The 115,343-nt window shown below is 26.2% G+C and carries 102 protein-coding genes, 1 pseudogene and 1 riboswitch; of the genes and pseudogenes, 18 read left to right on the forward strand and 85 right to left on the reverse strand.

Annotated features, from left to right (window positions below):
- The 4 genes from I4U89_RS10255 to I4U89_RS10270 all read right to left on the reverse strand — a co-directional run.
- A partial coding sequence (locus tag I4U89_RS10255) for a hypothetical protein (RefSeq protein ID WP_195940281.1) occupies positions 1 to 654 on the reverse strand: 654 nt, incomplete at its 3' end.
- 382 nt (positions 655 to 1,036) lie between these two features.
- Positions 1,037 to 2,134, reverse strand: a complete 1,098-nt coding sequence (locus tag I4U89_RS10260; RefSeq protein WP_195940282.1) for an anaerobic sulfatase maturase — start codon at positions 2,132 to 2,134, stop codon at positions 1,037 to 1,039.
- 15 nt (positions 2,135 to 2,149) lie between these two features.
- Positions 2,150 to 2,941, reverse strand: coding sequence for a sulfite exporter TauE/SafE family protein (locus I4U89_RS10265; protein ID WP_195940283.1), 792 nt, complete (start codon positions 2,939 to 2,941; stop codon positions 2,150 to 2,152).
- Positions 2,942 to 3,246: 305 nt separating this feature from the next.
- Positions 3,247 to 4,668 carry an MFS transporter gene (locus I4U89_RS10270; RefSeq protein ID WP_195940284.1) on the reverse strand — a complete coding sequence of 474 codons (1,422 nt, stop codon included), beginning with the start codon at positions 4,666 to 4,668 and terminating at the stop codon, positions 3,247 to 3,249.
- A 379-nt stretch (positions 4,669 to 5,047) separates the two neighbouring features.
- Between I4U89_RS10270 and I4U89_RS10275 the strand changes: the two genes are divergently transcribed.
- Complete coding sequence (locus I4U89_RS10275; RefSeq protein ID WP_195940285.1) at positions 5,048 to 6,496, forward strand: sulfatase-like hydrolase/transferase; 1,449 nt, start codon at positions 5,048 to 5,050, stop codon at positions 6,494 to 6,496.
- A 163-nt stretch (positions 6,497 to 6,659) separates the two neighbouring features.
- Here the strand turns inward: I4U89_RS10275 and I4U89_RS10280 are convergent, their stop codons facing one another.
- The 6 genes from I4U89_RS10280 to I4U89_RS10305 all read right to left on the reverse strand — a co-directional run bounded on the left by I4U89_RS10280 (position 6,660) and on the right by I4U89_RS10305 (position 14,607).
- Positions 6,660 to 7,844 (reverse strand): ROK family protein, encoded by a 1,185-nt coding sequence (locus tag I4U89_RS10280; RefSeq protein WP_195940286.1) that lies wholly within the window; start codon positions 7,842 to 7,844, stop codon positions 6,660 to 6,662.
- 1,175 nt (positions 7,845 to 9,019) lie between these two features.
- The gene (locus I4U89_RS10285) at positions 9,020 to 9,532 is read right to left on the reverse strand and encodes a DUF3189 family protein (protein ID WP_195940287.1); all 513 of its coding nucleotides are present in this window, start codon (positions 9,530 to 9,532) and stop codon (positions 9,020 to 9,022) included.
- 366 nt (positions 9,533 to 9,898) lie between these two features.
- Complete coding sequence (locus tag I4U89_RS10290; protein ID WP_195940288.1) at positions 9,899 to 10,663, reverse strand: hypothetical protein; 765 nt, start codon at positions 10,661 to 10,663, stop codon at positions 9,899 to 9,901.
- Between the two features lie 325 nt (positions 10,664 to 10,988).
- Complete coding sequence (locus I4U89_RS10295) at positions 10,989 to 12,758, reverse strand: oleate hydratase (protein WP_195940289.1); 1,770 nt, start codon at positions 12,756 to 12,758, stop codon at positions 10,989 to 10,991.
- Between the two features lie 190 nt (positions 12,759 to 12,948).
- Positions 12,949 to 13,515, reverse strand: coding sequence for a TetR/AcrR family transcriptional regulator (locus I4U89_RS10300; RefSeq protein ID WP_195940290.1), 567 nt, complete (start codon positions 13,513 to 13,515; stop codon positions 12,949 to 12,951).
- A 78-nt stretch (positions 13,516 to 13,593) separates the two neighbouring features.
- On the reverse strand, positions 13,594 to 14,607 hold the full coding sequence (locus I4U89_RS10305) for a TDT family transporter (protein ID WP_195940291.1): 1,014 nt from the start codon (positions 14,605 to 14,607) through the stop codon (positions 13,594 to 13,596).
- 357 nt (positions 14,608 to 14,964) lie between these two features.
- Between I4U89_RS10305 and I4U89_RS15705 the strand changes: the two genes are divergently transcribed.
- The 3 genes from I4U89_RS15705 to I4U89_RS15710 all read left to right on the forward strand — a co-directional run bounded on the left by I4U89_RS15705 (position 14,965) and on the right by I4U89_RS15710 (position 19,356).
- Positions 14,965 to 15,132 carry a DUF2922 domain-containing protein gene (locus I4U89_RS15705; protein WP_195940471.1) on the forward strand — a complete coding sequence of 56 codons (168 nt, stop codon included), beginning with the start codon at positions 14,965 to 14,967 and terminating at the stop codon, positions 15,130 to 15,132.
- A 432-nt stretch (positions 15,133 to 15,564) separates the two neighbouring features.
- Positions 15,565 to 17,304 carry an ABC-F family ATP-binding cassette domain-containing protein gene (locus I4U89_RS10315; RefSeq protein WP_195940292.1) on the forward strand — a complete coding sequence of 580 codons (1,740 nt, stop codon included), beginning with the start codon at positions 15,565 to 15,567 and terminating at the stop codon, positions 17,302 to 17,304.
- A gap of 402 nt (positions 17,305 to 17,706) precedes the next feature.
- Positions 17,707 to 19,356, forward strand: coding sequence for a YecA family protein (locus tag I4U89_RS15710; RefSeq protein WP_243279196.1), 1,650 nt, complete (start codon positions 17,707 to 17,709; stop codon positions 19,354 to 19,356).
- A 218-nt stretch (positions 19,357 to 19,574) separates the two neighbouring features.
- On the opposite strand, the gene I4U89_RS10325 is transcribed toward I4U89_RS15710, so the two are convergent.
- Positions 19,575 to 19,835, reverse strand: coding sequence for a hypothetical protein (locus I4U89_RS10325; RefSeq protein WP_195940293.1), 261 nt, complete (start codon positions 19,833 to 19,835; stop codon positions 19,575 to 19,577).
- Between the two features lie 252 nt (positions 19,836 to 20,087).
- A complete protein-coding gene (locus I4U89_RS10330) occupies positions 20,088 to 20,900 on the reverse strand; it encodes a MerR family transcriptional regulator (protein ID WP_195940294.1) in 813 nt (270 codons plus the stop codon).
- Between the two features lie 259 nt (positions 20,901 to 21,159).
- On the opposite strand from I4U89_RS10330, the gene I4U89_RS10335 reads away from it, so the two are divergent.
- Positions 21,160 to 22,536, forward strand: coding sequence for an MATE family efflux transporter (locus I4U89_RS10335; protein ID WP_195940295.1), 1,377 nt, complete (start codon positions 21,160 to 21,162; stop codon positions 22,534 to 22,536).
- Between the two features lie 144 nt (positions 22,537 to 22,680).
- On the opposite strand, the gene I4U89_RS10340 is transcribed toward I4U89_RS10335, so the two are convergent.
- From I4U89_RS10340 to I4U89_RS10400, 13 genes are all read right to left on the reverse strand, one after another.
- Complete coding sequence (locus I4U89_RS10340) at positions 22,681 to 23,571, reverse strand: FAD-dependent oxidoreductase (protein ID WP_195940296.1); 891 nt, start codon at positions 23,569 to 23,571, stop codon at positions 22,681 to 22,683.
- Positions 23,572 to 23,575: 4 nt separating this feature from the next.
- Positions 23,576 to 24,997 carry an NAD(P)/FAD-dependent oxidoreductase gene (locus I4U89_RS10345; RefSeq protein ID WP_195940297.1) on the reverse strand — a complete coding sequence of 474 codons (1,422 nt, stop codon included), beginning with the start codon at positions 24,995 to 24,997 and terminating at the stop codon, positions 23,576 to 23,578.
- Positions 24,998 to 25,187: 190 nt separating this feature from the next.
- Positions 25,188 to 25,751, reverse strand: a complete 564-nt coding sequence (locus I4U89_RS10350) for a PepSY domain-containing protein (protein ID WP_195940298.1) — start codon at positions 25,749 to 25,751, stop codon at positions 25,188 to 25,190.
- A gap of 163 nt (positions 25,752 to 25,914) precedes the next feature.
- Positions 25,915 to 26,454, reverse strand: a complete 540-nt coding sequence (locus I4U89_RS10355; protein ID WP_195940299.1) for a GNAT family N-acetyltransferase — start codon at positions 26,452 to 26,454, stop codon at positions 25,915 to 25,917.
- Positions 26,455 to 26,759: 305 nt separating this feature from the next.
- Positions 26,760 to 27,788 carry a threonine aldolase family protein gene (locus I4U89_RS10360; protein WP_195940300.1) on the reverse strand — a complete coding sequence of 343 codons (1,029 nt, stop codon included), beginning with the start codon at positions 27,786 to 27,788 and terminating at the stop codon, positions 26,760 to 26,762.
- A 270-nt stretch (positions 27,789 to 28,058) separates the two neighbouring features.
- The gene (locus I4U89_RS15940) at positions 28,059 to 29,981 is read right to left on the reverse strand and encodes an FUSC family protein (protein ID WP_195940301.1); all 1,923 of its coding nucleotides are present in this window, start codon (positions 29,979 to 29,981) and stop codon (positions 28,059 to 28,061) included.
- Positions 29,982 to 30,199: 218 nt separating this feature from the next.
- Positions 30,200 to 31,588, reverse strand: a complete 1,389-nt coding sequence (locus I4U89_RS10370; protein WP_195940473.1) for an MATE family efflux transporter — start codon at positions 31,586 to 31,588, stop codon at positions 30,200 to 30,202.
- A gap of 232 nt (positions 31,589 to 31,820) precedes the next feature.
- Entirely contained in the window at positions 31,821 to 32,693 is an 873-nt protein-coding gene (locus tag I4U89_RS10375; RefSeq protein ID WP_330615558.1) for a DMT family transporter, read from the reverse strand.
- Positions 32,694 to 32,777: 84 nt separating this feature from the next.
- A complete protein-coding gene (locus tag I4U89_RS10380; protein ID WP_195940302.1) occupies positions 32,778 to 33,902 on the reverse strand; it encodes a hypothetical protein in 1,125 nt (374 codons plus the stop codon).
- Between the two features lie 140 nt (positions 33,903 to 34,042).
- A complete protein-coding gene (locus I4U89_RS10385) occupies positions 34,043 to 34,831 on the reverse strand; it encodes an EcsC family protein (protein ID WP_195940303.1) in 789 nt (262 codons plus the stop codon).
- A 316-nt stretch (positions 34,832 to 35,147) separates the two neighbouring features.
- The gene (locus tag I4U89_RS10390; RefSeq protein WP_195940304.1) at positions 35,148 to 35,684 is read right to left on the reverse strand and encodes a homoserine O-acetyltransferase/O-succinyltransferase family protein; all 537 of its coding nucleotides are present in this window, start codon (positions 35,682 to 35,684) and stop codon (positions 35,148 to 35,150) included.
- Position 35,685: 1 nt separating this feature from the next.
- On the reverse strand, positions 35,686 to 36,957 hold the full coding sequence (locus I4U89_RS10395; protein ID WP_195940305.1) for an O-acetylhomoserine aminocarboxypropyltransferase/cysteine synthase family protein: 1,272 nt from the start codon (positions 36,955 to 36,957) through the stop codon (positions 35,686 to 35,688).
- Positions 36,958 to 37,013: 56 nt separating this feature from the next.
- Positions 37,014 to 37,117, reverse strand: a riboswitch (SAM riboswitch).
- A gap of 183 nt (positions 37,118 to 37,300) precedes the next feature.
- Entirely contained in the window at positions 37,301 to 37,858 is a 558-nt protein-coding gene (locus I4U89_RS10400) for a hypothetical protein (RefSeq protein WP_195940306.1), read from the reverse strand.
- Positions 37,859 to 38,094: 236 nt separating this feature from the next.
- On the opposite strand from I4U89_RS10400, the gene I4U89_RS10405 reads away from it, so the two are divergent.
- The gene (locus tag I4U89_RS10405) at positions 38,095 to 38,694 is read left to right on the forward strand and encodes a hypothetical protein (RefSeq protein ID WP_195940307.1); all 600 of its coding nucleotides are present in this window, start codon (positions 38,095 to 38,097) and stop codon (positions 38,692 to 38,694) included.
- A 317-nt stretch (positions 38,695 to 39,011) separates the two neighbouring features.
- Complete coding sequence (locus I4U89_RS10410) at positions 39,012 to 39,965, forward strand: L-lactate dehydrogenase (protein WP_195940308.1); 954 nt, start codon at positions 39,012 to 39,014, stop codon at positions 39,963 to 39,965.
- Positions 39,966 to 40,068: 103 nt separating this feature from the next.
- On the opposite strand, the gene I4U89_RS10415 is transcribed toward I4U89_RS10410, so the two are convergent.
- The 18 genes from I4U89_RS10415 to I4U89_RS10500 all read right to left on the reverse strand — a co-directional run bounded on the left by I4U89_RS10415 (position 40,069) and on the right by I4U89_RS10500 (position 61,125).
- Positions 40,069 to 40,581 carry a transcription repressor NadR gene (locus tag I4U89_RS10415; RefSeq protein ID WP_195940309.1) on the reverse strand — a complete coding sequence of 171 codons (513 nt, stop codon included), beginning with the start codon at positions 40,579 to 40,581 and terminating at the stop codon, positions 40,069 to 40,071.
- A gap of 153 nt (positions 40,582 to 40,734) precedes the next feature.
- On the reverse strand, positions 40,735 to 41,049 hold the full coding sequence (locus I4U89_RS10420; RefSeq protein WP_195940310.1) for a Fe-S cluster assembly protein HesB: 315 nt from the start codon (positions 41,047 to 41,049) through the stop codon (positions 40,735 to 40,737).
- A 70-nt stretch (positions 41,050 to 41,119) separates the two neighbouring features.
- Complete coding sequence (locus I4U89_RS10425; RefSeq protein ID WP_195940311.1) at positions 41,120 to 42,136, reverse strand: YdcF family protein; 1,017 nt, start codon at positions 42,134 to 42,136, stop codon at positions 41,120 to 41,122.
- Between the two features lie 53 nt (positions 42,137 to 42,189).
- On the reverse strand, positions 42,190 to 42,846 hold the full coding sequence (locus I4U89_RS10430) for a hypothetical protein (RefSeq protein ID WP_195940312.1): 657 nt from the start codon (positions 42,844 to 42,846) through the stop codon (positions 42,190 to 42,192).
- A gap of 168 nt (positions 42,847 to 43,014) precedes the next feature.
- Positions 43,015 to 44,487, reverse strand: a complete 1,473-nt coding sequence (locus I4U89_RS10435; RefSeq protein ID WP_195940313.1) for a protein adenylyltransferase SelO — start codon at positions 44,485 to 44,487, stop codon at positions 43,015 to 43,017.
- A 108-nt stretch (positions 44,488 to 44,595) separates the two neighbouring features.
- Positions 44,596 to 45,324, reverse strand: coding sequence for a DUF434 domain-containing protein (locus tag I4U89_RS10440; protein WP_195940314.1), 729 nt, complete (start codon positions 45,322 to 45,324; stop codon positions 44,596 to 44,598).
- Between the two features lie 97 nt (positions 45,325 to 45,421).
- Positions 45,422 to 47,158, reverse strand: a complete 1,737-nt coding sequence (locus I4U89_RS10445) for a hypothetical protein (protein ID WP_243279197.1) — start codon at positions 47,156 to 47,158, stop codon at positions 45,422 to 45,424.
- 201 nt (positions 47,159 to 47,359) lie between these two features.
- Positions 47,360 to 47,557 (reverse strand): hypothetical protein, encoded by a 198-nt coding sequence (locus I4U89_RS10450; RefSeq protein ID WP_195940315.1) that lies wholly within the window; start codon positions 47,555 to 47,557, stop codon positions 47,360 to 47,362.
- Between the two features lie 357 nt (positions 47,558 to 47,914).
- Positions 47,915 to 49,192, reverse strand: a complete 1,278-nt coding sequence (locus I4U89_RS10455) for a methionine gamma-lyase family protein (protein WP_195940316.1) — start codon at positions 49,190 to 49,192, stop codon at positions 47,915 to 47,917.
- 154 nt (positions 49,193 to 49,346) lie between these two features.
- Complete coding sequence (gene hfq, locus I4U89_RS10460) at positions 49,347 to 49,589, reverse strand: RNA chaperone Hfq (protein ID WP_195940317.1); 243 nt, start codon at positions 49,587 to 49,589, stop codon at positions 49,347 to 49,349.
- Between the two features lie 85 nt (positions 49,590 to 49,674).
- Positions 49,675 to 50,616, reverse strand: coding sequence for a tRNA (adenosine(37)-N6)-dimethylallyltransferase MiaA (gene miaA, locus I4U89_RS10465; protein WP_195940318.1), 942 nt, complete (start codon positions 50,614 to 50,616; stop codon positions 49,675 to 49,677).
- Positions 50,617 to 50,630: 14 nt separating this feature from the next.
- Positions 50,631 to 52,751 (reverse strand): DNA mismatch repair endonuclease MutL, encoded by a 2,121-nt coding sequence (mutL, locus tag I4U89_RS10470; protein WP_195940319.1) that lies wholly within the window; start codon positions 52,749 to 52,751, stop codon positions 50,631 to 50,633.
- Positions 52,752 to 52,792: 41 nt separating this feature from the next.
- A complete protein-coding gene (mutS, locus tag I4U89_RS10475) occupies positions 52,793 to 55,822 on the reverse strand; it encodes a DNA mismatch repair protein MutS (protein ID WP_195940320.1) in 3,030 nt (1,009 codons plus the stop codon).
- Between the two features lie 389 nt (positions 55,823 to 56,211).
- Positions 56,212 to 56,778 carry a chromate transporter gene (locus I4U89_RS10480; protein ID WP_207744172.1) on the reverse strand — a complete coding sequence of 189 codons (567 nt, stop codon included), beginning with the start codon at positions 56,776 to 56,778 and terminating at the stop codon, positions 56,212 to 56,214.
- Positions 56,775 to 57,314, reverse strand: a complete 540-nt coding sequence (locus I4U89_RS10485) for a chromate transporter (RefSeq protein WP_195940321.1) — start codon at positions 57,312 to 57,314, stop codon at positions 56,775 to 56,777. Before I4U89_RS10485 ends, I4U89_RS10480 begins: the two co-directional genes overlap by 4 nt.
- Before the next feature lie 140 nt (positions 57,315 to 57,454).
- The gene (locus I4U89_RS10490; RefSeq protein ID WP_195940322.1) at positions 57,455 to 59,071 is read right to left on the reverse strand and encodes a Na/Pi cotransporter family protein; all 1,617 of its coding nucleotides are present in this window, start codon (positions 59,069 to 59,071) and stop codon (positions 57,455 to 57,457) included.
- A 229-nt stretch (positions 59,072 to 59,300) separates the two neighbouring features.
- Positions 59,301 to 59,954 (reverse strand): diphthine--ammonia ligase, encoded by a 654-nt coding sequence (locus I4U89_RS10495; RefSeq protein ID WP_195940323.1) that lies wholly within the window; start codon positions 59,952 to 59,954, stop codon positions 59,301 to 59,303.
- A 124-nt stretch (positions 59,955 to 60,078) separates the two neighbouring features.
- The gene (locus I4U89_RS10500) at positions 60,079 to 61,125 is read right to left on the reverse strand and encodes a hypothetical protein (RefSeq protein WP_195940324.1); all 1,047 of its coding nucleotides are present in this window, start codon (positions 61,123 to 61,125) and stop codon (positions 60,079 to 60,081) included.
- A 224-nt stretch (positions 61,126 to 61,349) separates the two neighbouring features.
- Between I4U89_RS10500 and I4U89_RS10505 the strand changes: the two genes are divergently transcribed.
- Positions 61,350 to 61,961 carry an NUDIX hydrolase gene (locus tag I4U89_RS10505; protein WP_195940325.1) on the forward strand — a complete coding sequence of 204 codons (612 nt, stop codon included), beginning with the start codon at positions 61,350 to 61,352 and terminating at the stop codon, positions 61,959 to 61,961.
- Positions 61,962 to 62,080: 119 nt separating this feature from the next.
- Here the strand turns inward: I4U89_RS10505 and miaB are convergent, their stop codons facing one another.
- Entirely contained in the window at positions 62,081 to 63,514 is a 1,434-nt protein-coding gene (miaB, locus tag I4U89_RS10510) for a tRNA (N6-isopentenyl adenosine(37)-C2)-methylthiotransferase MiaB (RefSeq protein WP_195940326.1), read from the reverse strand.
- A gap of 194 nt (positions 63,515 to 63,708) precedes the next feature.
- Here miaB and I4U89_RS10515 point away from each other — a divergent pair, with 194 nt between their 5' ends.
- The gene (locus tag I4U89_RS10515) at positions 63,709 to 64,359 is read left to right on the forward strand and encodes a DUF421 domain-containing protein (protein ID WP_195940327.1); all 651 of its coding nucleotides are present in this window, start codon (positions 63,709 to 63,711) and stop codon (positions 64,357 to 64,359) included.
- Positions 64,360 to 64,384: 25 nt separating this feature from the next.
- Positions 64,385 to 64,765, forward strand: a complete 381-nt coding sequence (locus I4U89_RS10520; RefSeq protein ID WP_195940328.1) for a DUF4363 family protein — start codon at positions 64,385 to 64,387, stop codon at positions 64,763 to 64,765.
- Positions 64,766 to 64,795: 30 nt separating this feature from the next.
- On the opposite strand, the gene truA is transcribed toward I4U89_RS10520, so the two are convergent.
- From truA to larE, 8 genes are all read right to left on the reverse strand, one after another.
- A complete protein-coding gene (gene truA / locus I4U89_RS10525; RefSeq protein WP_195940329.1) occupies positions 64,796 to 65,533 on the reverse strand; it encodes a tRNA pseudouridine(38-40) synthase TruA in 738 nt (245 codons plus the stop codon).
- A gap of 96 nt (positions 65,534 to 65,629) precedes the next feature.
- On the reverse strand, positions 65,630 to 67,099 hold the full coding sequence (locus I4U89_RS10530; protein ID WP_195940330.1) for a sensor histidine kinase: 1,470 nt from the start codon (positions 67,097 to 67,099) through the stop codon (positions 65,630 to 65,632).
- A gap of 2 nt (positions 67,100 to 67,101) precedes the next feature.
- Positions 67,102 to 67,800 carry a cell wall metabolism DNA-binding response regulator WalR gene (walR, locus tag I4U89_RS10535; RefSeq protein WP_195940331.1) on the reverse strand — a complete coding sequence of 233 codons (699 nt, stop codon included), beginning with the start codon at positions 67,798 to 67,800 and terminating at the stop codon, positions 67,102 to 67,104.
- A gap of 17 nt (positions 67,801 to 67,817) precedes the next feature.
- A complete protein-coding gene (locus tag I4U89_RS10540; RefSeq protein WP_195940332.1) occupies positions 67,818 to 69,221 on the reverse strand; it encodes an FG-GAP repeat domain-containing protein in 1,404 nt (467 codons plus the stop codon).
- 10 nt (positions 69,222 to 69,231) lie between these two features.
- Complete coding sequence (locus tag I4U89_RS10545) at positions 69,232 to 69,855, reverse strand: HD domain-containing protein (protein ID WP_195940333.1); 624 nt, start codon at positions 69,853 to 69,855, stop codon at positions 69,232 to 69,234.
- A 106-nt stretch (positions 69,856 to 69,961) separates the two neighbouring features.
- Entirely contained in the window at positions 69,962 to 70,633 is a 672-nt protein-coding gene (locus I4U89_RS10550; protein ID WP_195940334.1) for a hypothetical protein, read from the reverse strand.
- A gap of 60 nt (positions 70,634 to 70,693) precedes the next feature.
- Entirely contained in the window at positions 70,694 to 71,836 is a 1,143-nt protein-coding gene (locus I4U89_RS10555) for a THUMP domain-containing class I SAM-dependent RNA methyltransferase (RefSeq protein WP_195940335.1), read from the reverse strand.
- A 9-nt stretch (positions 71,837 to 71,845) separates the two neighbouring features.
- A complete protein-coding gene (gene larE / locus I4U89_RS10560) occupies positions 71,846 to 72,655 on the reverse strand; it encodes an ATP-dependent sacrificial sulfur transferase LarE (protein ID WP_195940336.1) in 810 nt (269 codons plus the stop codon).
- Between the two features lie 142 nt (positions 72,656 to 72,797).
- On the opposite strand from larE, the gene I4U89_RS10565 reads away from it, so the two are divergent.
- Positions 72,798 to 73,028: a hypothetical protein gene (locus I4U89_RS10565; protein ID WP_195940337.1), complete on the forward strand. Its 231-nt coding sequence runs from the start codon at positions 72,798 to 72,800 to the stop codon at positions 73,026 to 73,028.
- Between the two features lie 71 nt (positions 73,029 to 73,099).
- On the opposite strand, the gene I4U89_RS10570 is transcribed toward I4U89_RS10565, so the two are convergent.
- From I4U89_RS10570 to I4U89_RS10590, 5 genes and pseudogenes are all read right to left on the reverse strand, one after another.
- The gene (locus I4U89_RS10570) at positions 73,100 to 73,804 is read right to left on the reverse strand and encodes an N-acetylmuramoyl-L-alanine amidase family protein (RefSeq protein WP_195940338.1); all 705 of its coding nucleotides are present in this window, start codon (positions 73,802 to 73,804) and stop codon (positions 73,100 to 73,102) included.
- A gap of 130 nt (positions 73,805 to 73,934) precedes the next feature.
- Positions 73,935 to 74,246: pseudogene (locus tag I4U89_RS10575) on the reverse strand (Spx/MgsR family RNA polymerase-binding regulatory protein); the annotation flags it as partial.
- A 97-nt stretch (positions 74,247 to 74,343) separates the two neighbouring features.
- Positions 74,344 to 75,651 carry a hypothetical protein gene (locus tag I4U89_RS10580; protein WP_195940340.1) on the reverse strand — a complete coding sequence of 436 codons (1,308 nt, stop codon included), beginning with the start codon at positions 75,649 to 75,651 and terminating at the stop codon, positions 74,344 to 74,346.
- Positions 75,652 to 75,906: 255 nt separating this feature from the next.
- Positions 75,907 to 80,121: a 2-hydroxyacyl-CoA dehydratase gene (locus I4U89_RS10585; RefSeq protein ID WP_195940341.1), complete on the reverse strand. Its 4,215-nt coding sequence runs from the start codon at positions 80,119 to 80,121 to the stop codon at positions 75,907 to 75,909.
- Between the two features lie 136 nt (positions 80,122 to 80,257).
- On the reverse strand, positions 80,258 to 81,856 hold the full coding sequence (locus I4U89_RS10590) for a Na/Pi cotransporter family protein (RefSeq protein WP_195940342.1): 1,599 nt from the start codon (positions 81,854 to 81,856) through the stop codon (positions 80,258 to 80,260).
- A 162-nt stretch (positions 81,857 to 82,018) separates the two neighbouring features.
- Between I4U89_RS10590 and I4U89_RS10595 the strand changes: the two genes are divergently transcribed.
- Positions 82,019 to 82,183 (forward strand): hypothetical protein, encoded by a 165-nt coding sequence (locus I4U89_RS10595; RefSeq protein ID WP_195940343.1) that lies wholly within the window; start codon positions 82,019 to 82,021, stop codon positions 82,181 to 82,183.
- A gap of 111 nt (positions 82,184 to 82,294) precedes the next feature.
- Here I4U89_RS10595 and I4U89_RS10600 read toward each other — a convergent pair whose 3' ends face one another.
- Complete coding sequence (locus tag I4U89_RS10600; protein ID WP_195940344.1) at positions 82,295 to 83,464, reverse strand: CD0519/CD1768 family membrane protein; 1,170 nt, start codon at positions 83,462 to 83,464, stop codon at positions 82,295 to 82,297.
- 208 nt (positions 83,465 to 83,672) lie between these two features.
- Positions 83,673 to 83,807 carry a hypothetical protein gene (locus I4U89_RS15855; RefSeq protein ID WP_271893476.1) on the reverse strand — a complete coding sequence of 45 codons (135 nt, stop codon included), beginning with the start codon at positions 83,805 to 83,807 and terminating at the stop codon, positions 83,673 to 83,675.
- A 215-nt stretch (positions 83,808 to 84,022) separates the two neighbouring features.
- On the opposite strand from I4U89_RS15855, the gene I4U89_RS10605 reads away from it, so the two are divergent.
- On the forward strand, positions 84,023 to 84,271 hold the full coding sequence (locus I4U89_RS10605) for a hypothetical protein (RefSeq protein WP_195940345.1): 249 nt from the start codon (positions 84,023 to 84,025) through the stop codon (positions 84,269 to 84,271).
- 28 nt (positions 84,272 to 84,299) lie between these two features.
- Here I4U89_RS10605 and I4U89_RS10610 read toward each other — a convergent pair whose 3' ends face one another.
- The 11 genes from I4U89_RS10610 to I4U89_RS10660 form a co-directional block, all read right to left on the reverse strand.
- The gene (locus tag I4U89_RS10610; protein ID WP_195940346.1) at positions 84,300 to 84,848 is read right to left on the reverse strand and encodes a hypothetical protein; all 549 of its coding nucleotides are present in this window, start codon (positions 84,846 to 84,848) and stop codon (positions 84,300 to 84,302) included.
- Between the two features lie 75 nt (positions 84,849 to 84,923).
- The gene (locus I4U89_RS10615; protein WP_166505574.1) at positions 84,924 to 86,543 is read right to left on the reverse strand and encodes an ABC-F family ATP-binding cassette domain-containing protein; all 1,620 of its coding nucleotides are present in this window, start codon (positions 86,541 to 86,543) and stop codon (positions 84,924 to 84,926) included.
- Between the two features lie 90 nt (positions 86,544 to 86,633).
- Positions 86,634 to 87,653: a molybdopterin-binding protein gene (locus I4U89_RS10620; protein WP_195940347.1), complete on the reverse strand. Its 1,020-nt coding sequence runs from the start codon at positions 87,651 to 87,653 to the stop codon at positions 86,634 to 86,636.
- Positions 87,640 to 88,218 (reverse strand): molybdenum cofactor cytidylyltransferase, encoded by a 579-nt coding sequence (gene mocA, locus I4U89_RS10625; RefSeq protein ID WP_195940348.1) that lies wholly within the window; start codon positions 88,216 to 88,218, stop codon positions 87,640 to 87,642. The genes I4U89_RS10620 and mocA overlap by 14 nt, the downstream gene beginning before the upstream one ends.
- An 89-nt stretch (positions 88,219 to 88,307) precedes the next feature.
- Positions 88,308 to 89,018, reverse strand: coding sequence for a selenium cofactor biosynthesis protein YqeC (yqeC, locus tag I4U89_RS10630; protein WP_195940349.1), 711 nt, complete (start codon positions 89,016 to 89,018; stop codon positions 88,308 to 88,310).
- A gap of 95 nt (positions 89,019 to 89,113) precedes the next feature.
- A complete protein-coding gene (locus I4U89_RS10635; RefSeq protein WP_207744173.1) occupies positions 89,114 to 89,857 on the reverse strand; it encodes a cell division protein in 744 nt (247 codons plus the stop codon).
- A gap of 18 nt (positions 89,858 to 89,875) precedes the next feature.
- A complete protein-coding gene (locus I4U89_RS10640) occupies positions 89,876 to 90,367 on the reverse strand; it encodes a QueT transporter family protein (RefSeq protein WP_195940350.1) in 492 nt (163 codons plus the stop codon).
- A gap of 207 nt (positions 90,368 to 90,574) precedes the next feature.
- The gene (locus tag I4U89_RS10645) at positions 90,575 to 91,159 is read right to left on the reverse strand and encodes a CDP-alcohol phosphatidyltransferase family protein (RefSeq protein ID WP_195940351.1); all 585 of its coding nucleotides are present in this window, start codon (positions 91,157 to 91,159) and stop codon (positions 90,575 to 90,577) included.
- A gap of 20 nt (positions 91,160 to 91,179) precedes the next feature.
- Positions 91,180 to 91,833, reverse strand: coding sequence for a TVP38/TMEM64 family protein (locus tag I4U89_RS10650; RefSeq protein ID WP_195940352.1), 654 nt, complete (start codon positions 91,831 to 91,833; stop codon positions 91,180 to 91,182).
- Positions 91,826 to 92,647 carry a (Fe-S)-binding protein gene (locus I4U89_RS10655; RefSeq protein ID WP_195940353.1) on the reverse strand — a complete coding sequence of 274 codons (822 nt, stop codon included), beginning with the start codon at positions 92,645 to 92,647 and terminating at the stop codon, positions 91,826 to 91,828. Before I4U89_RS10655 ends, I4U89_RS10650 begins: the two co-directional genes overlap by 8 nt.
- Before the next feature lie 82 nt (positions 92,648 to 92,729).
- Positions 92,730 to 93,449, reverse strand: coding sequence for a TVP38/TMEM64 family protein (locus I4U89_RS10660; RefSeq protein WP_330615559.1), 720 nt, complete (start codon positions 93,447 to 93,449; stop codon positions 92,730 to 92,732).
- Between the two features lie 281 nt (positions 93,450 to 93,730).
- Between I4U89_RS10660 and I4U89_RS10665 the strand changes: the two genes are divergently transcribed.
- Positions 93,731 to 94,081: a hypothetical protein gene (locus tag I4U89_RS10665; RefSeq protein ID WP_195940354.1), complete on the forward strand. Its 351-nt coding sequence runs from the start codon at positions 93,731 to 93,733 to the stop codon at positions 94,079 to 94,081.
- Positions 94,082 to 94,119: 38 nt separating this feature from the next.
- On the opposite strand, the gene I4U89_RS10670 is transcribed toward I4U89_RS10665, so the two are convergent.
- From I4U89_RS10670 to I4U89_RS10680, 3 genes are all read right to left on the reverse strand, one after another.
- The gene (locus tag I4U89_RS10670; protein WP_195940355.1) at positions 94,120 to 94,344 is read right to left on the reverse strand and encodes a hypothetical protein; all 225 of its coding nucleotides are present in this window, start codon (positions 94,342 to 94,344) and stop codon (positions 94,120 to 94,122) included.
- Between the two features lie 87 nt (positions 94,345 to 94,431).
- Complete coding sequence (locus I4U89_RS10675) at positions 94,432 to 95,364, reverse strand: DUF362 domain-containing protein (protein ID WP_195940356.1); 933 nt, start codon at positions 95,362 to 95,364, stop codon at positions 94,432 to 94,434.
- A gap of 168 nt (positions 95,365 to 95,532) precedes the next feature.
- Positions 95,533 to 96,282, reverse strand: coding sequence for an acyl-[acyl-carrier-protein] thioesterase (locus I4U89_RS10680; protein WP_195940357.1), 750 nt, complete (start codon positions 96,280 to 96,282; stop codon positions 95,533 to 95,535).
- A 233-nt stretch (positions 96,283 to 96,515) separates the two neighbouring features.
- Between I4U89_RS10680 and I4U89_RS10685 the strand changes: the two genes are divergently transcribed.
- Complete coding sequence (locus tag I4U89_RS10685) at positions 96,516 to 97,364, forward strand: DegV family protein (RefSeq protein ID WP_195940358.1); 849 nt, start codon at positions 96,516 to 96,518, stop codon at positions 97,362 to 97,364.
- A 132-nt stretch (positions 97,365 to 97,496) separates the two neighbouring features.
- Here I4U89_RS10685 and I4U89_RS10690 read toward each other — a convergent pair whose 3' ends face one another.
- From I4U89_RS10690 to I4U89_RS10705, 4 genes are all read right to left on the reverse strand, one after another.
- Positions 97,497 to 99,761: a xanthine dehydrogenase family protein molybdopterin-binding subunit gene (locus tag I4U89_RS10690; RefSeq protein ID WP_195940359.1), complete on the reverse strand. Its 2,265-nt coding sequence runs from the start codon at positions 99,759 to 99,761 to the stop codon at positions 97,497 to 97,499.
- On the reverse strand, positions 99,762 to 100,211 hold the full coding sequence (locus tag I4U89_RS10695) for a (2Fe-2S)-binding protein (RefSeq protein WP_195940360.1): 450 nt from the start codon (positions 100,209 to 100,211) through the stop codon (positions 99,762 to 99,764).
- A complete protein-coding gene (locus I4U89_RS10700) occupies positions 100,211 to 100,999 on the reverse strand; it encodes an FAD binding domain-containing protein (RefSeq protein ID WP_195940361.1) in 789 nt (262 codons plus the stop codon). The genes I4U89_RS10695 and I4U89_RS10700 overlap by 1 nt, the downstream gene beginning before the upstream one ends.
- Before the next feature lie 201 nt (positions 101,000 to 101,200).
- On the reverse strand, positions 101,201 to 101,998 hold the full coding sequence (locus tag I4U89_RS10705) for an HAD family hydrolase (RefSeq protein WP_195940362.1): 798 nt from the start codon (positions 101,996 to 101,998) through the stop codon (positions 101,201 to 101,203).
- 96 nt (positions 101,999 to 102,094) lie between these two features.
- Between I4U89_RS10705 and I4U89_RS10710 the strand changes: the two genes are divergently transcribed.
- Positions 102,095 to 102,448: a hypothetical protein gene (locus tag I4U89_RS10710; protein WP_195940363.1), complete on the forward strand. Its 354-nt coding sequence runs from the start codon at positions 102,095 to 102,097 to the stop codon at positions 102,446 to 102,448.
- Between the two features lie 187 nt (positions 102,449 to 102,635).
- On the forward strand, positions 102,636 to 102,839 hold the full coding sequence (locus I4U89_RS10715) for a hypothetical protein (protein WP_195940364.1): 204 nt from the start codon (positions 102,636 to 102,638) through the stop codon (positions 102,837 to 102,839).
- Positions 102,840 to 102,963: 124 nt separating this feature from the next.
- Here the strand turns inward: I4U89_RS10715 and msrA are convergent, their stop codons facing one another.
- The 3 genes from msrA to I4U89_RS10730 form a co-directional block, all read right to left on the reverse strand.
- Complete coding sequence (msrA, locus tag I4U89_RS10720) at positions 102,964 to 103,917, reverse strand: peptide-methionine (S)-S-oxide reductase MsrA (protein ID WP_195940365.1); 954 nt, start codon at positions 103,915 to 103,917, stop codon at positions 102,964 to 102,966.
- A 121-nt stretch (positions 103,918 to 104,038) separates the two neighbouring features.
- Positions 104,039 to 104,854 (reverse strand): CPBP family intramembrane glutamic endopeptidase, encoded by an 816-nt coding sequence (locus I4U89_RS10725; protein ID WP_195940366.1) that lies wholly within the window; start codon positions 104,852 to 104,854, stop codon positions 104,039 to 104,041.
- Positions 104,855 to 105,070: 216 nt separating this feature from the next.
- The gene (locus I4U89_RS10730) at positions 105,071 to 106,264 is read right to left on the reverse strand and encodes a pyridoxal phosphate-dependent aminotransferase (protein ID WP_195940367.1); all 1,194 of its coding nucleotides are present in this window, start codon (positions 106,262 to 106,264) and stop codon (positions 105,071 to 105,073) included.
- Between the two features lie 249 nt (positions 106,265 to 106,513).
- Here I4U89_RS10730 and I4U89_RS10735 point away from each other — a divergent pair, with 249 nt between their 5' ends.
- Positions 106,514 to 107,356, forward strand: a complete 843-nt coding sequence (locus I4U89_RS10735; protein ID WP_195940368.1) for a sulfurtransferase — start codon at positions 106,514 to 106,516, stop codon at positions 107,354 to 107,356.
- Positions 107,357 to 107,564: 208 nt separating this feature from the next.
- Here I4U89_RS10735 and I4U89_RS10740 read toward each other — a convergent pair whose 3' ends face one another.
- From I4U89_RS10740 to I4U89_RS10760, 5 genes are all read right to left on the reverse strand, one after another.
- Positions 107,565 to 107,834 carry a hypothetical protein gene (locus tag I4U89_RS10740; RefSeq protein WP_195940369.1) on the reverse strand — a complete coding sequence of 90 codons (270 nt, stop codon included), beginning with the start codon at positions 107,832 to 107,834 and terminating at the stop codon, positions 107,565 to 107,567.
- 931 nt (positions 107,835 to 108,765) lie between these two features.
- Positions 108,766 to 110,481, reverse strand: a complete 1,716-nt coding sequence (locus tag I4U89_RS10745; protein WP_195940370.1) for a GGDEF domain-containing protein — start codon at positions 110,479 to 110,481, stop codon at positions 108,766 to 108,768.
- Positions 110,482 to 110,851: 370 nt separating this feature from the next.
- Complete coding sequence (locus I4U89_RS10750; protein WP_195940371.1) at positions 110,852 to 112,753, reverse strand: endonuclease MutS2; 1,902 nt, start codon at positions 112,751 to 112,753, stop codon at positions 110,852 to 110,854.
- Positions 112,754 to 113,054: 301 nt separating this feature from the next.
- A complete protein-coding gene (locus tag I4U89_RS10755) occupies positions 113,055 to 113,780 on the reverse strand; it encodes a YwaF family protein (protein ID WP_195940372.1) in 726 nt (241 codons plus the stop codon).
- A 112-nt stretch (positions 113,781 to 113,892) separates the two neighbouring features.
- A complete protein-coding gene (locus tag I4U89_RS10760) occupies positions 113,893 to 115,011 on the reverse strand; it encodes a 4-hydroxybutyrate dehydrogenase (protein ID WP_195940373.1) in 1,119 nt (372 codons plus the stop codon).
- Between the last annotated feature and the right edge of the window lie 332 nt (positions 115,012 to 115,343).

Raw genomic sequence — 115,343 nt, forward strand, 5'->3', positions numbered from 1 at the left:
TGGAAATCCTTTAAGAATCTGTTTTTCGTAAATAATTCCTTCCTCTGATAACTTATACAGTACCTCTTCAACTGCTCTGCCTAAAGGTATTATTAATATTTCTTTAAAATTTTCAATTTTACTAAGTTCTTTAATAAAATTATCATATACATATTTCATTAAGAACTCACTTTTTGATAATTTAGGTGTATGTCCTGAATAGTTCTGCTTTTTTACAAATACAGGATAAGGTACCAATGATACAGTATGTAGTAAATAATCTTTATCTTCAAATAAGGTAGAACAACTATTTATACTTAATGCCTCATTAAGTTTTATATCATCTAACATACTAATTATATTCTTTCTTAAGCTTCCACTAAATCTACCGGCCACCTTACATTTATATTGAATTTCTTCAATATTAGTTTCTAACTCTAATTCTTTTCGAGCAGTGGAGATAGCTGTACTCATTTGTTGAAATCCAGGTGTTATCCCAATAATAAATATCTTGGCTTTTGAGTTTAAATAATCATTGTGTGGAGCATAATATATTTCTATACTTCCATTTTTTTCTATAAGCAAATCATCTATTAATAATTCACTTTTTTCATATTTATCTTTTATAGGAAGATGTTTTATAACTTCTGCATATTCATATAATGTTTTTTTCATACGTACCTCGCTATCTTAATTTTTATTATTTCATAATACCCTTTTTATTGTACTTCTAAAAAATGATTATATTCCACTGATTACTGATAATTTTTAATTAAAACTAATTAATATATAAAAACTGTATCTCTTATTTATGATACGGTTCTTCATGCCGTACTCATCAGGTAACGTTTTTACTATATTTTATCACTAGAACTAATGTTAAAATATTAAACCCTAACATTTCATATTTAATCAATATATTAATTGCCAGAAAATAAAAAGCCTAATATATGAATAAAATATTCAAATATTAGGTAGTATAAACTTGTTTTTGATAAACTTAATTTTAAATTATTAATATATTTATAAGCACCATTTTATCTTCTATAACTTTATTTTAAAATTTTACTAGTCTATCAATTGCATACTCAAAAAACTCCTTATAAGATTCACAGAAATAGTTTAGCGATAAATTTCCATCCATATTTTCATCTCTATCTCTTCTACAACCACCTCTACATAGGTTTTTCCACTTACATTTCATACAGCTATCATCTACCTTTAGTGATGATTCTATAAATTTACTTTCTTTTCTTTTTCTTTCTATATCTTCAAAGTCTCCTTCTATTAGATTTCCTATCTTTTGTTCATCTAATACATAAAAATCACAAGGGTATATACTTCCATCAGCCTCTATTACATTTTGAACCGTACAATGACCGATCATACCACATGCCTCTGGCCTAAATCCTTTTATTATACCTACTATATTCTCAAAATATCTGTTATATATAAATCTTCCATTTCTCATATCCTCATACCATAAATCGAACAAGTCTTTTAAAAACTGTCCATAAAGCTTAGGAGTAAGTGAATACTCATGACCTCCTCTTTTTTCACCTATAGGATCTAAACACGGTATATACTGTTGGTATAAAAAATTCTTTTCTTTATAAAACTCATATATATTCTTTATATTTTTTGCTACATGAGAAGTTACTACAGTCAATATATTGTATTCTACTTTATACTTATTAAAAAGCTCTATTGTTTCTAGTATCTTATCATAAGTACCTTCTCTATTTGCATCTATCCTATTTTTATCATTTATTTCTTTAGTTCCATCTAATGATATTCCTACAAGAAAATTATTATTATGGAAAAATTTCGCCCATTCCTTATCTATTACATATCCATTAGTTTGAATTGAATTATGGATTTTTAATCCTGTTTTATTATATTTCTTTTGAAACTTTATTAGATCTTTATAAAAATCAAGACCTACCAAAGTAGGTTCACCACCTTGAAAAGTAAATGTGCATTCATTCTTTGCAAACTTAAGAGCTTTCTTTACTATTTGCTCTAAAGTTTTAGTGCTCATAAACCCATAGGAGTGTACTTCTCGATTATCGGCTACATCCTCATAAAAACAATACTTACATTTAAAATTACAATATCCTGATGCTGGTTTAATTAATAAATTTAATGGATACATTTTTAGTCCCTCCCTCTATAGTGATACCCCTGTAAATTTAATTATATTAAATATATTTATAAAAACCAATAAAATTAGAACTTTTGAAAAAAATTGCTGAGTTATATCATCGCTCATTTTCTTTGATCTATAACTTCCATAAATTGCGCCTAAAACTCCTCCTAGACACATTACAACCAATGTCATAATTCCAAACTCAGGAATATCATTAGCTAAAACTGTTCTTAATAAACTAGATATCTGGGAAAAAAATATTATAAATAGTGAATTTAAAGCTGTTTCCTTCGGCTTCATTGAAAAAAAGTAGTATATTGCAGCTATATTTAAAGGTCCTCCCCCAATTCCTAGAAAAGATGATAGCACTCCTAATAATAATCCAATTAATACACAATTCTTCTTATCTTCTACATTATGTGTTTCAATTTTATCTTTATTCTTCATATAAAATATAATTGCTAGGTTGATTAATAATAACAGAATTGATTGAATCATTCCTACTAAACTATCATTTCCAAATATCATTCTTGATTTATCAAACAATTCTTTCCCTAAAATTCCACCAATACAAGCACCAATTGCTAAGTATAAAGTTATATCCATATTTATTTTAATTTCTTCTTTTCTATTTCTTATAAGTGATACTGTCGACATGGTCAAAACAGTGCATCCTGATAAAAAACTTAGCGTTGATACACTCATCGTTCCTAAACTATCCATAAAAGGTTTAATAATTATTCCTCCACCAATTCCACTTATGGCTCCTATAAATGAGGCAATCGCACTTATAATAAAATATATAAACTCCATACACTCCCACTCCTGTCAATTTATTTATATATTATTATGTCATTTTTAAGATTTCATTTTTTACTCTACCTATGAAACTATACTAAAACCAATTAACAGCTGATCCCTTATACAGAATAGAAATCAGCTGTTAATTCTTTATAATTAATTATTTGATGACATATTTATTTTGCTTTTATTACTTATTTGGATAAAATATAAACCATATATTTTAAAATCGTTTTCCTGAGTGTTGTGAAATTATTATATAAAATATAATTAAATAGATTTAGATGTAATAACGGTAGATAAATTTATATTTATGCCTATTCATGAAGTTCAGCTTCTAGAGATTTATATGATTCCATCTCCTTTTCACGCTTATCATTTATAAACTTTTCCATTTCCTTTTCTGTTTTCCTATCAATCGGATAAAATTTCATTGCTACAACGGAACATACGAATGCAAAAATAGGAATCAAAGTCTTCATATATAAAATAGCATTTAATGTAGTTTCAGACTGTTGAGCAAGATTTGGCGCATACCCTACAAAATCAAGAACATAACCCATGATAAATGCCCCAAATGCTTGTGAAAGCTTATTTACAAAAGTGAATGTAGAAGATACTAATGCAGACCCATTTATACCAGTCTTCCACTCTGCATAGTTCGCTGAATCTAAAACAGCAGATCTACTTAACATATTGGTAATCGCTCCAATAATAACTGATGCTATTAAGAAAAACATAACGAAGAAAGTCTTATGTGAAGGAACAATTAATAATCCAAGAGCTGCTACAATAGCAAGTGATTCAGCTACGATTATTCCATATTTCTTTCCAAGCTTATTTACATACCATCCTACAATAGCAATCAATATGAAAGAAAATATAGCAGTTGCCCATCCTAATAACCCCATAAGATGTGTTTTTTCTCCCATATTATATTTAAAGAAATACATGTTTAGTCCATTTCCAATTTGAATAGCTAACTGATCTGTTCCAAAACTGATAAGTACCATAAGTAAGGCTGTGTTAGAAGTAATAACTTTCATTCTTTGTTTAAAAGGTATCTTTTCACCTGATTTAACTCTACTAGCTTGTGCTGGATTATAAACATCAAGACTTCTAACAGACATAGCAGAACCGATAAACATAATTGTAGAAAATATAGCAAAAATTACTGCCACAGTAAACCATGCCTCTTTACTTGAATCTCCGCCAAACCAATCTAACATATAAATAGCTAATGATGTTGCTGCTAAATTACCAATATTTCCAACCGCCTGAAAGATAGCTTGAATTTTTGTACGACGAGTTACATTATTACTTAAAATAATAGGAAGAGCAAGTTGAGGAATTTGTACACATGTCCATGCTAAGCTATATAAGATATAACTTGTATATGCATAAATTATTTTTCCTTTCATGCTTAAATCAGGAGCCATAAACATTACTACAAATATAATTCCTAATAGTGGTGCTCCAAACATGATATAAGGTCTATATTTACCAAATCTTTTAGAGTTAGTTTTATCGATAATCATTCCCATAATCGGATCTGTAAGCGCATCCACAATCCTAGCTACCATAAAAATTGTTCCTGCCACTGTAGCTGGAATCCCTAAGATATTTGTGTAATAGAACATAATGTATGTACCTACAAACGCAAATATAGCAGTATTTGCAATATTACCTATACTATATAAGTATACTTGCTTATCTGAAGCTTCAACTGAATTCTTCATTTTTTACCCCCTCGTATAATTTTAATTTTCTTAGAAAAATTAATTTTTTTGTCGCTTACATTGTAAGGTTATAACACTCTCCTTTTTAATTTTAATCTTTTCACCATTAATTATAAATAATAATTTATATATTTTCAATATATTTTAATATATGCTTGGCATATTCTTAATTATACTGATAATTTTAGGTTAATAATAAATTTAATTAATTATTGTTTTTAATAATTAACAATGCTATACTAACATTAAAATTAATATTAAATTATATAAAATTTCAATTTTATTAATTTATTTTACAATGTTTAATATTTTTTTATAACTAAAGCTTTAATTTTTTATAAAAAATAATTAATTTGATATTTAGAAAGGATTGAATTTTATGGCTAAGAAAAAAAATATAATTCTCATACTATCTGATCAACAACGATACGATACTATCAGTGCTTACGGTTTAAATGATATATGCAAAACACCAAATATTGATGCTCTTGCTGATGAAGGAATGAAGTTTACTAATGCATTTACATCTTCACCAATCTGCGCGCCATCTCGTGCAAGTGTTATGACAGGCCTTTACCCTCATAATCATGGTGTAATAGATAATTTTACAGATATTAAAGAAGATACTCCTCTTCTTGGACAATGTATGAAAGATCAAGGTTATTATTGTGGTCTTGCTGGTAAATGGCATGTTTCCGCATCAAAAACACCTGAAGATTGTGGATTTAATGGAAAACCCTTTATGGGATATGGATTCCCCGGAAGTCAAGTATTTCCTAGTTTAATATTTAATCAGCCACCAGACAATTCGCCTAATTACTACGAAGAATACTTAAAGGATAATGGGTTTGATATACCTGATATTTCTAATGGTTTCTTAGGTGATAATCCTGCGCTCCAAGTCCAAGAAATGTATGCTAAGCATGAGGGACCTGTTGAAAGCACTATCGAATATTTTGTGGCACATGAAGCTAATCGTTTAATTGATGAAGCAATTGAACAAGATAAACCATTTTTGATCTGGGCAAACTTCTGGGGACCTCATTCTCCAAGTATCGTACCTGAACCTTATTATTCTATGTACGATCCAAAGGATATTAAAGAACATCCAAGTTATAAGGAAAATTTTGAGGATAAACCTTATGGTTATTATCTTACTGAAAAGATGTGGGGTCTTGGAGATTATGGATGGGATGGATTTGCAGACATTTCTGCTAAATACTATGGTCATTGTACAATGATCGATGACATGGTGGGATTAATAGTAGATAAATTAAAAAAATTAGGAATTTATGAGGATACTATTATTATCTATAGCGCAGATCATGGAGACTGTCTTGGCGCACATAAATTAATCGAAAAAGGTGCATTTACTTTCGATGAAATATATAGAATACCAATGATAGTTAAAGGTCTTGGCAATAAGGATAATGATAGCTTTGTTTATTTACAAGAAATTATGCCAACACTTCTAGATATAGCAGGTATAAAACCTCCTAAACCTGTTGATGGTGAAAGCCTTCTTCCTTTAATGTACGGAACCGAGAAAAGTAATAATAGAACAGAGGTGTTTGGTGAGTTCCATAATCATTTTTATGTATCACGTCAAAGAATGGTAAGAGATAACAAATATCAATTTACATTTAATGAAAATGAAAAAGGTGAGCTTTATGATTTCATCAATGACCCATATCAATTAACTAATTTATGTTATGATGAAAAATATGCAGATATAAAAAAGGAATATATAGAAAAATTATCTCGTCATTTGAAAGAAAGTAATGATCCAGCTAGTGTATGGTTCCATCGTATTAAAGAATTTTACTAGAAACTTAATAATTATATCTATAAAGTAAAAATGTATTGTCTTTGAAAGTAATTAGCGAGAGTATAGATAGATTTGCATAAAAACAAATTTATCTATACTCTTTTTTAGTATATAAATAACTATTTAGATTTTTACAAAACATTTAAATTTAATGAAATTTTGATTATTCATTAATAAAATAAGCATCAATAACCCTAGCACTTGCCCCTACAGCACCATTAATAGGTCTATAGCGTACTGGTTCTATATTAGAAAAATAATTGTCCCCTATAAATTTTAAATCCCTTTCAATATATGATTGAAATTGATTAAATATCGTATCTTCTTCAAATAATCGACCATGTAAGAAAATTTTAGTAGGATTTATTATAATAGATAAATTTGAAATCGTCATGCTTAAATATTTTAATGCTTCTAATATATATTGTCTTATAACTTCATCACCCAAATTATATGCAGTTATAATATGTTCAATATTTACATCTTCATAATTTTTGACTAAACTATCTAAAATAACAGAAGCCTTATTTTTAATTAGTATCTTAGCCATCTTTATTAACCATCTTTCACTCGCGTAGGTATTAAGACAACCATTTTTTCCGCATTCACAACTTTTCCCATCTACTTTAACAATTGTATGACCTATTTCACCAGATATATAACTTTCTCCTTTAAATAATTCTCCATTAATCACATTTGCACAGTACATTCCAATACCTAAATGAAAAAAGGAAAAGTTTTCTGGACTTTTTTGAGGTTCAAATAAATACATCCCCATAGCCATACATTTTACATTATTATCCATGATAACTGGTAAATGAAACCTCTCTTTAATTATTTCAGGATAGAAACATTTCCATACATTTGAATCTGAAAATAATTCTTTCTTGTTGTTGTTTATCTTCCCCGGTACACCAATACCTATTCCCAAAAGCTTATCCTTGATATCTTGATTTTTTTGCATAAGTATTTCTACATTTTCAATGATAAATTCCGTTATATTGGAAATTTCATGGTATGTTGTTAAAAATATTGATTCAACTATAACCTTCCCTTTTAAATTAGTTATACAAAAAGATACATGTTTTTCATTAAATTCGATTCCAATTGCATAGCCATAATCAGGGTTTAAATCAATTAAAACACGCTTTCTCCCTGGCGTATTGTCATTTTGTTCAACTTCACCTAAATCAACAATAATATGTTCATTTATCAGTTCAGCTGTTGTGGTTGTTACTGTGGCAGGCGTAATATCTGTTTGCTCCGCTATAGTAGCCCTTGATACAGGAGCATTTCTAAAAATATACTCTAGTATTCTAGTTCGGTTAGACTTTTTTATAGGATTCATATTCTCCCTCCTTTACTAGGTAGATATGGATATATACATATATCATATGTCCTTCAAAATATATAATTATCACTTTTATTTGTAGAAATTTTACTCTGATTTATTTTCATACACTTAAAAGCAATTTATAAATTTAAAAATAATAATAAACTTATTAATAATTAAAATTAGTTATATTTTAATTATTAATAAGTTTATTATATAGGAATATCTAATCTTATACAATTTATTTCAAATAATATACTCACTTTATAGAGGATAGCTTAAAGTTTTTTAAGCTGTATAAGATGATATACCTCGTTACTTGTGATATGTTTCTCCGTATCTTACTCTACAGAGTGCAATTTTCTCTATTATTCTTTAATCTAAAAAATGATATTTATAAGTTATTAAAACTATTATATTTAGCAATTCCAATTTACTTTCACTGGATTAGGCTCATCTATTATAGCAACTTTACGTAAAGAACTTTCCATGTTTTTGAACTCTATTGCTGCAATTTCATTATAAACATCAACCTTTTCATTAACACCTATAGATTAATATGCTATCGCTGCAGCACCGTATAATTCAAATTCAAAAAAACTAGTTATAGTATTAATTATTGATCCAATCACTCTAGCTGCAAGTTATGTAGCTAGATTTCCTTCTATCTATTCATTAGATGCATTCAATACATTTTTTTAACGAGAATCTCAGTATAATCTTTTTCATAAATAGATAGAATATGCTTTTCTAAGAATTTTTCATATTTTAGCCATAATAGCTCCTTTTTCTTAAATATATTTTTTAATTCCTATCATATTATTAGTAATAATAATTCGATGCTCTAAGGTTTATATTAGCCTATTAACTAAACCATCAATAATTACTACATCATCTTTAGCTGCGTATTCTGATTTCTTTTTCTAAACAACTTTATGCAGATGAATCTACACATTACAATTATACTTTAATACAAATGTTTTCAAGACTATTTTGCATAAAAATGCACACCTTTTAATGAAAAACTCATCAAAATATGTGCACAAATACTCAAAATTTATAAAAGATAATGAAAGTGACTGCAGTTACAAAGTAGACTCTATACCTAAGACTAGTTTTATCATTTACCTGTGATATGATCCAACTTAAATAAACTTTAGCAAATTATTACTTATAATGAATGTTAAGAATTATTTCTTCTTAAATTCCTTATTATCTAAAATAATAACCTCTGACCTATCTTCCTTTGCTGCCTTCTTTGTATGATTTACAAGTTTTATAACGTCCTTGTATGATTTTTTTGCTCCCTTTACTAGTAAAGGTACTCCTATAAAATCAATTTTTAACCACCTAGAAAATAATCCACCAAGTGTCATTGGTAATGGGACTGTTGGCGACGTATTGGAAAATATAATTTTCTCATTTAATAGATTTTGTTTATGAAGCATAGAAGCTAAATTATATAATCCTGGAATCAAGACCTTTGAACGCCCCCTGCCTACAATATAAACTTCGTTTCCATCTTTATCAGTTCCATAATAAAAAAGTTCTCCACGATTTCCATATACTAACTTATTAAAGTTAGGTAAGTTCAATATTTCATCCTTAGTCGGTTCTCTAGTTTCATCCAGCATTTCTAAGTGATAAGCCATTGCTAGAATAGATGAGTGAGTTCCTCCATAGCAGTTATATATATATATCATTAAAATCACCTAATTTCTTATTTTTTGATTTATTTTAATAATTATAGTATATACATTAAATATTGGAATTAAACAACCTTTGAATAAGTTTCATCCAAGTTCTTCAATATTTCTATCTACTAAAAAGGCTCTAGCATAAACTGCTAGGGCCTTGACTTTTGCAAAAAGGATTAGGTTTGAAGGCAATGTACTGTTGTTTCCTGTACGCTTGATTTTGAGTTAGATGTAAAAAGTTACAATTATCTATAAATTATATACGAATTTTATTTTTACACAATTTATCATCAACCTTCTCTTCAAAACAAAATAAGAAGGATTCTCCCCTCCTTCTAAACTTAGTTCTCCGTAACTACACCTTAGAATTATCTATAGATTCATTATCAAACTATAGGCTATATTTTCTTTAATTTGCCTTATTAAATTTTCCTTATTTTCTTCTAGTTGAATAACTCTATTTACATTGGCTCCAGATGGATGTGGGAATCCTTTAAGAATCTGTTTTTCACAAATAATTCCTTCCTCTGATAACTTATACAGTACCTCTTCAACTGCTCTGCCTAAAGGTATTATTAATATTTCTTTAAAATTTTCAATTTTACTGAGTTCTTTAATAAAATTATCATATACATATTTCATTAAGAACTCACTTTTTGATAATTTAGGTGTATGTCCTGAATAGTTCTGCTTTTTTACAAATACAGGATAAGGTACCAATGATACAGTATGTAGTAAATAATCTTTATCTTCAAATAAGGTAGAACAACTATTTATACTTAACGCCTCATTAAGTTTTATATCATCTAACATACTAATTATATTCTTTCTTAAACTTCCACTAAATCTACCGGCCACCTTACATTTATATTGAATTTCTTCAATATTAGTTTCTAATTCTAATTCTTTTCGAGCAGTGGAGATAGCTGTACTCATTTGTTGAAATCCAGGTGTTATTCCAATAATAAATATCTTAGCTTTTGAGTTTAAATAATCATTGTGTGGGGCATAATATATTTCTATATTTCCATTTTTTTCTATAAGCAAATCATCTATTAATAATTCATTTTTTTTATATTTATCTTTTATAGGAAGATGTTTTATAACCTCTGCATATTCATATATTGTTTTTTTCATACGTACCTCGCTATCTTAGTTTTCATTATTTCATAATACCCTTTTTATTGTACTTCTAAAAACTGATTATACTCCGCTGACAACTATATTTTTATTATCTTCTACATATTATATTCTCTTCTACTTTTATCATTTTTACTTTAGAAATTAAATTAGACATCTACTTATCATCATTTCTAAAAAAATCAATCTATACAGTTAAGCAATAATTATGATATTTTTGTAGTTTTGTATTACTTATAATTCTACAATACGATAAAACCGTATCACTTACTTGTGATACGGTTCATCATTATTTAATATAATTTTACTAATCATAGTCAACTTATATTAAATTATATCTTTGTAATAATTCTTCAATTATAGTTCCTGAAATTTCTTTCTTAACTATATCTAATTTAATTTTATCTAATAATGGTAACTTAATATCTTTTAGTTTTTTTCCATCTAGCATCTTAGAAGTTGAATCAAGTAACACCCTAATATCATAACAAGAATTAAATACTTCAGGAACTCCACGATCAACATCAAGTAGTGTATATACAGCTTCCATAGCAGTTCTTACAGAATACTCTGTTGTAAATACAGTATCACGAACAGTATCTGCAAATTGACCAATAAATGCAAAGTTAACAGCTTTATCTGGTACTACTTTTGGTCTGTCTCCAGCTGTTCTTGGCATAAAGAATGAAGTAATGTATGGCATCATACAAGGAATACAATGAGCAGAATTTTTTGCCATCTCAGGAATTTCATCTACTGGAACTCCTAAATGATATAGCCATTCTTGAGTGATTTCATAACCTGTGCACTCTTTCATTGGTTTTTTTATGAAATCTCCATCTACATCAGTAAATAATCCATAAACCCATACAACAAGCTCATTATCTGGTTGTGCTTTAAAATGTGGTTGTCTATTTAAAGTATAACTCATTAGCCAAGATGAATCTTTAACTGTAACAATACCTCCTGTAACAACTTTTCCACTAAATGGATTACGTTTACATATTTTTTCTATATATGGTGGAATTTTATTATCTAAAGTAGTTATAGTAGCAGATTCCCAGTTAGTTTTATTTATATCAGTACAGAATTTATCAGGTCTACCAAAAGAAGGATCTTGTGCTGCTATGTTTCTCCAAAGTCTCCAGCAACCACCTTCAGTAGTATTTAAAACTGGTGCATGATTGTCATCACCTAAACTTGAATTTTCTGTACAGCTACCATTTGTAATAAATACTAAGTCATCTTCTACTAAATCAATAGTTTCTTCTTTTCCATCCTTAATGCAAACAATTTGTTTTGCTACTTTTTTATCTTCTGTTATTTCAAAAATCACATTTGTAACAGTTGTATTATACTGAAAATGAACTCCATTAGACTCTAGGTATTTAACCATTGGTAAAATTAATGATTCATATTGATTATATTTTGTAAATTTTAAAGCTGAAAAATCAGGAAGTCCACCAATATGATGAATAAATCTTTGAATATATCTTCTCATTTCAAGGGCACTATGCCACTCTTCAAAGGCAAACATAGTTCTCCAATATAGCCAAAAGTTTGATTCATAGAATTCTTTTGTAAATACATCTTCAATTTTTTTATCATATAAGTCTTCTTCTTTTGCCATAAATAATTTAATTATTTCCATAGATGCTTTTTCTGTTAATCCAAATTTTCCATCTGTGTGAGCATCTTCTCCACGGTTAACTGTAGCCCTCATTAAAGAATAATTTGGGTCTTTTTTATTTAACCAATAAAATTCATCTAATACAGAGACTCCTTCAGTTTCTATTGAAGGTATTGATCTAAATAAATCCCATAAGCATTCAAAGTGATTTTCCATTTCACGTCCACCACGAATGATAAATCCCTTCTCGGGATCATTAATTCCATCACAAGCTCCACCTGCTATATCCATTTCTTCTAATATATGAATATGTTCGCCTTTCATTTGTCCATCACGAACTAAAAAACATGCAGCAGCTAAAGATGCTAAACCAGCTCCAACTAAATATGCTGATTTTCTATCCACACCTTCAGGTTTTTGTGGACGTGCAAATGCTTCGTAATTCCCATTACTATAATACATATAAAATCATCCCCTATACTTTAAAGCTTATTTATGATAAAAGCTTTAGTAATTTATTTATTAATATAATACTCCCATTTAAAATTTTATTATATAGACAATATTAAGGCTTTGTAAAAATTTTAAACATAACTATAAATCTGTAAAAAAATTAGACAAATAATAGTATTTGTCTAGTTTATTTTTTGTACTAATCCCCTTTATCTGTTCTATATCGCTCTAAAGCCTCTTCAATATTTCCACAAATCAATGTATTCAATCGCCTAATAATATCTTTAGGGTTTTCTTTCATTCCTTTTTTAATCCATTCAAGCACAAGGCCTACAAATGCATACTTATAAAAATCTGCAATAAATTCTTTATCTTTTTCCCTAACTGCCATATCTTTTGCCTTTTCTTCTACTACTCCAATAAGAAGTAATTGTACTTCATTATATAAGTAACGTTCTAGATGTTCTCTACTTACAGAGTTGAATGTATTTAATACAAAAGATTTATTCTCTAGTATGTAGTCAAATATATGTTCAAATCCCTGTTGCCAAGTATCATATGTCTTTTTCCCATCTAAAGCTCTTGTTGCTTCATATGTGTAAACCCAATCTAATAAATCGTAAATATCCTTGAAATGATAATAAAATGTCTGCCTATTTACTCCACAATCTTCTGTTATATCTATTACTTTTATCTTTTCCAATGATTTTTGGGCTAACATTTTTTTCAAAGATGCAGCAAATGATTTTTTAGTCATTTGAGACATATATATCTCCTCCATTATTTTAAACGTATAAAATTCCTATTTATACATCCTTCTTATCAAATATTTCTTACACTTTTATTATTTTTCATTAGAATATATAGTTCCACCAATTAATTCTTCTTCTTTTTCTAAATAAGCTCCAAATCTTGGATTTATTGCTTTGAAAAATAGATTTATAAAATTTAATAATATAAAGAATACTACATATGTTGCTATAAATATTTCTATATTTCCTAATAATTCAAATACATTTCCTATTATTTTATAACCTATTGTTCCAAAATATGTTGATAATTTAAAAGCTGCTAATGTTGCAATTGCTAATGGGAATGTAAAAGCTGCATATGTTGGTTTAAATCCTTCTTTGAAAAGCTTTAGTATATATCCGTAAACAACTACTAGAAGTATTAATCCAGTTATTATTAACCAAGTTAGCATATATATATTTGGATTTGGATCTATAGTTAATATCCCAACTATTCCAAGTGGAGCTGGTGAACAAATTATACCAACAGTAGGTAATTTTTTATCATCTAGTATCTCACTTTTAAATACTATATAAAGAACTAATGGTAATAATAATGTGTAAAATATAAATCCAAACATAAGCATAAAGTTTGCTATTGGTGGAATTATTCCTCCCATTCCTTTACTTGCCACACTTCCTGTTATCATACCTGTGTATATGATAAAACAAGTTGGCATTATATTATTAAAGTTCTTTTCTTTAATTCTTATTATTGTATAATATACTACAATAGCATAATGATATACTACTGCTCCTAACCATAAAGCACTGCATACAGTTGGAAATTGTGGATAGAAAAATCCAGAAACTAACCAAGTTACCATACCCATAGTTGGATAAAATGTTCCTATAACTGGGTCTCTTAATTCTTTTAACATTACTTTTGGAAATCTTATAACTCTCATTAGCATTAATGAAAGCATTATTATTGCTATAGTTATTGCAATTGGTTTTAAATAACCGATATCTTTAATTAACCAGCAATTGCTAAGTGTTATAAATGCCAAACATGTGCCACTTATTCCTATGTGTAAATTTTCAAGCTTATCTAAATATCTGTTCATACTAACCACCCTCTAATTTGTTATTGAAATATTTTAATATTTATTTAAATATTTTTTATATTTATCTTTGCTACTATAAAGTAAAATTCTTCCATAGCTCCTAATTTAATTAATTCCCTTTATAAATCACTTTGAAACAGTTCATATTTCAAATACTTTCTTTGAAGGCTTAAATATTTTCGATATTACAAGAGCTATTTTATCTTTGCAAGTTCACGATGAACTTGAGATAAATAAGCAAGATAATACTATCTTGAATTAATTATCTAATAAATTTATGTGCAAGGAGGTATGTTAATGGAAACTACAAAGAGATTAGTAATGTCTTTTAAGAATACTTTTTGAAGAGTTGTTTTTATATCAGTTGATGATCCTAGAGAAGGTGTAGATGAAGCTGAAATAAAAAAAGTTATGGACATGATAGTTGAGAAAAATATATTTGATCCTAATGTGGGTGATATAGTGGAAATTGTTGAAGCTAAGATAGTTATAACAGATACTACTGAGTTTGATTTAGTTGTGTAGTAGTTTAAGAGTTAGCTTCGGTATGGAATTTAGACAAAGGCCAAAGAACAACCTTTAAGTGTTTCTTAAACAAATCTTTCTCTTCTAGAATCTTCGCTTTTTTTATTACTCATCCAATCACGAATTGCAAAAAGTAATACAATACACTTGCTAGAAACAAATATATTGTCATAATTTAAATCTCTACTATGTAATATTCATCTTGGATTTACTTTGAAAAAATCCAATTTTAAATAATTGAAATTATCCTTAAAAAGTGTTATGCTATCAAAAGAAATCAAAAATGTCGTTACTATATATAATTGATTATATATTAAAGAGCTTATTTTTATAGGCTCTTTTTATATCTTATTAAAAAGCAGACCTTTAGGTCGTTAGCGACATATCGCTTAATCAAAGGGAATTTTTTAAATGATAAAGAGAGGTAATTATATGATAAAAATTGACAACTTGTCCTACTCACTTCCGCAAAGAGATCTATATAATAATGTTTCATTTACATTAGAAGATGGTCAACATTGTGCTTTTATAGGAGCAAGTGGTAGCGGAAAAAGTACACTTATAGATATAATAATGGATCCAGAAAAATATATATTTGATGGTAAGTTAGAAATGAATTCAAATTTAAGAATTGGGTATGTAAGTCAGTTCTTACAACTAGACAAAATAAAAGAAACTACAGTTTTCGAATATATAGCTGATCAATTTATCAAGCTACAAGATGAAATATCATCTATTTGCAGTGAAATGGAAACATCTTCTGATATTGATGCTTTACTAGAAAAGTATCAAGAAGCTTTAGATGCATTTGATGCAATTGATGGTGATGATTATGAAAGTAACATTAATAAGAAACTAAATCTTGCAAATTTAACTAAGCATAAAGATAAAAGGATATCTGAACTTAGTGGTGGAGAATTTAAACTTATTCAAGTTATTAAGGAAATGCTTAATAACCCAGATTTAATGATTATGGATGAGCCAGATGTGTTCTTAGATTTTGAGAATCTTAACGCCCTTAAAAATTTAATTAATTCTCATAAGAAAACAATTTTAGTTATTACACACAACAGATATTTATTAAATCATTGTTTTAATAAAATTATCCATCTTGAGAATACAGAGCTACAAGAATTTGATGGTAGATATGTTGATTACAACTTATCTCTTCTTCAAACTAAAATCGAGTTACAAGAATTAGTTATTGCTGATGAAGAAGAAATTGCGAGAAATGAAGCTTTAATCGAAATATTAAGAGAAAAAGCAACCTATAATGCTGAAGCTTCTAGAGGTAGAGCTCTAAAAGCTAGAGTTAAAATCCAAGAAAGATTAGAAGCCAAAAAAATTAAAGCACCATTTGTGGATATTAAACAACCGTATATCAATTTAGATACAAATAATGAAATTGAAGAAACTATTGCTTTAAAGACTTGTGATTTTGGTATATCATTTGATGAAGTTCTTTTAGAAAATGTTAACTTCGAGATAAAATCTACTGATAAAGTAGCTATTGTTGGTACAAACGGTGTAGGAAAAACTACTTTATTAAAAGAAATATTTAAAAATAATAATAAATCTATTAAAATAAATGAAAACATTAAGCTAGCTTACTTATCTCAAATGCAAAGTGAAGTAGTAAATGAGTCTAATACAATACTTCAAGAGTTCTATGATGTTGGATTTGAGACTTATGGTGAAATCAGAAGATATGTTTCAAGATATGGTTTTGATTCAGATATACTTACACAAAAGATTGAATCTTTATCTGGTGGAGAAAAAAATATACTTCAATTGGCTAAGGTTTCTGCTAGTAAAGCAAATATGTTACTAATGGATGAGCCTACAAGCCACTTAGATATTTATTCTCAAATGGCTCTAGAAAAAGCCATAGCAGATTACAAAGGTGCTATTTTAATGATTTCTCATGATTATCATTTTATAGTTAACTGTGCGGATTATGTTTTACTTATTGAAGATAAGAAAATTAGAAAAATGAGCATGCGTAAATTTAGAAAGATGATTTATGCTAATCATTTTGACAAAGACTATCTGCAAATTGAAGAAAAGAAAAAATCAGTTGAAATGGAAATAGCTTCTGCTTTAAAGGATACTGATTTTGAACGTGCAAAAACTTTATCTAAAAAGTTAGAAGAGTTAATTAAATCATTTTAAATAAATAATCCCTTTAGAATTGACAGATTTGTCAATTTTAAGGGGTTATTTTTTATCTCATAAATTATATAGCTCACTAAATTATACAAGTCCTAGCTCCGTTATTTATGATACGGTTCTTCGTACCTTACTCTACGGAGCACAGTTTATTCTATTCCTTTATGATTTCATAATACTTTCCTAAATACTAGTACTAATACGATATTTATAATTCGCTATACAGTCTAAAATTTTTTCATCAGAATTTATTGCTATAATAAAACTTTATGTAACTAATATTGAATAGTATGTATCAAGTTCATAATACAAAGTTATATACATATCTACATAATAATTTTGTATAATTTATATTAAGGAAATTATTTTGTATATTAAAATAATCTATAGACGGGAGAAATATAAATGTTAACTTTTTATGATTTACTTAGAGAAAGATATAGAAATTTAGATGAAAGTGAAATAATAATTAAACAAATAAATGAAAAACTTGATGAAGCAATAGATATAGTAAATCCAGAGATATTATATGCCCTTTATTATATTTTAAATACCGATCCATGTTATTATTGGAATGATTCTATAAGAAAAAATACTTTATTAAACTTAGAAAAGCTAAATATAAATAACCCGCATAAAATAGTTATAAATAATGATATCCTAAAGCATTTTTTTATAGGATATAACTCATATATAGAACTATCAAAAGTCATACAAGATTTATCACCTATAAATTATAGTGATGTTATAAAAAATAGAATGTATAGAATCCCTACATATGTATCTATTGTAGAGGGATGTCTAACAAATTTATTAAGAGTTATAATATTAATATTAGATGAAACAACAGAAAAAAATTTATCAGTTCAAAAAAAACTAAAACCCATATGTGATTCACTAATAAGTAATGGGTTTGAAGAAGTCGTAAAACACATAGACATAGATATAAGGAATGCTATAAATCATGGTGGTATTTTATTCAAAGAAGATGGTAAACGAATTGAGTTTAATTATACTAATGGAGGAAAAGTTCTATCAAAAGAGTTATCAGATTATGAATTTGATAAACTTATAGATAATGTTTTTGATACAGCAAGTGGATTATTATTCGCCATATGTCAATTTCTAAATAGTAATATAGAGCTAATAAATATAGATAAATATGAAAATAATTATGTATCTTCAAATTTATTATGTATGGAACTCAGTATTCCTTCTATTATATGCAAATGTATTAATGAATCTATAGATAATAGCCAATTAAATGTACACATATATATAAAAAACACAGATAAAAGTTTTATATTACAATCTTCACTTTTAATAGCTGTACAGGTATTTAAAAGGTATCCAAATTATGAAAGATACATGATTTCATTTGATAATGAAAGAATGTTAACTAGTTGGGCTAGATTTAAACGTAATGATTTAGATGACATATTGAATCAGAAAATAAAGATGGAAGATGTTGTAGATAAATTGACTAAATCTAATGAAATTATGATATGGGATTCTTCTGAGGAAAATTTAGATTTAGAAGAAATAAAATATTATAGGTATCCTACATATAAATGCGAAACTTTTTTTATTAAAAATGTTAAAGATGCTAGTCTAGAAGACAGAAAAAGATTGAAAGCTCATTTATTTATAGGAGATACAGATAAAAGAGAAGATATACTAAGTATGATTAATCAATCAATAGAATGGCTAAAAAAAGTTAAGAATATAGCTTCTCCAAAATTAAAAATAAAACACGGTGATATGGAAGCTGAATCTATATATATTAATGTATATAGACATGATAGTAGAAAAAACAAAGAGTTACTTAATAATAATGAGAATTTTGTATGTTTTATAGACTATAACAAAAATAGCAAAACAACATTAGACCATGGTGGTCTACCAGTAAAAATTTGGAATAAATATTATCATGAAAAAATAAAAAACATTCAAATTGCATGGAGAACAAATGATTATATCTTAACAAATATAGGAAGAAATGATCCTTGCCCTTGTGGCAGTGGAAAAAAGTATAAAAAGTGTTGTTTATTATAATATCATAAATACCATGTTCAATATGTTTTAAAAATAAATTTATAATTGCAATGTATTCTCTTACTTAACGTTTAAAACACGCTCCGTTACTTGTGATACGGTTCACTACTATTTATTCTAAATAACTAGGTACTAATATATGCCTAGTTATTAGATAAAATTTGTACAACACAAATCATCTTTTGAATTATACAAATTTTATCTAATATTTATGTCCCCTACATTTTTATTCCCATTATATATTCCATTTCTTCTGTTACATCTTTCCACTCATTCTTATTAGAGTCTTTTTTATAACGTCTGTCTTCTTTTTTTAAATCAAATGTAATGTTACAATACTCACATAGATACTTATATATATCATCGTGATTATCATCTTTATAAACTTTTTCTAATTCTATTTTGTCATTTTTCCCACAGCATGGGCAACTTACTGTCTTGTACTTTCTAGCATCTACGTCTATTATTTCTTGTCTCATGTCTACTCTCCTTAGTCTTATGTGATGAAATGTTATAAAGTTTTATTTTATATCTTTAGATTAAATATACCCTAAATATGTAAAATAAAACTCTGTAATACATTGAAAGTAGCCTTTCTTCACGTAAAACTACATTTTATCTAGCTAGATATTTTCTAAATTTCTTTTCATTTAAGACCTCATGCATTATAAATTCTTCATTACAATATAAGTTATATATTGTAAATTGTGTAATTTAATTTTATAGTTCTTTTATATTTTCTCTACTCTAACTTGTAAACTAGTTATAAACTCATCTTCATCACTAGTCTCATATATATCAACATCATATATTTCTATAGGGTCATCTACTATCTTATATCCTTTTTCTTTTGCATAATTATACATAGCTTTTAAGTATTTTCTATTATTTTCGTATTTTCCTTTATAGGTACATCTTATATAGTCCCCTTTTTCCAAGTTAAAATTATATATTTCACTATCATCTTCTAAAAAAGCAATTACATGCTTATACTTATCTATTATTCCTTTTTCTATACTTTTACTATCAAATATAGAACCTATATTGTTGTTTCCTATTATATAAAAATTATCCTCAAGTTCTTTTCTCAGTTTTTGAATAAGATAATCTACACTTTCATTACAATCTACATTTCCTCCAACTACTAATGCTTTTCGCTCATCATAATATTTCACTTTTAATGCTCCAAAATCATTTTTGTTGATACTTTGTTCTATTACATTTAGCCTACTTTGAATATTTCTTTTTTGATTTAGTAATATTTCTATTTTATTTTCAATTATGTTCATTTCTTCTTTTAGCATTTTTTTAGTAGACTCTACATCTCTCTTTTGTAGATATTTTTTTATTTCTATCATAGGTATATTTAAATTTCTAAGTTCTCTTATTAAATTTAGTTTACATACATCATCTATACTATATAATCTATATCCATTTTTATCTCTAGTTGGCTTTAATATTTCAAGTTCTTCATAGTATTTAATAGCATCTCTTCCTATATTGTAAGTTTTCACTAATTCTCCAATTTTATAATAACGTTTCATATTAACCCCCTAGATATTGTATTAATATATAATTATATTTTTAGTAACAAGATTATTTTAAATGAATATACTTATATGTATTGAACTTTTCTATTGACTAATTTAAGCTTACTCATATTATTACCAATGCATTATTTTAAACTTATAACAATAATTATATTGATAAAATATATTTAATTATTGTTTTTTAATTCTAAAAAAGTATTTGACCTGTGTATTATACCATAGTTTATAGTAATTCTTGAAAGGAGTTGATATTATGTCTACAATAACATTAAAAATCAATAACAAAGGCTTAAACAAAAAATTTATTAAATATGTAATTCCTTCTGTTGCTTCCATGTGGGTTTCTGCTTTATACGTAATGGTGGATGCAATGTTTGTTAGTAAAGGAGTTGGACCAGATGCACTTGCAGCTGTTAATATAGCTATGCCTTATACAAACTTCATATTTGCTCTATCAGTTTTGTTTTCAATAGGCTCATCAGCCGTTATATCTATGGAACTTGGCAACAAGGATACTAAAAATGCTAGTAAGTATTTTACTATGACAATAATAGGGCTAGTTATAATATCTTTTATTATAACTATAATTAGTTTATTATTTTTAGATGAAATAGCCTTATTTTTAGGTGCTACACCTGGTATTTTACCTATGGTTAAAAATTATTTAGGTATTATAATTTTATTTATCGTGTTTTACATAGTAAGTTATGCACTAGAAGTATTAATCAAAACAGATGGTTATCCCCATTTATCTACTATAGGAGTTGTAATATCTGCTATAACAAATATAGTTCTTGACTATGTATTTGTTTTAAAATTTAACTGGGGTGTTGAAGGTGCTGCACTTGCTACTGGTCTTGCACGTGCTTTTTCTTTTGTATTTTTTATGTTCCATTTTTTAAGTAAGAATTCTAAATTAAAAATTTGTAAATTTAAATTTGAGTTTAGTTATTTTAAAAGAATAATGACAATAGGGTTTTCAGATTGTACTACAGAGTTAAGTATAGGTATTGTTATACTTTTATTTAACCAATGTATACTTAAATTTTTAGGAGAAGATGCTTTAGTAAGTTATAGTGTTATTTCTTATATAAATACTTTAGTGTTATCTACTATGCTTGGTATATCTCAAGGAATTCAACCATTATGTAGTTATTATTATGGAACTAATGATAAAGATTCTATAAAATATTTACTTCACCTTTCACTTAAGGTTGTTTTAGTATGTTCAATTTTAATATTTATAGGATGTATGTTATTTGATGATTTTATAGTACTTATGTTTATAGATAAATCTGATATAAATTTATTTAACTTTACAAAAAATACTTTTAAGATTTTTTCAGTATCTTTTTTGTTACTGGGCTTTAATGTGGTTACTTCAGGATTTTTAGCATCATTAGAAAGAACTACTGATGCTTGTATAATATCATTAAATAGAGGTCTTTTTGCTGTATCTTTATCTTTAATACTAATGATTTTAATCTTCGGTGGTAATGGAATATGGATATCAACAATAGCTTCTGAAGGAGTAGTATTATTATTATCAATTATGCTTTTAAAGAGATTTAATAAAAATTTAGACCAGGTTAATTATAGCTCTACAGCTAACAAAATAGAAACTGTATAATACTATAATGTTTATATTTCACTTATAGATATTACTTAAATATTCTTAGGTGCTACTTTTTAAATATAATATCCTTAAACAAAAAACTATGAAGTATATATATTACTATAAATTATATACTTCATAGTTTTTAATTAGTTTATTTTATAAAAGATTATCAATAAGTTTACTACATTCTTCTTCTATATCTTCTATATACTCATGTATATATATACCATTTCCACAAGCATATACATTATCCATAGAAGTCATAAATTTATCATCAACCTCTGGACCTGTTGTTAATGGATTTAATTTTATATTACTTCTCATAGCAACTAGACCATCAGATAACATAGGTCTTGCAAATATTAATGTATCACATTTTACTATTTCTTCTTTGTCGTCTTTGACTAGTTTAACACTTTCTATTCTTCCTTCTCCATAAATTGAATCTATTTCATAATTATAATATACTTTATCAGTTAAACCATAAGTATCTATATTGCTATCTTTAGATATTATACCCACTACATTTATATGTCTATTTTTTAACTCATCTTTTATCATATATAGTGTTTTATTATCATATATAAGTATATTTTTTCCTGGTACAATATTTCCCATATTAAATATTTTATTTGCCATACCTACAGTAAGTATTCCTGAACATCTATCTCCTACCATATCTAATGCTTTTCTTGAACCTTCTTTAGCACCATTTGCAAGTATTATATTTTTTCCCTTTATCTTCTCTATACCATTTGCTGGATTTGTGCAAAGTACTTTATTTTCATCTTCTATCTTTATTGCCATTGTATCTAGTTTTATATCTACTTCACATCCCTCAAGTTCTTTTAATAAAAAACTTTTATAATTTTTCCCTGTAATATATCTTTCTTTACTTATATTGTAGTCTCCTAGACTTAAACTTCCACCCAATACATTATCTTTCTCTATTAATAATATTTTTTCTATTCCCTTTTTATAAGCTTCTATGGCACATATTATACCACTAGCTCCTCCTCCAATTATAATTAAGTCATATTCTCTCATGGTCCTAATCCTCCTTAAATCCAACAACTGTTGAAGATTTAGAATTTTTATTTACTTCGCTTATATCTATTCCTAATTCTTTGCTTAATATCATACTTATAGGTATCATACATCCTGTTCCTTGGCATCCACCCATCATTGCACGAGTTCTTCTTTTTATTCCATCAAGAGTAGTTGCACCTAATGGTCTTTTTATAGCATCTATTATTTCACCTTCTGTAACAAACTCACATTTACATATCATCTTTCCATATGATGGGTTTATAGCTATTAATTTATTTTTCTCTTCTATGCTTAACTCTGACATTCTAATCATTTTTTCTCTAGTTTCTTTAAAGTTTTCTTTTTCCTTTAAATCAATCATATCTGATAAAATGTCAATTACGTACTCACCAATAGCTGGTGCTGCTGTTAATCCTGGTGAATCTATTCCTATTACATTTATAAAATTTTTACAATCTTTAGCTTCTTCAATTATAAAATCTTCACCACTTATTTTAGGTCTTAGTCCGCTAAAAGTATTTAATATTCTATCTACTGGTATATCCTTTATAGTTTTTTTGCTTTTATATAATATTTCATCTATACCTTCTCTTGAAGTTTCTAAATTATCACTATGTTTAGCATTTGGACCTACTAATAGATTTCCATCTACTGTAGGAGTTACTAATACACCTTTACTTAATTTACTTGGAACTTGGAATAAAGTCTTTTCACATAAATTGCCTGAAACTTTATCAAATAAACAGTATTCTCCTTTTACAGGGTCTATTTCATATTTAATTTCACTAACTAAATTATTTAAATGTGCACCACATAATCCTGATGCATTTATAACTATTTTACTTTCTATTACTTCTTTATTTTCTAAATGTATTTTATATATATTATTTTCTAATTTTATATCTACAACAGCTTTTCCTAGTATAAAATCAACTCCATTTTCTACTGCATTTTCAGCAAAAGCTAAAGTCATTTCATATGGGCTTACTATACCTGAAGTCTTTACATGTAAAGCCCCTAATACATCTTTATTTATATTTTTTTCTATACTTAAGACTTCTTCTTTTTCTAAAATTTCTAATCCCTTAACTCCTATTTCTTCTCCATTAAACTTTAGTCTTTTTATACTTTCTAATTCTTCTTCATTAAAAGCTAATACTAAAGCTCCATTTCTCTTAAAAGGAAATTGTAATTTATTAGATAAATCATCCATCATCTCATTTCCTCTTAGATTTAGCTTAGCTTTTAAAGTTCCTTTTTTCTCATTGTGTCCACCATGAATAATACCACTATTAGCTTTTGATATTCCTTCAGCTACATCTTTATTTCTATCTATTATAGCTACATCTAAGTCATATTTTGATAGTTCCCTAGCTATAGCGCAACCTACTACTCCTGCCCCTATTACAGCAATGTCTTTCATATTAATTCCTCCTTTGTAAAGAGCATTTTAATTTTTTTATTGTTTAATTTATAACTATATTATATTATTACTATTTCCATAAGTAAAATTGATAATAATAATGATAACCATCAATATTTTATATGTATAAAAGTAAAATGAAAAGTGTAATCATCTAGTAATTTCTTATTAAATAATTACACTTTTTATTTTAGTCATTTATCTCTAATTCTCCATACTCTTTATCACTTTTACTTATCATTTCGTGACTAAATTCTTTTACTTCTTTAGTTTTAGCATTTACAGTTATTTCATATTTTTCATTACCTTTTACAAGTATTCCTTTATATTCATCTCCATCATGTTCTTTATCTAAATGGATACTTTTTATAGTAGCATCAGGAACTTTTTTTAGCATTATATCTTTAGCCTCTTTTTCACTTATTAATTTATCGCTACTGTTGTTTGTTTTATTGTTTGTATTGTTATTTTGAATAATTTCTTGCTCATATTCAACTATATCACCAGTTTTGGCATCTACATCGACTTCATAGACTACATTATCTTTAGATACTTTTGAGTTATATTTTGGTGTATCATCATTTTCATAAGCTATCTCTACTATATTTCCATTTGGTACTTTTTGTAGAATTATTTCTTGTGCTTGTTCTTGTGATAAAACTGCTTCACTATTTCTCATAAGCCAATAACTTAATCCCGCTCCACATATTACAATTACACCTAGCCCTATGGCTACTGATTTATTAAATTTCATGATATTACTGTTATAAAAATTTATAACAGTTTCACCTCCTCTATGTATTATCAGTATAAATCCTTATTATTAGATATATAACCATTTTTTACATATTCAAACATATTTTTACACATCTAAATCTACTTATAGAGGATATATTAATTTATAAATTCATTTAATTTTATAAATATAGGTCCATCAATATTTCATCATAATACTTCCCATCTATATTCATGCAATTTTTATGTAATCCAATCTTTTTAAATCCAAATTTTTCATATAGCTTTACTGCATTAATATTTTCATCTCTTACACCTAAATGTATATTCTTTATATTCTCATTTTCTCTGGCAAAATCTATAAGTTCACTCATCATTGCACTGCCTACCCCTATGTTCCAATGACTTTTTCTAACAGATATTGCTATACTTACATTATGTTCTATTCTTTTTCTATTTGGTGCTGATAGTTGACATACACTAACAATAGTGTTATCTATAATTCCAATTATCATTATAGAATTTTCACTAGAGTTTATATTACCAATATATTTTGCTTCATCTTGTTCACTCAAATGAAACTCATTTTTACCAAATAATAAATTATCACTTTCTCCACCAACTATATTCAAATACTCTACAATATATTTTGCATCATATGGTGATGCTTTTCTTATGGTTAATACTTTATTATTTTTTAGATTTACATTTTTTGTATACATAGTTCTCCCCCCAATAACTTTATAAAACTTTTATTTCAATGTATTTATATTAGTTTATCTAATTCTTCTACTCTTTCTTTTATGCTACCTGATCTATAATAATCACTTTTTTCTGTCAATTTTACTTCTTTTATGTTAAAACCTTTACTTCTATATAATCTCTATACTCTAATTTTAAATTTTTATTTACTCTATCGCAACTTTTATCCTTATTTATTTTTATAGTTTTTCAATATATAAATAGTGCTATATCCTCTTTATATAATTTAAGATATAGCACTAAAATATTTTTTAAGAAGTATTTGTTAGATAGAATATTTTTTCAAATCTTCAATAAATTTTATAACATTTTCTTTTTGTGTTGCCCAAGATGTAACAAGTCTTATACATGAACTATTTTCATCTATTTCGCTCCATAGACTAAATGAATAATTTTCTTCTAATTTTTCTATGATTTCATTTTTAAATATTGGAAATAATTGATTAGATGGTGAATCTACTAAAAATTTATATCCTAATTCACTAATTTCTTTTTTTAATATATCTGCCATATCATTTTCATGTTTACCTATTTCAAAGAATAAATCATCTGTGAATAACTCTAAAAACTGTATCCCAAGTAATCTCCCCTTAGCCATCATTGCACCTTTTTGCTTTATATTAAATCTAAACTCATCTTTTAATGAATCCTTATATATAACTAAAGCCTCTCCAAATAATGCACCATTTTTAGTACCTCCTATATAAAAGGCATCTGTTAAAGTTGAAATATCACTTAAAGTTAAATCATTTTCTTTAGCACATAATGCAGAACCTAGTCTCGCACCATCCATATACAATAATAAATTATTTTCTTTACAAACATAACTTAATTCTTCTAGCTCGCTTTTAGTATATATTGTTCCTATTTCTGTTGAATTAGATATATATACAAGTTTAGGCTTTACCATATGCTCGTCAGTATGTTCTTTAAGAACTGCTAATACATCTTCTTTTTTTAATTTACCATCTGTAGATTCAACAGAGATAACCTTATGTCCAGTGGATTCAATTGCTCCTGTTTCATGTACTAATATATGACCAGTGTTAGCTGATATTACTGCTTCATAAGGTCTTAAAAATGCAGAAATAGCTGTTAAGTTAGTTTGAGTTCCACCACATATAAAATGTATATCTACATTGTCATTTTCTAACTTTTCTTTTATTAATTCACTTGCTTTTTCACAATAAGTGTCTTTCCCATATCCTTCACTTTGTTCTAGGTTAGTCTTTACTATTGCCTCAAGTATTTTAGGATGTGCCCCTTCGCTATAATCATTTTTTAAACTATACATATTAACCCCCTATTTTATGTAAATATTTATATTACTTAATTCTACCATTTATTAAATATTTTTTATATACAGTAAATATATTTAATAAAAATTTGTTTCTCTTAAACGATGTGTCAGCAAATCACTTCAAAATACTTTTTTACACTTTCTGATATATTTATGTATCTTCTATATATGAGTTATCAACAGTCTTATTCTTAGTACCAAATCCTTGTACATAAAAAAATACTCTCTATATCTATTCAAAATTATAGAAAGTACTTTTATTATTTAAGCTATATTTAATTTTTCGATAATTTCACTTTCAAGCATATCTATCTCTTTTTTATCTAAGTAAATTCTATATAAACTTATTATTAATGATTTTTCTAAGTCATTTTTAGAAGTTTCAAAAATATTTTTATAAATCTTAAATAGTTCTTCTTCATCTAAATTTGGATTTAATTTTTCTAACAGTTTTTTTATTAAAATAGACTTATCTTTAGAACTTCCACTTATTAGTATAGTAAAGTTTAGATTTGTAAAAATATCATTTTGCTTACTTAAAAACTCTTCAATACAACTTAACTTCATCTGTTTATTTATATAATTAATTCTCATCCAAAAATAATTATTTTTTATTGTTATTGTTTCTATATCCTTCTTACTTATAGTCCCTTGAACTATTGAATCTAGTGTCTCCTTATCAAAATCTATATATTTTTTTACAATATTTTTCATATCATTTTTAATTTTATATGGAAATACCATATTCATAGCTAACCAAGCAACTATAGCTGCTATTAAAACAAATATTACTCTATCCTCTAATAATTTAAATATAACAGCACTTGGTTGAAGCATTTTTACAGCTAATATAGCAGTCATAGTGGTAAATATACATCTTATATTATATTTTTTTATAGATAAGGCAAAATATAATGCTATTAAAAACACGACTCCGATTAGTATTGTATTTTTGTCTATCACTCTGTATATTAATTCGAATATTATAGCACCTACAACTGTTCCTACAACTCTATCAATAGCCTTTTTACTTCCTTGTTCTGCATATGGAAGCAATATTAAAGCTAATGAAAGTACTATCCACTTACCTTCATATATATTAAAATAATCTACTATAAACACAAATGTAGAAATTACTAAAGAAGCCTTTAAGGCTATATTAAATCTTAGAGATGACATATTAAAATTATTTTTAAATATATCTATATTTGATTTTAGCTTTCTTTGTAAATTTAATCTCTTTCTTATCTTATCTCCTCTAGATTTATCTTCTATGTATCTGCAAGTTTCATCTATAGCTAACCTTAAGTTATAGTAGTTATATCTAGCTAAATCACCTTTTATATTTTCTAGTTCTAGTTCATTATAGTATTTTCTAAATTTAATTTTAATATCTTCTATATCTTTTTTACCTAAAATATATAAATTTACGTCTTCAAGAATACATTTTAATTTTAGTAATCTATCTTCATATATTTCATTTTCCGTTATATAACTTAGAGTAGTATTTATTTTTTTTAATAGTATTACTATTACTTCTAATATATATATATCATCTAATTCTTTACTAGATTTTTCTATAACCTCATATATATTGATTTGTATAGTTTTAAGTAATATACTTACTTTTTTATTTTCATCTTTTATATTTTTATTATCTAATAATAAATCTATCTCTTTTTTTATTAAGTCTATAGCACCTGTAATTTGCTTATCAGTCACTTTATAAAAATTATATTTAGTTATTATATAATATAAAACCATTATCACAAATGATGAAAATATAAGAGCTAATATCCTTTTAGGCATTTGTGAAATTGTTACTGGATAATAAAGTAAAAGTATATATAACATCATAAATCCAGCAGTTTTTGGCGTTTTAAGTTCATAACTAAATCTATAATATATCCAAAAGCTTAAAAATAAGCTAACTATATATGCTAAAAAAATATCCAAACTTGCAATATAAGCTGCAACTCCTATAATTATTTGTATCAAAGATAATATGAGTATTCTTCTTGGAACATTTATTGTGTGATTCTCCCCAAACATGCTAGCTGCTATAGAAACTGTAGCAATTCCTATTAAAACATTTTCTTTCCCAAATATCATAAATGAAAATATAGCTATTGCAGATATAAGAAATATTTTCATATTTTTTATTTGTTTTTTAATGTCAATTTTCACTTTCATCACCTTCTTATAGAATTTACGTACTTCTTTAAGTATAAATCAAAAATTTTATTTATAGTATATTTTTAGTTTTTTTTCTAATTTTTAGATTATTAATTAAATTCCAACTCTATTTATGCAAAAATAAATTCTAATAAGCTTTATAATTAATATAAATCATTTGTATATAAAAAAAGTACTTACTATAAATTTTATAGAAAGTACTCTCTTCTTTAATACTGATGACTTAACTCTCCTTTAGTATTATAATCATCATATAATTTCTTTTTTCTTTTCATAACTAAAAATACACTAAGCATCAATATTCCCTTAATTATGCTACTTATAGTTATACTCCACCAAACTCCATTAAGTCCAAGTAAACTTGGATTTGATATTAAGTAAGCTGTTGGTACTCTAAGTCCTGTAAATATAATACTTATTATAGATGGTATTGAAGTTTTACCAAGTCCTTTAAAAGCTCCTGATGTTATTATTTCTATACACATAAATAATTGAGAATATCCAAGTATTTTAAGATAAATAGTGCCCTCTTTAATAGCCATTTCTTCTTGTATAAATATAGTAAATACTTGTTTTCCTAAAAAGACTAATATTAAAGTGTTTATAGCTCCAAGTATTATAGCTAGTATTAATGTTAACTTAAATCCTTTATTAACTCTGTCAAATTTTTTAGCTCCATAATTTTGCCCAATAAAACTAGATAAAGATGAAGATAGACCTTCTGCTGTCATCCAGGATATAGACTCAATTTGAGACCCTACCTTTTGAACAGCTACTGCTACTGGTCCAAATGACGCCACAACCACTCCTAGTAACATAGAAAATCCTGTAAACAATCCACTTTGTAGCGCTACTGGAAGTCCCAATTTGTATAGTATTTTATAATACGTTATTTCTATATTTCTAAATAATTTTATTTTAAAATATCCATACTCATCTTTTTTTATTCTATATATAAATAAAGATGTAACTACTATTTGTGCTATGACAGTTGCAATAGCAGCTCCTGCTACTCCAAGTTGAGGAAAACCAAGCCAACCAAGTATAAGTATTGGGTCTAGTATAATATTTGTTATAAGACCTACTGCATTTATTTTAAATGGAGTTTTACTATTACCCATTCCATTAAATATGGCTGTAAATACTGGATTTATAAAGTAAAATACCATTCCTAATGCAATTATGTATAAATATATTCTAGACATGCCTATAACTTTTATATCTCCTAATCTAAAAAATTCTATTAATCCTTTATTAAACACTATTAAAAATAAAGTATACAATGTTGATAGTATAATGTTTATTTCTATAGCTGATTTTATATAAGATCTCGTTTTATCAATATTTCCTTCACCGATACTTTGTGCAACTTTAACTTCTCCACCAATTTTTGATATCATTACAAATGCCATAGCTAACCAAGGAAAAAATCCTGCTGTTCCAACCGCTGCAACTGCACTACTACCAGCTTTACCAACCCATATCATATCTATCATGTTATAAGCCATTTGTATAAATGATGTCCCCATTATAGGAAGTGCTAATTTTATTAATTTGTCAAGTATCCTACCATTAGTTAAATCTATTCTATTTTCCAACATTTGCACCCCGTTTCCTTATTGTTTATTTTGAAATGTCTTCTATAAATATACTTATATCTAAAAAGCATACTCATAAAATTGTATCAGAATTTTTTAATTTTTCAATATTTTTATTTCATTTTCAAATAATTTTTATATTGTATAAAATTTTAATTTTTTCTTAAATTTTAATAAAATATTAAGTTAATAATTTTAATATAATAAAAGAGGAGAATAATCTCCTCTTAATTTAACCAAGTTTATCAAGTTTTTTATTGTATCTAAACATATAAAATGATGCACTAAATATTATAAAGTATCCAAATACACTAAAATTATCTGGGAATACATTAAATAATACTACACTTATTATTGCAGAAAATATTATATTAGAATAATCAAATATAGATATCTCTTTAGCTGGTGCATATTTGTAAGCCCAAGTTACACCAAATTGACCTACAGTCGCAAATACTCCTGCAAGAAGTAAATACATAAACTGCGCTAAACTCATTGGCTCATAAGTCATAATCATTATCGGAAATATTACAACTAATGAGAATAAAGAAAAGTAAAATACTACAGTTGCTCCATTTTCTTTTTTACCTAATACCCTAAGACAAGTATATGCCGATGCCGCGCATAAAGCACCTGCTACACCCACAAGTGATGGTAACATTTCTAAATCAAATGTTGGCTTTATTATAAATAATGCTCCTACAAATGCCACTAATACAGCAGCTATTTGATTAGTTTTTATCTTTTCTTTTAAAAATAACGCAGAAAATATTATAACAAAGAACGGACTTAACTTATTTAACATATTAGCATCTGATAACACCATTCTATCTATTGCATAATAATTAAATATTATACCAAGTGTCCCAAATGCTGATCTTAAGTTTAATATTTTTCTATTTTCCTTACTTCCAAAATAACTTTGTTTTGCTTTTGTAACCATTATAAACGCTACTATACAAGAAACTAAGTTTCTAAAAAACGTCTTTTGAAAAGTTGGTAAGTCTCCTGCTAATTTTATAAAAGCTGACATCATAGCAAATCCAAATGCCGAAACTATTATACATATTATGCCTTTACTTCTATTGCTTAACTCTGTCTGCACAATATACCTCCTATGTAATTCTTATATTTATCTTTTGTATGCAATTATTTATTATATATTAAAAAAAACTATCTAGCTAGCTTTTTATATAACCTCACAATTATAGTCCCACGTTACGTTACCTATGTTTATATTATATAAATCATATTCTTCTTCAAAAAAAGTCAACAATATCATTTTACCTTCAAATGATCCTAAACCTCCATTTATATCCATTCTCTTAAAAATTTTTTTAGCAAATACTCTGCCAGTGGCATCTTTTAACTCAATCTTAAAATTATTAATATCCTTAATAGTATCTTCTGTTAAATTTAGTAAATATCCATTAAGGTATAAAGTATTTTTTTCTTCAAATAAATTATTTACTATTAAATTCATACTATCTTTTTTTACCTTAAACTCTCTTGCAGAATAAATACTATTTCTATTTAAATAGCTACCTTCTAAGCCTTGAAATGCATAATTATTAATATCTTTTTTAGTAGTAAATTTATTATATCTTTGTCTTTTTCTGTAATTATAATCGGTAAGTAATAATCCTTTATATATATTTTTTATATTTGAATCTATTAAATTACTATAAGTTTGTATAATACCTAATGTATCTGCATTAGATATTCCAACTACTCTTTGTTGTATTAATAGTTCATAATAATTGTTATAAATTTGCTTTATAAAAAAAATTCCATTTGGCGGATCTACATATGCATCAACTGCATTTTTAAGCTTACCATTAGGTAAATATAAATACTCTAGATATTCTTTTTCTTTTGATGAAATATCTATTGTATATTTTTTCTTTCCACAACTTACGCTTACCTTATAATCATCTTTGAAAGTTGCGATACAATTATTATTTTTATAAAATATATCTTGGTTAAATATTTCTATTAATTTCCCATCTTCATATTTATATATAACACCAATTTCAAATCCTCCAGAACCTCCAAATCCGCCTCTAACCATTATTTCTGATTTATTATCTCCTGTAAAATCTCCTAAAAATAATTGCATATTATAACCAGAATATTTGATTTTAACAGTAATAGGATCACTATCTTCTGGCTTTAAAGTAAGTTCTATATTATCTACATAGGAGATTCCTTCAAAAGGATATACTCCTACTAATATTACCTCATCTTTTGAGTTTTCTTTACTTATATTCCCATAACTACTATCTATTAAAACTTTCTTTGTAGGGCTTTCCATGGCTTATCCTCCCTAAACTATTTTACTTTCTAGTTATAATATCTTATGAGATTTTATATATTAATGTTATATTTAATATATATATTATAAACTTATACAAATTAATATCCTAGCCAAATTACTTGGCATATATTATAAAGTTATTTTATTTTATTAATAAAATTTTTATATTTTGTATATATAAAGTTTTCCTTCTTAACCGCATAATCTTTATCATCTAATATTCTCATATGATAAGCATATATTGCATACTCACCTAATTTGTCTACTAATTTATTGTTTACATATGCACCAACAAAAGCACCTATTCCTGGCACTAACTGAAATAACTTTGCTAAATCAATATAATCTCTATACTCTTGTTGAAAGCTTCTCCAATCAAATTCATTAATATTATCAGATAACTTATGTTTAAAATCATCAAAGCATTCCATATTTTCAAATACATAGTTTACATGCTCTTTACTTGAAAAAGCAAGCTGAAATATATTTAATATATATAATCTTTCTTTATAATCATTTGTATCAAATCCATATATACTAGCAATTTCATAAATAAGCTTTATTTTTATACTAAGAAGTAGTGGAAAGTCACATAGCCCTATAAATATGCCTCCCGCCCCTGTTCCAGCACCTTCTATCATAGCAGTTCTCTTATAAATTTTTATCTTTTCAAGAGCTAAATTATCTCTTTCTTCTAAAGATATATCTAGTATAGGTTTTTTAGTAGTATAATTAGACCCAAATAAAACCATCTTAGTCATATTTTTTATAGCTACAGTTAAGATTTCGTGATACTTTTGAGGTAAAACGGAATTTATTTTATTTTGAGTTTCTTTTGATGCTTTATCTATTATAGATGGCTTTTTTCGTATTTTCTTTTTCCATTTTTTTAATTCTTTTAGTTTAATATCATTATAATTTTGCATTTTTTCACCTATTTAAAATTTATATTAACTATTTATATAATATATTTATTATACGTATAAATTTTTAATTTTACCATTTACTTATATTATCTTTTAATTTTATAATTTAATCCATAGCTTTTATAAGCTCATAACACTTATTTATATTTCCAAATTAAACAAGCTAGTTATCTAACTAGCTTGTTTAATTTCATATTAAATTATATTAATCCAATTGTTGTATATCCTAATACTTTGTTCCACCTACTCTGCACTTATTCCTTTGTTTGTATCACCTTCAATAAAATAATTTTTAGATATATCTATAGATAACTTTTTATTTATATCCCTTATATACTCCAAATATCTTCTTATCAAGTATATCTTTATTTATTCCATATATATGATTTAAACAAGCCTGTGCTCCCCAACATATACTTAACATACTTTTTAGGTTTTTAATAGAATAATCAAATATATCATTTAATTCATATATATATTTAACCTGCTTGAAATCTATTTTTTCAATAGGAGCTCCTGTAACTATAAGTCCATCTAAATCATCTTTTATTTCATCAAATGTATAATAATTTTTCATCAAATATAGTCTATTACAATTTTTGCATATGTGCGTTTTAAGCCTTATAAATTTTATATTTATATCCTCATTCATTTTTGAAAATAACTCTAATAAATGAATTTTTGTTTCTACTTTATTAGGCATAAGATTTAATATACCTATAGTTTTATAATGAGAGCTCATCTTATCTAAACTAGATTTTCTATATAACTTTTTATTATAGATTTTATTTTCTATTATACAGTTATCTATAAACTTAGCTCCATTTATTTTTTTACAAAGATATACAGTCATATTATATTTCCTTAAGTGCTATATCAAAGTCATTTATTAGGTCATCTATATCTTCTATTCCAACAGATACTCTAATCATCTCTAAACTAACTCCACACTTTATCTTATCTTCATAAGATAGCTGGCTATGAGTTGTGCTAGCAGGATGAAGTACTGATGTTTTATTAAATCCAAGATGTATTGCTAAATCTACTAATTTTAAAGATTTTATAAAAGTCTTGGCTTCATTTATTCCACCATTTATACCAAATGTTAGTATTCCACTTCCACCTTTTAAGTAAGTTTTTACTTTCTTATAGTCCGCTCTACTTTCTAAGTACGGATAGTTTACCCAGCTTACTTTTTCATGATTTTCTAGATACTTTGCTAATACTAAAGCATTTTTACTATGCTTTTTCATTCTAAGGTGCAGAGTTTCCACTCCTAGATTACTTAAAAATGCATTAAAAGGGCTCATGGTACTACCTAAATCTCTAAGCATTGATGCTCTTAACTTTGTTATATATGCACTTTCCCTAAATTCTTCAACATATTTAATATCATGACAGCTAACATCTCCATCGCATAATAATGGATATTTCCCATTATCCCAGTTAAAATTTCCACAATCAACAACTATTCCTCCAAGTGCCACTGCATGACCATCTATATATTTTGATGTAGAGTGTATAACTATATTTGCACCAAAATTTATAGGATTACATAAATAGGTACTTGCTACTGTATTATCAACTATAAAAGGGATATCTCCTTTTTTAGCTATTTCACTAAATTTCTTAAAATCTAATATATCTAGCCCTGGATTTCCTATAGTTTCTCCATATATAGCTTTAGTATTTTCATCTACTAACGATAGTATATATTCTTTATCATCATTGTTTGATACAAACTTTGTTTCTATTCCAAAATTTCTAAGAGTTATATTAAATAAATTATAAGTTCCACCATATAATGATGATACTGATATTATGTTGTCTCCACTTTTACATATATTTAAAATAGCTAAAAGTATCGCCGATTGTCCTGAACTAACCGCTACTGCTCCAACTCCACCTTCAAGACATGTTATTTTTTCTTCAAAGTTTTCTACTGTTGGATTACTTATCCTACTATACATATGACCATCTACTTTTAAGTCAAATATATCTGCTACTAAATCTGGATCTTCATATTTGAAAGTCGTACTTTGAACTAAAGGATACACCATAGGTTCTCCAACATTAGGCTTATATCCACCTCTTACACATAAAGTATCTTTGTTATAATTTTTCATAAAAAAAGCCCCCTTTTATTTAGGAAGCCTTTTATTAACGCAACAAATCAATATACCTTTTATCTCTCAGGAAAACTCCTGCAGGATTTAGCACAATTCTAACTAAGTTAGCTGTTGCCAGGCTTCATAGGGCCAGTCCCTCCACCATTCTTAATAAAAGACTTTCTATTTATTTTTTATTATTTAATAAGTATTATATATTATAATTCTCAAAATTATGATTTGATAAATTAGTTTATATATATTTATTTATGTGTACATATTTATAAAAAAATTTATACTATAATTTACCCCTTTTGCTTAATTGTTGATTACTTAAAATTCTTATATAATAAAAGTATATCTAATTTTGAGTTTTTACTACATATTTATTTCTAACCTCTTTAGGTAGTATATTCCATACATAAACTGCTAAAGAGAAATCTAACATACTGTGTATTATAGTTCCAACCCCTATTAAACCTATAACAGATACTAAAAAACCTTGATTGTAAAATCCTTCAGAAAGGTTTGATGAAAAATAAAAAGGTATAATTACTAAAACCTCTCCAATGGCATGAACTAATCCTATAAAAAATGAATATCCTAAAGAACTTTTTATGCTCTTTATAGAATCCCTATTTTTATTTAAGTAAATACATCCAACACTAACAAACAATAAGTGACTTAGTGCTCTAAGTACAATTGGTAATGGGAAACCTCCAAATAAAAAACCTATTGTGGTTCCAAGTGTTACAAATAGTGCAGTCTTTGATGATATAAACATAGCTATAAATATTGGTATATGACTAGCTAATGTAAAAGAGGCTGGTTCTAATATTATTTTAATTGGTGAAAACATTGGTATAATAATTCCCATTGCACATAAAAGTGCTGATAATACAATATTTTTAGTTCTCATATCTCTCCTCCAAATATGTTTTTTAATTTAATATATTTAATTCATGTTACAAGTGTCTTTACACATATATTTACAGTTTAGTAATTAAATTTATAATTGTCAAATACTTTTTTATATTTATTCATTTTATCTTACTTAAATATATAATTAATTTATTCATATTTATAATTTTTTAATATTGATAATATCAACTAATATGATATAATTTACATAAATTTTCAATAGGTGGCGATATTATGAATGAATATATTGGAATAGTCATAAGAAACCAAAATGATAAGTTTTTACTTTGTGATGGAAGTTTTTATATAAAAACTAGATTAGATTCTAATAAGGATGTTAAGGATATAATAAAAACTGAGATATATAATGTATTAGAAAAAGACATATTTAAGATAAGAAAGATTTATGAAGAAAAAATTATTCATAGATATGAAGAAATAACACTTTACTTAGTTGATGTTGGCGTTTATACCAATGACTACGATTTTATGTCAATAGACAAGTTAGTAAGTGAAATTATAAATTTTGATGATAAAAATTATTTTAATAAATATATATTAAAGCCTGAAGAATACTCTAGTCTAATCTCAACTACATTTACTTTACTTATGCTTGTTATTACAGTTAATATATTTCATTTACCACAATTTATACATAATATTTATTCGTATACTCTGGGTGGCTTTTCACTTATTTTCATATATATAATATTTAATAGGTACTTAAAACCAAAGTTAATAAAATCCTTAGCTTACTTCAAATTTAATGTTAAAATTGCTAACTATATAACATCATTTTTATTAATTATATATTGTATAATAACTTTATTTTAAATACTAGTTATTTATATATGAATCTATAATCAAATTTTAAGTAAAATATAGTACAAAATATGCTTTAACTTTATATAATTTAAGGATTTTTTATTCTTTTATTATCAATTTATTCTTTACTTTGTAAATATTCAGCAGTATAATAATGCCGAATACATCAAATTTATAATTAATTATAAAATAAATATATAATAATAATTTTATAATTAATGTAGACTTAACTAATAAATTTATAGGTTACTTATCTTATTTCTTAAGCCATACAAATAAATTCATTTCAAAACACTTTACAAAAGACAACTTTAGGAGGATGACTTATGTGTTTAAAATTGAGAAAAATAGCAATAGTAGGTACGGGACTAGTTGGGTCTAGTTGTGGATTTGCACTAGTTAATCAATGTGTATGTGATGAGCTTTTAATGATTGATATAAATGAAGAAAAAGCTAAAGGTGAAGCTTGGGATTTAACTCACGGAGTAGAATTTATGTCTCAAAGAACTAAAATAAGACAAGCAACATTTGCAGATTGTAGTGATGTTGATATTGTTATATTTACTGCAGGACCAGCACCTAAACAAGGTCAATCTAGACTTGACACTTTAGAAGTTAGTGCATCTATATGTAACTTAGCTATTAAGGAAATAATGAAATCAGGATTTGATGGTTTCTTTGTAGTTGCTTCAAATCCAGTTGATATAATTTCATATCATATATGGAAATTATCTGGATTGCCTAAAAACAGAATCATAGGAACAGGAACTACCATAGACTCATCAAGATTAAAAAACTTCTTATCTAAACATTTAGATGAAGTAGATACAAGATCTATACATGCATATTCTATGGGTGAACATGGAGATTCTCAAATGGTGCCTTGGTCAAATGTTAGCATTGCAGGTAAACCACTTTTAACCTTAATTGAGGAAAATGAAAAACTAAAAAAAGAAATAGATTTAGATTATTTAGTAGAAAAAACTGCTAAAGCTGGTTGGGAAGTATATAATAGAAAAGGTACCACTTACTATGGTATAGCTTCAGCAGTTGTTGGAATCATAAAATCAATATTTAGTGATGAAAGAAGAATATTACCAGTTTCAGCTTTACTTGAAGGTGAATATGGAGAGACAGATGTATATACAGGAGTCCCAACTATAATAGGTATAAATGGAGCTGAAAAAGTTATAGAAATTGATATGACTGAAGAAGAAAAAGCTAAGTTTAATAATTCAAATAATATACTAAGACAATATTTAAAAAGCATTGGATATTAATATAGTAAATATTGTTTAAAATAAAAGAAGGAGAAGCTATTTACTTCTCCTTCTTTTATTTTAGTATATTATTAATTATACATACTTACGCTATTACCGAATTCTAGTATAAATATCCTTTTTCACTTAAAGCGTTTATAACTTGATTATAAGTTTTTTCATCTCTACACTTTATAGTATGAAGATGTACTCCATCTGTTAAATGAGATAGAGGACTAATTTCTTTTGAGTTTAACTTCTTTATAAATTCTTTTACATCTCTTCTACATTCTAGATGTAAATTTCCACTTATTTGCCCATATATACTATGTTCTACTATTACATCCTCAATTATAGCACCTTCGTCAACCATAGTATTTAACTCATCTTCTATATCTTCTTTGTCATGCTTACAAGCTATAGCTTTTATTATATAATCATCTTCTTTATTATTATTTAGTATATATCCTCTTGGAGTAGATATAATATCAATGCCACTAGCTCTAAGAAGAGCAACATCTCCTACTATGACTTGCCTACTTACATTAAGTTCACTTGATAGTTTTGATCCACTCATAGCTTTATTTTTATTTTTTAGTAGATTTAATATCTTATCTCTTCTATCTGAACCTGTCATTTTAATACCTCTTTTCATATACATGTTATTTTTATTATATCTTAATAAATGTTGCTTATCTATATGAAAATAGTATAAAATATATATCAAACCTGTATTTAGTCCATAGTTATAAATATATATTTTCTTATTTAAGATATAAGTTTGATACTATTAATTGCAACCACTGCATCCATGACATCCTTCAACTTTAGGCATATTATCAACATATATTATAAATCCATTAGGTGTTTCCATAATTGTTACATCTTTAAATTTTTCATACTCTAACCTATCCATTATAAAATGTAAATCATCTACAAAATACTCAACGTCAGATTCTTTTTTTTCATCTAATGCCAGATTAAATATTGATCCACTGCATCCAAATCCTGCAAAATATATTCTTATTGTACTTGGTTTATCTTTATTTTTTTCTATTATACTTTTTAATAAATCTATTGCAGATTGTGGTAAATTTACCTTCATACGTAGTCCCTCCATCTATTTATATATACTTATACTTATTCAATAAATAGATGATTGATGTTATTTAAAACTAAAAATTGATTGGTAATAAAGAATTAATAACTAAGGCTAAATATAAAAGTATAATAATTATATTTAACCATTTATATATGAACAATATAGCTATAAATTCTCGAATCAGAGCACTTGGGAGAAAATAAAAAGCTGTAGGGGCTCCTACACCATTTGCCTTTAATCCAACCTTACGAGCAAATATTGATGCACGAAATACATGATAATTATTAGTTACAAAAATACAGTTATAGTTATCTGATTTATCCATAATCAACTTAGAAAACTTCATATTCTCATAAGTTGTTGTAGATTTATCTTCAGCAATAATATCTTCATTATTTATACCTTGTGATATTAAGTATTTTTTCATAGCATATGCTTCTGAAACTAACTCATCTGGACCTTGACCTCCAGATACAATTATCTTAGGCAAATTCCCTCTGTCTTTTTGATCTTTATATATATCAATTCCTTTATCTAATCTGCTTTTTAAAAGAGGTGGTACTCTATCTCCAATCAATCCAGAACCTAGAACTATTATATAATCTATATTCTTCCTTACTGGCATCACTTGGTATATATATGAATAAATTAAATAGCTTATAAACATAACTCCTAAATATACTGACATTACAATTATTGATATAATAATCATATAAGTAAATACATTTAATTTATTACCATAATATATCAGTATATAACTAAGAAATATTATAATAAAAATATATATGCCTATAATTAGCGAAAGTAGATTTGGTAACTTTCGCCCCTCTTTTTTCATCATACTTCTTCCATTTTTAATAAATAAAAATGCACATATTACTACTAATATAGGTATTAATCCATACACCGTTAAAAGTATTAAAGTATTAGCAATATCACTTTTAGATGATAATGTTGATAATGTATAAAAAGTTATTCCTAAAAATCCAATTATTAATATAAGCCCTGTTAGAAAGCTTCTTTTTTCTACTATAAATAAAATTGTACCTGCTAAAATTATGATTATACTAGTAAACAATAAGGTATTCATATTCATCCTTTCTTAACAAAGATAATTTTTTATCTTTTTCTAAATTTTACTATTTATTTAGAAAAAAGATAGAATATATCATTTTCATTATTATTTGAGAATGATTTATTCTCTTTTATCTGCAATATAGCTTTATCTGATTTTGAATTTTCTTTAAATTCATATCCTTTAACTGTAACTATCTTGTTTTCACTGTCTTTTTCTAATTTATTATACAAATTATCACTTATAATAATTTGACTTTTGAATAGACCTGTAATTAATATTTTTTTATCTACTACACCTACTACTTTTAAATTGTTATTTTCTACTTTATAATTAGTTAATTCTTTTAACTCATTCATATACTTAAAGTTTTTTATACCATCATATCTTGGTATTATTGCAGCTTCTTTATCATTTACCTTTACCTTCTCTAAATCTAATTTATTGGCTAATTTATTATATTCAGACTCTTTAATAACCATATTATTCTTATCATCAACTTTAAGCATTTCAAAGTTTATTTTTTCAAATTTACATTTATTACTTTCTAAGCTTTTCTCTATTGTATCAATTTGATCTTTTTCTCTTTTATTTCCTTCTATTGATATATAAGTTAATGGATAAGTAAAATCATCGTCTATAAAATTATCATATACAAATTTCCCTCCTATTAAAATTACTGCAGCTGAAATTAATCCTACTATTATTCTTTTGCTAAGCTTCATAAATAATTCTCCTTTTATTTTTATATATGATTATATTATTATAAAACCTATAATCTACATATCGATTTATCTTTCATAAAAATTACAAATTTGTAAGGTAAGCTTATCAATATCTTAGAAATAAAAAGAGACTTTTATATAAAAGTCCCTCTCAGTTTTATTGATTTTTTATGTTCCACAATAAGTTCTATAAGAACAATTCGATTGTTTAGGTAGCTTTGAATACTCCTCTTGCTCTTTTGAATGCTCATATGGTTTTGAAATAACATCAATAAGATTTTTCATAACTTCAAAGTTACCTTTATCAGCAGCTTCTAAAGCCTCTTCTACTCTATGATTTCTTGGGATTACTGCCGGATTAGATGTCTTCATTAATTTAAATATTTCTTCTTCTGAATTTGGTTGCCTCTTAAGCCTTTCCTTCCAGACATTGTACCAATTATTAAATTCCTCACTACTAAACATTCCTTTTTTGCTATTTTTATTAAATGTTAACTCTATAAAAGTGTTAGTATAATCTTCATTATACTTTTCCATAATACTAAGTAAATCTTCAATAATAGCTTTATCTTGTTCCTCTTCATTAAATATTCCAAGCTTTGATCTCATTATTGATAACCAATTCATATAATATAAATTTGTAAATTCAGAAACAGAACCTTGAGCTATTTTTATAGCTTCTTTTTGATCTTCATGTAATAGGGGTAATAATGCTTCTGCAAGTCTACATAAGTTCCATTCAGCCATAATTGGTTGATTTTTATATGCATAACGCCCCTGAGTATCTATAGAACTAAATACAGTATTAGGATTATAAGTGTCCATAAATGCACAAGGACCATAGTCAATAGTTTCTCCACTAATAGTCATATTATCAGTGTTCATAACACCATGTATAAATCCAACACTTTGCCATTTACTAACTAAACTTGCATGTACTTTTATAACTTCTTTAAGTAAATTAATGTATTTATTTTCATCATCAGCTATATGTGGAAAGTGTCTCTTTAATGAATAATCTGCTAAAGCTTTGATATCACTTATACTGCCAAAATTTGCTGCATACTCAAATGTTCCAAATCTAATGTGACTTGATGCAATACGAGTTAATATAGCTCCTTGTTTTATATCTTCTCGAATTACAGATTCACCAGTTTTAACTACTGCAAGGCTACGTGTAGTTGGGATACCTAGACCATACATAGCTTCACTTATTATATATTCACGAAGCATAGGTCCAAGTACTGCTTTTCCATCTCCTCGGCGAGAGTATGGTGTTTTACCAGAGCCTTTTAGTTGAATATCATACCTTTTACCACTTGGTGTTATTTGTTCACCTATTAATAATGCTCTTCCATCTCCTAGCATTGTAAAATACCCAAATTGATGCCCTGCATAAGCCTGTGCAATAAAAGCACCTTCTTCTATTTTTTTGTTACCTGCAAGTATTGATACTCCTTCTTCACTTTTTAGAGCATCACTATTAAGTCCCAAAGATTTTGCTAATGGATAGTTTAGGATAACTAATTTTGGTGAACTTACTTTATTTAAATCAACTTTACTAAAAAATATTTTAGGCAAAGTCATATAGCTATTATCTAAGTTCCATCCTACTTTTATAGTTTCTTTATTATTAGTCATTTTTTCTCCTATCTATATAATATTTTAGTTTTTAATTTATATTATATTAAATTTTATATACCCTATTATTTATATATTATTTTCACTCTTTGGTTTTTTATTTATTGTTTATGAATTAACCTTACATGTGTTCAAATTTATAATATTTGCTTCTTGTATATACTTATCTATTATCTCTTTAGCTATATTAAAATAGCTTATACATTTATCGATTATAGCTGCATCGCTACTGACTACCCTATCTAACTTTTCTAATAATATATCTGCATTATTAACTAACACAACATCAATATTAAATCCCCAATTTTTTGTACAATCTAATATTTTATATTTTAGATTAGCAGAATTAGAAACTGGAGAATCTAAATAAAATATAACTTTGCTAGCATTATATTCATTAAAAAACCTTCCAATTAAATTTAATGCTTCTTCTGTTTTATCTATGATTTTATAAGTTCCTCTAAGTCCTGCTAGATCCCTAATATTTTCATCAGTTCCTATAATTAATGTTCCTTTAGATAATGCAACTTCTAGTGTTATTATCAAATTGAACCCATCTATATATATAGACCCTTCATTTATCTTATCTATTGGAAGTTTTTTAGATTCTCTTATCATTTTATTTTTATAAGAACATACAGATCTTTTTATAGCATCCCTTTGCCTTGTCGAAAATTGATATTTATTTGAAACGAAATTTACTACAGGTTCTATTTTATAATCTCTATTTATCAACCATTCTACTTCTTCTTTAGCTTTTTTTAACTTTATCAATTCTTTATTAGAAAACCATCTTTTATCATTTTCATCAAATCCACGTCTAGATATTTTAGCCATATTATACTTTGCCCCTTACTATATAAAATACTCTAGTAACTTTAAATTTATTAATGATGTAAATCCCTAGATTAAAATCTCTATTATATTTTACTTTTTATTCTTTTAACATCTCCAAGTAATCAAATAAAGTAAATTTATTTTCACTAATAAAACTGTCTAATCTATTCTTAGCCAAAGATATGTACCAGCCCTTATCAAGTTTATCTGGTATATCTTTACATATAATATTATCATTATCTATAAATACCCTATCAGGAGTATAACTTATCTTCTCTAACTTATTACCTGGCTTCATTTTCATAACAGCAAAATCTAAATTCGACTTACTGGCAAATACCCGAAGGACCTTTAATTTTATCTCTTCACTTCCATATACGACATGACTATATTTACCAGTTACCTTAATGCATTTTTGAAAATCTATAAGCTTATTAGATTTATTTATAGTAGTTTCTATATCTACACCATTAATTAATTTTTCTTTTAAAGCTTTATTAACTATAGGTAAATCATTGTCTATTAAGCTTAATTTCTTTACATAAGCACCTTTACTTTTAATATTAACATCCTTTTGTATAATCTTTTTTATAAAATCATGTTCTAAATTCATCCTAGTTCTTTCGCACCATCTGCCACAAATCTCTAAATATTTATCTACATCTTCATTAGAACTAAACTTAAACATAACTCCATCCGTATTTCCTTGTATAAACTCTGCGCTACTTCCAAATTCTAACTCTACCTTTTCTATAAGGTCTAATAGTAATAGTTGCCCATTTACGCATATAGCTATTCCCTGTCTAGGATCATAAAGTTCATTATTAATATCCATACAGGCACCATAGGTGCTATTTAATACTAACTTAAGAGATTTTTCTATAGAATTATTTTCTTTTTTAAATTTAATTCTAGTATCTCTTATTTCTTTATACTTAGAAGGTTCTTTTACGTTTCTACTAAGTAAATCATATTCTATCATTATAGAAGGATAAAAAGAACTTACATCTGAGTTTACTATAAAGTCCTCCCCTTCATATTTTTTTCTAGCAGAGTGAAGTCCTCCCCAACCAAAATCTGTTTCAATTCCATATATATTAGTTCTTAAATACTTTTTTAAATCTCTATTATTATAATCTTCATACCACTCTTTTATATGATTGTATTTACTTAGTTTTAAAGTATTGACTATACCAAATTCATTAATATCATTTCTATCATAATTAGGCTTTTTTGCACCTAATATATATGCACTTAGTTGAGCTTCTGTTTTATTAAACATATTATCCTCTAAATTAAAATATTCTATAAGTCCTAACTGTGCCTCATATCTATAGTAAACTTGTTCAAATACTTTGTAGGTCATTCTTACGTCGTGCAAACAATAATGTGTTAGTTCATCTATTTCTTCTTTAGTGGGATATCTATCTAAATCAAAAGATACACTACTTTCTCTTATATCTTCTCCCATAAATAATTCAAGCTCTTTTAAACTTCTATAACTATCACTTATTTCAAATATATATAAAGGTATCTTGTTTAAGTTTCTATCTATTCTCCATCCTGATACTTTTCGTTCAACAAGCTTATACGATACATCACAAGGATCTATACCTGCTATTATTGACTTTAGTATCCACTGGTCATATCCTCTTATATTGTAGCCTACCCATACTGATTCTTTATTTTTATTAAATACTCTTAAAAGTTCTTCTCTATTATTTATTATAATATGTTCTTTTTGTGTTTTATAATCTTTCATACAGCACATCCAAAACCCTGCTTTAGATAGTACTTCAAAGTCTATTATTATACGTCTTCTTTCTTTTACCATTAGCTCACGCCCTAAATTGTATTTTATTATATATTATACCCAATTTTTATATACCTCTAAATATTTACTATAAGTTTCTCCCTTATCTTCTTTTTAAGTGAGAGTCAATGCTTTACAAAAAATAGTTGATCTTTGCTTATTTTACAATAAAAAAACTCCCCTAGATAAAGAGTAGTTACCATTTTTACATCATAAAATAACCTAATTTATAATCTTTATATAATCTGTGTATACTTCTCCTTTTAAACTATTTGGTCTTACTATCTTTATTAAATAGTAATTATCATCTAATTCTTCATATTCTCTGACAAAATAATTTCCTATTAATTCATTAAATTCATTGTATTTTAACTTTTTCTTTTTAATGTATTTTTCTAGTATTTCTAGTTCTTCTTTCATTTTTCACCTCTAGTACTTGATCCCTATATTTAAATTTACTATTCCTTTTCATTTTCTATTAAAATTCCATATATTCTACCCTCTACTATTATGTCTAAACCTTCATATGTAAAAGTATGCTTTATAGGTACTTTTGGTGTATAATTTTTACCATATGATTTAGAACATTTTAATTATCTCTAATTCCTTCCATTGCTTTTACTAAAATTATATGCCCATTATCTATACCCCCTTTGTTTCATTATAAACTCAACCAAGTTTATTGCTGATATCTTTATATTATTCATATAATTTTACTTTTTATTAAAAAAATACTCTACACTATAGACTTATTATCCATAACATAGAGTATTTATATTAACTATTTTTTTTCATGTATTCTATAGCTTTTAATGTTCCCATCTTAGAATGGTCAAATGTTAGTCCGCCTTGGAAATATACATTATATGGAGGTTTTATAGGAGCATCTGCACTTAATTCTATAGATGAACCTTGTATAAATGCACCTGCTGCCATTATAACATCGCTATCATATCCTGGCATTGCCCAAGGTACTGGCTTAACATATGAATCAACTGGCGCTGCTGCTTGTATTCCTTGACAGAATGCTATAACTTCATCAGCATTTTTAAGTCTAACTATTTGGATTATATCACTTCTTGGATCATCATACTTTGGAAGGACTTCATATCCTAATTTTTCAAACATTCTAGCACAATATATTGCACCCATAACAGCTTGACTAACTACATATGGAGCCATAAAGAATCCTTGAAGTACAGTTCTACTAGTACCAAATGTTAATCCACATTCTTTACCTATACCAGGAGATGTTAATCTATATGATATAAGTTCTACTAAATCTTTTCTTCCTACTATATATCCGCCTGTTAAAGCAAGTCCACCACCTGGATTTTTTATAAGTGATCCTGCCATTATATCAGCACCTACATCTGTTGGCTCTTTAGTTTCTATAAATTCCCCATAACAGTTATCAACCATAACTATTACTTCAGGCTTTACACTTTTTACAGTATCTATTATCTCTTTTATATCTTCTATTGTTAAAGATTTTCTCCAAGAATACCCTTTAGATCTTTGTATCATTATAAGTTTAGTTTTATCATTTATCTTTTCTTTAATTCCTTCTAAGTCAACATTTCCATCTTCTAAGAAATCTACTTGATCATAAGTTACTCCAAACTCTTTTAAAGATCCTTTTTCTTCTCTTATACCTATTACACCTTCTAAGGTATCATATGGCTTACCAGTAACTGATAATATTTCATCACCTGGTCTAACTATACCTTGTAAACAAAGAGTTAGTGCATGAGTTCCATTAACTATTATAGGTCTAACTATCGCATCTTCTGCATTAAATACACTTGCATATATTTTTTCTATTTTTTCACGTCCAATATCATTGTATCCATATCCAGTTGTCCAGTTAAAGTGATTATCACTTAAGTTGGCTTCTTGCATTGCTTTTAATACTTTATATTGATTATATTCTCTTATTTTTTTTATTTCTTCAAATCTTGGTTCTATCTCTTTTATAACTTCTTCAGATAAGTTGAATGTTTCATCATCTAATCCGTAGAAACTTTGTAATAATTCTTTTGTTTCCTTTAGCATATTTTCCACCTGTCTTATTTATTTTAACAATCAAATTTTATCATATTAAATTTTTTAATGCAAATTAAAAGTCGCTTCGCTCCTATCACCAATGACTTTATCTGTTGCTCAAATAAAAAAGACTAACACATGTTAGCCTTTTGTCTATCTAAGTTTATTTTTGCATATTTGGATTTTGTAAATTAATAGGTCTTGCAGGTATTATAGTTGATACCGCATGCTTATATATCATATTTTGTTGCTTATTGTCGCCTTCTAATAATATTATATAACTATCAAACCCCTTAACTAAGCCTTTTACTTGAACTCCATTCATTAAAAATATAGTTACAGGTGTTTTATCTTTTCTAGCATTATTTAAAAACATATCCTGTAAATTTAATACGGCATTTTTCATTTGTATATATCCTCCCGAGATCTTAATTAAATTTTAAAGATTAATATATTTTAATTTATTTTATACTATTCCTCTATATTCTATTTTATACAAGTTGTAATCTTTTTTCAATATAGTTATTTACTTCTTTTTCCAATTCTTTTTTATCACTATATTCATCTAGATTAAACCATTTTGCATCTTTATATCTTCTAAACCATGTTAATTGACGTTTTGCATATCTTCTAGAATCTCTTTTTATAATTTCTACTGCTTCATCAAGAGTGTACTCTCCATCTAAATACTTTATTATCTCCTTGTAACCAATTCCTTGCATAGATATCATATCCTTAGTGTATCCCATAGATAAAAGATTTTTAACTTCATCTATAAGTCCACTATCCATCATTATATCTACTCTTTTGTTTATTCTTTCATATAAATGTTCTCTTTCTCTATTTAGAACTATTACTATAGGTTCATATTTTTCATTAAATCTTAAGTCATTAGAAAAATCATTCATTTTTTCTCCGCTAAGACATACTTCTAATGCTCTTATAACTCTTTTTGTATTATTTTTGTGTATTCTATCCGCCGCATCACTATCTAGTTCTTTTAGCTTTTGATGCATATAATCTATTCCGTTTTCTTTTAATTCTTGCTGCAATTTATCTCTTAATTCGTTATTTGCATCAGATTTTGCAAAATCCATATTGTATATTAATGAATTTAGATATAATCCCGTACCACCAGTTACTAAAACATTTTTACCTTCTTGATGTATTTTTTCTATATATTTGTTTGCTCTACTTTGAAATTCCGACACCGAAAAAGCATAGTTAGGTTTTACTTCATCTATCAAATAATGAGTTACACCGTTCATTTCTTCTTTAGTTACTTTCGCACTTCCTATATCCATATACTCATATATTTGCATAGAATCTGCTGAAATAATATCAGCATTTAAGGACTTTGCTAAATTTATTGATAATTCTGTTTTACCAACAGCTGTTGGTCCTGTAAGTATTATAAGTGGAATCTTTTTCATAATTACCTTCCTATCTACATAATTCTTTTGAACATTTTTTCTATTTCTTTTTTAGAAATCTCTACTAATACTGGTCTACCATGAGGACAAGTAAAAGGATTCTCACAAGCTTCCATCTGACTAAATAAGCTATTTATTTCTATATTTTTTATCTTATCATTGGCTTTTATAGCTGATCTACAAGCCATTGATGCAAACTTATCTCCTTTTAGTTCATAGTTATTATTTATGTCTTCTATATTGTCTATTATTTGTAGTATAAATTTCTCACTTTCAGGGACTCCAAATACAGTTGGTACACATCTTATCATTATATGATTATTACCAAAGATTTCAATTTCAAACCCAAATTTCATAAATAGTTCCAAGTTTTTCTCTACTTGCAACATATCTACATTTGATAACTCTAATACTATTGGATCTAGTAACATTTGCATACTTATATCACTTTTATAAAACTTGTCCATATACTTTTCATATAATACCTTTTCATGTGCTGCATGTTGATCTAGAAGATACATAGAATTACCTTTAGACATTACTATATAAGTATCAAATATAGTGCCTAATACTTTGTATTCACTTAAAGAGAATTTATTTTTTCCCTCTTCAAAAAATCCTTCTTGAATACTTTCACTATCATTTGTTATAGACAATTCTTTTATATTAGTAGTATTTAATATATTATTTTCTAAACTTTTTTGTAAGCTATTATCTTTATCTTCATCTAACTTACTTATTTCATCTATAGAAAATGTTTTGTCTAAATTTATGTTTCCTTCTATTAAAAATTCATTATTTGAATTCTTAATTAATTTAATATTATCATATATATCTATATTAGATGTAGTTTCTTTTACAGCATCCTCTTTTGTACTTTCTTCTTTATACAAAAAATTTTGTTTTTCATGTGCAACATTTATATTTTTGTCATTGGATGTTTTGTTTTTTAGTACATCATCAAGCCCTAAAAAATTATCTATAGGTTTTTGGCTATCTAATTCTACTACTTCTATTTTATTCATAGCTATATTATCTAAATTAACTTTTACTTCTTTTATATCTAATATACTACTTGTATTATCTACTACATTAGTTTTATCTAAAGTATTTATATTTTCACTCGCTTCATATCTTCCTATTAAATGATTATTAAGTAATGTTCTTCTTATTAAGTCCCTAAGTTCTATATATACTTCCTTTTCATTTTCAAACTTTACCTCAAGTTTTGTTGGATGTATATTAACATCTATGCTACCTGGATTAATTTTAATATCTAGAAAACATACAGCATGTTTGTTTATAGGTATTATACCTTTATAAGCTTCATTTATAGCATCTAATATAATTTTACTTTTAACAAATCTATTATTTATATATATATGCTGAAGATTTTTATTTGAACGATATACATTATTATCCCCAACATAACCTCTTATTTCAAAGTTATCACTTTTATATTTAAGCTTAACTAAATTTTCACATACATCTTTTCCATATATACTTCTTATAGCGCTAATTAATTTACTATCTCCCGGTGTATTTAACATAGGCTTATTGTTATTTATATATTTAAATTGAACATCAGGATTTCCTATAGCTAATTTATTTATTAAGTCACTTATATTTATAGTTTCTGCATGATTTGATTTTAAGAACTTTTGTCTAGCTGGAGTATTAAAGAATATATCTTTTATTATAATAGTAGTTCCATTAGAACATCCTACTGGTTCCTTGGATATAATCTTTCCACCCTCAACTATAACCTTAGTTCCTATTGGCTCTTCTTTAGTTTTTGTTATCATTTCAAGCTTACTTACTGCACTTATTGATGCTAGTGCTTCTCCTCTAAAACCTAGGGAATATAAGTCATATAAATCATCAATTTTCTCAATTTTACTTGTTGCATGTCTTAAAAATGATTTATCAACTTCACTAGAAGCTATACCACAACCATTGTCAGTTATTCTTATTAACTTTTTACCACCGTCAATAATCTCAACTATTACTTTAGTGCTTCCTGCATCTATACTATTTTCAACTAATTCTTTAACAACAGAAGATGGTCTTTCAACCACCTCTCCTGCTGCTATTTTATTTATAGTTAAATCATCTAAGATATTAATTCTATTCATATTTATTCCTCCCTTATCAAACCTTTAGTTTAGTAAGGTAATTATTTAAGTGAATCCTTAGCTTTTCTTTGTAACATATATATAGTATTCATAGCATCTATTGGAGTCATATTTAATATGTCTATATTTGCTATTTCATCTAATAAAGATGTTTGTCCCAGATTATCAAATGATACTTGAGATATTGAAACTTCTTTTACCATATTACTACTATTTATTTTTCTATTTAATTCTTCATTTTCCTTATTTAGATTATTATAACTATTTTGTAAAGATATATGATTTCTATTTAGCTCTTCATATTTATACTTTAATATATTGTATTCATCTTCTAATTTACTTACCTCAGTTCTTAATGATTCAAGTTCTAACTCTTTTGAAGAATCTATATTAACTTTTACTGTACTTAACTCATCCTCTAATACTTGAGATATTGAAACTTCTTTTACCATGTTAATACTATTTATTTTTCCATTTAATTCTTCATTTTCTTTATCTAGATTATTATAACTATTTTGTAAAGATATATGATTTCTATTTAGCTCTTCATATTTATACTTTAATATATTGTATTCGTCCTCTAATCTACTTATATCAATACTATCACTAGAATCTAAATTCTTTTCATTATTTATAGTTACACTTTCATACATATGATTTTTTTCTAAATCACTAAGTATTTCTTTAGCTCTTTTTATAACTAAATCTGGTAACTTTGCAAGTTCAGCAACATATATCCCATAACTTTTATCAGCACCTTGTGGTACTATTTTTCTTAAAAATATTATATTATCATTATCTTCTTTAACTGCTATAGAGTAGTTTTTAACATCACTAAACTCATTTTCTAAATCTGTTAATTCATGATAATGTGTTGCAAATAGTGTTTTACATTTTATATTATTTTGAATGTATTCAACTATTGACCAAGCTAAACTTATACCATCATAAGTACTTGTCCCTCTTCCTATTTCATCAAGTATAACTAAACTTTTTTCTGTCGCATTTTTAAGTATATGAGATACTTCACTCATCTCTACCATAAATGTAGATTGTCCTTGACTTAAGTCATCACTAGCACCAACTCTAGTAAATATTCTATCCATGATTGGTATTTCAGCAAATTCTGCTGGTACAAATGAACCAATATGTGCCATTAAAGCTATTATTGCAGTTTGTCTCATATATGTAGACTTACCTGCCATATTTGGTCCTGTTATTATGTTTATTATATTTTCACCAGTGTTTAAATAAGTGTCATTTGGTACGAAGTTTTCTTCTCCTACTAAGCTTTCAACTACAGGATGGCGACCATTTTGTATATCTAATTTTTTGTTATCACTTATAGTTGGTTTAACGTAGTTATTAATATATGCCACAGTAGCAAGTGATACAAATACGTCTATATTTGCTATTATTTTAGCAGTTTTTTGTATTCTATCTATATTTTCATATATGTTATTTCTTATATTTACAAATATCTCATACTCTAAAGATTTTATCTTTTCTTCAGCATTTAGTATCTTATCTTCTATTTCCTTAAGTTCTGGAGTTATAAATCTCTCTGCATTACTTAAAGTTTGCTTTCTTATATAACTATCATCTATATTTGCAGTAGCTAAACTAGCTTTAGTTATTTCTATAAAATATCCAAATACCTTGTTAAATCCAATTTTAAGTGATTTAACACCAAGCTTTTCTTTTTCTCTATTTTCAATTTCTTTTATTAAAAATGCTCCATTTTTAGATATATCGCGAAGCTCTTTTAATTCATCATTAAACTCAGATTTTATTATATTTCCTTCTTTTAAATTTATACCTGGGTCTTCTTTTATAGCTTCTTCTATAAGATTATATATATCATCTAGTATATCCATATTAGCTATATATTTTTTAAGTATACTTGCACTAGAATCATTTATAGTTTCTCTAAGTTTCGGAAGATTTTCTATAGAATTTTTAAGGTGTATTAGTTCCTTTGGAGTAACTCTTTCAAAGGCAATTTTCCCACATATTCTTTCTATATCATATACAGTTTTAAGTATTTCATTTAAATCTTCTCTTAACATGAAATCTTCTTTTATTTCTTCTATAACATCAAGTCTTCTTTTTATACGCTCTTTATTAACTAGTGGTTCTTCTACATATTTTCTAAGAAGTCTTCCCCCCATAGCAGTAGATGTTTTATCTAGTACATGAAGTAGTGAGCCTTTTTTCTTATTACCTCTTATAGTTTGAGTAAGTTCTAAATTTACTCTTGTAAACATATCTAATACCATATATTCACTACTATTATATATGTTTATGTTATTTATATTTGATGTTACTTGCTTTTGAGTGTTGTATATATAGTTAAGCAGTATTGATAAAGAAGACTTTATAAGTCCATTATCATCAAAATTTAATCTTTGAAGGTATACTTCTGGGAAGTATTCTTTAAGTATCTCAACATCTAGATAGTTACTATCAAAGTTTTCATTTATATATATATTACTGACTGTTGCTATATTTTTAAGTTTGTCTATAAAATCTAAATCATTTAATATAATTTCGGTTGGATGAACTTTTGCTATTTCTTCTATAACTTTATCTTCTTTTAGGAAGGTAGCATTTACTTCTCCTGTACTTATATCAACATAAGTAAGTCCTATATTATCATTATTTTTATATAAACTCATCAAATAGTTATTTTTCTTATTCTCAAGTAAACTTCCATCTAGTACTGTACCCGGTGTTACTACTCTTATAACATCTCTTTTAACTATTCCTTTAACGCTTGCTGGGTCTTCTAATTGTTCACCTATAGCTACTTTATATCCACTTTCAACTAGTTTTGATATATATGCATTTGCAGAATGAAAAGGTACTCCACACATAGGAGCTCTTTCTTCTAATCCACAAGATTTTCCTGTTAGTGCAATTTCAAGAGTTTTTGAAGCAACTATTGCATCTTCAAAGAACATTTCATAAAAGTCTCCTAATCTAAAAAACAATATACAATCAGGATATCTATCTTTAACTTCAAAATATTGTTTCATCATAGGAGTTAGTTTATTTCTGTCTATATTCATATTTGCCTCCTTATGTTTTATGCTAATGTTTGTTTTAAGACTTCTTAAATTTAAATATTTAATCTTTAACTTTAATCTAATTATTTATTATACCATAACCGAAAATTGTTATTAAGTTAATAATAAAAAAGAACTAACAAAATTTATGTCAGTTCTTTTTTATTAAATTTATTTCAAATCTACAGTTATTGCTTTATCATAATATTTATTAATATGATGATACTTTGGATTATCAGAATCTTTTTCTCTATAATATTGATACGGCAATATCTTTATGCTCTCTATTTTTTCACTATTTTCTAACCTTCCTTCTACACTTTAGAACTTCGTATTTATCTTATATTTTCTAACACTTTTTATAAAAAAGATTAGTCAAATTGACTAATCTTTTAAAGTCCTAATATTATTCCGGCTAATGCTCCTATTAAAATAAATGTAGCTGGGTGTTTTTTAGACTTTCTAGATAATATAAATATACCTATAGCTAATATTAAAGCTTTGTATTCAAATATATCTAATATATTTTTACTTTCCATAAAATTACTTACAGTTATTATAGATAACTTTAATATTTCAAATAGAGCTACTGCTATAAGTCCAGTTACTGCAGGTCTTAATCCATAAAATATAGATGTAACTATAATATTTTCTTTAAATTTATTTAAAAAGTTAGCTATTATAATTATTATTATAATAGATGGAAGTACAAGTCCTGTTGTTGCAACTAAAGCCCCTATAATACCTTTAGCATTATATCCGGCAAATGTTGCCATATTTATTCCCATAGGACCTGGTGTCGATTGACTAACTGCCACCATGTCAGCTAACATTGATTTATCAAACCAATCATATTTACTTGCTATATCGCTTAAAAATGGAAGTGTTGCAAGCCCTCCCCCTACTGCAAATAATCCAGTTTTAAAAAATTCAAAGAATAACTGTATATATGTAATCATTTTTCATCTCTCCTATATTTAAAGGCTATACCAAATACTGCTGCCCCTACTACTATATAAATAGGAGAAACATAGAAAAATGCACCTAGTGTAACTGTTGATAAAAATATTATAATTCCTATATTATCTTTAACTGAGTTTTTATATAGATTACAAACTGCATTAAATATCAAAACACTAACTGCTACCCTTATGCCACCTAATGCATGCTGTACAACTTCATAATTAGAAAAATTCTTAAGAGTTGATGCTATTAATATAATAATAACTAATGACGGGAATACCATTCCTATTGTAGCAAAAGCTGCTCCTAATACACCTTTTGTTTTATATCCTACAAATGTTGCAACATTTATTGCTATTACCCCCGGTGTAGCTTGCCCTACTGCATAGTAATCTAATAGTTCTTCATTTGTAGCCCAATTTTTATTATCTACTATTTCTTTTTCTAACATAGGAAGCATTGCATAACCACCTCCAAATGTTAAGCCACCGATTCTTGCAAAAGTTTTAAATAAATCAAGTAACTCTTTCATATCGTCTCCTTATTATTTCTACTATATATGTATATATTACTATTTTATTTTCTAAAAATCTATATATTAATTTTATAATACAAGATAGTAATATAAGTCATAAAAAAACAACCCTATTTTTTAGGGTTGTTTTTTTATGATTATTTTGAATGTATAACTCTTTTAGCTATATTAGTTGAATGATCTGCTATTCTTTCTAGATTACTTAATAAATCTAAGTAAACTATACCAGAGTCTATTTTACATAGATTTTTATTCAATCTTTCCATATGACTTGATCTAAATGATTTCTCCATACAATCAACTTCTTCTTCTAATCCTAGTACTTCTTTTGCTAATTCTTTATTATCTTCTTTCATAGCTTGAAGAGATAATGTATATACTTTTGTAACTTTTTCATAAATATATGATATTTCATCTTTTGCTTCTTTTGATAAATTAGCATTTGAATTTATAAGGTCTTGTGCTAGTTCAGCCATATTTTCAGAATGATCGCTAACTCTTTCTATATCATTTACTGTGTTAAATAAAAAGTCAACTTGCTCTATTAATTTATCATCTAAAGATTTCTTAGATAATTTCACTAAATAATCTATAAGCTTCTTTTGTAATTGATTTACTATATCTTCTTTCTCAAAAGTTTTTTTAATATCTTCTTGTGAATTTTCTCTAATAGCTTTTATTGAACACTCTAACGTTTCATTGGCTTTTCTTCCCATTCTTAATGTTTCTTTTACAACATTTCCTAATGCTATTGATGGCGTTTCTAGCATTCGCTCATCTAAGAACTTAGTTGCTCTTTCATCATATTCTTCATCACCATTATCAGGTATAAATTTCATAACTAACTTAACTATGTACTTAGAAAATGGTAATAATATTATTACATTTATTATATTAAATAAAGTATGAGAGTTTGCTATTTGTCTTGATATATCTGTTGGATCTAAATGTGTAACTATCATACTTATTGGTTTGTTAAGTACTAGCATAAATAATATTGTTCCTATTACATTAAATGTTAAGTGCATAACTGCTGCTCTTTTTGCATTTTTGTTAGTTCCTATACTTGATATTAAAGATGTTGTACAACTTCCTATATTATCTCCGTATAATATTGGTAATGCTCCAGAAAGTGGCATTAATCCTTGTGATGCTAAAGCTATTAATATTCCCATTGATGCACTTGAACTTTGTAAACAAGTTGTCATAGCAAAACCAGCAAGTAAAGCTATTACTGGATGATTTGCAAGACCTTGCAGTATATTTCTAAATGCTTCAATTTTTGATAAAGGTGCCACAGCATCTTTCATAAATTCCATACCTATAAATAATATAGCAAAACCTATTAATATTTCAGATATATTTTTTAGATTTGGCTTTGATTTAGATCCTATCATATATAAAATAATTCCTACTCCAAGAGCTAATGATGATATTATACTTGCATCAAATGATACTAACTGTGCTGTTACTGTAGTACCAATATTTGCACCCATTATAACACCTATTGCTTGGTATAAACTCATTATACCTGCATTTACAAAACCAACTACCATTACAGTAGTAGCTCCACTACTTTGTATAATTCCTGTAACAACGGCACCAACTAAAACACCCATTACTACATTGCTAGTTAAAAGTTCGATAGCCTTTTCAAGCTTAGGTCCAGTAGATTTTTGAAGACCCTCTCCCATTAAGTTCATTCCATATAAGAAAAGTCCTAAACCTCCAATAAGGTTTATGAATATGCTCACTGTCTATTCCTCCTCAGAAAATTATAGTTATTTTTCTTACTTTTTTGTCACCTCTTTATCTTATCAGAATTTTCGACATGTTTTGTTAATTTTATGTTAAATTTTTTACATTTCTTTAACTTTTTAAGTATTTTTTATATTTCAAATCTTTACAAAAATCTTTTTGCATTTAAATAATTATAAAAAGATATAGTCAAAAACTATATCTTTTTACTTGTACAAAATATAATTATACTAATGATATATCTAATATACCATAGTTATTATCTACGACATTCTCATTTTGTATGTACGCTATTTTATTTTTAAATATGGGTCCATCAACTACGAAAGTATGATACTCTCCATTTTCTCCACAAGGATCACTTCCTATATTTTTTATTCTTTTAACTACATCTTTTGTTAAAGTTTGTCCTAACAAATCAATTGGTAAATATTTTAAGTTTACTATTTTTATAACAGTTTCAAATCCTTCATCTATAAATTCGTAAACTAAAGCTTCTCTGTCTTCTTGCCAAAGTGGAAGTTCGCACATTATATTAGCTTCACTACATCTATCTTCACACCATTTTCTGTGCTCTACTATATCTATATCCCCAAATACACAAATTTTAGCTCCCATATCTTTAGCTTTTAAAAGTGTTTTTGTAAATTCTTTTTCATAATTATTCATGTCACATTCTACGATTAATAACGGTATATCTAAGGACTTACTTACTTTATATAATAAATCTTTTTTTATACTATGCGTAAATGAACTATCTTTGCCTTTTTTAAAGGTTACAAGTAAACCCACAGGTTCATAGCCTCTTTTTATCATTCTATATAATGCCAGAGTACTATCTTTTCCTCCGCTAAATGACATTACAAATTTCTCTCCCATACACGTTCTCCTTTTATCTGATTTTTTATGACACTATATATTAATTATATAAAAAGTCATTTTATGTATCAACTCAAAAGTAAATTTACAAAAATAAAGCCCACAATATATGTAGACTTTATTTTTATTTGCTAATATCCTTACCTTTAAATGTTTTGTATGAATGCATAAATTCTCTTGTGTTAAATATGTACTTTCCTCCTATTTGAGTGTAGTAATTATTCGCAGAATCATATATTTCTTTAACTTTTTGTGTAAGATTTTTATTGTAATATCTAAGTTCTTTGAATTCTTTTTTTAGTTTATCTGCTGTCATCCATACTTTATTAGAAGTTATATCTGCTAATTTTATATTTTCAAATTTTAAAGAGTTTTGTTGTGAATATACATAAAGTTCGGCTAATATTTCTTGAAGATTTTCATTTGTAAGATCTGCCTTTAGCTTTTTATAAATTATAGCTCCCATAGAATCAATCCCTTTTTCTTCTAATCTTTCTTGATTTATAAGAGCATTTAATGGTTGCCTTTTTATATATACATAAAATTTATCTTCTAGTATATATTCTCCTCTTACATACTTTGCAGGTCTATATATAACAAGTATTGGAGCATATTGTCCACCTATTTCATCTTCGTTTAAATCTATTATCTCATCTCTACTTTTTACCTTATATTCATTAGAGATAGTTCCATATCTAGATCTATCTCTAAGGGAATACATATAAGAATCCTCTATATGTTTAATTATTTCATTTATGTATAGCTTGTCTACTACACCCATATCGTGTGAATTATTTACATAATTACTTGATAATTCATCTTTGATAGAATTTATATCATCTACACTTATAGAGAAACATGCACAAAGCTTTTTTAATTTATCTTCTATATTACTTAAATCTATATCAGTATAAACAAGTACATCTTCTATTTTTTCTTCACTTTTTAACTTTATAATATCATTTAATATCTGTGTATCATTTTTAGTACTATTTTTATCAAATAGATATCTATTTATATCAGATTTTAAGTTATTTATACTTGATTGTATTTTTATATAATCACCTAATAGATGTGTATTATTATTTATTATATCTTTTGGTATGCTTATGTATCTTTCATCTTCTTTTACATATATATTCATGTCATTTCTTGTGATGTCTTCTAACATTTTAATCTCCTTACTAATTATAGTTTAAAGTCATATATAATTATAACATGAATTTTATCTTATAGTTAGTTTTTAAATTTAAAAATTAACTAGCTTATATAAGCATATATTTTTAGTTAATGTTTCTATTATCTTGCTAATAAGCTATTATTTAAATTGTATTTTGCTATAATTTTTTATAATTCATATTATAATAGTATTATGACATTAATAAGGAGGACTTTATGATTTACAATTTTAAAGAAAAATTTAAAAACTATAAGCCATATATAAACGGACATGAAAATATGAAAAAAGCATCTGTTTTAATTCCGATAGTAAAAAAAGATAATAAACACTATATTTTATTTGAAGTTAGATCTAAAAATTTAAAAACACAACCTAATGAAATATGTTTCCCTGGTGGTAAAATAGATCTTGGTGAACTTCCTATAGATACAGCTATAAGGGAAACATGTGAAGAACTTGGAACAACTAATAATAATATTGACATAATATGTGAGTTAGATTTATTAGTTACTCCATCTAATATGATAATTCATCCATTTTTAGGATATATAAATAATATTGACAACTTTAATATAAATAAATCTGAAGTAGACCATATATTCTTGGTTCCGATATCATATTTATTAGACAGTATACCAAATATTTATAATAGTGATGTTAAAACTATACCAAGTTCAGATTTTCCATTTGATAAAATTCCTAATAAAGAAAACTATAAATTTGATACAGGTAATTATTCTGTTTTATTTTATTCTTATAAAAATTATACAATTTGGGGTATAACAGCAAAAATACTAGAAAACTTTTTATCTATAATATCTAATTAGAAATATTGCTTCCTTAATAATTAAAGATTTTTTTAATTCTTATATACATCTAGTTAAATTTCTATATTTTAAATAAAAAAAGTATCTCTTGAAATTTTGACAAGAGATACTTTTTTTATTTATTTTATTTTTCCTACTAATGAGAAGTTAGTAGCATTAGTTATATCAACCATTACTAACTTTCCTATTAAATCTTCATCCTCTTTAGCTTCAAAGTTTACTAACTTATTTTGTCTTGTTCTTCCTGTAAACTTATTATCATCAGTTTTACTTTTTCCCTCAACTAAAACTTCAACAGTTTTTCCTACATAACTTTTATTTATTTGAGCAACTATTTCATTAACTTTGTCTAGCACTCTATTAAATCTTTCATGTTTTACCTCTTCTGGTATTTGATCTTCCATCTTAGCTGCTGGAGTTCCTTCTCTCTTTGAATATATAAATGTAAATGCTGAGTCATATCTTACTTTTTCAACTACATCTATAGTATCTAATACATCTTCTTCTGTTTCACCTGGGAATCCTATCATTAAATCAGTAGAAAATGCTATATCTGGTATTTCTTTTTTAGCTTTTTCTATAATTTCTAAATAATATTCCTTAGTATAGTGTCTATTCATTTTTTTAAGTAAAGTTGAACTTCCACATTGAACCGGTAAGTGTAAGAATTCACATACTTTTTCACAATCTCTTATAGCATATATAACTTCATCAGATATATCTTTAGGATGAGAAGTCATAAATCTTATTCTTTCTATTCCATCTATTTCATTTACCATTCTAAGTAACTTGTCAAAGCTTATTGGTTCTTCTAGTGTTTTTCCATATGAATCAACATTTTGTCCAAGTAATGTAACTTCTTTTGTACCATTAGCTACTAATTCTTTTATTTCAGATATTATATCTTCTGGCTTTCTACTTCTTTCTCTACCTCTAGTATATGGTACTATACAGTAAGTACAGAAGTTATTACACCCATACATTATATTTACAAAAGCTTTAAGCTCAAATTTTCTATTACTTCTTAAACCTTCTACAACTTCACCATCAACATCCCATACGTCAACTAACATAGTGTTTTCATCCATTGACTTAACTAATAATTCAGGGAATTTATATAGATTGTGTGTTCCAAATACTAAATCAACATGTCTATATTTTGACTTTAATTCTTTAACAACATGAGGTTGTTGCATCATACATCCGCAAACTGCTATTTTTAAATTAGGATTTTTTCTTTTTTGACCTTTTAGCTGACCTAAGTTACCATATACCTTTAATTCTGCATTTTCTCTAACTGCACAAGTATTATATATTATTAAATCACATTCACCAGCTGTTAATCCTTTTTCATATCCCATAGCTTCAAGCATAGCACATAGTTTTTCAGAGTCATGTTCATTCATTTGACATCCAAATGTTTGTATTAAATATCTAGGCTTTGCCTGATGTATCGCATAGTATCTAGTATTTTGTTCTTTTATTGCATCTATAAACTTATCTTGTTCTTTTATTTTTTCTATAGGAACTTCTATTTGTTTTCTTTTGCTCATCTATTTCATCTCCTCAGTAATTTTACATAAATCACGCATTTATATTAATATTTATTTATTTTCAAACAAATTTACTAAGTCATATTATATCAAATTTATAAATTATTTTAAAGATATTAAATTTAAGTTTTATGAATCATAATTTATAAATAAGGATAAAATAACTTATCATATAATGTGAAAGGAAAATAATTATGGTATTAGTATTGGTAAGAAGTATTTTGCTTTATATGGTTGTTTTAATATCTTTGAGAATTATGGGAAAAGGCGAAATAGCAGAAATGAATACCTTTGATTTAGTAATAACCCTTTTAATAGCAGAAGTTGCTGCATTGCCTATGGAAAACAATAATATACCTTTGATTAATGGTATAGCTTCTGTTACAGGTCTTACGCTTATTCAAATAGTTATTTCTTATATAACTTTAAAAAATAGAAAAGTTAGAACTTTTTTATCTGGAGCTCCATCTATTTTAATAAATAAAGGAAAAATAGATTATAAAGAATTAAAAAAACAAAGAGTTACAATAGATGAACTTCTTGAACAACTTAGGATTGAAGGCTATTTCAAAGTTTGTGATGTTCAATATGCAATACTTGAAACAGATGGCAATTTAAGTATATTACCTTCACCATCATACAAAGATATCCCTACAAAATGCTTTAAACATCTTCCTTTGTCTCTTATAATAGACGGCTATATTATAGACCAAAATCTTAAAATTATTGAAAAAGATAAAAAATGGTTATATGAAATATTAAATGAAAAAAATATAAAAAATAAAAAAGATATCTTATTATTAAGTATTGATGAAAATGATAAGATATTTATACAAACAAGATAAATTAATAGATATGAGGTGAAATTTATTGAAGGCTTTAATTTGTTCACTTATTTGGACAGTTTTATTTTTATTGTTTAGTTTTTATTCTCTAGATAAATTTGATGATTTTGCTAAATTATATACTGAAAAAGCTGAGTCAATAGAACTTCATATAAAAGATGATGATTGGGATAGTGCTACAAAAGCCTTAGATGAATATAACACAAGCTTTAATGAAAGTAAGGATTCTTGGTATAAAGTATTTAATCATGAGTATTTTGAAGAAATTTCTTTATACTTAGATATTCTTCATGGTTCTATTTATGCTAAAGATAAAGGTATGTCACTTGAACAAATACAAAGAATAAAAAATGCATTACATAATATAATAGAAAATGAACAGTTTGACTTAAATCATATATTCTAATAGATGGGATTTATCCCATCTATTTTAGTATTAATACATAACTTTATATAAACAAAGTCCTTTAGCCGGTGCAGTATCAGACGATTTAGATCTGTCTTTATTTTCTAACATTATTTTTATATCTTGTGGAGTTTTTCTTTTAGACCCAACATCTATTAATGCTCCTGCTATTATCCTTACCATATTGTATAAAAATCCATTGCCTTTAACATATATATCAATCATATTATTATTTTCATTTATTACTATTGAATGTATTTTTCTAACATTTGATTTTTTCTTAGATTTAGAAGAAGCAAAACTAGTAAAATCATGCTCCCCAACTAAATATTCACTTGCCTCTCTCATTAAATCTATATTTAATTTTTTTTCTATATGAGTGGTATATCTTCTAGTAAATGGATCATGATACTTATTATTATCTATTTTATATAGATAAGTTTTTGACTTAACATTATATCTACTATGAAATCTTTCTTCAACTTCTTCTAGTTCAATTATAACTATATCTTCCGGTAAATAATTATATAGATAATCTTGCATTTTTTTTAAACTTAACTTAGAATTTGTCTTAAAATTAGCAACCTGCCCTCTTGCATGAACTCCCATATCAGTCCTTCCAGATCCTATTATTTCTATATGTTCGTTAGTCATTTTGCTAAGAACATCTTCTATTTTACCTTGTATTGTCATTTCATTATCTTTTAATCTTTGAAACCCCTTATATCTTGAGCCATCATATTTTATTGTCATTTTTATATTTCTCATTTTATTCCTCTTTTCATTAATTTATAATCCTTTTTTATATAAAAATAGGATATACTTTATCTAAGTATATCCTATTTTTATGGTATTTAATACTATTTAATAATCTATAGATTCTAAAAGTTTGTTCTTCACAACTATTGTCATAGTCGTTCCTACACCTTTTTCACTATCTAGATTCATGTGTCCACCATGAAGTTTTACAATTTCATTGCTTATAGCAAGCCCTAAACCACTACCTGCTTTGTTATAATCTTCTTGGAAGAATTTATCTAGTACTTTATCTAAATTTTCTGTTTCTATACCACAACCATTATCAGTAACTTTTATTGTTGTATACTCCTCATTTTGAGATACTATAAGCTTTACAAATCCATTGTTATCTGTAAACTTAATAGAATTTTGTATTAAATTTATTAAAACTTGTCTTAGTCTATCTTTATCTCCTTGTATAGGTTCGAAATAATCTCCTATAAATTCTACAGATAAATCTATATTCTTTTCACTAGATTTAACTTTCAACTGATTAACAACACCTACTGATAATTTCCTTATATCTACTAAATCTATTTTTAATTTTATTCTATCAGATGCAAGGCGAGAAAAATCAAGTAATTCTGTAACTAACTTTATAAGTCTTTCTGTTTCATCTTGTATAATACCTAAGCCTAGGTCTAATTCTTCTTTGCCTATACCTTCATAAGAAAGTGTCTCACTCCATCCTTTTATAGATGTAAGAGGTGTTCTAAGTTCATGAGATATAGATGATATAAATTCTTCTTTTAACTTTTCACTTTTGTCTATTTCCTCTGCCATATGTACGAAAGTTTCTGCTAAATCACCTATTTCATCATCTGATATATTAACATTTTTAAGTTTAATGCTGTAGTTTCCATGAGCTAGTTCATTTGCAAATTGTTTTAATTCTCTAAGTGGCTGTATAAGAGTTTCTGCAAATCTAAGACTTAAAGATATTGCTATTAGCAATATACAAATTCCTGCTAATATTAACCCCAGTACTACTCTAAATATGGTTGAATCTATCTCTTCTAAAGAAATAGTATATCTTACTACACCTTCTATTATATTGTTAGTCTTAAGAGGAACAGATATGCTCATAACATGTTCCCCTGTTTCAGGAATTTTATATACATATGGAGTCAGATTATTCTCATCTTTTAAAGCTCTATATATGTCTTCTCCATCTACATCTACGTTAGTTTTAAATCCATATTGGTCTATAATCATCTTTGAGTTTTTATCTATAATTGAAATAGCAAATTTTGAATCACTACTTGAGTGCTCTTTTTGTAATATAGCATTTATTTTATTTTCTTTTTGTAATATAGCATTTATTTTGTTTTCAAAGCTATCAGCTTCATTCACTATGTTATTATTATATTGTCTATTTATATTATTTACTTCACCTTTTAAAATTTGACTTACATAATCATAATAGTAGTTTTGTATATAAAACATAAAAAGACCTTCAAATAATATAACAGTTATAATTATTATAGTAAAATAATTTTTTATTATCTTCTTTCTTAAGCCTTCAAAATGTAACAATATCATTCTTCCTTTCTAAAACAGTATCCATAACCCCAAACTGTTTGTATATATTTAGGCTTAGATGGGTCTTCTTCTATTTTATTTCTTATTCTTCTTATGTTTACATCTACAATCTTAAAATCATATAAATAATTAGTTCCCCACACCTCATTAAGTATTTGATCTCTGCTTAATGATTGATTTGAATTTTTCATTAAGTATTTAACTATTGAAAATTCAGTAGGTGTAAGTTCTATTTCTTCATTATCTTTAAATAATTTTCTTTTATCTAAATTTAATACAAATGAATCTGATACTATCTCATTTCCTTTTGATAGATTTTCATCCTTTTTAACTCTTCTTAAAAGTGCTGATACCCTTACTAATAGTTCTTTTATACTAAAAGGCTTTACCATATAGTCATCTGCACCAGATATAAATCCTTCTATTTTATCATCTTCTTGTGCTTTAGCTGTAAGCATTATTACACCCACCTGGTCAAAGTTTTGTCTAATAAACTTACATACTTCTATACCACTTATATCTGGAAGCATAACATCTAAAAGAGCTAATTTTATATCTGGTTCTTTGCTTATTTTTTCTAATGCTTCTTGTCCAGTTCCTGCCTCAATTACTTCATATCCTTCCCTTTTTAGGTTTATACTAACAAAACTTCTTATTCCTATTTCATCTTCTAATATTAATATTTTTTCCTTCATATTAAACCTCCCAATAATTAATATATAAGTGAGAAATACTCTTTCAATGCCTCTTCATTTATTTTTAATTTTTTTAATTGCTCTAAATTATTTATATATAATGTAAAAGTATAATCGTTATTTTCACCAAGTGTTATTGCCGATTGATTGACATTCTTTTTATTTTCATCAATTAAATTTTTATTAACAACAGCTATTGTAAATAATTCTTTAGGTTCTGTTTCTAGTATATCATAATAATAGAATTTAAATAATACATCACTACTTTGCTCTTGATAGTCTTGTTCTATATCTAGCTTATTTACTAGTTCATTAGGTATTAAAAGGCTAAATTTATATTGATAATTATAATATATCTGAATTGTAAATAATAATGATGAATCTTCTAAATTTTCCTTTCCATTCCACCTATACCAACTTATAGTTGCTGACGTTTTTGAAGTATATATATTTCCACTTCCATTTACTATAGGTATATCTAAAACCTTATCATTGTTTATATCTTCTACTGGTATGTAGTATGGCTTCATTATACTTTTATCATCATCTTTAAATGCTTTTTTTAATTTACCATCTTTTAAATACAATATCTGTGTTATATAGTTATCATTTTTAATTATAGGCATATCAAGTACTATCCCTTTATGTTCAATTGTTTTACCTTTTTTATTTTCAGTTGATATAGTACCTAATGTTATATATGAATTATTTAAACTTTTTATATTGTCAAACTCAACATAATTACTAAGCTTAAGGCCTTTATCAAAGTTAGCTAAACTTGCATATGCTTTATTAGTCTTTGAATTAAAATGTAGCATTAATATATCTAACTTATCATCTCCATCAATATATCCAATTTTTACTTTCATATCTAAAAGATTTTTATTATCTTCTAACCATGTAGGATTTAACGTGTATACTTTTTTTACTTCATCATCAATAAAATTATATATATACATGTTAGTTTTTCCCTCTGATTTTATAAGAAGTACTATTTCTTTATTTCCATCATTATCTAAATCATAAAAATTAGCATATTGTATTTCTTCACCTTCTTGAAGTGAGTAAGCTTTCTCTTTATTTGTATATGTTCCATCAGGATTCTTAGTTAATACAATAAACCCCACTTCATCTTTTTTATCATCTTGACTTTCTTTCTTTTGAAATACTACTAATTCCTTTTCTCCATCATTATCTAAATCTACCTCATTTATTTTTGCTGCTTCTTTTGAATTATTTGGCTGTAACAAAGATGTTTGTTTTGTTAATAATTTTTTTATGCCTTTATATAAATCTGCTTCATTTCTATTATATATAGGTTTATCTTTAATAAGCTCTTCAGGAGATTCTGAAGTTATATTACATCCAGTTGTTAAAAATACAATTAAGCTAGCCCCAATTAATAACTTAAAAAATTTCATCTAAAACCTCCTATCCTTTGTATGTTTTAAAATATTGTTTAAACTTTTCTATTCTTTCCTTTTCATTATTTATAGTCTCTAAACTTAAGTTTCCTCTTCCTAGTCTATCACAAAAAGATAATAATGCTATCTCTTTATATTTTACATCATTTATCATATTTTGTGGGTCAAAAAAAGGAAGATTTTTATCATAAAATAATGGTTGCATGTGATATCTTATCATTTTAGATACATCTTCATTAAATTTTTTATCATTACTTACCATATCTAAAAAATTTTTACCAATTTTTTCGCCTTCTACATCATGATTATAGGATGTTATTTTCCCTCTTCTAATTTTTGTTGTTGTAAGTTTTCCTAAATCATGAAGTAAAGCTGACCACATAAATACTCTTTCATTTTCTGAAAGTTTTTTAACTTCGCTCGCCTTATCTACTACTAATAGTATATGATTTAATACACTTCCTTCAGGATGATATTTTAGATTTTGTTCTACATTCTCTAACTTTTTTATCATTTCAAATGGCTCTTTATCAAATTCTCCATTTTCAATTAACCTTCTTATCTCTTTAGAAGGTTTATTACTTTTAAGTAATATCTCATTTACTTTATTAAATATCTCTTTACTATTCATATTTTTTCTCCTAATTAAAATATAAAATAAAAAAAGCTTAGAATAACTAAGCTTTTTTTATTTTATCACTATTTATTTTTTTTATTTATATATGATTTTAATAGCTTTATCTTTTTGGAAACTTTTCTTCTGACCAGACTATATTTTCAAATTTATTGCAGCTTTCTTCAGCTTCCACTACATTATCTTCATTAGATGGCTCTTCTTGTATAGTTCTAAATCCTACTGAATCATCTGCTTCAATTTCATAATATTCGTCAGAGTTAATTTCATTTCTAAGTTGATTTTCATCTACATATATATTACTTTCATCACTTAAAGGTTTTGCTTTTTTCCCTTTTTGATTTGAAGATTTTTTACTTTTGGATTTTTTATGGCTAATTTCTTCTTTTTGCTTTGCCTTATTATTTTTAGGAGATTTTTTATTTACTGACTTATTACTTTTTTGATTTTTACTCTTTTTACTAGGACTATTGCTAATTTTACTCTTTTCTTCTACTTGTTTACTATTTTTTTCCTCTACTTGTGCTAAATCTTTTTCTACTTGAGACTTCTTAGAATTTTTGGGTTTAGATTTTTTACTTCCTAATCCTAAATTTAACTTTAACTTATTTGATTTTTTTGACTTAATGTCTTTTTCTAACTCATCATCATTTTTTCTTTCTTCAGTAACAAAATCATTAAGTATGATTTCATTAAAATCCTCTTCATATTTAGGTGCCTTACTTGTTTTTTCTTTAGGTGCTTTTTTTCGATTTTTACCATTAACTCTAAACATAAATACACCCCCTAAAATACTCTTTATATTATATATAGTATCTTAGAGGGCTAAATATTACTATTTTCTAGGAGGTTTTGGTCCTATATATTGATATAAGTTTGTTTTTAACATTCCATTGTATAACTTTCTCTTTTTATCTGCTTGCTTTCCAAATTCTTTTTCAAACTCATCATAAGAAGTTATTAAATAATATGACCAATTTCTAAGTCTAAAGAATGCATTTCCTAATTTTCTATATAACATTTGAACACTCTCTTTATCTTCAAGCCTTTCTCCATAAGGTGGATTTGTTATTATAAATCCATACTCTTCATCACTTTTAAATTGAGTTGCGTCTAAAACGTTAAATTCTATATATTGGTCAACTCCAGCTATTTCTGCATTTTCTTTAGCTATTTCTATAGTTTCTTCATCTATATCATATCCATATATTTTAAAATCTATATCTTCATTTATTTTATCATATGCATCTTTTCTAATATCCCACCATATTTTCTTATCTATAGTTCTCCATTTTTCAGATATAAACTCACGATTCATACCTGGTGCCATATTTATAGCCTTCATAGCTGCTTCTATAAGCATGGTACCCGAACCACACATAGGATCAACTAATATTCTTCCTGGTTTCCAAGGTGTTAAGTCAATTATACCTGCAGCTAAAGTTTCTCTTATAGGTGCTTTGTTAGCTCTTTCTCTATATCCTCTTTTATGAAGAGCATCTCCTGTTGTATCTATATAAAGAGTTACTATGTCTTTATGTATAAATACGTATATAGGATACTTTTCTTTACATTCTTTTAGTAAACCTCTCTCCATATATTTAGATTTTAAACTTTCTACTATAGCTTTTTTTACTATTGATTGTATATGCGTAGTACTATATAATTTTGATTTTATAGATGATGCTTTTGATACTGGAAACTGTGCTTCATAAGGAATGTATCTTGACCAATCTATTCTCTTAGTATTTTCAAATAATTCATCAAAAGTTTTAGCTTCAAATTCAGCAATTTTAAGGTGTACTCTTTCTGCACATCTTAACCACATATTAGCTTTAGCAATACCATCTTCTCCAGTTTTATAAGTTACTCTACCATCTTCTGTTTTTACTATTTCAAAACCTAATTCTTTTATTTCTCTTGCTAGCATTTTTTCCATACCAAAAAAGCATGGTGATACTAATGTATAACTTTTCATACGTCCTCCTTAGTTGCTTATATCTTTATTCATACTACCCATTTCATATCCATTCATATCTAGGGTAACATATTCAAATCCAAATTCTTTAAATTTATTACTAGTGTTTTTAAGTACCTCTTTAATAAAAAACTTATCTATCTCATCAAATCCAACTTCGATTCTCGCAATATCTTCATGTATCCTTACTCTAAACTGATTAAACCCTAAATCTGCTAAGTATTGCTCGCTCATTTCTATTTTTCTAAGAAGTTCTTTAGTAATTCTTGTATTATATGGAACTCTAGTTGCAAGACATGCAAAAGCCGGCTTATTATATGTTTTTAGTCCCATTTGTTTAGATAATACTCTTATATCTTTTTTAGTCAAATTGCACTCTTTTAATGGACTTATAATGTTTAATTCATTTAGTGCTTTTAATCCTGGCCTATAATCACCTAAATCATCTATATTTGTTCCATCTAGTACATACTCTATATTATTATCTTTTGCTATCTTTTTAATAGTTTTAAACACATATTTTTTACAATGATAACATCTATCTTTATTATTTTCGATAAACTCATCTAATTCTAAATTATCTATATCTATAACTAGGTGCTTAACACCAAATTCATTTGCGTACTTTTTTGCTTCGTTTATTTCCTTTTCACTATGCATCATAGCATTTAAAGTTATAGCCACCACGTTTTCATCTAATACATCTTTAGCTACTTTAAGTAAAAAATTACTATCTACTCCTCCAGAATAAGCTATAGCTACATTGTCTAATTTAGCTAATATATTTTTTAATTTTTCTAGCTTATCATTTAATTCCACAAATACACCTCTCCCTTATTTAATAAATTAATTATATATAATGTTATAATATAAAGCAAACTTTAATTTCTCTTTACTTTAAATTTGAGTTTTTTATATATTTATTATAATATTAAAATAGTAAAGGGGAGGGGTGACTATTATGAATTATTATGACATCTTACAAAATTTTCTTAGATGTAACAAAAACATAAAGTTAAAATTTAAAGAAGATAACAAAACATTAGATATATGTAACTATAATAACATTATACTTTCTTTAGAGTTAGAAAATAGTGACATCAAACTTAATGCTAAAGTAATTTACGAAAGTATTATTAATTTAGATAATTTAACTATATATATCCCTAAAATATATGTAAAAGAAAGCTAAAACATAATTAATTTATGTATAATTTATCCCAGAGTAATATTACTCTGGGATTTTATTAACTAATCTATTATTTATTCCTTCTTGTATATAACTATAAAAGCATCATTAAATCCTTTTTCTTTTAACTCTTCTATTTTTTCTTCAGCATTCAATCTATTATTATATGAACCACATACTACTCTATAAAAAGTATCGCTGTTATCTATAGATGTTATAGGTTTATTTACTTCATTGTCAACTGGAGTATATGTTATATTTAAATACCTACATATACCTCTAGCTATCCCATCTGCTAACTCCTCTTGCTTTTGAGTAAGAATTTTGGAATCTTCCTGATTATCTATAAAAGCAAGTTCTATAAGACACGCTCTCATATTAGTATTTCTTATTACATAAAAATTAGCAGTTTTTACTCCTCTATTTTTAGTATATGCTTTAGCTTTTAGCAACTCTTCATGTACATAATTTGCTAAATCCTTAGTTGATGATGTATGAGAGTATGTCTCTATACCGTTAGCTGTACCATCAAATGAATTACAATGAATAGATACAAAACAGTCTGCACCCCAACTATTTGCATCACTAGTTCTAGCTGCTAAAGATATTGTTTTATCTTCAGACCTACTTAACCTTACTTCTATTCCTTGTTCCTTTAATAAATTCTCTACCTTTTTAGATACTTCTAAATTTATATTTTTTTCATATAGATTATTAACACCAATAGCTCCACTATCATTTCCACCATGACCTGGATCTATATATACCTTTTTTGCCATAATTTGTTCTCCTTTTATAGTACTTAAGCTATAGTAAATAGCCTTATGTATTATATGATTTAGGTATATAATTTGACAGTATTTTTAATACAAAAAGCTGTGTTATAAATTATACAACACAGCTTTTGTTTTATAGTAACTTTTCTTTCCATTCATCTTCTTTAAAACCTACTACAACATATTTTCCATCAAATGCTATAGGTCTTTTTATAAGCATTCCATCGCTAGATAGTATATCTAGTAATTTATCATCACTCTCAATTTTGACTACATCCTTAAGCCCTAGTTCTCTATATCTTACACCACTAGTATTAAAGAATTTTTTTAATTCATATCCACTTAGTTCATACATTTTTTTTAATTCTTCTTTAGTTGGAGGATTTTTAACTATTTCAATATCCTCAAATTCTAAATTGTTTTCATTAAGCCAAGCCTTGGCTTTTCTTACAGTCGATCACTTTGAATATCCATATAATTTTATCATTTGTCTCACCCTTTTAGTTAACATTTTATTTTATATTTACCCAACAGTTATACTTTTAATCAAACTTATTCCATGGAACTACTTCTACTTCACCAAACCATCTTTCATTTAGTCTATTAGAAAATTCTCCTTTATATCCTATAAAAGATAATACTATTAGTTCTAAATACTTTGTCCCTATTTGTATTATATTCCACATATCCTCAACACTAAGATTTGCTCTATTATCTCTTCTGCTTGGATGTACTATTTTATTTCTAAAGTATATTACTAGATCTACCCCATCGTCAAATCTTGTTTTAGTCCAATCATCAAATAAATCTAATTCTTCCATTCCATATGGTATTTTACATATATCTAGTACCATTTTTATATTTTTAGCTGCACTATTTAAGTCAAATTCATCATCATTAAGTATTTGTTCTTGCTCTACAAGTATCATATAAGACAATGCCTCCAATGCAATTTGAATTGATATTATATTATTTTCTATGGTTATCTCACCTAATGATTCTATATACCAATCTATTACATTTTTTATAACTTGTCCACAATATCCATCTTCTAGTCTTTTGCACATTAAAGACATATACTTTTCTATATTATGGTGATTTGATATAGTATCTGTCCAAGTTGGTACAAATTTAAATGGAGTTACTATGTTTTCTCTCCATAATCTATAGACATTGTTATTTCCTTGATATCCTTTAGCTAGGCATATTCCAACATGCCTTCCACACATAAAGCTAAGTGCTATTGATATCCTATCTAAAAAATCTATTATATTATTAGTTTTAAATTGTTTTTTATCTTTTCTTTGAACTCTCCCTATATGAGTTATTATACTACCAGATTTTGATTTTAGTTTTTCATTTAATTCTTTTCTATAATCATACCTTTTATCTATTGTAACTACAAAGTCATTAATTTCAAATTGAATTCTACCTGCGAACAACTTATCCACGTGTTTTATTAGTGTTCCCGGAAATTTATCTAAGTTTATTATATGAAAATCTATATAATCTACATAAGCATTTTTTGACTTTATATAACTATCATTTGTATATCCTTCTATATTAAAATCATTTATTGAATTTATACTTATCGAAATTGGCTTATACCCATAAATTTCAAGTATTGCATTGTCATAATCTAAATCTAAGTCTATATCTTCATCATATGCAGAAAGTATTTGTGCTTTAAAGTTTATAGATACTGGAGGAGTCATTTTATAATACACTATTCCGCTACATTTATATTTTTTATCTAAATAAATACAAAATCTACCTTGATATATTATTATATCTTCATCTATTTTGTATCTTAAGTATTCTGAAGATATAGCACTATTTATTTCTTTCATAATGTTTTCCTCCTTCCATGCAGTACTTCTTGATTATATCATAAATAATAAACTTTAGCTAAGATTTAAATTAATCATTATTATACTAATTAACTCTTTCATTTTAACTTAAATTGAATTTCTATAATTTATAGCACTTTCAATAAATTCTTTTAAATACATATTTAAATTTTTTCATTGCATAAAGCTACCCCTTAAAGTAGTGTTATTTAATAATTTTAACTTCTATCTACTTTAAAGGGCTCAATTCATATTTTAAAAATTATTTTTTAATGCTGTCGATAACATTAGTTTTATTCTATTTATTTGATTAATTTCACTAGCTGATGAATCATAGTCAATAGCTATTATATTTGAGTCTTTATACATTTCTTTTATTTTCTTTATTTGACCTTTTCCTGTTATATGGTTTGGAAGACATCCAAAAGGTTGCATGCATATAATATTTTTAACATCATCTTCTAATAGCTCTAACATTTCTCCTGTCAATAACCATCCTTCTCCTGTTTGATTTCCTAATGATATTACATTTTCAGTAAACTTAGATATAATTCTTATATTTTTGGGAGGAGTAAATCTTTTGCTTTTCATTAATTCTTTATTATAAGTGCTTTGATAAATATTCATTGTATTTATAAATAGATTTCCTAATTCTTTATTTATCCATTTTCCCTCTAAATATTTAAATTTATATTCTGCATTTAAACAACAACTAAGGAAAAAGTTAGATAACTCAGGTACTACTGCTTCTCCACCTTCAGATTCTATAATATCAACTAAATAATTGTTTGCAAGAGGGTGAAATTTTACTAATATTTCTCCTACCAACCCAACCTTAGGCTTTTTCGTATCTATTAAATCTAAATTATCAAAATCATTTATTATTCTTTTTATATTTCTCTTAAACTCTAATATACTAGCTTTTTTTAATGATTCTTTGCATATGCAAACCCATTTATTATACAATTTATTAGCACTGTTTATATATTTTTCATAAGGTCTTGTTCTATATAAAACTTTCATCAATAAATCTCCATATATACAAGACATTAACAATCTATTAGCCATACTAAGTGTAATATGTTTTGATAATCCGTTTTTCTCTATTCCATTTACACTTAAGGATATCACAGGTATATCCTTATATCCAGAATCATAAAGGGCTTTTCTTAAAAATCCTATATAATTAGTAGCTCTACATCCTCCACCAGTCTGTGTTATAGCTACAGAAGTATTTTTTAAGTCATACTTACCAGTTTTTAACGCTTCTATAATTTGACCTATAACTATTATTGCAGGGTAACATGCATCGTTACTTACATATTTTAATCCTTCATCTATTATTTCTCTTTTTATATTTTCTAAAATAACCAAATTATACCCGCTTAAATTTACTGTTTCTTTAAAAAATTGAAAATGTATAGGTGACATCTGAGGTACTAATATAGTATGTTTTTTGTTTATTCTACCTTTTCTATATTCGATATGGTCATTTTCTATATATTTATTATTTTTTCTTTCTTCTATTGCAGCTTTTAATGACCTTATCCTTATCTTAGCTGCACCTAGATTATTTCCCTCATCAATTTTTATAACTGTATGAATTTTAGATTTCTCATTTAAAATTTCTTTGACTTGATCTATTGTAATAGCATCTATGCCACATCCAAATGAATTTAGTTGAACAAGCTCTAAATTAGAGCTTTCTTTTATAAAGCTTGCTGCTTTATACATTCTATGGTGATATACCCACTGATCAACTACTCTAAGTGGTTTATTTATTTTAGATAAGTGACATATAGAATCTTCACTTAATACATTTATTCCTAAAGAATTTATAAGTTCAGGTATTCCATGATTAATCTCCGGATCTATATGGTATGGTCTTCCACATAAAACTATACCTTTTTCATTTTTATCATAAATCTCTTTTAGGGCTTTTTCTCCCTCAATTTCTATATCTTTTCTGTATATATCTTGTTCTATATATGCCTTATCTAGAGATTTTTCTATCTCTATCTTAGATATATTAAAATACTTAGATAGTTCTTCATATAAGCTTTTAATAAGTTTTTCACGATTATTTAGACTTATAAAAGGATTGATATAATTTATATTTTTTATTTCGTCTATATTGTTTTTTATAACTTCTGAGTAAGATATAACTATTGGACAATTATAATTATTATCACATAGGTTATCTTCTTTTTTCTCATTAACTACACAAGGATAAAAAATATATTTTATATCCTTTTCTATTAAATCTTTTATGTGCCCATGTACTATTTTGGCTGGGTAACAAATTGTATCTGATGTTATAGATGATATTCCTTTTTCATACAAATCTTTTGATGAACGCTTAGATAAAATTACTCTAAATCCCATATTTGTGAAAAAAGTATGCCAAAATGGATAGTTTTCATATATATTTAATACTCTTGGAATACCTATTTCACCTCTGAATGCTTTAGATTTTTCTAATGGCTTGTAGTTAAATATTCGATTATATTTATATTTATAAAGATTTATCTTATTTGCTTTTATTTTATTATCAGTATATAAAGCTTCTCCTCTTTCACATCTATTTCCTGATATGAACAACTCATCATAAAATTTATTTATTGTTAATAAACAATTATTTGAGCATCCACTACATCTTGAAGTTTCTGAACTAACTTCTATGTTTTTTACTTTATCTAAACTAAGTAATGTACTTTTATTGCTATCATTGTACATTTCTATTGATATTAAAGCGCATCCAAAAGCCCCCATTAACCCAGCTATAGATGGTCTTATTACCTCTTTATTTGTTATCTTTTCAAAACTTCTAAGTACTGAGTCATTATTAAATGTACCGCCTTGTACAACTATATTACTCCCTAAATTATCAAAATTATTTTCTTTAATAACCTTATATAATGCGTTTTTTATTATAGAATAGGAAAGACCTGCGGATATGTCTGCTATGCTAGCCCCTTCTTTTTGTGCTTGCTTTACTTTTGAATTCATAAATACAGTACATCTTGAACCTAAATCTACTGGTGATTTAGATAATGTTCCTATTTTTGCAAACTCTTTTATGTCTATAGATAACGATTCTGAAAAATTTTCTAAAAATGAACCACATCCAGATGAACATGCTTCATTTAATATTATATTATCAATTACACCATCTTTAATTTTTAAACACTTCATATCTTGCCCACCTATATCTAATATGAAGTCAACTTTATCATTGAAATACTTTGCTCCTTTATAATGTGCTATAGTTTCTATTTCTCCAAAATCTATACCTAAGGCCTTCTTTATAAGACCTTCACCATAACCTGTTACTGTTGAGTAGCATATATTAGCTTTTTTAGGCAATTTGCTATATATATCAATTAAAACTTCTTTAACCGTATCTAAAGGTCTTCCCTTATTACTACTGTAGTGACTATATAATATATTTTTTTCTTCATCTATTAAAACTACTTTTGTTGTAGTTGACCCTGCATCTATACCTAAATAACAATTACCTACTACTTTATCTATATCTTTATATCCTATATCTTTTTTGTTATGTCTTTTTAAAAATATTTCATATTCACTTTTATCTTTAAATAACGGATCTAATTTACTTATTTTATTTATATCTTCTTTATCCAAGTTTTTAATTTTATTTATTAATGATTTAAGGCTAACTCTACTGCCTTTTTTTGATATTAAACTAGCCCCCATACATACATAAAGTTGGGCATCCTTTGGAAATATTATATCTTCATCACATAAATTTAACACTATCTTAAAAGCATATCTTAGTTCTGATAGAAAATATAATGGTCCTCCTAAAAAAGCAACCTTACCTTTTATCTCTCTTCCACAAGCTAATGCACTAACAGTTTGTATAGCCACCGCATTAAATATACTCATTGCAATGTTTTCTTTTTTAGCTCCATCATTTAAAAGAGGTTGTATATCTGTTTTTGCAAATACACCACATCTTGATGCTATTTTGTAAATCGTGTCATAGTTTTTTGCAAGTTCATTTAATCCATTAGAATCAGTCTGTAAAAGATATGCCATTTGATCTATAAATGCACCTGTACCTCCTGCACATATACCATTCATTCTCTGATCTATTCCATCTGTTAAATAAGTTACCTTTGCATCTTCTCCTCCTAATTCAATAACCACATCAGTTTCTGGATAAAAATACTTTATAGCCTCTGTAGAGGCTATTACTTCCTGTATAAAATCTATTTTTAGTCTCTTAGCCATATCGATTCCACACGACCCTGTTATTGCTACAGTTATTTCTCTATCTTCTAGTATACTTTCTACGTCTAATAATATATCTAAAACTGTATTTTTTATACTTGATAGATGTCTTTTATAATTTTTATATACAATGTTATTATCATCATCAAATACCACGACTTTGACTGTAGTTGAGCCAATATCAATACCTAAGGAAAATAATTTATTCATGTTAAATCCCCCATATTTTCTGTTTATCTATTATTAAGTTTTATGCTTTTTTGGATCTTTATATGTAGCTAAAATTTATAAGTTTTTTGAGTTGATATTTATATGTATACATAAAAAAGCACACTTATTTAGTGTGCTAATAGCTTAATACTCTTATAGCTATATTTGAACAATGGTCTGAAATCCTTTCTAAATTTGATACTAAATCTAGATATAATATCCCAGAGTCTATCTCACATGTATTATTATTTAATCTGTATATATGATTTGCTCTTATTGATTTTTCTATATTGTCTACTTCTTCTTCTGTTTTAATTATCCTTTCAGCTACTTTTTTGTCTTTTTCGTTTATAAGAATCAAAGCGTCTTCATAATTTTTTTTGACCTTTTCAAACATTTCTTCAACTTCTTTTTGACCATCATCAGATATGCTTACATCTTTATCAATTGCTATTTCAGCAAGTTCAGCTATATTTTCAGAATGGTCTCCTATTCTCTCTAAGTCATTTATAGTATTAAATAAATTATCTACCTCTTCTACCGAATCACCAGTTAAAGATGTTTTAGATAATTTTAATAAATAATCTAATATATTTCTTTGATAATCATTTATTTCTTTTTCTTTTCTAAATGTTTCTTCTATATCTTTTTTAGATTTATTTAAAAATGCACTCATAGACGAATTTAAACATATATTTGTTACTTTAGCCATTTTATTAGTTTCTTTTAATGTATTTGCAAATGCTATTGATGGTGTTTCTAACATTCGCTCATCTAAATAAGTTTTAATCTCCTTTTCTTCTTCAGTTTGAGGAACTATCTTCATAGCTAATTTTACAATATACTTAGAAAATGGTAAAAGTATTATAACTGTTACTATATTAAATAATGTATGTGCATTTGCTATTTGTCTTGCTACATCTGTTGGATTAATTTTTGTTACTACTGTAACTATTGGTTTGTTTAATATTAATAAAAACATTAACGTACCTAAAATATTAAATAATAAGTGCATAATTGCTGCTCTTTTTGCATTTTTATTAGCACCTATACTAGACAATAAAGATGTAACACAAGTACCTATATTATCTCCATAGAGTATAGGAAGTGCAGATTGAAGTGGTATAATTCCTTGTGATGCTAATGCTATAAGCATACCCATTGATGCACTTGAACTTTGTACTACTCCTGTTATTATAAGCCCTAACAGTACACCAAGTAATGGTCTGTGGCCAAAATTGACAAGTGCATCTGTAAATCCTTTATACTCAGCAAGAGGACTTACAGCCTCTTTCATAAACTCCATGCCCGTAAATAATATACCAAATCCAAGCAATATTTCTGCTATATTTTTAGTTTTACTTTTTGATGAAAATAGATAAAGTGCTATACCTATACCTAAAGTTATAGGAGCAAGCCCTTCCAAATTAAAACTTACTAATTGAGCAGTTATAGTTGTACCTATGTTCGCTCCCATTATAACTCCTATAGCTTGAGATAAAGTCATAATACCTGCATTTACAAATCCAACTACCATGACAGTAGTAGCGCTAGAACTTTGTATTATAGCAGTTACTCCTGCTCCAACTAATACTCCAAGTAACACATTGCTTGTCAAAAGCCCTACTATTTTCTTTAGTTTTTCTCCAGCTGCTTTTTGAAGTCCATTGCCCATTAATGTCATACCATATAAAAAAAGTCCTAGTCCTCCTATAAGACTTATTAATATCTCCAAATTAATTCCTCCTTTGGCTAAAAATAATTCTTTATATATATTTCTCTTTTTTTACTTTAATAATTCACTTTAATTTTTAAAGCTACATTTTATTGATTAGAATAGTAATTATATTTTTAGGTTAAATTATTATTGTTTAATAAATTATTTAAGGAGGACTATATGACTAGAAAAAAAGCTTGTAAAGACCCTCAACAAAGCAAAAATGTTGCAAGTTCAAGTCTAGAAATAGCTGAAGAACTTAATATATCACCAAGATTAAGACCTAGCAAAACTGGTTCTGTTAGCCAAAATACATCTAGACCTATAAATCCTAGAAAGAAGTAATCTAAAATATAAAATTTTTATAGTATAAGATTACTAATCAATATAATTTTTAATATATTAATACAAATAAAAATAGACTTGGCTATTATCCAAGTCTATTTTCTATAAATTTTACGAAATTAGCATAAATATAAAATGTGAAGAAACACCTGCACATATTCCGCCTATCGTATGTGAAATTATTGCTTTGCTAGTTAATCCTCTTGCATTTAATGCATCCATCATACCTACATGAGTACTTAAATATCCACTCCAGCACATTCCCATGGCTGTAAATACAGCTATATCATTAGGAGTTATAACATTATCTGCAATAAACTGTGGTACTAAACTCATAGCTGCACCAACTGCGCCTAATGATGTTATAGGAAACGCTATAGCTTGTGCTGATGTAAATCCGAATAATGGTTCTAATATAAAGTTTAGCTTTTTTCCTATTACAGGTAAAAGAGCTATACCTTCATATGCTGCTCCTGTATATACTTCTTTTCCTGTATTTGGATCTATACTTGGACCAAATGTAAGTAACATTACTAATGTACATACTATTAAAACACCTGGTATTATAGCTAATCCTAGTTCTACGCCTGATTTTCCACCTTCAAGTATTGCATCTAGAACTCTTTGGAATATATTTCCATCTCTTATTTCTCTATACTCTTCTATCTTAGAATTTTCTATTTCTAAGCTAGTATTATCTAAATCATCTTTATAGTATTTTTTTGTAAAGTGTAGCATTATTCTAACACTAATTATACTACCAATTATGGCACCTATATTTCCTACTAAAGCCGGAAGTACATATTTCTCACCCTGAGATATCATAAATGTTGTAACTATAAGACCCATTCCAAAAGATGTACCCAGATTACAAAGAGCTGGTATTTGGTACTTTTTAAAATATCTAGTAAAAGATTTATCCTTGCTAAATGATATGATTGCTGGATTATCAGATAAATAAGTAGTTACGGCTCCCGCTATACTAGCTCCTGGAAGTCCATATAAAGGCTTCATAAAAATAGCAAATATCTTATTAAGTAGTGATATTACTCCAAATTCTGATAATAATGCACTTAGTGCTCCTGCTAAAACAGCCATTGCCATTATTAAAAATACGGTATTTAATAGTAAATCGTGAGCGGTGTTCATTATAACTTTAAACATTATACCTGCTCCCATAATGCTTGCTACATAGGTAAATCCACCTAATAAGATAGCTAAAAATACAAATGTCTCTAGATTTACCGCCCTGACTTTCCTTTTAGTTGTAGTATTTTGCATACAAATCATCCCCTATGTAATTATTGTCTGTGTTTTTTAAACTTAAAATTATAAATTTAAAGAATATTTTTTATTATTCTATAATATATTAAATTTATTTTTATGTAAATATTTATTTTTTCTTTGCAATAATTTGCATTTATATTTCTTAATAAAAAAGTACTACCATATGGTAGTACTTTAAACATTTACATTTATATATTAATTTCTACTTGTTATCTATTATAGTTTTTGTTGTATCTAAATCTTTAGCTAAGCATTTTTGACTATTTATTCTTTCACTTACTAATAAGTAGTTGCTTATTCCTTTTAATGTTTTTGCTAATTTGTTTATCATTGCCATTTTTAACTCCCCCTTATGTTTTCTACTTAGGATATTGTATACAATATACTGTATCAAGTCAATACTTTTATTAAAAGTTTATTTTTTATCAAATTTTTATGGCAAATTTAATCAATTTAACTTATACATACAATATTATTTTATATTTTTGACTTTTAGTTTATAATAAAGGTTATAATATAAAAGTTAATTTACATAAAATGAGGAGGTATACAATGTCTTGTCCAAACTGCAAGTGCAATAAATCAAAAATAAGTAACGATGAATATGAAGAATTAAAAGAATATTTCAAAGATGAGATACAAGATTATAAAGTTGTTGATTATATAAAAGATGATGGTAATCATAGTTCTTATGTTGAGGTAGAACTTGAAGACTATATCGTTGAAATTGATGATATAGATACTGATAATTTAAATTTAGATAAAGTAATAGATGCTTTAATAAGAAATAGTGTTAAATAATTAAAAGTAGACTAATTTTAGTCTACTTTTAATTATTTTTTTCTGAATCTATTTTCATTTTTAATATTTCCAATTGACTTTTATATGCTACTAATTGTATTTCTATTTTTTCTTTTTTAAGTTGTATATTCTTTTTAGTTTTTTCATTTTTTGCATTTCTTATTTCATCTTCCATTTTAGTGCTCATAGCTTCAAGTACATATACAGTCTTTTGTAATTTCTCATATACAGCCCTAGGATTATTGCTTTGTTCACTTTTTCTCTCTAATATAAACATTATCTTAAAGTACATAAATGCAACAAATATATTTATTACATTATCTAGCAATTCTTGAGTCATGTTATCACTAATTATCGCTACTAAAACAAAAGATGCTATATTAAATAAAAATAGCATAGTTAACTTATTTTTATTTTTGCCATAATTAAAATCTTCTTTATATCTAGTTAGTCTATATGGAATAGCTATTGTGACTATCGGTGATAAAAACAGTATGTTTCCTTCTAATATAGCATATATAACACTTAGTGCAGTTAAAAGCATTATGGCTTTATTAGTTATATCTACTTTTTTCATATATTTCTCCTTTTTGGATATTAAAAATACCTCCTTGCACAAAGTATAAAATACTCTGTGCTTAGAGGGTATTTATTATTTACCATACATAGTCTTTAATTGAGCTTGTATGTCTTTATTTTCTAAGTATTCATCTAGCGTAGTTTTTCTATCCATAACACCACCTGGAGTTATTTCTATTATTCTATTTGCTAGAGTTTGTATCATCTCGTGGTCATGAGAGTTAAATATTAATACTCCTGGGAACTTTTCTAAACCTTTGTTTACAGAAGTTATAGATTCTAGGTCTAAGTGGTTAGTTGGGTCATCTAAAACTAATACGTTAGCATTACTTAACATAAGTTTTGATAACATACATCTAACTTTTTCTCCTCCTGATAAAACTTGAGCTTGTTTTAGAGCTTCTTCTCCACTAAATAACATTCTACCTAAGAATCCTCTTATAAAACTTTCACTCTTTTCTTCAGAATATTGTCTTAACCAATCAACTAATGAGTATTCTACACCATCAAAGTATTGATTGTGGTTTTTAGGTAAGTAACTTTGAGAAGTTGTAACTCCCCACTTAAATGTTCCACTATCAGCAGTATCTTCGCCCATTATTATATTGAATAATGTAGTTATAGCTATTTCATCACCCATAAATGCTACTTTATCATCTTTATCAAGTCTAAATGATACATTATCAAGCACCTTAACACCATCTACAGTTTTAGTTAATCCTTCAACTTCTAAAACCTCATTTCCTATTTCTCTCTCAGGAGTAAATCCTACATATGGATATCTTCTTCTTGATGGTTGTATTTCTTCAACTTGTATTTTTTCTAATTGTTTCTTTCTAGATGTTGCTTGCTTTGCTTTAGAAGCATTTGAACTGAATCTTGCAATGAACTCTTTAAGTTGAGCTATCTTTTCTTCAGCCTTTTTATTTTGATCCTTAGCAAGTTGCAATGCTAATTGGCTTGACTCATACCAGAAATCGTAGTTACCAACGTACATTTGTATCTTACCAAAATCAACGTCAACTATATTTGTACATATTTGATTTAAGAAGTGTCTATCATGTGATACAACTATAACGATAGAATCTTCAAGTCCCATTATAAACTCATTTAACCAGTTTATAGATTGGAAGTCTAAGTGGTTTGTAGGTTCGTCCATTATTAGTATCTCAGGCTTACCAAATAATGCTTGAGCAAGTAATACTTTAACCTTTTCTCCACCTGTTAATTCTTTCATTTGCTTATAATGTACTTCTTTAGGTATACCAAGACCCATTAAAAGTCTCTCTGCATTAGTCTCTGCGTCCCATCCATCAAGTTCAGCAAATTCACCTTCAAGTTCAGCAGCTTTTATACCATCTTCTTCAGTGAAATCAGGCTTCATGTATAATGCATCTTTTTCTTTCATTATAGAGTATAGTCTTTCGTGTCCCATTATAACTACATCTAAAACTGTATCTTCTTCATATTTGAAGTGGTCCTGTCTAAGTACTGACATTCTTTCTTTTTCAGTTATTGAAACACTTCCTGTATTTGGTTCTATATCACCAGCTAATATCTTAAGGAAAGTTGATTTCCCTGCACCATTAGCTCCTATTATCCCGTAACAATTTCCTTTAGTGAATTTTAAGTTAACATCTTTGAATAACTCTTTATCACCAAATCTAAGTCCAACATTTGTAACTTGTAACATTAATGTATATTCCTTTCTTTCTTTAATTTTCGTAAATTACATAACATTTTTATAATATAATAAATATTTAATTTAGTCAACTGATGAGTACTACACCTTAGCAAAATTGCAGGCTGGATATGTGCAAATATCGCAATTCATACAAAGCCCACCATGCCCATACATTGCTATATCTTTTTTAGTTAATTTTTCATCTATTAATACCCTTGGTAAAATAACATCAAATACAGTTGTTTTATTATACATTGCACATCCTGGTATCCCCATTATAGGTATATCACCTTTATATGCTAATAAAAACATTGCTCCAGGAAGTATTGGTGAACCATAAGTTATTATATTTGCACCACTTTCTTTTATAGCAGTAGGTGTTACATCATCTGGATCTACACTCATACCACCTGTGCAACATATAAGTTCTGCACCTTGATTTATGAAATTTTCTATAGCATTTTTTATCATAGTAATATCATCTTTGCATATAGCTTGCCCTATAACTTCACACCCAAACTTTTCAACTTTTTCTTTTATAGCAGGTCCAAATTTATCTACTATTCTTTTATAAAATACTTCATTTCCAGTTGTAACTATACCAACCTTCTTAGGTCTAAACTCTACTACGTTTACTATTTTTTTATTACCTACTATATTTTTTGCTTCAATTAGCTTATTTTTATCTATTAGTAAAGGGATCACTCTTGTTCCTGCTACTTTAGTTCCTTTATTTACTATAAAATTATTGTGTAGAGTAGATAACATTATATCATCTATCATATTAAGTTCTAGTAATGTATCTACATCTATTTTTAGAAGTCCATATTTATTTGATATAAAATCTATTTTTCCTTCTTTTATATCACTAAACTCTAAATTTTCTCCTGCTGTTAAATCTTTTAAGAATATAGCACCACCATTTTCATGAACCATATTTTCATTTTTTTCCCAAACATATAGATGATCTTTACCTATTGATAATAAAACATCTATATCTTCTTTTTTTACTATATGGCCTTTTTTAAAGGCAACTCCTTTAAATTCACCTGGAATTATCTTTGTTATATCATGACAAAGTATGTGTCCTATAGCATCTACTGTCTTAATCTTTTTCATATATTCCCCCTAGTTGTATGTAGTCTTTTTTTGTGTCAATATCAAATAACATATATTCACTGACGTCTACATATTTTATATTGCATGAGTTAGTTATAACTTTTTTACCTTTTTCATCTTCTTTTAATCTTAATAATTCCCCTCTTTTAGACTTTGGGAATATTACAGGATTTCCTTTTTTGTCTTTATATCTTGGAATTATTATAAAATCTTTATTTTCATTAAATACTTCTATCATTTTATTTATATAATTACTATCAATTAAAGGTTGGTCACCTACAAAAAACATATATCCCAAAGATTCTTTACTGTTATTTATACCTAACTTTATAGATTCACTTTGGCCTATATAATTTTTTTTATTTTCTATATATTTAAAATTATATTTTTTTGAAATCTCCTTTATTTCATTGTATGAACTAACAACTATGACTTCTTTAAAATCAACTTTTGATACTTCATCAAGTACATATTCTATTATAGTTTTATCTTTGTACTTTAGTAAGAGCTTATTTTCTCCCATTCTTTTTGATAGCCCTGATGCCATTATAATCGCTGTTATCATTTTTTATACCCTTATTTATTTATTAAAAAATTTATTTTATAAAAATATAAAACACTAATTATTTGTTATATTAAAATAAATCTTATACTCTATACACAATAAAATAAATCATTTAATATACTCCCATATATTATTTTTATATTATGTTCATGTTTATTAATACTGTTAATAAGATTTTTTGCTATATATAACTGATTTTTTGTTTCTACTTTATTAATTAATAATATTTTTTCACAATTGGTATTTTTAAACATACCATTTTCATTTAGTACTATATCAACCATATTTTCTATAGATACTTTACTTTTGGTATTTGTTAATTTTTCAAATTCTTTAAGTCTATGTATATTTTTATCGTTTATACACATATCATAAGAGGTTATATCTAATACACCTATAACTTTCGTGCTTTTAGGATATACTACTGGCTCATTTATATTCCATCCTTTAAGCTTTTTTCTCTTAGAACCATCACCTTCTATTAAAAGTACATCAAAATCATCTTCAATTTTATCTAAATCGTAAAAATCTAATCCTATTATCTTATTATCTAAGTTTATATACTTTCCAACAACAACTACTCTTTCTTTTTCACATTTTTTATATTTTGTACTATCTAATAGATACATATTATCATATACTTCTTTTGATGGTACATATATTTTTGTAGTTGTGCTTATAAGTACTTTTTTACTATTAATGCTATATGCCAACTTATTTATAAGTGAAGTTTTTCCTCCAGCTCCTATTACTGTTATAATCTCTTTTTCTCTTAAGTTTAATGCTTCTTTTAAATTCATATCTACCCCAATTTTATATAGTTGTTTATAAAATTTTAATGTAAAATAAAAAATCCATAGAATAATTATAACATTATTCTATAGATTTATACAGATTAATTACATACTAATCCTATTTTTATTTTATCTTTTGTTTGTTCTTTTACATACAATGAGAAAATGCTATCATAAGAATTTTCGCCTTTTTCTTCTATAATAGTTAATATATCATTTACAACAAATATCATTTCATCTTCTTTGCAATAATTAGATCCCATCTCAATAAATATTATTTGCTTTTTATTTAAAAGTTCATTATGTGATTTACTTACATTTTCTAGTAAATCCCTTACCATGTCTTCTTTAGATATATCTTTACCAAACTCTTTATAAGAATATTTTATTCCACCATCGGTACATAAAGTTTCTTTTAAATCTGTTAAGTCTATGTTTATCATGCATTGATATGATATAGATTCAACTAACATATTTACTAAATCTATAAACTTATCCATTGAAGCTTCATCTACTTTAAATTCTCTATTTATATTTACTTCGTCTTTATTTTCTTTATTAGAAGAATCTATTCCTATACTTAATATTCTTCTTTCATCTGCCATATATCCTATTGCATTGACTATCTGTAATGCTTTTTTATCTTCACTATTATAAGTTAGAAATAGTAAATCTACTCCATCTAGTAACTCTCTAACATAATCTTTATCTACATCTTGATTTATAGATATTTCTTCTATATCCATATTACTTTCTACTTTAGATTTTATAGATTTTAATGTATTTATTCCATCATTTCCTATACCTATTATTTTAGCTTTTTCTAATTTTTCCTCTATATTCATAATATCTCCTTAATCATATTACTTTAATAGTTTAAGATATTTATCTTCTAATATCTTAAATAGTGGAACACCGATTATAGTTATTACTACAAATTGTCCAAAACCTACTTGTAGCATTGAAAGTATAAGAGGTACCCCAAATAACTTATTTAACATAATACCTATTATTATAGCATTTACTATTGTTGGCCACAATGATGCGATTAATACACAACCTTTTTTTCCTTTCATTGTTTTGCCTGTTAAGTAAACTAGGTATACACTTATAAATGTTGCCAAAGTTCCAAATATAATATCAGGAACACCATAAGGACCTATTACATTAGCTAAAAAACATCCTATTGTCAAAGCTAATATGTATTCCTTACTTATAAGTGGAAGTAGTGTCATAACCTCAGATATTCTAAATTGTATTGTTCCATAACTTATAAAACCAAAAATTAGAGTAACTGCTGCATATACACCCGCTATCATTCCAATTTTAACTATTTTTTTAGTATTATTTCTCATCTTTTTTCTCCTAAGTGCTTATTATTTATAGCCTAATCTACTTGGAAAAAATAAAAACCGTAGAAATTCTACGGTTTTAATGGCAGTTAATTAAATGCCTATTTTTAACCGTAGTTTTTTTTATAGACAGGAGGCTTTCGAACTGTCTTTTTAAGTTTACTTACGATATTATATAATATATATTTTTTTATTTCAAATATTTTAATATTACTTTAATATATTTTTAGCCTCAATCATTCTTTGAAGTGCTGTTATTATAACTATAAATGAAAATATATTAACTACTATACCTAAATAGCTTTCAAAAACCATCATAAGAGATAACATTATAAATCCTTCACTTCTTTCAGCTACTCCTGCTTGATAATAAAATGATTTTATGCCACTTTTTTCACTAACTGCACCAACTGTTAAAAATATGACCATTGATATTAATATACAAGCTAATAATACAATAATATTTAATCTTACCTCTTCAAATTTGAGTGCACTTACAAATATTATACCTATTTCTACTATCCTATCAAATGTAACATCTAGCACTGTTCCAAAACTAGATGATGAGTTTGTTTTTCTAGCTATACTTCCATCTACTGCATCTAAGTATCCAGATATCCAAAGTACTATTACAGCAAATATATTTTTATCTAAATATAATAAAATTGCTGATAATACTCCAAGTATAAGAGCTAGTACAGTTACAGTATTTGCGCTAATTTTTCTTTTTATAAATATATTTGCTCCAAATTCTATAAATGGACTTACATATTTTCTAGCATGTGTATCTAACATATTATTTCCTTTCTATTTTTTTAATGTTTCTCTTCTAATTTATCTTTTAGAAATCTATTTTTTAAAAATATTGATATAGTAAATAATAATACTAAAAGAGCTATTGAAATATAAAAGCTAGTACTTTTTATATTTAAAGAAGTAGCTCCTATATTTGTAAATACTGCTATACCAGGAATAGTCCCAAATAGTGTAGCTAGTATAAAATCCTTATATTTTACATTTGTAATACCTGCTCCATAGCTTATTACATCAAATGGAAATAGTGGTATTAGCCTTAATAGAAATATTATATAAAATCCATTTTTTTCTATTAATCTTTCTATTTTTTCTAATTTATCACTTGATCTTTTTTTAATTATTTCTTTGCCTAAATACCTAGCTATAAAAAATGCTATACTTGCACCTATTAAAGCTCCTATTGTTGTATATATATATCCCTTACTAAATCCAAATATTAGGCCTGCTGATATTGCAAGTACTGAATCTGGAAAAAATGTTAGAGGTACTAATGAAAACATCACTATATATATAAGTGGAGCTAATACACCAAATGTTTTTACATACTCTTTTATTGTATATATATCAACATTATTACCTATATATTTATTTGTAATTACTACAAAAGCTAATATTAGTATTATGATTAGTATTTTTTTTAACTTATTATTCATATTTTCTCCTATTATTTAGTTTATATCTATTTATCCATGAATTTATACTAGACTTATTATGTTGTGTAAACTTATCTTTGCTTAAATATTTTTCATTAAATATTAAATCTAGTATATGAATTGAATTTTTTCCTCCATTTATCATAAACTTAACACATGTTTCACAGTAACATATAGTATAATCACTTTTTGTTTGAGAACATCTTTTTTCAAGTTGTTTTTTCTTATTTTCGTTATCTGTAAATATAGCTCCACAACACATAGAACTACTTCTATTTTTTTCAAATTCACTATACTTAATTCCTAGGTTTTTAAGTATATCTCTAGCACTTGTATATATAGATTCAACACCTCTTATTGCGCAGGAATCATGTATTGCAAATTCTATATTTAGATCACTATAATATCCAATTAACCTATTATCTAATCCAAATTCTCTTATGACATCTAATAAAAAATATACTTCTATATTTTTACTATTTTCACTTAAACTTTTATAACAATTAGGACATGACGTTATAACCTTTTTAACATTGTTAGTATTTAGAGTTTCATCTAAATTTTTATAGTATTTTTCAAATGATTTATAGTCTTTTATCATTTTACTTGGTTTATAACAACAAGAAAAAGTTATTCCTATATTTTTTATATGACCCCTTAAATAATTATATATATTTACTATAGTCTTTTCATCATACCCACTCAAACTACACCCTGGCATAAATAATACATCACTATATTCATCTATAAAAGTTTTTCTAAATAATTTATTATTGCTGCTAATTTGATGTATTTTATATGGTAGTTTACTCATTTTATCACCTTCCTTAAACTTATTTTAAAATAATTTTTTTATAATTTACAAAAACAATATGGATTGGTTAAACCAATCCACATTATTTTTCTTTTAAAGATTTATCTAAATTGCTATTTTTTTCATTGTAAATCTTTTTTAACATATATCCAAGTATACTTAATGCAAACAATATCATAATACCTTTTACTACAAATTTTAAGGAACCTGTTAACATATCACCAACATAAGAATATATTATAGTTGCAGGAAGCTGTCCTATGCCTGTTGCTATAAAAAATGAACTAAACTTCATTGAAGTAAGACCTGCTGCATAGCTAACAAGATCAAAAGATATAAATGGAAGTAATCTAACTATTAATATTGTATGTTTTCCATATTTATCAAAAAAGTTATCTATGTTATCTAATGCATATTTACTTGTAAACTTTATAACTACGTCTCTCCCTAAAAATCTTGCTATATAAAAGCATAATGCTGCTCCTGCCATTGAACTAGTCCATGAAAGTATTGCTCCTTTTACCCACCCAAATAAAGCCGCATTGGCAAAAGTTATTAAAAATGCAGGAAGTGGTGCTGCCACTGATTGAAGTATCATAAGTAAAAAGGATATTATAGGTGCTAATATACCAAAAGATAGTATATATTCTTTTATAGCATCTATGTTTAGCATACTTAAATAAAATATCATCTGATTTATGCCTTTATTTATCTGTGGTATAAATAAATATATACCTATTACTAATAATGATACACCTATTTTTACTACCATATTTTTTAGTTTTTTATCTATTTTAATCACCTACTATGTCCTATTTATATGTTTTTTATCAGATTATGACATTTATAATAAAATACATAATAATATTTAAACTTTTAAAATCATTCTTAAATATTTTAGCATAAACTATATAAAATTCTTATAAATATATATATTGTAATTTTTTATACTAATTACTACATATATTGATTTTTTCTATATATAATTTATGTTTTATAAATATTTATTTGTACATAAATTTGGTGTAACAATTTTCATGAAGATACATATTATAAATATTAATATTTATAATTGGAGGTTTTATGCCTAGAAATAAAGGTTTTAATAACCGTAACTTATTAATAAATAATTGTAATTCATTTTCTAATCAAAATCTTATACTAGTTACTATATTGGCAGCAATCATAGGTCAAGAAATAGAAAACGATGAAGAATTAGCACTTCTTGGTACATTTTTTATAGTTTTAGGAGAACAATTATCTTTACTTTCTGAAAGTAGAATAATATGTAAAGAAACCAATAAAGAATTTGAAGAATTAAATGATAAAGTAGAAGGGTATGAAATTAATGAGATATTTTTAAGAAGCACCCCAAGAAAGAGAATAAAAAAAATTAAGAAAAAATACATAAAAAAATACAATAACAAAAAATAAAAAGGCTATAGTATATATATTATAGCCCTTTTTATAAATTACTCTCTGTAGTAATTTTTTTCTCTTGCTGTTTTTTGTTCATTATTTAAATTACTCTTTTTAATTCTAGTTTTGCTACTATAAATAGCTTCATTTTCTGATGCCATCTTAGCATTTACTTCGGTTTCATTAGCTCCATTTATACCTAATTCATGTGCTATTTCTAATTTTTCCTTTTCATAATCTTGCATTCTTCTAGTACTATGTTTTTTTTGGTTAGTCATGTTGCCACATCCTTTGGTTTTATTTCTATATATATTATTTCACTTCTATAATTTAAAATTCTTATAAAACATTACCAATTTATATACCTATCTACCATGTATATCTTTTAACTTTTCTTTATCAACCCTTACTTCACTATCTCCATATGCACACTTGCTAAATATCTTTTCTGCTTCTTCTAAACTTAGTCCTTTTATTTCCATATTCTTAGGGTCAGATTCTCCTATACTATCTTTATCTAATCCATAAAGATAACATACTGCTTGTGGTAAAAAACCTAGAAGCCTCGCACCTATACAATCTGCTGCTAATGGGTCTGTAGATGCTATAATAAGTCCTGGTGTATCCACTGCCATTCCATTATGAGGTCCTGTCCCTACCATAGCTTTATCACAGCTTATTATACTTAAGTCTATAGGTATTTCATTTGCCATAGCTCTTATGAATCCATGCAAATCCTTATGAATTCCTGTATTTTTTTTTGGATATCCATGGATTTCTGCTGGTGGCCATCCCATTGCTATATTTTTTATAGCACTTGTTACTGTTGCTTCTTCATGATGCTTTAACTGAGTAAATGATATTATTACATCTGCTTTATTTACTATTTCATTTATAGGAGTTGACTTTATTATGTCATGCTTTAATTTTAAATCTATATATGGACCATAATTCATATCAATAAAGCCTACTTTTTCTTCTTCTATTATTTTGTCATACCCTACATTTTTCATAATCTCTGTAGTCTTTTTACTTCCAGATCCTGTTGCTATATATATTTTACTAGGCTCTTTTTCTTTTATATACTGTATAAGTTTTTTTAAAGTTTTAGGGCCTACAACGCCTGCATCTTTTGGTTTGCTATCTTTTACCCAGTTGGGATTTATAACTACTACATCTCCTTTTTTTATAATTTTATCTATTGGCAATAAATCTAAAGCTTTTTCTAATGATTTAGATTCTGTCATTGCCTTAGTTATTGCAACTATAGGTTCATTAACCCTTCTATCTCTTATCATAAATTCACCTCTTATTTACTATTTTTTTAAAATTATAGTTTTTATGTAGATAGCTATTATAATCAATATTTATATATCTATTATTTTCATATATTTAAATAAAATACTAGCAATTACTAAAGGCTTATAATTTCATATACATAAAAAATAGTCTAAGTTTATACAAACTTAGACTATTTTTTCCCATTTACTTTCAAGAAGTGATATTTCATTTTTATTTTCATCAACTATTTGATGTATTGCTATTATATAATCATCTTTGTATTCTATCTGACTTTCTACCACTATCTCATTATTGTATTTAAGCTGTTTTTCATAAGCTACTAAAAGTTCACTTACTCTATAATTTTTAACTATTTCTAAAGGCATTGAGTCTATTATCCACATTACATAATGAGAATTACCCACATGTATATTTATATCTATATCAGAGTATCTTATATCAAAATTTTTAGATATATCTATTCTAGATGGTCTTTTCATTTTTAACTTATTTATTTTAATACTTCTATCATCTTTTACTTCATATCTGTCATAATAACTACTTGGTATACTACAAGGTTTACCTTTTTTTATATCTATATAAAATGCTAAGGTTTCTCCACTTAATATTAGTTCTTCTTTTTCATTATATATTTTAAAACTTCTTAATGCATAAAATTTTCTAAATGCTTTTACATATGTTACAACTTTAAGCTTTTCCTTATAATTAGCTTTACTATGTACTTTTATATCATAATTAAATATAACCCAAGCATAATCACTTTCTTTAAAATCAGAAATTGACGCTCCTAAGCTAATATCTTGACTAAATGCTGCATCTGACATAAAATCCATATATGACGAAAAATTACATTCACCTCTTATATTCGTATCTCTATATGTTACCTCATACATTTTTTCATAAATTTTAGACATAATACCAACTCCTAATACTCGTACTTATTCCTTTACTTTATTGATTATACTTCAAATTATATTCGAAATCAAATTAATATTATTTTATAGATTAAACCCAAAAACTATATATTTTACTTAGTTGCCAATTTAGTATATAATTCTATTATAGAGTAATTATTTAATATTCTATTACCAAGTTATAATATATTTATTATAATATTGTTCATATAAAAAAGGAGAGATATACATATATGGCTGTAAAAATAGTTACCGATAGTACTTCTTATATCCCTAAGGAGTACATACAAAAATATGACATATCTATCGTCTCATTAAATGTAGTTATGGATAATAACAGTATACGTGAGCTAGATGTAGATAACAAAGTATTTTACGATGATATGGAAAAATGTGAGGAAATCCCTAAATCATCTCAACCATTTCCAGAAGAAATGTTAGATACATTTGAAAAAATAGTAAAAAATGGAGATTCTATAGTAGGAATATTCTTATCTTCTAAACTAAGTGGAACTTTTTCAAATGCTAACTTAATAAAGAATATGACAATTGAAAATTATCCAGATGCTGATATTACAATAATAGACTCTAAGACTACTTGTATGCAAATGGGGTTTGCAGCTATTGAAGGTGCTAAAGCATCTTTAGAAGGAAAATCCAAAGATGAAATAGTTGATATAGTAAATCATACACTTGATAAAAGCAATTTCTTATTTACACCAGAAACGCTAGATTATTTAAAAAAAGGCGGTAGAATAGGTTCAGCTTCTGCTCTTTTAGGTACTTTACTTCAAATAAAGCCAATTCTTACTGTTAGAGATGGTATAACTGGAGTATATACCAAAGTTAGAACTAGAAAAAAAGCAATTAATACTATTGCTGATACTGTATTTGAGGATATCGAAAAAAATGGGCTTGGAGATGTTATAGTCCACCATATAAATTGTGAAGGTGATGGTCTAAAGCTTGCTAAAACTTTAGAAGCTAAGTTAAATATTCCTGTCAAAATACAATCTATAGGACCTATTGTAGGTGTTCATGTTGGACCTGGAAGTATAGGTATTGCTTACTTTACAAAATAATATAATTTTAGGCACTTATTATTTATTAATAACATTTTGTAAATTACATATTTTTCATTTTTATTTAAGTAAATAACTTCTAAATATTATAAAAGGTATAGGATACAAGTTGTATCCTATACCTTTTTATAATTATTTGTTCATAGCCATAAATATTTTTTCTGGAGTCATTGGTAAATCATTTATTCTAACACCTACGCCGTTGTATATAGCATCTTGTATAGCAGGTGCTGGAGTATTTACAACAACCTCTCCAACAGACTTAGCTCCAAATGGACCTGTTGGTTCATGAGTTTCTACAAAATCAACTATTATATTACCTACATCACATCTAGCTGGTATTTTATATTGCATAAATGTATTAGTATCCATTTTACCTTTATCTGTATATCTTATTTCTTCAAATAATCCAAGTCCTATCCCTTGTACTATTCCACCTTCAACTTGAACTTTAGCAAGATTTTTGTTTATGACTGTTCCACAGTCTACTACTGCTACATAATCTATTATATCAACTTTACCCGTTTCTTTATCTATTTCAATTTCTACAAATCCTGCTATAAACGGAGGAGGAGAAACAGGGCTACCATGAGATGCATATCCAACTAATTGATTTTTTTCAGGCCCTACTGTACAGTCAACAGCTATATCAAATACTGATATAGACTTACTTTCTGTAAATACTTTTTCACCATCAAATTCTACATCTTCTTTATCTATACCAAGTCTAGTTGCCCCTAAACTCATTATTTTATTTCTAAGCTCATTAGCGGCTTTTACTACTGCCATACCTGTTACATATGTTGTAGACGATGCATATGAACCTGGATCATATGGAACTACATCTGTATCTGCTGCTATTACAGTTATTTTATCCATAGTAGTTTCAAGTATTTCACAAGCCATTTGAGAAAGTATAGTGTCACTTCCCGTACCCATATCTGTTGAACCTACTAGTAATGTATAATTTCCGTCATCGTTTAATCTTATTTCAGCACTTGCTGTATCTATCCCTGCAATTCCAGAACCTTGCATAGTAAGTGCCATACCAACACTTCTAACTTTTCCATTTCCTAAGTCTTTAGATGGGTATTTTTCATTCCATTTTATAAGATTTTTCCCTTTTTCTATACATGCTTTTAAATCTACTGAATTTAAAGTTTTATCATATGCAAATGAAGTTTCTCCTTCATTTACTATATTTTTAAGTCTAAGTTCAGTTGGGTCCATATTTATCTCTTTTGCTAATTTATTTATAGCAGACTCGACTGCAAAACATCCTTGAGTAGCACCATATCCTCTGAATGCTCCTGCTGGCATTTTATTAGTATATACTACATGTCCTTTAAATCTAGATGCTTCTAATTTATTATACATTGGCATAGTTTTTTCTCCAACTAATCCAAATGTAGTTGATGCATGTTCTCCATAAGCACCAGTATCAGATAATGCATCTATATCTATAACTTTTATTATTCCCTCTTTAGTTGCACCTATTTTAACATTTAACTTCATAGCATGTCTACTAGTTGAACAATTTTGAGTTTCTTTTCTGTCATAAAGTACTTTGGCTGGCTTTCCAGTTTTAAGTGTAACTATTGCACTAAATATTTCAACACAAGCGGTTTGTTTACCTCCAAAACCACCACCTATTCTAGGCTTTATAACTCTTATCTTACTAGATGGTATGTTTAAAGCTCTTGATAAATGACGTCTAACATGAAATGGTATTTGTGTAGAACTTACTACTACTAATCTTCCCATATGATCTAGGTAATTATAAGATCTATATGTTTCCATCATAGAATGAAGTTGTGATTGAGTATAATATGTTTCCTCTATAACTACGTCACATTCATTTAAAGTTTTTTCTACATCTCCTTTAGTATAATTATGAGTTGATACTATATTTTTCTCTCTAATCATACCTATATCAAAATTACAGTGTCTCTCTTCATCATGAACTAATGTATTAGCTTCAGTTGCCTTTTCAAAATCAAGTACTGGTTCTAGTACTTCATATTCTACTTTTATCATATTCATAGCTTTAACTGCTGTTTTTTCATCCTTAGCAGCAACTATTGCAACTTCATCTCCTACATATCTAACAGTATCTTCAAGTATTAATCTATCATATGGAGATGGCTCTGGGTAAGATTGACCTGCTAATGTAAACCTAGTATCTGGTACATCCTTATATGTAAGTACACATTCTACTCCATCTACTAATAAAGCTCTTTTAGTGTCTATATTTTTTATTTTTGCATATGCATACGGGCTTCTTAGTATTTTTACAAATAAAGCATCTTTTGATGCTAAATCATCAGTATATACTGGTTTCCCTGTTGCTATTGCCATGCCATCTATTTTGCCTATACTTTTACCTATTATCTTCATTTAATTTACCCCCAGATAAGTTTTGACTGCTCTTAGCTGTCCCATATACCCTGTACATCTACATAAATTTCCAGTTAAGTAGTGTATTATATCCTCTTCTGTAGGATTGTTTAATTCTTCTTTCATTGCTATTACTGTCATTATAAATCCTGGTGAACAGAATCCACATTGTTCAGAACCTTCACTAACTAATATCTTAACAAATTCACTAGCTTCTTTTTCTAATCCTTCTATTGTTGTTATCTCCTTATTTATAGCTCTAACTGTTAAAGTTGCACAAGATAGCACTGGTTTTTTATCTATCCATATAGAACATAAACCACAACATCCTGTATCACAACCTCTTTTTACACTTAAATTCCCTAATTTTCTTAAAGTATCTACTAAATACTCTTCACATTCTATGTCAACTTTTCTTTTTTTACCATTTACTTTAAGTTCTACTAACATTATATAACCTCCATTATAGCTCTTTTTATAAGTACCTTAGCCATAGCGTATCTATATTCTTTAGATGCTTTCATATTAGATCCAAAGGATAATTCATCAACTGCTATTTGAACAGCCTTATCTATATTTTCATTAGTTATATTATTATTAGATAAAAACTCACTTGCATTTTTTGCTTCTTTTGCAACTTGAGGTCTAGCTCCTATACATATTTTAAATGTATTATCTAATTTTGATACTGCTACATTTACTATTGGATAGTCACTTTTAGCATTTCTTAAAGCTTTATATGATGCTTTTTTATTATTCTTTTTTATGTATATCTTAGTTAATAAATCTTTTTCATAACCTTTATTTAAAAATTCATCTAGAGTCATTCTTCCTTCACCAAAAGTCTCTATTTCAGTATCTAAACAAAGTAACGCTATTATTAAATCAGAAAACCCATATTTAGAAAATACTGTAGCACCTACAGTTACAACACTTCTAAATTGAACTCCTATTATATCTCTTACACTGTGGTTTAAAACATAACCAAAGTTATTCTTTATTATATCACTAGTTTCTAATTCTCTAAATGTTGTCATAGCACCTATTTCAATATAATCTTCATCTTCTTTTATATAATCTAGATTTAAATTAGATAACTCTATCCCTGTACCTATTCTTTTTTTACCCATCCTTAAAAAAGCACTTCCACCTATTATCTGATTATTTTTTCTTTTCGTTAATATGGCATATGCTTCTTCTATTGTTGTCGGCTGAACAATGTCTGTAAGTGTAAACATATTTCCTCCCCAATTTGTATTAGTTTTGATTAATTATACCATATTTTAGTCACCTAAAACAATAAAAATTCGTTATATATCCTAACGTTTACTTTTCATATTAAAAGTAAGTTCGATTTTAATTAACTTAAAATATATTTACTATTTTCAATAAAAAAAGTCATTCTAAATATTTTTAGAATGACTTTTTCAGTTTAAATACTAAGCAAGAGCTTCTTTTCCTATAGCCAATTCTTTTATAGCTTCTATAACTCCATTTTCATCATTAGTTTTTGTCACAAACCTTGCTTTTTCTTTTATTTTGTCCTCTGCATTTCCCATTGCAAAACTATAGTAAGCCGATTCCATCATTTCTAAATCATTCATATGATCTCCAAATACCATAGTTTCTTCATATGATATATTAAACTTTTCTTGTAATACTTTTATAGCTTGCTTTTTATTTCCATTAGCTTCACATATATCTAAACTATTAGGTCCCGACATAGATATACTTAAATCTTTCTTAAAATCTTTAATATTTGTTAATACATCTTTTATTATATTTTCATCCGCAAAAACACTAACCTTCATTATACTATCTTTTATCTTAGTTATATCTTCTACAACCTCAACATCTGTGTTCCATGCTTTACAAGCTATCTTAACCTTTAAACTTTCACTATATGTTTTTTCTTTACCGCAAAATATAGTATTATGATTAGCATACTTTCTTATAATGTTTGATATACTTTTTAATTTCTTCTTATCTATATAATTTTCATATAAAACTTCACCCTTGTAGACAACTAAATTTCCATTATTGGGTGCAAGTATTATATTATCTATTATTTCTTCCTTAAATATATTAGTTAAAGACTGTATTTCCCTACCACTTACTGCTGCAAATAGTATGTTATTAGAATTAAGTTTTTCTAAAACTTCATAAAATTCTTTATCTACACATTTATTTGAGTCAAGTAGTGTCCCATCCATATCTGAACCGATTAATTTTATCATACCCTTTACTCCTTGCCATATATTTTGTAAATTTATTGTATATCACTTATACAACATTATATAATAATTATAAACTTTTAGAAAGGATTGTGCTTTATGAAAACTATTTTATCAAAAAAAGATCTAGATATAGCTCTTAACGAGAACGAAAATAAAATTGTTGTTAGTAATTTTAAAATTGTAAATTCTTTAAAGTTGCTTAACAATATTAATATAACACATGCACAACGAAACAGATGCAAATATACCCTAGAAAATAATATAGATGATTCGGCATTTTTAGGATTTATAGGTTTTGCACCAATAATATCTGAAATAGGAAACGTTTCATTCTTAAATTCTATGGGTATAATTTCTAGTGTAGGTTTACATCAAATCCTTATAATATTAAGTCAGTATACTATAAAATATAATGATAAAAACAATAATATTATATTAACTAAGATATAATAATTAATATATTGTATCTTTTAATAGGTATAATTCATATAAATTCACTTTAGGAGGGCTTATGATTATAAATATAACCGATTTAGCAAAAAATGCGTTAGATAATTTATTTATAGAGTATAATGTTAATTATAAAAATATAAGACTTTATTTAAAAGAAATCGCATGACATGGACCTATATTTGACTTGGCTCTGGATGAGGCAAAAGAAAATGATAATATATTTAAAGTAGATGGATATAATGTAATAATTGATAAGGATTTATCTGCTAAATTTAGTGTTGTTAACATTTATTATAATTCATTTGAATATTATGGTAATTTTAAAATAACAACTGATTTTATATGGAAAGATGAATATCATTACTGTGATTGGTCTAAAAAATGGTAAAAATACCCTAGCTTACTAGGGTATTTTTAATATATTATTATGTATTTGTAAAATTTATTATTTATAAAAAGTTTAATTAATATTTAATTTTGTTGTAATTTAAAAGCCATATTGACTATAACTCTTATTCAAACAAACTTAAATAATCTTCATATCCTTCTTCTTTCATTTTCTCTTTAGGTATAAAGTTTAAAGAAGCTGAATTTATACAGTATCTAAGACCACCTTTTTCTTTAGGACCATCATCAAATACATGTCCCAAATGAGAATTAGCTTTGCTACTTCTCACTTCTGTTCTAAACATCCCATGAGAAAAGTCACTTTTTTCAATTATAGAGTTATTATTTACTGGCTTTGTAAAACTTGGCCATCCACACCCTGAATCAAATTTGTCTTTTGATGAAAATAAAACTTCTCCACTTACTATATCTACGTATATCCCTTCTTCTTTATTATCATAATACTTATTTTTAAATGCAGGTTCAGTCTTATCATTTTGTGTTACTTCAAATTGAATTGGAGTTAATTTATTTTTTAATTCTTTTCTATTAAAATTATTTTTATCCCAATTTTCCTTTATAAAATTATATCTTCCTGATCCTACATAATACATATAGTAATGATTCGGATTTTTCTTATAATAATCTTGATGATAGTCTTCAGCCTCATAAAATTTAGTAGCTTCTCTTATCTCTGTAACTATTTTAGAATTAAATATCTTACTATCTTCTAGTTTTTTCTTTGATTTAGTAGCAATATCTTTTTGCTCTTTATCATGATAGAATATTACAGTTTTATACTTTTCTCCTCTATCATTAAATTGACCTTTACTGTCTGTTGGATCTATTTGTTTCCAGTATATATCTAGAAGTTCATCATAGCTTATTATTTCATCATCATAAGTAACTTCTATAGCCTCGATATGACCTGTTTTATCGCTACAAACTTCCTCATATGTAGGATTTTCTGTATATCCACCAGTATATCCTGCTAAAACCTTAAGTACACCATCATATTTTTCAAAAGGTTTTACCATACACCAAAAACACCCACCTGCAAAAGTTGCCTTTTTGATCAAACTTATCACTCCTTATAAAATATATACTTTATTTATTCCCATTTCCTACATTAGGTAATCTACTTTTTGTATAGTCTTTTTTAAATATATTTTTCAATACTAATATATATTAACACTATTGTTATTTAATATATTTTTTATTTAGGTTTATAAATCGTATATAATAGTATACAGAAAGTGATATTATGACCAATCCTAAAATCAAATACATATGTATTGTTAATGCATTTATATTTATACTTGTATTTATATTATATTTTTGTGGTATCTTTAAAACCATAGACATTGAATTATTTATAACATGTAAAAAAATTGGAATTAATATATTTTTATACTTTATATATAATATACAAAGTACTACTCCAAACAAACTTGCAAATATAGATGTATATATACTATGGCCTATTCCAAATAAAATAGATGATATTAATATACCAATTTTATAATTATATTTTTTAGATATATTAATAAATAATACTTTTCTAAATATTATTTCTTCTAATATTGGCCCTATTATTACTACACTTACTATCATTATGATAATATTACCTGTATATATTGTATCACTTGATGATGTTAATAATATATTTTCATATGGTTTATAAGTTAACATAGCTATAGATATTAATAACAATGTAGTACCTGAACTTAACATAATGGAATTTATATATCTCCCGATTATTTCTTTTATATCCAATTTTTCTTTAAAATCTATATAAGATTTTTTTATATCATTTATTGATATCCCTAAATATAATAATAAAATTATAATAGATACTACTTGTGTACAGATAATAAATACCTTATTTCTATCATCATATATAGATAGATTTATAAGAATACCTATATATTTATAATTAAAGATTAGCATTATTACAAATGATATTACTTGTATTAATATAAAATCTATTATTTTTATATCGCTTTTTCTCCTCATAAAATGTCTCCTAGATCATATATGATTTTTGTGTTGTGATACTCTCCTTTTATATTATATCATTAGATATCAATTTTAAATTAATATTATTTATCATTAGTTAAAAATAAAATGTTACTATTATTTATATATACAAACTACTTATATAGCTTTAAGTGTGTAAATTTCTTTTAAATAAAAAGGGCTTATATATTAATCTATATAAGCCCTTTTTATTTATTTATTAAGTTCTAAATATGCTTCTAGTCCTTCTTTTAAGATTTTAGATGCTTTAGCTAAATCTTCTTTATTTAATATGTATGCAAGTCTTATCTCATCTTTTCCAAGACCTTCTGTCGCATAAAATCCTTCAGCAGGACAAGGCATAACTGTTTCTCCATCTATATCAAAATCTTTCAATAACCATTTTACAAAATCATCAGCACTTTTAACTGGTAATTTAGCAACTATATAAAATGCACCAGTTGGTTTTTTACATATAACTCCAGGTACTTTTACAAGTTCATTATATAATACGTCTCTTCTTTCCTTATATTCTTTATTAACATCTTGTAAATAAGATTTATCAGTTTTATAAAGTTCTACAGCTCCTATTTGCTCTAAAGTCGGTACTGATAGTCTAGCTTGACATAATTTTAGTATCTGTGCCATAAATTCTTTATTTTTAGATGCTAATGATCCAATTCTAGCTCCACAAGCACTATATCTTTTAGATACACTATCAACTATTATAACTCTATCTTCTACTTCTTTAACACTTCCTAAACTAGTATATTCTCCATCATATACAAATTCTCTATAAACTTCGTCTGCTATTATCCATAAATCATGTTCTTTAGCTATATCACTAATCATTTTTATTTCTTCCTTAGAGTAAACTACTCCTGTTGGATTACCTGGATTTGAGAATAATATAGCACGAGTTTTTGAGTCTATCTTTTTTACTATTTCTTCTTTTTTAGGTAAGTGGAAACCATTTTCTGCAAGTGTAGTTATTGGCTTGATTTCAACACCTACTGAGTTTGCAAAACTATTGTAGTTTGAATAAAATGGTTCTGGTATTAATATATTGTCTCCTTCATTACATAAAGCTATCATGCAGAAAAATAATGCTTCACTACCACCATTTAATATAAGTATATCTTCCTTCTCAAAATCGATATTATATTCATTATAGTATCTTTTTATAGCTTCTCTAAGTTCATCTAACCCTTCTGATAAAGCATACTCTAATACATCTTCTTTGTTACTTGAAATAGCTTCAAAGAAACTTTTAGGTGTTATTATATCAGGTTGGCCTATATTAAGATGATAAACCTTTTTTCCTTTTTTCTTGGCTTCTGCTGAATAAGTTAATAATTCCATTATAGTAGAAGCTGGTACTGATTTTATTCTTGAAGAAATATTCATAACGTTTGCCTCCTAATGATTCATTGTCAGTTATTTTGTTTTTTGATATCTAATTAACGTTTCATCCATATTCTAACATAAATATAATTTTTTTTTAATATTTTTATATATTTACCCAAAAGTAATTATATTCAATATATTAAGTAAATTTAGTAATATATTGAATTTTATTGTATATATGTATATATTTATAAATATGGGTGTAGTATCTTACCTAATAATTTTATCTTAGTACTAGGAGGAATATTTATGACAAATTTAGTTAGTCCTAATTGGTTAAAAGAAAATATTGATAATAAGGATTTAGTTATAGTAGATTGTAGATTCGACTTAATGGACAAAGAATACGGTAAAAAAAGCTATAATGAAAGCCATATAAAAAATGCAGTAAGAGTTGACATAGAAAATCAGTTATCTAGTGAGGTTAAAATCCATGGCGGTAGACATCCTCTTCCTAGTGTAGATGACCTAGTAAATACCTTTAAAAGTATAGGGATAGATAATAATTCTATAGTTGTAGCATACGATGAAGGTGATTTAGCAGGGCCTTCTAGATTATGGTGGATATTAAAATATCTAGGTCATGATAAAGTTTATGTTTTAAACGGAGGTATAAATGAATTCAAAAGCATTGGTGGAGAAACTACTAATGAAATACCAAAAACTAAAATAGGTAACTTTAAAGCTACTGTAAACAATAATATGAGAGTTGATATGAATTATGTAAAAGAAAGATTATATAATAAAGATATCGCTATCATAGATTCTAGAGAACATAAAAGATACTTAGGTGAATTTGAGCCAGTGGATAAAAAAGCTGGGCATATACCTAGTGCCAAGAACTATTTTTGGATGGATGTATTAAATAAGGATAATGAGTTTATAACCTTAAAATGTTTGGATGATTTAAAAAAACACTTTGATAAATTAAATGACTATAAGGAAGTTATCGTTTACTGTGGTTCTGGTATAACTGCTTGCCCTAATAGTTTAGCACTTAGTGAAGTTGGTATATGTCATAAAGTCTATCCTGGAAGTTTTAGTGACTGGATAAGTTATGATGAAAATGAGATTAGTACCTTAAGCGAATAAATTAAAAAGCATGTTAGTTAATATTACCTAACATGCTTTTTAATTTAAAGGACTATGTTAAATTATTTAGTTGCTAAATACAAATAATAAAAATGACCGATACTATATATCGAATAGTACCCGTCATTTTATAATTAATTCGTATTATATTAAAATTGTTAACAAAGTCTAATCTACAAATTGAAATTTACCTTTATAATTTCTGATTTTAACGATTTTCTTGAGTTTTAATTTTATAATCTATTAAAGCACGTAAGACACCAAATAGAATAACTAGATTTATAAGCCTCTTTCCTGATATTACTTTTAATGTTGCTAATAACCCCATTATTGCGAAAGAAAATCCATAAACTAAATTTATAAAAAATTTAATTTTATTATATTTTCCTATATATGTTTTATCATATCCTTCTTTTACTTGTGCAATCACAAGTAAAATTCCCAACACTATCATTGATACACTTAATATTGTTATCATCTTAATCCCCCACCATAAATTTCTACTTATATATATTAAAAGTACCGTTATTTCGCATTATATAACAATTGCGAACTTTGATTATATTATATTCAACTATGCTCCAATTGCAAAATGGTTTAATTAATTTCGAGTAAAGCACCTTATTTTAACTTAGTTCAATATATATATTTCTTATAGTATTTATAGTTGAATAATTTTCAGTTGTAACTAAGTTTATAAATAACTCTTTTATCTTTGAGATATCCTTCTCTTTCTTAGTGATTTCACACCATCTGAACCATGTAAGATAATTCTACAAATACTTGGTCACAACTCCGTTAAAATCCCTAATCCAACTCTTTAATCTACTGTGATAACTATTTGCGTGTTGAATATTATATATTCCATCTTTATATTTACCACTTTCTATTCTTTTAAGAGTAACATTGAATACTGTTGGTATTTTCATATACGAATAATGACTATCTACACAAAGAGTAGAACCTTCTTCTATTTTGTTATTAAAGAAACCTTTTAGTTGTGAAAACTTAACTCTACCAGTACATAACTTTTTCAGATAGTATATTACCTTTTCTATCTATGCAAATACCTACACATACTTTTTCATTAGAAATACCTCTTAATTTATCACCGATACTTTTGCTTGCTTTTGACCAACTCTTTTATGAGGTTTTCTAGGCAAAACAAAGTTAGTTCCTTTATTATGATGTCCCTTGTACGAAACCCTAAATTACGTTTCATCAGATTCTACAATACCACTAACATATCCCTTGCCAATTATAATATTTAAACAATCTAAGATTCTATGTCTCATAAAGAATGATGTTCTAACACTTACACCTAACTCATTGGCACACTCTCGTATTGTTGCTTTATTTGCTAATAAAGTTATATATTTAAAGCATTTTGTTTAACATAGCCATTTAAATTAGTATGCCCTATTGTTATCTACAACGACTTTGTTTTTTCCGGTATTTTTAGCTTTATACATATTTTCATCTGATTTTTTTAAAGTATTTCCATAATGTACATTTGAAAAAGCCACTCCTATACTTACAGTTGTTTTTATATCCTTGCTCCAACTTATATCTTCTACTGAAGATCTAATCAATTCAGCCAAAAGTAATACTTCTTCCTTTATTTCATAACATGATATTATTACAAATTCTTCCCCACCGTATCTACACAAATAAGTATGTTCTTGTAATAATTTTTTTATAGTGTTAGTAATAACTTTTAAAACTTCATCTCCAAATTGATGCCCATAAGTATCATTTATATATTTAAAGTTATCTATATCTATCATTACTACAGAAAATTTTATATTTTTATCTAATAGCTCCTCATATTTACTATCAAAATAAGCTCTATTATATGTATTTGTCAGTTTATCTTGCAATGTTAAATGTTTCATATTTATTAATCTATTTCTATTGTATTTATATATTACGGCAAATATAATACTTCCAAATAGTATTATTATAAATAGAAACTTTATCATATTATTTTCCTTCTCTAACTTGTACTCTTTACTGGCTTGTTCTATTATATAATATGAATAATCTTTATATCTATTGTCTTCAGATTTTCTTATTACATCAAGTAACTTATCTGTATATAAATTCGCCTCATCATATTTTTTTTGTTTTTCTAACAATTTTATTAATCTTGTTAAGGCATACTTTATATCCTGTTCTCTGTTTTTTTCATATTCATCTTCTTCAAGTACTTCTTTATATGTATATACGGCCCTATCAATATCTCCAATAGCCTCATAATATTTACCTATAGCAAGTTGATATATAGTTTTTCTATTTCCCACCATTAAATTTTCATTATTTAAAAGTTCTTTAGATTTATCTAAAAATATCTTTGCTTGTTTTGAATTATTTTCTGATAAATAGATTGAAGATTTTATAGTATATATCAATATATTTAAATCGTAATATTCATTTTCATCTATATAATTGCTATATTTTCCTACTTTTTCTATGTATTTTTTTGCATTACTGTACTCATTGTTTTTTAAATATATTTCCGCTATGTTTAAATTTCCATACAATTGTATAAATTTATTTTTATATTCATCATTAATTTTTACGGCAAGTCCATCTTTTATACTCTTTATTCCAGTACTTTCGCCTTCTATCTCTGAAAACAATACACCTAGATCTATTAAGCATTTAGCTTCATTAAATTTGTCATTTCTTTTTTTAGATAATATTAGTGTATTTAATATATACCTAGATGCTTTTGCATAGTTTTGTTCTAGTAAATACGCACTTTGAAGTTTACTGGATACTATAAATTTAGAATTTGTTGATAAATGCTTACTTTTTTCCATTGTAGTTAGTATGTTTATAACTTCTTTTAATCCTCTTTCTGTATTTCTAATATAATCAGTCATTTGAACTATATATTCACATACTATATTGTAATCTTTAGGCTTTATTTTTGAAAATTTATTTTTAAAGATGTCTATTGCTTTATTATATTGTTTATCATATATAGTTTTTTTAACTTTACTTTCGATTTGCATAATCTCTTTTTTTATATTTTGTTTATGTGTCCCATATGATAATGATATACATGTAACAATAGCTATGATTATATATATTATTTTTTTTATTTTTGCTCCCCCCAAAATATATCCTTTCTTTTTTGTATATATATTCCTAAACTTCTTATAGTTTATATTCTATCATATTTTTACATTTTTATTTAATTTTTCTTTATATATCAAACTATCTTTATAGTTACTAATGTTTAAACAGTTCTAGAAGAAAATCATATCTTTCTTTGTAAAGACTTAATACATTATCTATAAACTCCATGGAACTACCCCTTTAACCAAAAGATTTATATCAATAAATTATATTTATTCTATTTTATTCAATTTGAGAACTGCTTTATATTTGCTCAATTACTATATATAATTATTTAAATGTTATTTATATTTAATAAAGTCTATAATTTTTTATAATAAAATAACTCCCTATTTCTAGGGAGTTATTTTATATCCTATTATTTTTTATATCTTTTTTTATCTTCTTTAAAGCTTTTTTAGAGCCTCTTTTTATATCTTTCTCTAACTTTCTTTCTTTGTAACTTACAAATAAAGAATTTAAATCATAATCTTTAGGGTATAAATCAATAGCTTTTAAATTTAAGCTAATTCTTTTTATGTTTACAGCTATTATCTCTTCATTATACAATACCTTGACGTTGTTAAACTTATCTACACCTTCATATACTATAGCAAATTCATCTTCATCTAGTAATTTTACTCTATCTCCCATTTCATAATTAGGTATATCTTTTAATACTTCTAATACTTCTTCCGTTTTATTAATTTTATTTCTATCTACTAAGTCAAAGTTGTAATTTTTACTTTCTATATATCTTTTCGCTCTACTTAGTACTTTATCTCTTATACCCATTTTCTTTGATATAAATAAAGCATTACTATCTTCTGATTTACCTATAGTAAGTTTATATAATGGTTCTAATGTATTTTTATCAAACATCATTCCTGCATTTTCAAACTCTGGATGCATTGTGGCAAAATGTTTAATTTCTGCATAATGAGTTGATGCTACAATTATAGATCCCATTTTATATAACTCTTCAAGTATTGATATTGCAAGACCCGCACCTTCATTAGGTTCAGTACCTGACCCAATTTCATCAAATAATACTAATGTTGACTTATTTGATGCATTTATAATGTTTGCTATATTTTGTATGTGAGATGAAAATGTACTTAAAGAATTCTCTATGCTTTGATTATCTCCTATGTCAACAAATATCTTCTCAAATACGCTTATTTCAGTATTTTTATCTGCACATATATCAAATCCACATTGAGTCATAAGAGTTAAAATTCCAACTGTTTTTAAAGCTACAGTTTTCCCTCCTGCATTAGGTCCTGTTATAACTAAACTTCTATAATCCTTACCTATTACAAAATTAAGAGGAACCACATCACCTTTAAGTAGTGGATGTTTTCCATTTATTATATTTATATATCCATAGTTATTTAGTTTAGGTGTTATTCCTTTTATAGAATCACTATATTTAGCTTTTGCAAATACCATATCATATTCTGCAATTATTTCTATATTTATTTTTATATTTTGTATTTTTTCATAAATAAGGTCTGTTAAATAAGAAAGTACCTTGTATTCTTCTATAGATTCTTCTGATTTTAAGGTTATAAGCTCTATACTAAATTTTGAAACACTATTTGGTTCTACAAAAACTGTATTTCCTTTTGATGATGTATCTAACACTACTCCATCTACTTCATTTTTATAAGATGCTTTAATAGGTATTACATACCTTTCATCTCTTTTACTTATTATAAATTCTTGTATATATTTTTTATTTCCTGATGCTGTTAAAAATTTGTTTAATCTTTCTCTTATTTTTTCTTCGGCAACTTCAATATGCTTTCTAATCTTTTTTAATTCTTTACTAGCATTAGAATCTACTTTATTTCCTTTTATACAATATTTAATTTCTTCTTCTATAGCTTTACACTCTGTTATATTAAGTGCATAAGAACTTAATGTAGGAGAATAAAATTCTTTATCTATCATAAAAGATTTTATCTTTCTACATCCTCTTAAAAAATCTTCAATACGTATAAGTTCTGTAGGCTCTAGTATCATACCTTTTTCTACTTTTTCTATAATTGGCATTATATTAAAAAGTCCTTCTAAAGGTATATGATTGCTATTTTCTATTATTTTTCTAGCTTCATTATTTTCATCTAGCCTTCTTTTAACTACTTTATAGCTACTACTTGGCATTAATTTATCTATAAGTTCTTTTCCAAGTGAGCTTACGCAATATATTTTAACTAATTCTTTAACTTCGTTTAATTGTAATTTTGCATATGTTTGTGTGTTCATTATTATCTCCTTTATTTATCAGCTTTTATTCTTAAAAGGCTTCTTGATAAATAAGGACTTTTATTATTGCTCCTTATTTATTAAGAAGCTCGCACACACTCTCAAAATATTTATTTTTTTTCAAAAAAATCCTCTCCTTCCTTAATCCATTTAATTATCTCATATAAATAGTGTATTTTCAATATATCATAATCTTTTATAATATTTTTATTTTAAAATAATATTTAATTAAATCAAATATTATTTTATTAATAAAAAAGTACTGGAAATTTTAAATTCCCAGTACTTTTATTTAAAGTATTTATGCAACTTCATAAAGTTCTTCTACAGAGCTATCTTCCTTTTTATTTATAATTATATATTCTATACTCAAAACCATATTAAAAATCATCATAACCATAAATCCATATAAAAATGGGTTTAAATTATTACCTATACCAATAGGTGATGATTTCATATATGCATAGTTAGCATTTATTGTTCTATCAACAAAAAATATTACTATATGATATAAATTTGTTGCAATAAGTATTTTCTTAAAATCGTCTTTACTCATACCTATGTTCTTAACAAATAGTAAATAAACAGACCCCCAAAGTAATAGTATATGACCTATAAAATATGAAAATTGAGTTATATGAGGAAATGAAAAAGGATCTAGCCCTAAAAATATTAAAGCTGATATTGAACCAAACATTCCCCAATAAGATCCCATTTTGCAAATGAAATCTTTCTTAAAAATCAAGCCTATTGCCAACATAAGTATTGCTATCCTACAGTGAAACAATGGCAGACCTTCTCTTATAAAATTATAGTTTCCAACAAAGTACCAAAGATATAATGTTAATTGTTGAACTAATAATATACTACCAGTAAAAACTTCAAATAATCTACTTTCCTTTTTTAATTTTATAATAAGTAAACTACCAAAAAAAGCTATCAATAATAACGTTATGTGTATGATTCCGAAATTAACAAAATTGTTTTGCTCTGTAGATGTCCTAAAAAAATAATAAAATTTACCCATTTATGTCTCCTTAATTTGATTGTATACCTTCAATATTATAAATTGCTATAAGCTTTTTTGCAAATATTAAATTAATACAATTATTTTTGGGAGACTTTTAGTTATATTTTGATTAATATAATTTCATATATATGTTTTTCATTTCTTCTTCGCTTATCTCTACATAATTGTTTTGTAATAGTCTTTGCTGTGTATTTATAACACTTTGAGCAAATATATTTATTTCTTCTTCCTTCATTCCAAAGTCTCTAAGTGGTTTTTTAGTTAATAAATTATTCAATAATTTTTCTATTTCAAAATAAACATTTTTTTCATCATCTAATCCTAAAATTTGGGCTAATACCTTATTTACTTCTTTTATCTTTCCATTTGGATTTTTTTCATTATAAAGCTTAAATACTTCTGTAAACATATGGTAATTAGCTTCTCCATGAGGAACATGATAAACTCCACCTAATGGGTAACTCATAGCATGAACTGCTCCTACTCCCGTATTCCCAAATGCTATTCCTGCATAATTACTAGCCAATAAAAATTCTTTTAATAAATTTTTTCTATGGTCTTTTCCATTTTCAACAATTTCTTTGTATCCTTTAATGATTATTTCAATAGCTTTTATAGCAAATAACTCTGTAAATGAATTTGATTTTGGTGAAACAAAAGATTCTATAGCATGTATTAATGCATCTACTGAACTTGACATAAATACATTAAAAGGTAAGTTCTTCATTAATTCTGGTATTAAAACTGCATAATCCGGAATTAATTCATCACATGCTAAACCTAGCTTAGTATTTTTAGATTTTATTTCTGCTATAGATATATTTGTAACTTCACTTCCTGTTCCACAAGTTGTTGGTATTATGATAAGTTCTTTTTCTTTTACAAGTTCTACTTTTCTTTCAAATAAATCTACACAATCATCAACATCTTTAAATATAAGTAATTTAGCTATATCTATAACAGTCCCACCACCTATAGCTATAACTCTTTTATAATCTAAATCTTTTATGTCTTTTATTATGCCATTTATCATTTCATCATTTGGTTCTCCATTTCCATATTCATTTTGTAAAACCAAATTACAATCTAAATTTAAATCTTTTATAAATCCATTATATATAGATCTACGAGTTAATATTAAATCCTTCTTTTCTACTTTAAATTCATCTACAAACTCTTTGAAGTTTTCGAAAGAGTGAATTTCTGTTAATAGTTTTAATTGTTTCATATGATTTTCTCCTTATGTATTATTAATCTAACCATTTTTAATTTCCATCATATATTACTCCTACTTAAAACTTTTCCCTAATTTTATCTTTAATTATATATATAATTAAAGATAAAATCCATAATATAACTTAAATATTTATCTAAAAGAGGTCCTTTTAATCATTTTAAAATTTAATAATTTATATTAATAAGCATTCTAATTATTTAGAATATTACATTTACAAATATTTACAATTTTCTATGTTATAATACAAAAAAGGACTTTTATATTATAAATTATGGATCCATATATATAAAGCCCAAACAATATAAGTATAACTTTTTATTAAG

Origin of the sequence: Romboutsia sp. 1001713B170131_170501_G6, from assembly GCF_015668195.1 — a bacterium.
Taxonomy (GTDB): Bacteria; Bacillota; Clostridia; order Peptostreptococcales; family Peptostreptococcaceae; genus Romboutsia_C.

What these genes read in the sequence shown, in the direction of transcription:
- I4U89_RS10260 (WP_195940282.1), bottom strand. Translation starts at nt 2,134, where the DNA reads ATGTATCCATTAAATTTATTAATTAAACCAGCATCAGGATATTGTAAT.
- I4U89_RS10265 (WP_195940283.1), bottom strand. Translation starts at nt 2,941, where the DNA reads ATGGAGTTTATATATTTTATTATAAGTGCGATTGCCTCATTTATAGGA.
- I4U89_RS10270 (WP_195940284.1), bottom strand. Translation starts at nt 4,668, where the DNA reads ATGAAGAATTCAGTTGAAGCTTCAGATAAGCAAGTATACTTATATAGT.
- I4U89_RS10275 (WP_195940285.1), top strand. Translation starts at nt 5,048, where the DNA reads ATGGCTAAGAAAAAAAATATAATTCTCATACTATCTGATCAACAACGA.
- I4U89_RS10280 (WP_195940286.1), bottom strand. Translation starts at nt 7,844, where the DNA reads ATGAATCCTATAAAAAAGTCTAACCGAACTAGAATACTAGAGTATATT.
- I4U89_RS10285 (WP_195940287.1), bottom strand. Translation starts at nt 9,532, where the DNA reads ATGATATATATATATAACTGCTATGGAGGAACTCACTCATCTATTCTA.
- I4U89_RS10290 (WP_195940288.1), bottom strand. Translation starts at nt 10,663, where the DNA reads ATGAAAAAAACAATATATGAATATGCAGAGGTTATAAAACATCTTCCT.
- I4U89_RS10295 (WP_195940289.1), bottom strand. Translation starts at nt 12,758, where the DNA reads ATGTATTATAGTAATGGGAATTACGAAGCATTTGCACGTCCACAAAAA.
- I4U89_RS10300 (WP_195940290.1), bottom strand. Translation starts at nt 13,515, where the DNA reads ATGTCTCAAATGACTAAAAAATCATTTGCTGCATCTTTGAAAAAAATG.
- I4U89_RS10305 (WP_195940291.1), bottom strand. Translation starts at nt 14,607, where the DNA reads ATGAACAGATATTTAGATAAGCTTGAAAATTTACACATAGGAATAAGT.
- I4U89_RS10315 (WP_195940292.1), top strand. Translation starts at nt 15,565, where the DNA reads ATGATAAAAATTGACAACTTGTCCTACTCACTTCCGCAAAGAGATCTA.
- I4U89_RS15710 (WP_243279196.1), top strand. Translation starts at nt 17,707, where the DNA reads ATGTTAACTTTTTATGATTTACTTAGAGAAAGATATAGAAATTTAGAT.
- I4U89_RS10325 (WP_195940293.1), bottom strand. Translation starts at nt 19,835, where the DNA reads ATGAGACAAGAAATAATAGACGTAGATGCTAGAAAGTACAAGACAGTA.
- I4U89_RS10330 (WP_195940294.1), bottom strand. Translation starts at nt 20,900, where the DNA reads ATGAAACGTTATTATAAAATTGGAGAATTAGTGAAAACTTACAATATA.
- I4U89_RS10335 (WP_195940295.1), top strand. Translation starts at nt 21,160, where the DNA reads ATGTCTACAATAACATTAAAAATCAATAACAAAGGCTTAAACAAAAAA.
- I4U89_RS10340 (WP_195940296.1), bottom strand. Translation starts at nt 23,571, where the DNA reads ATGAGAGAATATGACTTAATTATAATTGGAGGAGGAGCTAGTGGTATA.
- I4U89_RS10345 (WP_195940297.1), bottom strand. Translation starts at nt 24,997, where the DNA reads ATGAAAGACATTGCTGTAATAGGGGCAGGAGTAGTAGGTTGCGCTATA.
- I4U89_RS10350 (WP_195940298.1), bottom strand. Translation starts at nt 25,751, where the DNA reads ATGAAATTTAATAAATCAGTAGCCATAGGGCTAGGTGTAATTGTAATA.
- I4U89_RS10355 (WP_195940299.1), bottom strand. Translation starts at nt 26,454, where the DNA reads ATGTATACAAAAAATGTAAATCTAAAAAATAATAAAGTATTAACCATA.
- I4U89_RS10360 (WP_195940300.1), bottom strand. Translation starts at nt 27,788, where the DNA reads ATGTATAGTTTAAAAAATGATTATAGCGAAGGGGCACATCCTAAAATA.
- I4U89_RS10380 (WP_195940302.1), bottom strand. Translation starts at nt 33,902, where the DNA reads ATGGAAAGCCCTACAAAGAAAGTTTTAATAGATAGTAGTTATGGGAAT.
- I4U89_RS10385 (WP_195940303.1), bottom strand. Translation starts at nt 34,831, where the DNA reads ATGCAAAATTATAATGATATTAAACTAAAAGAATTAAAAAAATGGAAA.
- I4U89_RS10390 (WP_195940304.1), bottom strand. Translation starts at nt 35,684, where the DNA reads ATGACTGTATATCTTTGTAAAAAAATAAATGGAGCTAAGTTTATAGAT.
- I4U89_RS10395 (WP_195940305.1), bottom strand. Translation starts at nt 36,957, where the DNA reads ATGAAAAATTATAACAAAGATACTTTATGTGTAAGAGGTGGATATAAG.
- I4U89_RS10400 (WP_195940306.1), bottom strand. Translation starts at nt 37,858, where the DNA reads ATGAGAACTAAAAATATTGTATTATCAGCACTTTTATGTGCAATGGGA.
- I4U89_RS10405 (WP_195940307.1), top strand. Translation starts at nt 38,095, where the DNA reads ATGAATGAATATATTGGAATAGTCATAAGAAACCAAAATGATAAGTTT.
- I4U89_RS10410 (WP_195940308.1), top strand. Translation starts at nt 39,012, where the DNA reads ATGTGTTTAAAATTGAGAAAAATAGCAATAGTAGGTACGGGACTAGTT.
- I4U89_RS10415 (WP_195940309.1), bottom strand. Translation starts at nt 40,581, where the DNA reads ATGACAGGTTCAGATAGAAGAGATAAGATATTAAATCTACTAAAAAAT.
- I4U89_RS10420 (WP_195940310.1), bottom strand. Translation starts at nt 41,049, where the DNA reads ATGAAGGTAAATTTACCACAATCTGCAATAGATTTATTAAAAAGTATA.
- I4U89_RS10425 (WP_195940311.1), bottom strand. Translation starts at nt 42,136, where the DNA reads ATGAATACCTTATTGTTTACTAGTATAATCATAATTTTAGCAGGTACA.
- I4U89_RS10430 (WP_195940312.1), bottom strand. Translation starts at nt 42,846, where the DNA reads ATGAAGCTTAGCAAAAGAATAATAGTAGGATTAATTTCAGCTGCAGTA.
- I4U89_RS10435 (WP_195940313.1), bottom strand. Translation starts at nt 44,487, where the DNA reads ATGACTAATAATAAAGAAACTATAAAAGTAGGATGGAACTTAGATAAT.
- I4U89_RS10440 (WP_195940314.1), bottom strand. Translation starts at nt 45,324, where the DNA reads ATGGCTAAAATATCTAGACGTGGATTTGATGAAAATGATAAAAGATGG.
- I4U89_RS10445 (WP_243279197.1), bottom strand. Translation starts at nt 47,158, where the DNA reads ATGGTAAAAGAAAGAAGACGTATAATAATAGACTTTGAAGTACTATCT.
- I4U89_RS10450 (WP_195940315.1), bottom strand. Translation starts at nt 47,557, where the DNA reads ATGAAAGAAGAACTAGAAATACTAGAAAAATACATTAAAAAGAAAAAG.
- I4U89_RS10455 (WP_195940316.1), bottom strand. Translation starts at nt 49,192, where the DNA reads ATGCTAAAGGAAACAAAAGAATTATTACAAAGTTTCTACGGATTAGAT.
- hfq (WP_195940317.1), bottom strand. Translation starts at nt 49,589, where the DNA reads ATGAAAAATGCCGTATTAAATTTACAGGATATGTTTTTAAATAATGCT.
- miaA (WP_195940318.1), bottom strand. Translation starts at nt 50,616, where the DNA reads ATGAAAAAGATTCCACTTATAATACTTACAGGACCAACAGCTGTTGGT.
- mutL (WP_195940319.1), bottom strand. Translation starts at nt 52,751, where the DNA reads ATGAATAGAATTAATATCTTAGATGATTTAACTATAAATAAAATAGCA.
- mutS (WP_195940320.1), bottom strand. Translation starts at nt 55,822, where the DNA reads ATGAATATAGACAGAAATAAACTAACTCCTATGATGAAACAATATTTT.
- I4U89_RS10480 (WP_207744172.1), bottom strand. Translation starts at nt 56,778, where the DNA reads ATGATTACATATATACAGTTATTCTTTGAATTTTTTAAAACTGGATTA.
- I4U89_RS10485 (WP_195940321.1), bottom strand. Translation starts at nt 57,314, where the DNA reads ATGAAAGAGTTACTTGATTTATTTAAAACTTTTGCAAGAATCGGTGGC.
- I4U89_RS10495 (WP_195940323.1), bottom strand. Translation starts at nt 59,954, where the DNA reads ATGGGAGAGAAATTTGTAATGTCATTTAGCGGAGGAAAAGATAGTACT.
- I4U89_RS10500 (WP_195940324.1), bottom strand. Translation starts at nt 61,125, where the DNA reads ATGTTAGAAGACATCACAAGAAATGACATGAATATATATGTAAAAGAA.
- I4U89_RS10505 (WP_195940325.1), top strand. Translation starts at nt 61,350, where the DNA reads ATGATTTACAATTTTAAAGAAAAATTTAAAAACTATAAGCCATATATA.
- miaB (WP_195940326.1), bottom strand. Translation starts at nt 63,514, where the DNA reads ATGAGCAAAAGAAAACAAATAGAAGTTCCTATAGAAAAAATAAAAGAA.
- I4U89_RS10515 (WP_195940327.1), top strand. Translation starts at nt 63,709, where the DNA reads ATGGTATTAGTATTGGTAAGAAGTATTTTGCTTTATATGGTTGTTTTA.
- truA (WP_195940329.1), bottom strand. Translation starts at nt 65,533, where the DNA reads ATGAGAAATATAAAAATGACAATAAAATATGATGGCTCAAGATATAAG.
- walR (WP_195940331.1), bottom strand. Translation starts at nt 67,800, where the DNA reads ATGAAGGAAAAAATATTAATATTAGAAGATGAAATAGGAATAAGAAGT.
- I4U89_RS10540 (WP_195940332.1), bottom strand. Translation starts at nt 69,221, where the DNA reads ATGAAATTTTTTAAGTTATTAATTGGGGCTAGCTTAATTGTATTTTTA.
- I4U89_RS10545 (WP_195940333.1), bottom strand. Translation starts at nt 69,855, where the DNA reads ATGAATAGTAAAGAGATATTTAATAAAGTAAATGAGATATTACTTAAA.
- I4U89_RS10550 (WP_195940334.1), bottom strand. Translation starts at nt 70,633, where the DNA reads ATGTTTAGAGTTAATGGTAAAAATCGAAAAAAAGCACCTAAAGAAAAA.
- I4U89_RS10555 (WP_195940335.1), bottom strand. Translation starts at nt 71,836, where the DNA reads ATGAAAAGTTATACATTAGTATCACCATGCTTTTTTGGTATGGAAAAA.
- I4U89_RS10565 (WP_195940337.1), top strand. Translation starts at nt 72,798, where the DNA reads ATGAATTATTATGACATCTTACAAAATTTTCTTAGATGTAACAAAAAC.
- I4U89_RS10570 (WP_195940338.1), bottom strand. Translation starts at nt 73,804, where the DNA reads ATGGCAAAAAAGGTATATATAGATCCAGGTCATGGTGGAAATGATAGT.
- I4U89_RS10580 (WP_195940340.1), bottom strand. Translation starts at nt 75,651, where the DNA reads ATGAAAGAAATAAATAGTGCTATATCTTCAGAATACTTAAGATACAAA.
- I4U89_RS10585 (WP_195940341.1), bottom strand. Translation starts at nt 80,121, where the DNA reads ATGAATAAATTATTTTCCTTAGGTATTGATATTGGCTCAACTACAGTC.
- I4U89_RS10595 (WP_195940343.1), top strand. Translation starts at nt 82,019, where the DNA reads ATGACTAGAAAAAAAGCTTGTAAAGACCCTCAACAAAGCAAAAATGTT.
- I4U89_RS10600 (WP_195940344.1), bottom strand. Translation starts at nt 83,464, where the DNA reads ATGCAAAATACTACAACTAAAAGGAAAGTCAGGGCGGTAAATCTAGAG.
- I4U89_RS15855 (WP_271893476.1), bottom strand. Translation starts at nt 83,807, where the DNA reads ATGGCAATGATAAACAAATTAGCAAAAACATTAAAAGGAATAAGCAAC.
- I4U89_RS10605 (WP_195940345.1), top strand. Translation starts at nt 84,023, where the DNA reads ATGTCTTGTCCAAACTGCAAGTGCAATAAATCAAAAATAAGTAACGAT.
- I4U89_RS10610 (WP_195940346.1), bottom strand. Translation starts at nt 84,848, where the DNA reads ATGAAAAAAGTAGATATAACTAATAAAGCCATAATGCTTTTAACTGCA.
- I4U89_RS10615 (WP_166505574.1), bottom strand. Translation starts at nt 86,543, where the DNA reads ATGTTACAAGTTACAAATGTTGGACTTAGATTTGGTGATAAAGAGTTA.
- I4U89_RS10620 (WP_195940347.1), bottom strand. Translation starts at nt 87,653, where the DNA reads ATGAAAAAGATTAAGACAGTAGATGCTATAGGACACATACTTTGTCAT.
- mocA (WP_195940348.1), bottom strand. Translation starts at nt 88,218, where the DNA reads ATGATAACAGCGATTATAATGGCATCAGGGCTATCAAAAAGAATGGGA.
- yqeC (WP_195940349.1), bottom strand. Translation starts at nt 89,018, where the DNA reads ATGAATTTAAAAGAAGCATTAAACTTAAGAGAAAAAGAGATTATAACA.
- I4U89_RS10635 (WP_207744173.1), bottom strand. Translation starts at nt 89,857, where the DNA reads ATGAATATAGAGGAAAAATTAGAAAAAGCTAAAATAATAGGTATAGGA.
- I4U89_RS10640 (WP_195940350.1), bottom strand. Translation starts at nt 90,367, where the DNA reads ATGAGAAATAATACTAAAAAAATAGTTAAAATTGGAATGATAGCGGGT.
- I4U89_RS10645 (WP_195940351.1), bottom strand. Translation starts at nt 91,159, where the DNA reads ATGTTAGATACACATGCTAGAAAATATGTAAGTCCATTTATAGAATTT.
- I4U89_RS10650 (WP_195940352.1), bottom strand. Translation starts at nt 91,833, where the DNA reads ATGAATAATAAGTTAAAAAAAATACTAATCATAATACTAATATTAGCT.
- I4U89_RS10655 (WP_195940353.1), bottom strand. Translation starts at nt 92,647, where the DNA reads ATGAGTAAACTACCATATAAAATACATCAAATTAGCAGCAATAATAAA.
- I4U89_RS10665 (WP_195940354.1), top strand. Translation starts at nt 93,731, where the DNA reads ATGCCTAGAAATAAAGGTTTTAATAACCGTAACTTATTAATAAATAAT.
- I4U89_RS10670 (WP_195940355.1), bottom strand. Translation starts at nt 94,344, where the DNA reads ATGACTAACCAAAAAAAACATAGTACTAGAAGAATGCAAGATTATGAA.
- I4U89_RS10675 (WP_195940356.1), bottom strand. Translation starts at nt 95,364, where the DNA reads ATGATAAGAGATAGAAGGGTTAATGAACCTATAGTTGCAATAACTAAG.
- I4U89_RS10680 (WP_195940357.1), bottom strand. Translation starts at nt 96,282, where the DNA reads ATGTCTAAAATTTATGAAAAAATGTATGAGGTAACATATAGAGATACG.
- I4U89_RS10685 (WP_195940358.1), top strand. Translation starts at nt 96,516, where the DNA reads ATGGCTGTAAAAATAGTTACCGATAGTACTTCTTATATCCCTAAGGAG.
- I4U89_RS10690 (WP_195940359.1), bottom strand. Translation starts at nt 99,761, where the DNA reads ATGAAGATAATAGGTAAAAGTATAGGCAAAATAGATGGCATGGCAATA.
- I4U89_RS10695 (WP_195940360.1), bottom strand. Translation starts at nt 100,211, where the DNA reads ATGTTAGTAGAACTTAAAGTAAATGGTAAAAAAAGAAAAGTTGACATA.
- I4U89_RS10700 (WP_195940361.1), bottom strand. Translation starts at nt 100,999, where the DNA reads ATGTTTACACTTACAGACATTGTTCAGCCGACAACAATAGAAGAAGCA.
- I4U89_RS10705 (WP_195940362.1), bottom strand. Translation starts at nt 101,998, where the DNA reads ATGATAAAATTAATCGGTTCAGATATGGATGGGACACTACTTGACTCA.
- I4U89_RS10710 (WP_195940363.1), top strand. Translation starts at nt 102,095, where the DNA reads ATGAAAACTATTTTATCAAAAAAAGATCTAGATATAGCTCTTAACGAG.
- I4U89_RS10725 (WP_195940366.1), bottom strand. Translation starts at nt 104,854, where the DNA reads ATGAGGAGAAAAAGCGATATAAAAATAATAGATTTTATATTAATACAA.
- I4U89_RS10730 (WP_195940367.1), bottom strand. Translation starts at nt 106,264, where the DNA reads ATGAATATTTCTTCAAGAATAAAATCAGTACCAGCTTCTACTATAATG.
- I4U89_RS10735 (WP_195940368.1), top strand. Translation starts at nt 106,514, where the DNA reads ATGACAAATTTAGTTAGTCCTAATTGGTTAAAAGAAAATATTGATAAT.
- I4U89_RS10740 (WP_195940369.1), bottom strand. Translation starts at nt 107,834, where the DNA reads ATGATAACAATATTAAGTGTATCAATGATAGTGTTGGGAATTTTACTT.
- I4U89_RS10750 (WP_195940371.1), bottom strand. Translation starts at nt 112,753, where the DNA reads ATGAACACACAAACATATGCAAAATTACAATTAAACGAAGTTAAAGAA.
- I4U89_RS10755 (WP_195940372.1), bottom strand. Translation starts at nt 113,780, where the DNA reads ATGGGTAAATTTTATTATTTTTTTAGGACATCTACAGAGCAAAACAAT.
- I4U89_RS10760 (WP_195940373.1), bottom strand. Translation starts at nt 115,011, where the DNA reads ATGAAACAATTAAAACTATTAACAGAAATTCACTCTTTCGAAAACTTC.